Annotated in this window: 100 protein-coding genes, 1 pseudogene and 1 riboswitch (1 of these 102 running past the window's edge); of the genes and pseudogenes, 29 read left to right on the forward strand and 72 right to left on the reverse strand. The window is 37.2% G+C overall.

Features of this window, described 5'->3' with window-relative positions; all coding sequences use genetic code 11:
• Positions 1-319 precede the first annotated feature (319 nt).
• A complete protein-coding gene (ilvD, locus tag ACTNEP_RS13815; RefSeq protein WP_441162609.1) occupies positions 320-2,011 on the reverse strand; it encodes a dihydroxy-acid dehydratase in 1,692 nt (563 codons plus the stop codon).
• Positions 2,012-2,181: 170 nt separating this feature from the next.
• Between ilvD and ACTNEP_RS13820 the strand changes: the two genes are divergently transcribed.
• The gene (locus tag ACTNEP_RS13820) at positions 2,182-2,709 is read left to right on the forward strand and encodes a M15 family metallopeptidase (RefSeq protein WP_441162610.1); all 528 of its coding nucleotides are present in this window, start codon (positions 2,182-2,184) and stop codon (positions 2,707-2,709) included.
• 12 nt (positions 2,710-2,721) lie between these two features.
• Here ACTNEP_RS13820 and ACTNEP_RS13825 read toward each other — a convergent pair whose 3' ends face one another.
• Positions 2,722-3,717 carry an NAD(P)/FAD-dependent oxidoreductase gene (locus tag ACTNEP_RS13825; RefSeq protein ID WP_441162611.1) on the reverse strand — a complete coding sequence of 332 codons (996 nt, stop codon included), beginning with the start codon at positions 3,715-3,717 and terminating at the stop codon, positions 2,722-2,724.
• A gap of 11 nt (positions 3,718-3,728) precedes the next feature.
• Entirely contained in the window at positions 3,729-4,757 is a 1,029-nt protein-coding gene (gene fni / locus ACTNEP_RS13830) for a type 2 isopentenyl-diphosphate Delta-isomerase (RefSeq protein WP_441162612.1), read from the reverse strand.
• Positions 4,758-4,904: 147 nt separating this feature from the next.
• On the opposite strand from fni, the gene pepT reads away from it, so the two are divergent.
• From pepT to ACTNEP_RS13870, 8 genes are all read left to right on the forward strand, one after another.
• Positions 4,905-6,134 carry a peptidase T gene (gene pepT, locus ACTNEP_RS13835; RefSeq protein ID WP_441162613.1) on the forward strand — a complete coding sequence of 410 codons (1,230 nt, stop codon included), beginning with the start codon at positions 4,905-4,907 and terminating at the stop codon, positions 6,132-6,134.
• A gap of 196 nt (positions 6,135-6,330) precedes the next feature.
• Positions 6,331-7,179: a TetR/AcrR family transcriptional regulator gene (locus ACTNEP_RS13840; protein WP_441162614.1), complete on the forward strand. Its 849-nt coding sequence runs from the start codon at positions 6,331-6,333 to the stop codon at positions 7,177-7,179.
• Positions 7,148-8,635, forward strand: coding sequence for an MDR family MFS transporter (locus ACTNEP_RS13845; protein WP_441162615.1), 1,488 nt, complete (start codon positions 7,148-7,150; stop codon positions 8,633-8,635). Before ACTNEP_RS13840 ends, ACTNEP_RS13845 begins: the two co-directional genes overlap by 32 nt.
• 125 nt (positions 8,636-8,760) lie before the next feature.
• Complete coding sequence (locus tag ACTNEP_RS13850; RefSeq protein ID WP_441162616.1) at positions 8,761-9,666, forward strand: hypothetical protein; 906 nt, start codon at positions 8,761-8,763, stop codon at positions 9,664-9,666.
• A 12-nt stretch (positions 9,667-9,678) separates the two neighbouring features.
• Positions 9,679-10,338: a DUF4129 domain-containing protein gene (locus ACTNEP_RS13855; protein ID WP_441162617.1), complete on the forward strand. Its 660-nt coding sequence runs from the start codon at positions 9,679-9,681 to the stop codon at positions 10,336-10,338.
• On the forward strand, positions 10,338-11,456 hold the full coding sequence (locus ACTNEP_RS13860) for a DUF4350 domain-containing protein (protein WP_441162618.1): 1,119 nt from the start codon (positions 10,338-10,340) through the stop codon (positions 11,454-11,456). The genes ACTNEP_RS13855 and ACTNEP_RS13860 overlap by 1 nt, the downstream gene beginning before the upstream one ends.
• A gap of 2 nt (positions 11,457-11,458) precedes the next feature.
• On the forward strand, positions 11,459-12,388 hold the full coding sequence (locus tag ACTNEP_RS13865; protein ID WP_441162619.1) for an AAA family ATPase: 930 nt from the start codon (positions 11,459-11,461) through the stop codon (positions 12,386-12,388).
• Positions 12,342-13,697 carry a DUF58 domain-containing protein gene (locus ACTNEP_RS13870; RefSeq protein WP_441162620.1) on the forward strand — a complete coding sequence of 452 codons (1,356 nt, stop codon included), beginning with the start codon at positions 12,342-12,344 and terminating at the stop codon, positions 13,695-13,697. Before ACTNEP_RS13865 ends, ACTNEP_RS13870 begins: the two co-directional genes overlap by 47 nt.
• Here the strand turns inward: ACTNEP_RS13870 and ACTNEP_RS13875 are convergent.
• Entirely contained in the window at positions 13,677-14,645 is a 969-nt protein-coding gene (locus ACTNEP_RS13875) for a stage II sporulation protein M (protein WP_441162621.1), read from the reverse strand. The genes ACTNEP_RS13870 and ACTNEP_RS13875 overlap by 21 nt on opposite strands.
• 117 nt (positions 14,646-14,762) lie before the next feature.
• Between ACTNEP_RS13875 and ACTNEP_RS13880 the strand changes: the two genes are divergently transcribed.
• A complete protein-coding gene (locus tag ACTNEP_RS13880) occupies positions 14,763-15,551 on the forward strand; it encodes an RDD family protein (protein ID WP_441162622.1) in 789 nt (262 codons plus the stop codon).
• A gap of 53 nt (positions 15,552-15,604) precedes the next feature.
• On the opposite strand, the gene ACTNEP_RS13885 is transcribed toward ACTNEP_RS13880, so the two are convergent.
• Both ACTNEP_RS13885 and ACTNEP_RS13890 read right to left on the reverse strand, forming a co-directional pair.
• Entirely contained in the window at positions 15,605-17,134 is a 1,530-nt protein-coding gene (locus ACTNEP_RS13885; RefSeq protein WP_441162623.1) for an AbgT family transporter, read from the reverse strand.
• A gap of 212 nt (positions 17,135-17,346) precedes the next feature.
• Positions 17,347-17,517, reverse strand: a complete 171-nt coding sequence (locus ACTNEP_RS13890; RefSeq protein ID WP_441162624.1) for a hypothetical protein — start codon at positions 17,515-17,517, stop codon at positions 17,347-17,349.
• Positions 17,518-17,826: 309 nt separating this feature from the next.
• Here ACTNEP_RS13890 and ACTNEP_RS13895 point away from each other — a divergent pair, with 309 nt between their 5' ends.
• Positions 17,827-18,609: a TIGR00266 family protein gene (locus tag ACTNEP_RS13895; RefSeq protein WP_441162625.1), complete on the forward strand. Its 783-nt coding sequence runs from the start codon at positions 17,827-17,829 to the stop codon at positions 18,607-18,609.
• 77 nt (positions 18,610-18,686) lie between these two features.
• Here ACTNEP_RS13895 and ACTNEP_RS13900 read toward each other — a convergent pair whose 3' ends face one another.
• The 10 genes and pseudogenes from ACTNEP_RS13900 to ACTNEP_RS13945 all read right to left on the reverse strand — a co-directional run bounded on the left by ACTNEP_RS13900 (position 18,687) and on the right by ACTNEP_RS13945 (position 28,660).
• Positions 18,687-19,484: a DUF4097 family beta strand repeat-containing protein gene (locus ACTNEP_RS13900; protein ID WP_441162626.1), complete on the reverse strand. Its 798-nt coding sequence runs from the start codon at positions 19,482-19,484 to the stop codon at positions 18,687-18,689.
• On the reverse strand, positions 19,481-20,038 hold the full coding sequence (locus ACTNEP_RS13905; protein WP_441162627.1) for a DUF1700 domain-containing protein: 558 nt from the start codon (positions 20,036-20,038) through the stop codon (positions 19,481-19,483). Before ACTNEP_RS13905 ends, ACTNEP_RS13900 begins: the two co-directional genes overlap by 4 nt.
• Positions 20,031-20,354 (reverse strand): PadR family transcriptional regulator, encoded by a 324-nt coding sequence (locus tag ACTNEP_RS13910; RefSeq protein ID WP_441162628.1) that lies wholly within the window; start codon positions 20,352-20,354, stop codon positions 20,031-20,033. The genes ACTNEP_RS13905 and ACTNEP_RS13910 overlap by 8 nt, the downstream gene beginning before the upstream one ends.
• Before the next feature lie 532 nt (positions 20,355-20,886).
• Positions 20,887-21,084: pseudogene (locus ACTNEP_RS13915) on the reverse strand (MerR family transcriptional regulator); the annotation flags it as partial.
• 47 nt (positions 21,085-21,131) lie between these two features.
• The gene (locus ACTNEP_RS13920) at positions 21,132-21,860 is read right to left on the reverse strand and encodes an exonuclease domain-containing protein (RefSeq protein ID WP_441162629.1); all 729 of its coding nucleotides are present in this window, start codon (positions 21,858-21,860) and stop codon (positions 21,132-21,134) included.
• Entirely contained in the window at positions 21,854-22,816 is a 963-nt protein-coding gene (locus ACTNEP_RS13925) for a DUF294 nucleotidyltransferase-like domain-containing protein (RefSeq protein ID WP_441162630.1), read from the reverse strand. Before ACTNEP_RS13925 ends, ACTNEP_RS13920 begins: the two co-directional genes overlap by 7 nt.
• Positions 22,817-22,857: 41 nt before the next feature.
• Positions 22,858-24,126: an ammonium transporter gene (locus ACTNEP_RS13930; RefSeq protein WP_441162631.1), complete on the reverse strand. Its 1,269-nt coding sequence runs from the start codon at positions 24,124-24,126 to the stop codon at positions 22,858-22,860.
• A 190-nt stretch (positions 24,127-24,316) separates the two neighbouring features.
• On the reverse strand, positions 24,317-26,254 hold the full coding sequence (locus ACTNEP_RS13935; RefSeq protein WP_441162632.1) for a fructose-specific PTS transporter subunit EIIC: 1,938 nt from the start codon (positions 26,252-26,254) through the stop codon (positions 24,317-24,319).
• Between the two features lie 157 nt (positions 26,255-26,411).
• Positions 26,412-28,337 carry a BglG family transcription antiterminator gene (locus ACTNEP_RS13940; protein WP_441162633.1) on the reverse strand — a complete coding sequence of 642 codons (1,926 nt, stop codon included), beginning with the start codon at positions 28,335-28,337 and terminating at the stop codon, positions 26,412-26,414.
• Positions 28,338-28,447: 110 nt separating this feature from the next.
• A complete protein-coding gene (locus ACTNEP_RS13945; protein ID WP_441162634.1) occupies positions 28,448-28,660 on the reverse strand; it encodes a CDGSH iron-sulfur domain-containing protein in 213 nt (70 codons plus the stop codon).
• A 111-nt stretch (positions 28,661-28,771) separates the two neighbouring features.
• Between ACTNEP_RS13945 and ACTNEP_RS13950 the strand changes: the two genes are divergently transcribed.
• Positions 28,772-29,149, forward strand: a complete 378-nt coding sequence (locus tag ACTNEP_RS13950) for a carboxymuconolactone decarboxylase family protein (protein WP_441162635.1) — start codon at positions 28,772-28,774, stop codon at positions 29,147-29,149.
• Between the two features lie 190 nt (positions 29,150-29,339).
• On the opposite strand, the gene metA is transcribed toward ACTNEP_RS13950, so the two are convergent.
• Both metA and ACTNEP_RS13960 read right to left on the reverse strand, forming a co-directional pair.
• The gene (gene metA, locus ACTNEP_RS13955; protein WP_441162636.1) at positions 29,340-30,245 is read right to left on the reverse strand and encodes a homoserine O-acetyltransferase MetA; all 906 of its coding nucleotides are present in this window, start codon (positions 30,243-30,245) and stop codon (positions 29,340-29,342) included.
• A gap of 380 nt (positions 30,246-30,625) precedes the next feature.
• Positions 30,626-31,231 (reverse strand): YpjP family protein, encoded by a 606-nt coding sequence (locus ACTNEP_RS13960; RefSeq protein ID WP_441162637.1) that lies wholly within the window; start codon positions 31,229-31,231, stop codon positions 30,626-30,628.
• Between the two features lie 305 nt (positions 31,232-31,536).
• Positions 31,537-31,643, reverse strand: a riboswitch (SAM riboswitch).
• Positions 31,644-31,799: 156 nt separating this feature from the next.
• Here ACTNEP_RS13960 and ACTNEP_RS13965 point away from each other — a divergent pair.
• The gene (locus ACTNEP_RS13965) at positions 31,800-32,624 is read left to right on the forward strand and encodes an MBL fold metallo-hydrolase (protein ID WP_441162638.1); all 825 of its coding nucleotides are present in this window, start codon (positions 31,800-31,802) and stop codon (positions 32,622-32,624) included.
• A 309-nt stretch (positions 32,625-32,933) separates the two neighbouring features.
• On the opposite strand, the gene ACTNEP_RS13970 is transcribed toward ACTNEP_RS13965, so the two are convergent.
• The 5 genes from ACTNEP_RS13970 to ACTNEP_RS13990 all read right to left on the reverse strand — a co-directional run bounded on the left by ACTNEP_RS13970 (position 32,934) and on the right by ACTNEP_RS13990 (position 42,674).
• Positions 32,934-37,598: a bacterial Ig-like domain-containing protein gene (locus ACTNEP_RS13970; protein ID WP_441162639.1), complete on the reverse strand. Its 4,665-nt coding sequence runs from the start codon at positions 37,596-37,598 to the stop codon at positions 32,934-32,936.
• Positions 37,599-37,912: 314 nt separating this feature from the next.
• Positions 37,913-39,316, reverse strand: coding sequence for a DHA2 family efflux MFS transporter permease subunit (locus ACTNEP_RS13975; RefSeq protein ID WP_441162640.1), 1,404 nt, complete (start codon positions 39,314-39,316; stop codon positions 37,913-37,915).
• Between the two features lie 284 nt (positions 39,317-39,600).
• Positions 39,601-40,200, reverse strand: a complete 600-nt coding sequence (locus ACTNEP_RS13980; protein WP_441162641.1) for a response regulator — start codon at positions 40,198-40,200, stop codon at positions 39,601-39,603.
• On the reverse strand, positions 40,197-41,330 hold the full coding sequence (locus ACTNEP_RS13985; RefSeq protein ID WP_441162642.1) for a sensor histidine kinase: 1,134 nt from the start codon (positions 41,328-41,330) through the stop codon (positions 40,197-40,199). The genes ACTNEP_RS13980 and ACTNEP_RS13985 overlap by 4 nt, the downstream gene beginning before the upstream one ends.
• Before the next feature lie 291 nt (positions 41,331-41,621).
• Positions 41,622-42,674 (reverse strand): fatty acid desaturase, encoded by a 1,053-nt coding sequence (locus tag ACTNEP_RS13990; protein WP_441162643.1) that lies wholly within the window; start codon positions 42,672-42,674, stop codon positions 41,622-41,624.
• 454 nt (positions 42,675-43,128) lie between these two features.
• Here ACTNEP_RS13990 and ACTNEP_RS13995 point away from each other — a divergent pair, with 454 nt between their 5' ends.
• The 4 genes from ACTNEP_RS13995 (at position 43,129) to ACTNEP_RS14010 (ending at position 46,936) form a co-directional block, all read left to right on the forward strand.
• Positions 43,129-44,433, forward strand: a complete 1,305-nt coding sequence (locus tag ACTNEP_RS13995) for an ABC transporter substrate-binding protein (RefSeq protein WP_441162644.1) — start codon at positions 43,129-43,131, stop codon at positions 44,431-44,433.
• 82 nt (positions 44,434-44,515) lie between these two features.
• Entirely contained in the window at positions 44,516-45,445 is a 930-nt protein-coding gene (locus ACTNEP_RS14000) for a carbohydrate ABC transporter permease (protein ID WP_441162645.1), read from the forward strand.
• 16 nt (positions 45,446-45,461) lie between these two features.
• A complete protein-coding gene (locus tag ACTNEP_RS14005) occupies positions 45,462-46,298 on the forward strand; it encodes a carbohydrate ABC transporter permease (RefSeq protein WP_441162646.1) in 837 nt (278 codons plus the stop codon).
• A gap of 17 nt (positions 46,299-46,315) precedes the next feature.
• Entirely contained in the window at positions 46,316-46,936 is a 621-nt protein-coding gene (locus ACTNEP_RS14010) for a YesL family protein (RefSeq protein ID WP_441162647.1), read from the forward strand.
• A gap of 72 nt (positions 46,937-47,008) precedes the next feature.
• Here ACTNEP_RS14010 and yfkAB read toward each other — a convergent pair whose 3' ends face one another.
• Positions 47,009-48,142: a radical SAM/CxCxxxxC motif protein YfkAB gene (gene yfkAB, locus ACTNEP_RS14015; RefSeq protein ID WP_441162648.1), complete on the reverse strand. Its 1,134-nt coding sequence runs from the start codon at positions 48,140-48,142 to the stop codon at positions 47,009-47,011.
• A 141-nt stretch (positions 48,143-48,283) separates the two neighbouring features.
• On the opposite strand from yfkAB, the gene ACTNEP_RS14020 reads away from it, so the two are divergent.
• Complete coding sequence (locus tag ACTNEP_RS14020) at positions 48,284-48,679, forward strand: ion channel (protein ID WP_441162649.1); 396 nt, start codon at positions 48,284-48,286, stop codon at positions 48,677-48,679.
• Between the two features lie 84 nt (positions 48,680-48,763).
• On the opposite strand, the gene ggt is transcribed toward ACTNEP_RS14020, so the two are convergent.
• The 8 genes from ggt to ACTNEP_RS14060 form a co-directional block, all read right to left on the reverse strand.
• On the reverse strand, positions 48,764-50,395 hold the full coding sequence (gene ggt / locus ACTNEP_RS14025; protein WP_441162650.1) for a gamma-glutamyltransferase: 1,632 nt from the start codon (positions 50,393-50,395) through the stop codon (positions 48,764-48,766).
• Between the two features lie 97 nt (positions 50,396-50,492).
• A complete protein-coding gene (locus ACTNEP_RS14030; RefSeq protein ID WP_441162651.1) occupies positions 50,493-50,942 on the reverse strand; it encodes an Lrp/AsnC family transcriptional regulator in 450 nt (149 codons plus the stop codon).
• Between the two features lie 179 nt (positions 50,943-51,121).
• Positions 51,122-52,615: an amidohydrolase family protein gene (locus ACTNEP_RS14035; protein WP_441162652.1), complete on the reverse strand. Its 1,494-nt coding sequence runs from the start codon at positions 52,613-52,615 to the stop codon at positions 51,122-51,124.
• 22 nt (positions 52,616-52,637) lie between these two features.
• Positions 52,638-53,915, reverse strand: coding sequence for a TRAP transporter large permease (locus ACTNEP_RS14040; RefSeq protein WP_441162653.1), 1,278 nt, complete (start codon positions 53,913-53,915; stop codon positions 52,638-52,640).
• Positions 53,912-54,412, reverse strand: a complete 501-nt coding sequence (locus ACTNEP_RS14045; protein ID WP_441162654.1) for a TRAP transporter small permease — start codon at positions 54,410-54,412, stop codon at positions 53,912-53,914. Before ACTNEP_RS14045 ends, ACTNEP_RS14040 begins: the two co-directional genes overlap by 4 nt.
• A 28-nt stretch (positions 54,413-54,440) precedes the next feature.
• Entirely contained in the window at positions 54,441-55,484 is a 1,044-nt protein-coding gene (locus ACTNEP_RS14050; protein ID WP_441162655.1) for a TRAP transporter substrate-binding protein, read from the reverse strand.
• A gap of 16 nt (positions 55,485-55,500) precedes the next feature.
• Positions 55,501-56,364, reverse strand: coding sequence for a fumarylacetoacetate hydrolase family protein (locus tag ACTNEP_RS14055; RefSeq protein WP_441162656.1), 864 nt, complete (start codon positions 56,362-56,364; stop codon positions 55,501-55,503).
• Between the two features lie 56 nt (positions 56,365-56,420).
• A complete protein-coding gene (locus tag ACTNEP_RS14060; protein WP_441162657.1) occupies positions 56,421-57,596 on the reverse strand; it encodes an amidase in 1,176 nt (391 codons plus the stop codon).
• A 343-nt stretch (positions 57,597-57,939) separates the two neighbouring features.
• Between ACTNEP_RS14060 and ACTNEP_RS14065 the strand changes: the two genes are divergently transcribed.
• Entirely contained in the window at positions 57,940-59,529 is a 1,590-nt protein-coding gene (locus tag ACTNEP_RS14065) for a PucR family transcriptional regulator (RefSeq protein ID WP_441162658.1), read from the forward strand.
• A 5-nt stretch (positions 59,530-59,534) separates the two neighbouring features.
• On the opposite strand, the gene ACTNEP_RS14070 is transcribed toward ACTNEP_RS14065, so the two are convergent.
• From ACTNEP_RS14070 to ACTNEP_RS14100, 7 genes are all read right to left on the reverse strand, one after another.
• Positions 59,535-61,142 (reverse strand): PucR family transcriptional regulator, encoded by a 1,608-nt coding sequence (locus tag ACTNEP_RS14070; protein ID WP_441162659.1) that lies wholly within the window; start codon positions 61,140-61,142, stop codon positions 59,535-59,537.
• A 58-nt stretch (positions 61,143-61,200) separates the two neighbouring features.
• Positions 61,201-61,818 carry a cysteine hydrolase family protein gene (locus ACTNEP_RS14075; protein ID WP_441162660.1) on the reverse strand — a complete coding sequence of 206 codons (618 nt, stop codon included), beginning with the start codon at positions 61,816-61,818 and terminating at the stop codon, positions 61,201-61,203.
• Between the two features lie 70 nt (positions 61,819-61,888).
• Positions 61,889-62,959 carry an ABC transporter substrate-binding protein gene (locus ACTNEP_RS14080; protein ID WP_441162661.1) on the reverse strand — a complete coding sequence of 357 codons (1,071 nt, stop codon included), beginning with the start codon at positions 62,957-62,959 and terminating at the stop codon, positions 61,889-61,891.
• A 12-nt stretch (positions 62,960-62,971) separates the two neighbouring features.
• Positions 62,972-63,766, reverse strand: coding sequence for an ABC transporter ATP-binding protein (locus ACTNEP_RS14085; protein WP_441162662.1), 795 nt, complete (start codon positions 63,764-63,766; stop codon positions 62,972-62,974).
• A complete protein-coding gene (locus tag ACTNEP_RS14090) occupies positions 63,766-64,590 on the reverse strand; it encodes an ABC transporter permease (protein ID WP_441162663.1) in 825 nt (274 codons plus the stop codon). Before ACTNEP_RS14090 ends, ACTNEP_RS14085 begins: the two co-directional genes overlap by 1 nt.
• A gap of 16 nt (positions 64,591-64,606) precedes the next feature.
• Positions 64,607-65,611 (reverse strand): amidohydrolase family protein, encoded by a 1,005-nt coding sequence (locus tag ACTNEP_RS14095; protein WP_441162664.1) that lies wholly within the window; start codon positions 65,609-65,611, stop codon positions 64,607-64,609.
• Entirely contained in the window at positions 65,608-66,654 is a 1,047-nt protein-coding gene (locus ACTNEP_RS14100) for a ring-opening amidohydrolase (protein ID WP_441162665.1), read from the reverse strand. Before ACTNEP_RS14100 ends, ACTNEP_RS14095 begins: the two co-directional genes overlap by 4 nt.
• Before the next feature lie 298 nt (positions 66,655-66,952).
• Between ACTNEP_RS14100 and ACTNEP_RS14105 the strand changes: the two genes are divergently transcribed.
• Positions 66,953-67,408, forward strand: coding sequence for a hypothetical protein (locus ACTNEP_RS14105; protein WP_441162666.1), 456 nt, complete (start codon positions 66,953-66,955; stop codon positions 67,406-67,408).
• A gap of 88 nt (positions 67,409-67,496) precedes the next feature.
• Here ACTNEP_RS14105 and ACTNEP_RS14110 read toward each other — a convergent pair whose 3' ends face one another.
• The 4 genes from ACTNEP_RS14110 to ACTNEP_RS14125 form a co-directional block, all read right to left on the reverse strand.
• A complete protein-coding gene (locus ACTNEP_RS14110) occupies positions 67,497-68,255 on the reverse strand; it encodes a DUF4367 domain-containing protein (protein WP_441162667.1) in 759 nt (252 codons plus the stop codon).
• Complete coding sequence (locus ACTNEP_RS14115) at positions 68,252-68,821, reverse strand: RNA polymerase sigma factor (RefSeq protein ID WP_441162668.1); 570 nt, start codon at positions 68,819-68,821, stop codon at positions 68,252-68,254. Before ACTNEP_RS14115 ends, ACTNEP_RS14110 begins: the two co-directional genes overlap by 4 nt.
• 214 nt (positions 68,822-69,035) lie before the next feature.
• Positions 69,036-69,272, reverse strand: coding sequence for an indolepyruvate ferredoxin oxidoreductase subunit alpha (locus ACTNEP_RS14120; protein ID WP_441162669.1), 237 nt, complete (start codon positions 69,270-69,272; stop codon positions 69,036-69,038).
• Positions 69,273-69,351: 79 nt separating this feature from the next.
• The gene (locus ACTNEP_RS14125) at positions 69,352-69,972 is read right to left on the reverse strand and encodes a superoxide dismutase (RefSeq protein WP_441162670.1); all 621 of its coding nucleotides are present in this window, start codon (positions 69,970-69,972) and stop codon (positions 69,352-69,354) included.
• Positions 69,973-70,156: 184 nt separating this feature from the next.
• Between ACTNEP_RS14125 and ACTNEP_RS14130 the strand changes: the two genes are divergently transcribed.
• Both ACTNEP_RS14130 and ACTNEP_RS14135 read left to right on the forward strand, forming a co-directional pair.
• Positions 70,157-70,783, forward strand: a complete 627-nt coding sequence (locus ACTNEP_RS14130; protein ID WP_441162671.1) for a helix-turn-helix transcriptional regulator — start codon at positions 70,157-70,159, stop codon at positions 70,781-70,783.
• A 334-nt stretch (positions 70,784-71,117) separates the two neighbouring features.
• A complete protein-coding gene (locus ACTNEP_RS14135) occupies positions 71,118-72,689 on the forward strand; it encodes a Vga family ABC-F type ribosomal protection protein (RefSeq protein WP_441162672.1) in 1,572 nt (523 codons plus the stop codon).
• Positions 72,690-72,699: 10 nt separating this feature from the next.
• Here ACTNEP_RS14135 and ACTNEP_RS14140 read toward each other — a convergent pair whose 3' ends face one another.
• From ACTNEP_RS14140 to ACTNEP_RS14220, 17 genes are all read right to left on the reverse strand, one after another.
• Positions 72,700-73,389 (reverse strand): YesL family protein, encoded by a 690-nt coding sequence (locus tag ACTNEP_RS14140; RefSeq protein WP_441162673.1) that lies wholly within the window; start codon positions 73,387-73,389, stop codon positions 72,700-72,702.
• A gap of 13 nt (positions 73,390-73,402) precedes the next feature.
• Entirely contained in the window at positions 73,403-75,796 is a 2,394-nt protein-coding gene (locus tag ACTNEP_RS14145; protein ID WP_441162674.1) for a glycosyl hydrolase family 95 catalytic domain-containing protein, read from the reverse strand.
• Positions 75,797-75,827: 31 nt separating this feature from the next.
• Positions 75,828-77,882, reverse strand: coding sequence for a glycoside hydrolase family 65 (locus tag ACTNEP_RS14150; RefSeq protein WP_441162675.1), 2,055 nt, complete (start codon positions 77,880-77,882; stop codon positions 75,828-75,830).
• Positions 77,883-77,898: 16 nt separating this feature from the next.
• Complete coding sequence (locus tag ACTNEP_RS14155) at positions 77,899-80,172, reverse strand: AraC family transcriptional regulator (protein ID WP_441162676.1); 2,274 nt, start codon at positions 80,170-80,172, stop codon at positions 77,899-77,901.
• Between the two features lie 102 nt (positions 80,173-80,274).
• Positions 80,275-81,828 (reverse strand): extracellular solute-binding protein, encoded by a 1,554-nt coding sequence (locus ACTNEP_RS14160; protein WP_441162677.1) that lies wholly within the window; start codon positions 81,826-81,828, stop codon positions 80,275-80,277.
• Between the two features lie 37 nt (positions 81,829-81,865).
• Positions 81,866-82,735, reverse strand: a complete 870-nt coding sequence (locus ACTNEP_RS14165; RefSeq protein WP_441162678.1) for a carbohydrate ABC transporter permease — start codon at positions 82,733-82,735, stop codon at positions 81,866-81,868.
• Entirely contained in the window at positions 82,736-83,671 is a 936-nt protein-coding gene (locus tag ACTNEP_RS14170) for an ABC transporter permease (protein WP_441162810.1), read from the reverse strand.
• A 367-nt stretch (positions 83,672-84,038) separates the two neighbouring features.
• Positions 84,039-85,196, reverse strand: a complete 1,158-nt coding sequence (gene mmsB / locus ACTNEP_RS14175) for a multiple monosaccharide ABC transporter permease (RefSeq protein WP_441162679.1) — start codon at positions 85,194-85,196, stop codon at positions 84,039-84,041.
• 2 nt (positions 85,197-85,198) lie between these two features.
• The gene (gene mmsA / locus ACTNEP_RS14180; RefSeq protein WP_441162680.1) at positions 85,199-86,734 is read right to left on the reverse strand and encodes a multiple monosaccharide ABC transporter ATP-binding protein; all 1,536 of its coding nucleotides are present in this window, start codon (positions 86,732-86,734) and stop codon (positions 85,199-85,201) included.
• A gap of 89 nt (positions 86,735-86,823) precedes the next feature.
• Positions 86,824-87,924 carry a multiple monosaccharide ABC transporter substrate-binding protein gene (gene chvE, locus ACTNEP_RS14185; protein WP_441162681.1) on the reverse strand — a complete coding sequence of 367 codons (1,101 nt, stop codon included), beginning with the start codon at positions 87,922-87,924 and terminating at the stop codon, positions 86,824-86,826.
• Positions 87,925-88,159: 235 nt separating this feature from the next.
• The gene (locus ACTNEP_RS14190) at positions 88,160-89,386 is read right to left on the reverse strand and encodes a response regulator transcription factor (RefSeq protein ID WP_441162682.1); all 1,227 of its coding nucleotides are present in this window, start codon (positions 89,384-89,386) and stop codon (positions 88,160-88,162) included.
• Positions 89,386-91,203 (reverse strand): cache domain-containing sensor histidine kinase, encoded by a 1,818-nt coding sequence (locus ACTNEP_RS14195; RefSeq protein WP_441162683.1) that lies wholly within the window; start codon positions 91,201-91,203, stop codon positions 89,386-89,388. The genes ACTNEP_RS14190 and ACTNEP_RS14195 overlap by 1 nt, the downstream gene beginning before the upstream one ends.
• A gap of 18 nt (positions 91,204-91,221) precedes the next feature.
• Complete coding sequence (locus ACTNEP_RS14200; protein ID WP_441162684.1) at positions 91,222-92,220, reverse strand: substrate-binding domain-containing protein; 999 nt, start codon at positions 92,218-92,220, stop codon at positions 91,222-91,224.
• 403 nt (positions 92,221-92,623) lie between these two features.
• Positions 92,624-93,451, reverse strand: coding sequence for a putative RNA methyltransferase (locus tag ACTNEP_RS14205; RefSeq protein ID WP_441162685.1), 828 nt, complete (start codon positions 93,449-93,451; stop codon positions 92,624-92,626).
• A gap of 212 nt (positions 93,452-93,663) precedes the next feature.
• On the reverse strand, positions 93,664-94,650 hold the full coding sequence (locus ACTNEP_RS14210) for a ring-cleaving dioxygenase (protein ID WP_441162686.1): 987 nt from the start codon (positions 94,648-94,650) through the stop codon (positions 93,664-93,666).
• Between the two features lie 175 nt (positions 94,651-94,825).
• Positions 94,826-95,656 (reverse strand): ammonia-dependent NAD(+) synthetase, encoded by an 831-nt coding sequence (gene nadE / locus ACTNEP_RS14215; protein WP_441162687.1) that lies wholly within the window; start codon positions 95,654-95,656, stop codon positions 94,826-94,828.
• Between the two features lie 19 nt (positions 95,657-95,675).
• On the reverse strand, positions 95,676-97,133 hold the full coding sequence (locus ACTNEP_RS14220) for a nicotinate phosphoribosyltransferase (protein ID WP_441162688.1): 1,458 nt from the start codon (positions 97,131-97,133) through the stop codon (positions 95,676-95,678).
• Between the two features lie 490 nt (positions 97,134-97,623).
• Here ACTNEP_RS14220 and ACTNEP_RS14225 point away from each other — a divergent pair, with 490 nt between their 5' ends.
• Together ACTNEP_RS14225 and ACTNEP_RS14230 are read left to right on the forward strand one after the other, a co-directional pair.
• On the forward strand, positions 97,624-98,796 hold the full coding sequence (locus ACTNEP_RS14225; protein ID WP_441162689.1) for a TraB/GumN family protein: 1,173 nt from the start codon (positions 97,624-97,626) through the stop codon (positions 98,794-98,796).
• Positions 98,797-99,498: 702 nt separating this feature from the next.
• Complete coding sequence (locus ACTNEP_RS14230) at positions 99,499-100,374, forward strand: CAP domain-containing protein (RefSeq protein WP_441162690.1); 876 nt, start codon at positions 99,499-99,501, stop codon at positions 100,372-100,374.
• A gap of 224 nt (positions 100,375-100,598) precedes the next feature.
• Here the strand turns inward: ACTNEP_RS14230 and ACTNEP_RS14235 are convergent, their stop codons facing one another.
• The 4 genes from ACTNEP_RS14235 to ACTNEP_RS14250 are packed head-to-tail and all read right to left on the reverse strand — an operon-like array spanning position 100,599 to position 103,178.
• Complete coding sequence (locus ACTNEP_RS14235; protein ID WP_441162691.1) at positions 100,599-101,477, reverse strand: ATP-binding cassette domain-containing protein; 879 nt, start codon at positions 101,475-101,477, stop codon at positions 100,599-100,601.
• Positions 101,474-101,875, reverse strand: coding sequence for a GntR family transcriptional regulator (locus tag ACTNEP_RS14240; protein ID WP_441162692.1), 402 nt, complete (start codon positions 101,873-101,875; stop codon positions 101,474-101,476). Before ACTNEP_RS14240 ends, ACTNEP_RS14235 begins: the two co-directional genes overlap by 4 nt.
• 16 nt (positions 101,876-101,891) lie before the next feature.
• A complete protein-coding gene (locus ACTNEP_RS14245; RefSeq protein ID WP_441162693.1) occupies positions 101,892-102,668 on the reverse strand; it encodes a hypothetical protein in 777 nt (258 codons plus the stop codon).
• A gap of 18 nt (positions 102,669-102,686) precedes the next feature.
• Positions 102,687-103,178 (reverse strand): small multi-drug export protein, encoded by a 492-nt coding sequence (locus ACTNEP_RS14250; protein ID WP_441162694.1) that lies wholly within the window; start codon positions 103,176-103,178, stop codon positions 102,687-102,689.
• 220 nt (positions 103,179-103,398) lie between these two features.
• On the opposite strand from ACTNEP_RS14250, the gene ACTNEP_RS14255 reads away from it, so the two are divergent.
• Together ACTNEP_RS14255 and ACTNEP_RS14260 are read left to right on the forward strand one after the other, a co-directional pair.
• Entirely contained in the window at positions 103,399-103,869 is a 471-nt protein-coding gene (locus ACTNEP_RS14255; protein ID WP_441162695.1) for a DUF2243 domain-containing protein, read from the forward strand.
• Positions 103,862-104,656, forward strand: coding sequence for a cytochrome c oxidase assembly protein (locus ACTNEP_RS14260; RefSeq protein ID WP_441162696.1), 795 nt, complete (start codon positions 103,862-103,864; stop codon positions 104,654-104,656). Before ACTNEP_RS14255 ends, ACTNEP_RS14260 begins: the two co-directional genes overlap by 8 nt.
• A gap of 157 nt (positions 104,657-104,813) precedes the next feature.
• On the opposite strand, the gene ACTNEP_RS14265 is transcribed toward ACTNEP_RS14260, so the two are convergent.
• The 4 genes from ACTNEP_RS14265 to ACTNEP_RS14280 all read right to left on the reverse strand — a co-directional run bounded on the left by ACTNEP_RS14265 (position 104,814) and on the right by ACTNEP_RS14280 (position 110,375).
• Positions 104,814-106,217 carry a sugar porter family MFS transporter gene (locus ACTNEP_RS14265; protein WP_441162697.1) on the reverse strand — a complete coding sequence of 468 codons (1,404 nt, stop codon included), beginning with the start codon at positions 106,215-106,217 and terminating at the stop codon, positions 104,814-104,816.
• 244 nt (positions 106,218-106,461) lie between these two features.
• A complete protein-coding gene (locus ACTNEP_RS14270; RefSeq protein WP_441162698.1) occupies positions 106,462-107,988 on the reverse strand; it encodes an AraC family transcriptional regulator in 1,527 nt (508 codons plus the stop codon).
• A 4-nt stretch (positions 107,989-107,992) separates the two neighbouring features.
• Entirely contained in the window at positions 107,993-109,402 is a 1,410-nt protein-coding gene (locus tag ACTNEP_RS14275; RefSeq protein ID WP_441162699.1) for a sensor histidine kinase, read from the reverse strand.
• Positions 109,395-110,375 (reverse strand): sugar-binding protein, encoded by a 981-nt coding sequence (locus tag ACTNEP_RS14280; RefSeq protein WP_441162700.1) that lies wholly within the window; start codon positions 110,373-110,375, stop codon positions 109,395-109,397. The genes ACTNEP_RS14275 and ACTNEP_RS14280 overlap by 8 nt, the downstream gene beginning before the upstream one ends.
• Positions 110,376-110,545: 170 nt before the next feature.
• Between ACTNEP_RS14280 and ACTNEP_RS14285 the strand changes: the two genes are divergently transcribed.
• Together ACTNEP_RS14285 and ACTNEP_RS14290 are read left to right on the forward strand one after the other, a co-directional pair.
• Positions 110,546-110,845: a four-helix bundle copper-binding protein gene (locus tag ACTNEP_RS14285; RefSeq protein ID WP_441162811.1), complete on the forward strand. Its 300-nt coding sequence runs from the start codon at positions 110,546-110,548 to the stop codon at positions 110,843-110,845.
• A gap of 26 nt (positions 110,846-110,871) precedes the next feature.
• Complete coding sequence (locus tag ACTNEP_RS14290; RefSeq protein WP_441162701.1) at positions 110,872-111,321, forward strand: DUF2188 domain-containing protein; 450 nt, start codon at positions 110,872-110,874, stop codon at positions 111,319-111,321.
• 69 nt (positions 111,322-111,390) lie between these two features.
• On the opposite strand, the gene ACTNEP_RS14295 is transcribed toward ACTNEP_RS14290, so the two are convergent.
• From ACTNEP_RS14295 to ACTNEP_RS14305, 3 genes are all read right to left on the reverse strand, one after another.
• Complete coding sequence (locus ACTNEP_RS14295; RefSeq protein ID WP_441162702.1) at positions 111,391-112,209, reverse strand: polysaccharide deacetylase family protein; 819 nt, start codon at positions 112,207-112,209, stop codon at positions 111,391-111,393.
• A 63-nt stretch (positions 112,210-112,272) separates the two neighbouring features.
• Entirely contained in the window at positions 112,273-112,617 is a 345-nt protein-coding gene (locus ACTNEP_RS14300) for a DUF4260 domain-containing protein (protein WP_441162703.1), read from the reverse strand.
• Between the two features lie 209 nt (positions 112,618-112,826).
• Entirely contained in the window at positions 112,827-114,269 is a 1,443-nt protein-coding gene (locus ACTNEP_RS14305; protein ID WP_441162704.1) for a glycoside hydrolase family 1 protein, read from the reverse strand.
• 190 nt (positions 114,270-114,459) lie between these two features.
• Here ACTNEP_RS14305 and ACTNEP_RS14310 point away from each other — a divergent pair, with 190 nt between their 5' ends.
• Positions 114,460-115,194 carry a MurR/RpiR family transcriptional regulator gene (locus ACTNEP_RS14310; RefSeq protein ID WP_441162705.1) on the forward strand — a complete coding sequence of 245 codons (735 nt, stop codon included), beginning with the start codon at positions 114,460-114,462 and terminating at the stop codon, positions 115,192-115,194.
• On the opposite strand, the gene ACTNEP_RS14315 is transcribed toward ACTNEP_RS14310, so the two are convergent.
• Positions 115,151-115,343: the 3' end of a metal-dependent hydrolase gene (locus tag ACTNEP_RS14315; RefSeq protein ID WP_441162706.1), read on the reverse strand. The gene runs 317 nt beyond the window's last position; 193 of the gene's 510 nt are visible here — the last part of the coding sequence; its start codon lies off the right edge, out of view; the stop codon is at positions 115,151-115,153. The genes ACTNEP_RS14310 and ACTNEP_RS14315 overlap by 44 nt on opposite strands.

Genomic DNA, 115,343 nt, shown 5'->3' on the forward strand with positions numbered 1-115,343 from the left:
CCGTACAAATACTCGGTGACAAGCTTTACTTTAAATTCTTCACTATATTTGACCATAAAAACACCCCCGAAAGTTAGGTTTTTTACTCTAACTTTCGGGGGTCGGTACCATTCTGGGTTATTTTTCACAATATTAAAGGACATGACCTCTCTAATCTTGGTGCTTTTTCCAATTGAAGGTATTTACTTCAAATAAATTAATGTGTTCCTTGTTAATCAAGATGTTTGAATCTCATTTTACTAATGAACGACGAATAAAAAGGACGTTAAAAAACACGCGTCTCATCAGCGATGAAACGCGTGTTTTGTCAACGATCCTCTTATTGATCAGTACGATTGATAAAGTCTGTTACAGCACCTTGTGAGGAACATGATACATTGTGTGCATATTTTCCTAACACACCACGTTTGTACAACTCTGGGGCATTCCAATTGGCACGGCGTCTCTCTATTTCTTCATCGGAAACATCCATTGAAATCTCCTTCTTTTCGGAATCAATGGTCACGATATCCCCTTCCTCTAAGAAAGCGATTGGTCCGCCTGATTGTGCTTCAGGTGCGATATGACCTACTACTAAACCATGTGTACCACCAGAGAAACGGCCATCTGTTAACAATGCTACTTTCTGACCTAGCCCTTTACCAACTAGAATGGCAGAAATAGAAAGCATTTCCGGCATACCTGGTCCGCCTTTTGGTCCTACATAACGAATAACGAGTACGTCTCCTTCGTTAATTTCATTATTCATTACGGCATTGGTTGCTTCTTCCTCATTATTAAACACACGTGCAGGACCTGTATGACGTTTTACTTTTACACCAGATACCTTTGCAACCGCACCGCTCGGTGAAAGATTACCTTTTAATACGATTAATGGTCCATCTGCACGATATGGATCACTTAATGGATGAATAATATCTTGGTCATCAGATAGAATTGGTGCATCCGCATAGTTTTCGGCAATTGTTTTGCCAGTAACAGTTAAACAATCCCCATGTAAGTAGCCATTATCTAACAATAAGCGCATAACAGCTGGAACTCCACCAATTTTATGTAGATCTTCCATTACATATTTACCGCTTGGCTTCAAGTCCGCTAAGTGCGGAACCTTTTCTTGAATACGATTAAAGTCATCAATTGTTAAATCTACTTGTGCTGCATTAGCAATCGCTAATAAGTGAAGTACCGCATTAGTTGATCCACCTAGTGCCATTACAGCAGTAATCGCGTTTTCGAATGCTTTTTTCGTTAAAATATCTTTTGGATAGATCCCTTTTTCAAGTAGATGGTAAACAGCTTCTCCTGCTTGACGGCAATCTTCGAATTTCTCCGGTGATTCAGCCGGATTGGATGAGCTGCCTGGCAAGCTCATACCAAGTGCCTCTACTGCTGTTGCCATCGTATTAGCTGTATACATCCCACCACAGGAACCAGCTCCTGGGCATGCTGCACATTCTATACCTCGTAATTCTTCATCATCGATATCACCGTTATTATGTTTACCTACCCCTTCAAAAACGGAGACAATGTCTAATTTTTGCCCGTTACGGTATCCTGGTGCAATCGTTCCACCATAAACAAATACTGCTGGTACGTCAGAACGAGCAATCGAAATTAAGCAACCAGGGATATTTTTATCGCAACCACCGATTGCTACATAACCATCAAGGTTCTCTGCTCCTACGACTGTTTCAATCGAATCTGCAATCACATCACGACTAGGAAGAGAATAACGCATTCCCGAAGTACCCATGGAAATACCATCTGATACGGTAATAGTATTGAAAATTAAGGGCACTCCGCCAGCTTCACGTGCACCTTCTTTTGCCTGGATAGCCAGGTCATCTAAGTGTATATTACATGGCGTTACTTCACTCCATGTACTCGCTATACCGATCATCGGCTTCTTAAAATCATCATCTGTCACCCCTACAGCGCGTAACATCGCACGGTTTGGAGCACGCTTTGCATCATCAAACACATTACTTTTAATACGTAAATCCTTCCCCATTCTATTGTTCCTCCCCATCTCAATTTCTAATAAAGTAATAGATTTCTATTAATTTTAAATTTTCTGTAAAATTAAGTTTGAGAAATGGTGTCTCTATTTCTCAATAATGATATAGTATCATATAATGAGGAAATACGGAATAATTCGGAACTTAAATAGAGGAGAAATAAATGAAAATTCGCACAATTTTAGTCATTCTGTTAACTATTGGCATTTGTTATTTGTTTTATCAATATCAAAAGTATAGCAATCGACCGATGCCAACGGAACTACATCCGATCGTAGAAGAGAAAAAAGAAGAACTGATCGAAAGAGCAAAGGATATAGGCATTTCAGTTATTATTACGGATGGTTTTCGTTCTGTCGAGGAACAAGATGCAATTTATCAGCGAGGAAGGGAAACAGAAGGAACCATTGTGACTTATGCAAAAGGAGGCGAATCCTACCATAATTACGGGCTTGCAATAGACTTCGCCTTACAAACTGATGATGATAATATTATATGGGATTTAGAGTACGACGGTAACCAAAATGGAGAAAGCGACTGGATGGAAGTAGTGGAAATTGCAAAAGAATTAGGATTTAGCTGGGGTGGCGATTTTACTCGTTTTAAAGACTATCCACATTTACAAATGGATTTTGGATTAAGTATTAGAGAATTACAATGGGGGAAACGACCCGAAGATGTGATCGATTAATCCCATTCCTTTCTACCGGTATAACACGGTACTATACAGTTGTTCCACAGCACGCGGATCAATCAATTGATGTGCTTTATTAACTGCAGTTATTGCTTCTGAATAACCTGATGCAATTAAATTTGTTTTACCCTGATATTGAACAATATCGCCGGCTGCAAAAATTCCTGGAATATTTGTTGCCAAATCTCCTTTAACCGAAATACGACCTTTATATGTTTCCACTCCCCAATGATCAAGAGGTGTTGCCTGTAATTCGAGACCATGATACACAAGCATCTCGTCTGCTTCAACAGTGAATACTTCCTGCTCTCTCTTATTAACCTTTACTGATTGCAGTCGGTTTTTCATGACAGCGAGATCCGTAATGTTGGACTTTAAATACACCTGCACAGAACTTTTATGTAATTGCTCTAGATCCTCTTCCTTTACTTGATGGAATTTCTGATCAGGATTGACCACCGTTACTGACTTCGCAGTATCCTGTAGAAACAAAGCCCAACCTACCCCTACTTTATTATTAGTGGAAACTACGACATTTTTTTCTTTGTATTTGTGAAGATTCATCAGGTTAGTAGCTACCTGCTTGCGAAATTCAGGGAAGGGTAAATCATCCCAATTACCCGGTGTTTTTACATGGAATGTTCCAGAGCCTGTCGTGAGTAAAATTGTTTTGGTCGCATGCCTTTCACCATTACTCGTAGTTAAGATATAATGATCTGTTTTTTTCTCGATTGATTCTACCCAGCTATTTGTTAATAATACAGGGTGATGCCGTTTTGCCTGGACAATCATTTGCTCTACTAGATCCTCACCCAAAATAGTTGGATATCCTCCGATATCATAAATCGATTTTTCCGGAAAAAATTGCATCACTTTACCACCAAATTGGGATTGAGACTCTAATAATTTCACTTTCATATTACGCATAGTCGCGTAATATGTAGCAAAAAGACCCGTTGTCCCACCGCCAATAATAGTAATATCGAACAGTTCATAATCCCCCATCGAATGCACCTCTATCTTTTATATAATCGGTCTGTTGATTGTAGTTCTTGTAGGTTTTTTACACCTATGCCAAACATGACCATTTGCAATTCTAATTCACGAATCTGCATCCATTCTATCACATTTTCAGTTGATTGGATCGCTTCTTTCAAAATCGATCGAGCGAAACCTGTATAGTCAGCACCTAAAGCGATTGCTTTAGCAGCATGATGACCATTCCGAATTCCACCACTGGCAATGATATTTTGTTCAGGAATAAGATTGGCGACCTCCTCTAGACAAGTAGCCGTGGAATTGCCCCAGCTCGCAAATGCTTCGGCAGCTTGCTTTTTCTTTTTTTCCTTGGAGCGTAACTTCTCCACTTGACTCCAAGAAGTACCACCCGCTCCCGCAACATCAATAAAGGAAGCCCCAATATCAGTTAATCGTTTGGCTGTTTTTCCATCAATCCCAAATCCAACCTCTTTCACACCTACCGGAACAGATAGAGACCGAATCAGCTTTTCGATCTTAGGCAACAAATTATGAAAATTCGTATCTCCTTCATTCTGAATCACTTCTTGAATCGTATTTAAATGCAAGACCAATGCATCGGCATCTGTCCACTCTAAAATCTGTTTAATCTGATCAACCGTTACGGAATAATTGAGCTGCACAGCACCAATGTTTGCAACAATCGGGGTAGTTGGTGCATATTCTCTTACTTGAAATGATTGGCGGAATTTCTCGCTTTCTAACATGACCCGAGTAGATCCTAATGCAAAGATCCATCCTTGTTGCTCTGCAGCAGTTGCCAAATTCCGATTGATCATCTCTGCCATTTCCGCTCCACCTGTCATGGAACTAATCAAAAACGGCGTACGTAGTGATTGTCCAAAAAAAGTCGAGGATATATCAATTGCTTCAAAATCGATTTCGGGTAAAGCGTTATGTTGAAAACGGTATTGATCAAATCCATTTGTAACCCCTTCACCTAATGCTTCTTCTGTTAAACTTAACTCTATGTGCTCGCTTTTCCGATTGTGGATCTTATCTGTCATAAGATCACTCCTTTTTCATCATCTACGATTATTTTATACTATTATACATCAAAAAAAGCAAAATCTTACCTCGATACTCTTTGACGGTTATATGATATGATGAAGTAAAAAATGATAGATTATACAGATTAAAATGGAGGTAAAAGCATGAAACAAAAGCTAATGGATCGACTCATTACATATGCACAAATTGATACACAATCAAACGAGGATAACTCAAACTGTCCATCAACGGAAGGTCAATGGGAGCTAGCTCATTTATTAGTAGATGAATTAAAGACAATTGGCATGCATGATGTAACAATAGATGACCATGCCTATGTGATGGCAACACTTCCAAGCAACGTTGATACAGAAATACCAGTAATCGGTTTTCTTGCCCACATGGACACAGCAACAGATTTCACCGGAAAAGGAGTCAAACCCCAAGTAATCGAACAATATGATGGGAATGCTATTCTATTAAACAAAGAGAAAAATATTGTCCTCACACCTAAGGAATACCCCTCTTTAAAGAATTACTTAGGGCACACATTACTAACAACAGATGGGACAACATTACTTGGTGCTGACAACAAAGCAGGTATTGCTGAAATTATGACAGCACTGGAATACCTCATAAACAACCCAGAAATTCCCCATGGTACAATCAGAGTTGCCTTTACTCCAGATGAGGAAATTGGACGTGGCCCTCATAAATTCGATGTAGATCGTTTTGGAGCACAATTTGCTTATACCATTGACGGTGGACCATTAGGAGAACTGCAGTACGAAAGCTTTAATGCAGCAGCAGCAAAAATCACTATACAAGGGAATAATGTTCATCCTGGTACGGCAAAAGGAAAAATGATCCATGCAACGAAAATAGCGATGAAAATCCACGAACAGTTGCCAACAGATCAAGCACCTGAATTTACAGAAGGGTATGAAGGGTTTTACCATCTTCTTTCATTAGAAGGCGATGCAGAGCAAGCGAAATCGTACTATATTATTAGGGATCATGACCGAAATAAATTTAATAAGAAAAAACAATTGATCACGTCGATTGTCGAGGAATTACAGCAACAGTACGGTGAAGACAACATTCGTTTAGAAATGAAGGATCAATATTATAACATGGCCGAAAAGATCAAACCGGTAAACTATATTGTAGACATTGCAGCAGAGGCGATGAAAGATGTCGATGTAGAACCTGTCATTCAGCCAATCCGTGGTGGAACGGACGGTTCTCAGCTTTCTTATATGGGCTTACCAACCCCTAATATTTTTACCGGTGGCGAAAATTTCCATGGCAAGTATGAATACATTTCCGTTGATAACATGGTTAAAGCCACGGAAACAATCATAAAAATCGCGGAACGTTATGTGAAGAGGTAGAGACAAAAAAAAGTGTTTCGTCTAGAAACTGGACAATATTTATGTTCGGAATTTGCTGGATAAAACACTTTTGTCTCCACCTTTTTTCTTTTGTAAATTTTTGTACATATATATTGACACACGCCTATGTATTTAATAGAATAGCATCCATGACCAATCAGTCATTATTGTGACCAATCAGTCAGAGGGTGATCAATTGGATACTAAAACAAAAATTATGAACACAGCATTACAACTGTTTTCTGATAAGGGATTTAACGAAACATCTGTTCAGCAAATAGCACAGTTAACTGGTATTTCGAAAGGCGGTTTCTATAATCATTTCTCTACCAAAAGAGAGCTAATGTTAGAAATGATTGATGAGTATCACAATAAAATCATGAACAACTCACACATATTAAATGAAACAAACCTGCATTTAGCGACGTATATCCAATATGAGCTGGAAGCATGGATGGAAAACCAAACCTTTATCCATGTTTTGTTTAATGAGTTTCATCCAAACAAGGATCCACAAATTACGAACAAAATGGACGAATTGCATTCCAGACTGACACAGCAACACAGAGAAATATTTTATCTTTGCTATGGGGAGAAGATAAAACCTTATCTCACTGATATAGTGATCATATTTGAAGGAATGTTGAAAGAATATTTATCTTATATGTTTGTCCAGCAAACAACTTTTGACGTGAAGCAGCTTAGCATGTGGATTTGTCATCACATCGAAAGTATCATTAATCATCTCGAAGAGCTCGATCCTTTCTTACTGGACACAACAGATGAAACGATTGAAAGTGTACTGAAGGATTTACAGCATACTATCGAGCGAAAAGAGTCATCTAATAAAATGAAACTCCTACAAGTAGTGGATCTGCTCGAACAGGCACTTGAGAATGAAGCAGCCTATTCTACCAATGTAGAAGTATATTTACACTACTTAAAAAAAGAAAAAACGATTCAGACAAACGTGTTAAAATTAGAGCGTTTGTGTAAAACAAGGGGGGCTTTAAATGAGTCAAAATATAAATCCAACAGAAGTTAAAAGAATACCAATTGTTACTGTAATGCTGATCGGGGCCTTTGTAGGACTATTAAACGAAACGCTTTTGGCAACTGCATTACCTAGTATTATGGTCGATTTTGGCATTGCAGAAAACCAGGTACAATGGTTAACTACTGCCTTTTTACTAACCAATGGGGTAATGATCCCCATATCCGCCTTCTTAATTGAACGATTTACGACAAGGCAATTATTTATAACTGCTTTAAGCATATTTGGTTTAGGAACATTTATTGCATCGATTTCCCATGCATTTGAATTATTATTAGTAGCAAGGGTTGTGCAAGCATCCGGGTCCGGTATTATGCTTCCTTTAATGATGACAGTTATGTTAAAAATATTTCCTGTTGAAAAACGTGGAGCCGCAATGGGGATGGCTGGTATCGTTATTTCCTTTGCGCCTGCGATAGGACCTACACTTTCAGGATGGTTATTAGAATTCTTCTCTTGGAGAGGATTATTTTACGTCGTATTACCTATCGTCATTATCGCGATTATTGTCGCCTCTATCTTTGTTAAAAATGTGACCGAACAAACGTATCCAAAAATTGATATACTCTCAATTCTATTATCATCGTTTGGTTTCGGTGGCTTATTATATGGATTTTCCAGTATTGGTGGTGGACATGGTGGAGGAGAAGCTTCTGCTAGTATAGATGGTCAGGCAGTAGCAATTATCATTGCAGGGGCACTTATTTTAACCTTATTCATCATTCGTCAATTAAAACTAAAGCACGCAATGCTTGAATTTCGTGTGTTTAAATATCCTATTTATTCCTTATCTTTAGCACTTACAATGATTGTCCTGATGGCTTTAATTGGTGCTGAAACAATGCTACCACTATATATGCAAAACACAAGAGGATTTAGTCCGTTAGAATCCGGCTTAATGTTGCTACCTGGTGCCATTGTGATGGGAATTATGTCACCAATAACCGGTATGCTTTTCGATAAATTTGGAGCTAAATGGCTTGCATTAACTGGTATGACTATCGTAACCATTACTACTTTTCTATTTACAAACTTAGCGATGGATACATCTTTTAGTTACCTTACTATTATTTTTGCCATCCGTATGTTTGGACTTTCATTAGTGATGATGCCTGTAATGACAGCAGGGTTAAACCAGCTACCACCAGAATGGCATCCTCACGGAACAGCAATGGCAAATACGATGCAGCAAGTATCTGCTTCAATTGGAACAGCCATCCTTATCACGATTATGACTTCAACTGCAGCAAACTACCAGCCAGATCAAACGACAATGGCCGGATTATCAGAAGCAGAAGTGATGAATCAAGTTGCCAATAATGCAGCGATTAGTGGCTATAATACTGCTTTTTGGGTAGCTACTATACTATCGATTATTGGCCTTTTCATGACATTTTTCTTAAAAACGAAAGCACAAACTAATCAGGCCAAAAGTAAAGCAGCATAAATATAGGGAGGATGACATTGGTTCATTCTCCTTTTTTTTACAAATAATTTGAAAAGTTATTCCATATAACGTAAACCATGTTAAAATAGGCAATGTATGGATTGAATCTAGGGAGGATTGCAGATATGAATGAAAAGATTACGAAACCATTAGGGTTTGGGGAAATTTTAGATCAAACTTTTCGCATTATTAAAGGAAACTTTAAGCCTTTATTTATGATTACTTTCTTTGTAATGGTACCCATTTTCGTTCTCCAAGCTTTGATTCTAAGCTTGACAGGACGTGATCTTATTATTAGTGGTAACCCGGGACAAAGCCTTTTTGAACAACTGGTAACGGGTGCAGAATCAGTTGCCACTACAACCCTTCAAGAAGACTTAGTTTCCATGCTGGTGAATTTTTTAATTCTTCTGGCAGCACCTATTCTTGCTGGTGCGATTACTTTAGCTGTCAAAAATGCAAGAGAAGGCAACGATTTAATGGCCAAAAATATGATCAAACAAGCATTGCCTAGGTATTGGCCACTTCTTGGCAGTACCATGCTTTTCGGCCTTATCATATTTGGCTTGTTAATACCTCCTTTTATGATAATCGGGATAGTTGGCGCATTGTTTATGTTCATAGACCCGATCCTTGGCTTTGGCATAATACTACTTACCTCTTTAGCTATATTTATTGGAGTTGGATTACTTGTAACTAGATGGAGTTTATATTTACCTGCTGTTCTTTTTGATAAAGTAGCACCAGGTTTATCTAAAAGCTGGCGTCTGACAAAAAAACAAACATGGAAATTCTTTGGTTTATTTATCGTGCTGTTTATCATCACTACAATTATTAGTAGTATCTTACAACTACCACTTATCTTTTTAGGTAATAGTGTTCTATTTCATTTGCTAACTAATATTATTTCGTTAATCTCATCTATTGTATTTACAGTCGGTTATGCTGTTATGTATTTTGACTCTTCCATCAGACAAGAAGGAACAGACTTGAAAGAAATGATTAAAGAATACGAAGTGCAAGAATCATAAAGGAGATTGGAGATGGCTTCTTTTCAAAAAGAACGAGAGCAATTAAACGATATTTTAAGTAAGCAAGAGTATCAAGTTTACTATGAAGATAATCGCAGCTTATTAGAAAGAATATGGGATCGGATAACAGACTGGATTGCTGACATACTTGCCTTGTTGTTCGAATCATTTGATCCAAGTTCCACAACTGGCAATCTGATAATTGTTTTGATTACACTACTGGTTGCTGTTGTGGTGATATTTGGTGTGATCGCTTTGATTATGTTTATCGTGAGAAAACGGCGATTATCAAAACATCAACCATTTAATAAGAGTAATGAATTGGCATGGAGTTATCAGAATCATCTACAGACTGCCAAAGAATATGAGGCAGAAGCTGATTACCGCCTTGCTACCAGACATCAGTTTTTGGCACTTTTGTTAATAGCAGATGAATACCGTTGGTTAGAAGCAAAGCAGTGGAAAACGAATTGGGATTATTATGATGAACTAAAACAGAGCAATAAACGATTTGCAACCGATTTTTATCATTTTGCCCTCTTCTTTGAAAAAGTAACATATGGTGAGCAGTCTATTACAGAAGACGATTATCAAACGTACAAGACAGCAATTAATAATTGGATCGAATCTATTTTGTATCAATCAGAGAAGAAAGAAATAGGTGAACAATAATGTTTGGCAAAAAAACATGGATCATTGGCATCGTATTTTTTCTTTTGCTTATCGGGGTTAGTATTTTCTCAACTAGTAATACACCAGAGCAGTATCCGCCATACCTGGTCGAATCGCCATCACCTACCGGGTTAAAGGCTATTTATACATACTTGGACCAAAACGGGTACGATGTATCGAAAGAAGAAACGTTACCTACGATATCAAAAGAAACGTTAAGAATATTAGTTAATCCTCCTGTATTTACTGATCAGTATACAGAGAATTACTATCTCGATTATATACGGGAGGGGAACACAGTCGTACTCGCCAAAGAAAACCCTGATGGACTCTTCAACCTACAAACAGAATATGTAGTAACAGAAGCACTTAACAATGAGTCACAAACAATGGAAGCTAACTATCAAGGTAACACCCTAGAACTAATACAAAACAGTTCCTTCCGCTTAGAATATAACGACGATGATACAGTGTTATTAGAAGATGATGCTGGTGCATTGGCAATGGAAAGAAAAATAGGAGAAGGTTCCCTTATTGTAATGGTAGAACCAACATGGCTTACCAATGGGCAAGTCACAGAACATGACCATACTCCAATTGTGTTAAGCCTTATTCCGTTTGATGAAGCGGGGTCTATTATTTTCGATGAATATAGCTTAGTAGGATCTGGTGGCAGTCTGTCTTATTTTGAATTATTTCCTGGCTGGGCATATGTATTGCTGGTGCAAGGCATCATTATCATGATCTTTATTCTATGGCATCAAGGTAAACGCTTTGGACCAATTTATCCGGTTCGAGAAGAAACAGTCAGATTAAGTAATGAACGCTTAAAAGCAATCGCCATTTGGCAATCAAAAGGAAAAAATTATTACAAGTCTATCGAATACCAACTGGAGTATTTAAAACATGCAATTCGCGAGCGATATGGTATCCCCTATCATCAAAGCTGGGACAAAAGATTATCCATGTTGGAAGGAAAAACAAAAGTGATTTCTGGCAAAGAACTACAGCACCTTGCACAAGGAATTGAAACCATTTTAAATAAGAAATCGTTAAATAAACAAGAGTATCTTGCTTGGTCAGCTACTATAGAAAAAATAAGAGAAGAGGTGGAGTAACAATGACTCAAACAATTACGTCATTATTAGAAAATTATGAACAACGCATCCTTGGACAACAGAAGAACTTACGATTACTATTATCCGCTGCCTTAGCTGGAGGCCATGTATTAATAGAAGGTGTACCAGGAACAGGGAAAACCCAAATGGTTAAGACATTAGCACAACTATTAGATAGTGACTTTAAACGTGTGCAATTCACCCCTGATTTATTACCTAGTGATATCACGGGAAGTGCTATTTATAATATGAAAGAACAAGACTTCCAAACGTTAAAAGGACCTATCTTTACAAATGTACTATTAGCAGATGAAATTAACCGTACACCTGCTAAAACACAGGCCGCACTTTTGGAAGCAATGGAAGAAAAACAGGTTACCATCCAAGGTGAAACCTATCATTTACCAGATTTCTTCTTCGTTGCAGCAACACAAAACCCGATAGAATTCGAAGGAACTTATCCATTACCAGAAGCCCAGCAAGATCGTTTTTTCTTTAAACTGAAGGTTGACTTTCCTACTTTAGCAGAAGAAACATCGGTATTACAAATGGTCATCCAAGAACAATCGAATCCTAAAGAAATAGCAGCAATGTTCTCTAATGATTCATTGTTAGATATACAAAGAAGTGTTCAGGAAGTGAATATTAGTACAGAAATAGCTGATTACATAATGAAAATTGTTCGTAAAACACGTGAGTTAGAACACATTCAACATGGTGCAAGTACTCGTGCTGCAATCGCAATAGCCAAAACAGCACAAGCCTGGGCATATCTTGAGAATCGTGATTATATTACACCAGATGATGTTAAAACGGTAGCTATTCCTTGTTTACGTCATCGTATTCAACTATCTCCATACGCAGAATTGGAAGGATCTGATATCGATGAAATCATTCAAGAGCTTGTGGGATCGATTGCTGTTCCGAGATAAAGGGATCGCCCCTACAAAGAAACTAATAACTTATTATGCTTTATTTATATTAGCTATGTTCATTCTATCATTCTGGCAATTTTCCTGGTTGTTTCTCGGAATATCTACTCTATTAATGATCAGTCTGTTAATTATAGATGCCTTCCTACTTCCAAAGAAGGATGAGCTACAAGCAGAACGTATTATCGAAGGTGAGATGGAGCGATATGAGAAACAAACAGTGGTGATTCGGATTAAAAATGGTACAAGTGATCACTATACTGTTCGGCTGAAGGATGGCATACCTACATCGTTTCAAACAATTTTCCCCTTTAACATACAGATACCTCGCGGAGAAACTGTAGAGATTCCCTATACAATGTTCCCGCAAAAAAGAGGGAAATATATGATCGATCAATTATACCTTCGTTTCAAAACTAAATTAGGGCTTTGGGAAAAACAAATTACCTATCATTTGCCTGATGAAGTAAAGGTTATCCCTAACCTTTCGGAGACGAAAAGATATTTAGAAAGCGCGCAAACCTATTTATTACATGAAGGGATTAAAATCAGGAAAATGCGTAGTGGCGTGGGGGAATTTTCTAAAGTAAGAGGTTATGTTGTTGGTGATGACCCTCGAAAAATAAATTGGCGTCAATCGGCCAAGTTGCAAGATATGATGACCAATGAATATGAACCAGAGCATGGTAAGTATGTAACGATCTTGCTTGATTGTGGTCGAATGATGGGAGCTGAATTGGAAGAAGGAAACCGGTTGGAGAAATCAATTGAAGCAGCTATTACACTTGCTGCTGCCGCACTGCAAAATGGTGATCAAGTGGCTGTCATCGCCTTCTCAAAGGAAATAAAAGCAGTTGTTCCTAGTGGTAAAGGCTTAGAGCATTTAGACACGATCTTACAGTCGATTTATGCTATTGAAGTCGACGCTCAAGAATCCAACTATGCACTTGCCTTACAGTATGCACAATCGATCCAACGTAAACGAAGCATGATGATACTTTTCAGTGATGTTCAAACATTTGCCAATGAAGATTATCAATTGGTTTACATGAAAAAACTGAGAAAGAAACACCTTTTTGTTATGTTAGGTATTGAAGATCGCCTATTGCAGGAGCAAATAAAAATGCAACCAGATAGTGTTCTAACAGCGATGGAAAAAAGCGTTGCGCAAAAACAATATATAGATCAAAAACAAGTGATCAATAAATGGGAAAAGCATGGATTACCCATGCTCGAAGCACCTGCTGATCGTTTAGCAGTCACTTCTATCTCCCATTATATTGAAGCATTAAATCGTGGAATGCTGTAATGCTCTTTTCCGCAAGAGAAAATGCCCAATTATCATATAAGCAACAAGACCAATCGCGGTCAGAATCGCTACAGCATATTTCATTTCTAATGAAATATCAGCTGGTGTGATAAAACCTTCGATGATACCAGCTATTACAAATAAAGGAACGGTGCCCAACAACAGTTGGACAGACCTTACTGTTTGTGTCTTCAGCTGGTATCCTCTCGAATAATTTCCAGGTACGAACAACTTATAACCCATTAGCAGTCCTGCACCACCAGCAATAAAAATGGCTATTAATTCTATCACTCCATGTGGAACGATATAAGCCCAAAATACATAAGAGCTTCCATAGTTCCAGAAAAGACCTGCAATAGCGCCGACAACAATGCCATTATAAATCAATACATATACGGTTAGTAATCCAAATGTTATACCACCGGCAAATGCTAGAATAGCAACTCGAATATTATTAACCATAATTTCCGCTGACATCACAGGAGCATCCACAGCAGCTGGTCCTTCTCCAAGTGATTCGGGATCAAATGATTGTGCCATATTTTCTGGTAGTATACCATATAAATGAGATGGATTTTCTACTACAGCGATAAAACTCGCAACACCGCCAAAGCAGAACAAAAGCATGGCAATAATGATTGCCTTCCATTGCTCTAGCAGTAAGCCTACAAATTTGCTAGAAAAGAAATGATAGGCTTGTTTCCATGAAGAATGCTGAGATTGGTATAAAACGTTATGTGCTTTCCCAACCAATTCATTCAAGTAATTAGTCACGTCCTCATTTGGAAAATACGTTTGACTATATGATAATTGTCTAACTACTTTTTGATATGTATGTTGGAACTGTTCGATAATTTTACTGCTCTTTTGCTTTGGTAATTGGCTGATCAGTTTTTCAAGTTGCTCCCAATCTTGGCGGTGTTGTTTGATAAATTGATTTAATTGCATTTAATCACCTTTTTTACTAGAATTTTACTTTATTATAATGGAAAAAAGACTTCATGAACAGTACAGAAGAATCCTTCATATCGATTAGTTCAAAATATAAGAAGAAAGAGGTTAAACATGGAACAAGAACAGTTAAAGGTCAAAACACCTGAATATGTCTCGTTGCAATTTCAATTAGCAGGCTTAGGATCGAGGTCTGCTGCGCAACTTATAGACTATACAATCATCTTCTTAACACAGTTTAGCATTATCTTGCTATTATTTTTTGGATTTAATAATAGTATAAGTGATTTATTCTCAGGTCATCTCGAGAGTATCCTGTTAGCAATCATTATTATTGTGATTTTTTTACTGCAGTTCGGATACTTCATCTTCTTTGAGTATTTCTGGGGAGGCAGAACAATTGGCAAAAGAATATTAGGCATCCGGGTTATACAGGAAAATGGCCATAATATTACGTTCCTTTCGAGTATTATTCGCAACTTCATTAGATTGATAGATATGTTACCAGGTGCTTATGCTGTTGGTATTATCATGATTTTTTTTCATTCTAAACATAAACGATTAGGAGACATTACTGCAGGTACGATTGTTGTCCATGAAAGGCGAAAAAAGTCACAATCAGCACTTGAAAAATATATTGCTCAACAGGGAATTCGAAAAGAAGATTTGCAATTAGAACCTTATCATTTGAAACAATTTAACCAAAAGGATTGGCGACTATTACATACCTATGTACAGCGAATTGTCCATATGCAACCAAAGGAGAGGATGACATTGACGACACAAGTTAGTAACATTCTCTTACCAAGGATTGAAGATCAATTCCAAAATAGTACCATCAGTAAAGAAGCATGTTTACTATTACTTTATTTACACTTGAAAGAGGAATGGGAATACGCATAATAGTAAAAAAAGGATAAAAACCCGTTATAGGGTTTTTATCCTTTTTGTCTTTCTTAGTTATGATAATGTATCGGTGATCCTGGTCCTAGGTCAATTCCTAGTAGCATCCATACGATTAACATTAATGTCCAAACAATAAAGAAGAAAATAGAGTATGGGAACATGGTAGAGATGAGTGTACCAATTCCCATTTTCTTATCATATTTCTGTGCATAGGCGATAATTAAGGCAAAGTAAGTCATTAACGGCGAAATGATATTTGTCGAAGAATCTGCAATCCGATAAGCCATTTGCGTTAATTCAGGTGAATAACCTAACTGCATCATAATTGGCACAAATACTGGAGCCATCATTGCCCATTTGGCTGTCGCACTTCCAATAAAGATATTGATAATACCAGCTATGATAATAAAGACAATTAATAATGGAATACCAGTTAAATTAATGTTTTCCAAAAATTCTGCACCATACACTCCAATTAACATACCTAAATTAGATTCATTGAAATAAGCAACAAACTGACCAGCTACAAACGAAAGCACGATAAACAATCCCATAGCTCCCATTGAATCCGATAAGTGGTTAGCTACATCTTTATCACTTTTGACACTCTTCGTCACAATCCCATAGACAACACCGGGAATAAAGAACAAGATGAAAATAACTGGCACTAGTGAACTCATAAATGGCGAAACAATGATACCACCATCCTCACCACGTAACGGTGCATTTTCAGGCAGGATTAAAAAGGATACAGCAATAAGACTGACTAATAAAGACAATCCAGCGTACGCTAAACCTTTTTTCTCTACCTTTGTAAGACCTGTCGCATCTTCCTTATAGGAGCCAGTATATACTCCTAATCTCGGCTCTATTAATTTTTCTGTTACAAGCGTACCTACTATTGTCAGCACAAATACAGATACAACAGTAAAGTAATAGTTCATTAAAATATTCATTGTTTCTGCATAGGCTGCATCTTGCGTTGCCACTGCAGCAATTGTCATTTCACCTAATAAAGCTTCTAAAGAAGTTGGCACAAGGTTCGCACTAAATCCAGCTGACACCCCAGCAAATGCCGCTGCTAATCCCGCTAACGGATGGCGTCCTATTGCTGCAAAAAGCACTGCACCTAGTGGAGGTAAAACCACATACCCAGCATCTGTTGCCATACTCGACATAATACCCGCAAATACTAAACCAGCTGTAATGAGTGATTTCGGCAACGCTAGTACAAACCCTCGCAACCCAGCGCTAATTAAACCTGTACGCTCAGCTAAACCAATTCCTAACATGGTTACTAATACAACTCCAAGAGGAGCAAAGTTGATAAAGTTATCGACCATACTTGTAAAGATATAGGTGATCCCTTCCGCATTCAATAAGTTTTTAACGGTAATTTGTTCTTCTGGATCACCTGGATTCTCCACAGAGACACCTGTACTTGACACTATCGCAGATGCTATCAAGACAATAAATGCTAAAATGACGAAAAGCGTCACAGGATGTGGCAATTTATTTCCTATATATTCAATTCGGTTTAGACTTCGTTGAAATAAACCGACTTTTTTCTTTTCTTCCATCACATATCCACCTTTATTATAAAATTAAAATAATTTTCAGAATATTGAACCTATTTTCTAAGAAGACAAATTACATTATAAGTGGAAATCGTTCACTTTCAAAGAGGATTTAAAAAAGTTCTAATTTTAACAATTTTCAAAATAAATAAAAAAAAGCCTCCTGTGAAATCAGGAAGCTTCTATATTCAGCTAGTTCTGGATAAACTAGTTACTTATCTCATTTCTTTACCAGCTATTGCCGGTTGTCTTTGTGCTGCATTAGATGTTTCTAAATTCATTTCTACTTTTAGTTTTTTTCTGCGTGAAGATATTTTTTCGATTGCAGATAAAACAAGAAAAGTGAGCAGAATAGTTAAAGAAACCATGTATAAAGAAGTTACCATAGTCAACTATCCCCTTTCCAAAAAAAATTACTCCATTTATTAATGAATACAATTATATAGTACCATATTTTATTAATTTGTAAACATATTTAATGTAATACTTTTAATTTCTTTTTAATTCTCCGCATTTTCCTCTATTTCTCCGTTTTTGATTACAGCTATCTAATATATCAAAGTACGAGTGTAGCAACATTTTTATAAAAAAAGTGAATATTTATTCAATTTATTTTTGAATTTTCTGTAAATTAGAATCTTTTATATCATGCAAAACGTACATATAAATAGGCCAAAAAAAGGAGTGGAACAAAAATGAACAATCATGAAATCGATTTCCAATTATACGGAGATGATATGCAATTTGTAGAAGTAGAGTTAGATCCACAAGAAACGGTAATAGCAGAAGCTGGAAGTCTAATGATGATGGATAGTGATATCTCCATGGAAACCATTTTTGGTGATGGATCATCCAAACAAGGAAGCTTAGTTGGAAAATTAATTGGTGCTGGTAAGCGAGTTATCACTGGGGAGAGTTTATTTATGACTACTTTTACAAACCAAGGTATAGGGAAGAAACACGTCTCATTTGCTTCTCCCTATCCAGGAAAGATCGTACCAATGGATTTAAGTGAGTTAAATGGTAAAATTATCTGTCAAAAAGATGCTTTTCTGGCTGCAGCCAAAGGTGTGTCAATTGGTATAGAATTTCAACGCAAAATCGGTACTGGCTTTTTTGGTGGAGAAGGGTTCATTATGCAAAAATTAGAAGGTGATGGAATGGCCTTTGTCCATGCTGGAGGTACCATTCACAGAAGGGAGTTACAGGCAGGAGAAAAATTACGTGTTGATACAGGATGTTTAGTTGCTATGACTGGCGAGGTTGATTACAACATTGAATATGTCGGAGGAATCAAAACTGCATTATTTGGTGGAGAAGGCATTTTCTTTGCAACACTTTCAGGACCAGGTACTGTATGGGTACAATCATTACCTTTCAGTCGCCTTGCAAGTAAAGTATTTGCTGCCTTACCTGAGAAAGGCGGAAATAAAGGAGAAGGAGGCATTGGTGGAGTATTCGATTTATTTAACAAGTAATGATGGAGCAAAAATAAAGAGGTGGAGACACTCCGCTTTTTCTTTATCTTCTTTTGTCCCTACCTCTTTACTGCTATTTATTGAGTAACGGTAATACTTCCATTTTTCGTACTTAATTTCACTAGGTTATCTCCGTCACCGATTACTTTATTGTAGTTGGCGTCGTCAAACAGGTTTACTCGACCATTATCTACGTTTGTGTCAAAAATAGTATTTGTTGGCTCTTTCTTGCTATGAATCTTTATTCTTCCATTATCTGTTTCGAGATCAATATTACGATCCAAATCTTCGGTTACTAAGGAAATGGACCCGTTATCTGTTCTGGCAACTAGTTCACCATCAATATTTTCAAGCTGCATTCCCCCATTATTTGTTCTCAGTTGATAATGATCAGCCACGATATCAAACAGCTCTAATTTTCCATTATTTGTTTTGATATCTACTTCATTTACGTTTAAGCTGCCCACTTGTAAACTTCCGTTACTAATTTCAACAGCTAAACGCTGATATTCTTGCTCAGGTAAATAGACTGTTAACGTACGTGAGAGCTCGAAAAAATGGAAACTAAACCATTTCCGCCTCTTATTTTCGGTAGAAATCGAGAGAGTATTATCCTGTTCGTCTACAACTAATTCTGTTTCCGTATGACCATCCTCTGTACCTATCAGTTCTACTTTAGGAGTAGGATCTGTGGTAGGGACAATATTTACTTGCTCATTGTGTACTTGTATTTCCACGGAATCTATTTCCCCGTTATCGAGTTCTTCTGTTACAGAAAGAGGTTCTGGTTCATAAAACCTATAAGACAATAAACTTCCGATACCTCCTACTAATAATAACGCACAGGCAAATATGACAATTCTTTTTACATTCATGATTTCATTCCACCTTTGACAAGATTCACATTATAGTTCAAATATCGCACGAAACCTTTCAGCGCAAGACGAGTGACATATAGCATACCAATCACAATTAGTAATCCGAGCCCACTTAATGTTAGAGTAAAAAACAAATCAAAGAATGCAAAAGTATCTGGAAATATCATGACATTAACCAGAAATAATAATGGAGAAACGACGAATGAAGCACCTGCTATCCACCCTGCCACAATTAAACTGACTAATGCGATAAAAGGTCCGAATACTATAACTAAGTTGAAAAAGCTTAAGCCGATTACAGCCCAAACAGCTTTTAATACATTACCTGGTGATGAGGAGGATTCGACCCGTTCAACATAGTAACTCGCTAAAATTTCTTTTGCTATTTGACTAGGTGAACCTAATGAATGAGCGATATCCTCTTCTGTTTTCCCTTCTGCTTTTCCCATCTCAAAATGCTCACTAAAGTCCTGTAAAATCTCCTGTCTTTCTTCATATGAAAGCTTATTTAATCTTGCATCTAAACTATTTAGAAATTCCTTCTTATTCATTACTAACACCTTCCTTAACAATATGATTTACCCCCTCAGAAAATTGCTGCCATTCCTTGAGCAAATCATGCAGATGCTCTCTACCTTTATCGGTCAATTGATAATATTTGCGTGATGGTCCTTCTTGCGATTCCTGTAAATAAGTTGTAAAGTATTCTTCCTTCTTTAGTCTTCTTAATAAGGGGTACACAGATCCTTCTGAGATAGCAATTTGATCCGATATTTTCTTTACTAGTTCATAGCCATAATGATCTTGCTTATTCAACAAAGCAAGCACACATAACTCTAACGCTCCTTTTTTGAATTGGATATTCATGGTAAAATAACCTCCGTTTTAACTACTATACAATATACAGTACTGATTCGAAAATAGTACTTGTATTTTAACTATACCATCAACTACTGTACATTGCAAGGTACTATTTAAAAAATAGATATATGCACAAAAAAATGACCTATTCAGATAGGCCATTTCGGATCATGCTATTTTTTACGCACTACGATGTTTACCCTTTCATTTTCATAGCGGGACTTGTTTCTTAGTCTCATTGATAAAAGTTTTCTCTCTTTGGGTGGCAATTTTCACACCATCTAAACCGCAGACTTTACATTATTCCTCAAGCTGGTTTTTTGACGTCACTATTCTAAACCCTATGTTGTAGCTGAAACTCTTGCTATGTTCTTTTCTGAAATTCGATTTCTAACCGGATCAGTCTTTGAATGCTTTTAAGCTAGGATTAATTATTAACAAACTTGCACCATAGTAATCTGAACGGACAAGGAAACACTAAAAAACCCCCTTTGTTTATACTCTATAACTGGGGGAGTTATTAATCTTTTAACATTGCTTTGATACCTGCAATGTTAATTCCTTGATCAATTAATTCCTTGATTCTCTTTAATCGTTCGATGTCCTGTAATGAAAACATTCTTCTGTTTCCTTCATTTCTGGCTGGAGATATTAATCCTTGTTCTTCATAATAACGAATTTGCCTTCCACTTAATTTAGTTAATTCTTTTACAACACTTATTGGAAAGGTGGCCATATGATCTGGTATATCATGATTCAATTTCTATTCCTCTCCCTTCACTATTAAGGCAAACTAGCAATATGTGTATAAATATCTTTTAAATTTGTAAAACCCATTTCTTCGACTTTTTTAACATTTTCCGACCACAACCTGGCAGTTGCAGCTGCATCATATAATGCATGGTGTCTTCGGACAATATCCACTCCATAGTAATCACACCATTCATCTAATGTAACGAACGATACTTCTGGAGACACCACCTTGGTTAAAAAGGAGGTATCGATGATACGATGCTGAAAGCTTGTTTTCAACGCCGTCCAGCTAGCATGCTTCATAAACTGTTTTTCATGGCTTGAGTGATGAGCAATCAAGGTATCACTGCGAACAAATTGGAAAAATTGTCTTAATACTTCTGATAAAGGTTCTGCTTGACTAAGCTCGGTTTCCGTGATCCCCGTCAAAGCAGTAATTTCTTCAGAAGGAGGTAATTCACTATTAACTGTCTTATAAAATAATTGGTCCTTTAATATTTCTGCGCCTATCATTTTCACTGCACCAATTGAAAGAATACGATCACCATTGTATGGATAAAAACCGGTAGTTTCAATATCAAACACTACTACAGCTAAATCTTTAAAAGGGGTATTTAACACATCCTTCTGCTTCAACTCTCTTTGCAAATTACGGATATAGGCAATCTTACTCGCATCCGTTTGACTTGTTATAGGATTCATATCGTTCATTTTTCCTGACATCTGTTTAATAAATTGAAGCATTTGATTCATTACCATTTAGAACACTCTTTTTCTAGCGTATTTTTGGTTCTCTCGAACAGTTCTGCACCTTTTTTCATGTATTCTTTCAACTCCTGTTTGTCTTCCTTTGATAACTTTTGCAATGGAATATAATGTACCCCTTCATATTCCGTTGCATCTTTTGTGAATTGAAATTTAAATGCTAACAAACGTTCAAATAGTTCTTGGTACTCTGTTAAAAAGGAGTATTTCGCCTTAAGTGCAACAAATCTTTCGATAGTAGGGGTTTTCATTACTTGATTCCATAAAACCAATAACCGAAGAGCATTAACAAATGGAAATAGTGCAGTTGTTTTGATATTAATCTGACCGGCTCTTTTTCCAGATTGTTGAGGCAATAGTTGTCCAAATACCCCGACACCTTTTTCAATATAACCTACATTATCTACAAGCCTACTCATTATTGAAGGACGGCTTTGAATATATGAAAATATGGCTTGCTTTACATCTTCTAGTAACTTTTCATCTCCTAATAAGACCCGAGAATCAAAGAAAGTGGAAAAATGACGTAACGATTGCCAGCTTTCTTCATCAAGCCAGCCTGTAATTTGTTGCTGCCAATCTTCCTTCGATTTTGTCCATCGTGATTCCGAAGCCATCACTTTACCGTCGCATCGTTCATACCCAACTATCTCCAAGCCATCCACAATCTCCGTTCCTAACTCTTGAAAATAAGTCTGATAACGACTAGGACCATCAAAAATAATGCCATGATCCTGGTCACTCCATACCGATTGTTCTCTTCTTCCGGCACTTCCCATAAGAAAAAAAGCGAAGGGAGCAGGGACTTCCCCCTGCTCTTCCTTAATCTTCTCCATCGCTAATTGTACAATTTTCATCATCAAATCATCATGGAACTGGTTTAAGTTTTCATGATCCAGTTGTTGATGAATCTGTTGTTCTCGCCATTCTTTTATATCTTCGTAACTCATGACGAAGGTCCTCTCCTTTATCGAAGAACTAGAACAATGCATTATTTTGCTTGTTGTTCACTCGGGTTTGGAATGTTCTCAGGGTAACCATAGCTACCATGCTCACTCATGTCAAGACCGATAATCTCTTCTTCCTCAGAAACTCTCAGTCCACCCATTACTTTATCCATAATCTTAAGGATAATGAAGGAAACAACAAATGCATAAATACCAGATACTACAACACCTAGGATTTGAACACCTAATTGTTCGAATCCACCACCATAGAACAGACCTGGCAGACCCCACTCCATACCAATTGATAATGGTTCAGTTGCAAAGAAACCTGTTGAAATAGTTCCCCAAACACCTACAGTACCGTGGACAGATAATGCGAAAATCGGATCATCGATACGAGCTCGATCAAAGAATCGCATACTAGCGTACACAATCAGACCACCAATTGCACCAATCACTACTGCTGCCCATGGTTCTACGAATCCACAAGATGCTGTAATGGCTACCAGACCTGCTAATGCACCATTTAATGTAGTTGGGACGTCGGCTTTGCCTGTTACTGCCCATACGATTAGCAACGCTGCAACAGCGCCTGAAGCGGCTGCTAATTGTGTATTTAATATTACATAACCAAAGAATGCATCTGATACACCAAATGTACTTGCGCCGTTAAATCCGAACCAACCTACCCATAAAAGTAATACGGCTAATGCTGTATATACCTGATTATGTCCAGCTATTTCATTAGATGAACCATCTTTATTATATTTTCCAATACGCGGCTTTAAAATTATGGTTGCCGCTAATGCCGCCATTGCTCCAGTTAAGTGTACAACTGTTGAACCAGCAAAATCTTGCTTACCGTGATCAGCTAACCAGCCACCACCCCAAATCCAGTGGGCAACAACAGGATAAACAAGTGCGGAGAATAGCACTGCAAATATTACATAAGCTGATAATTTTGCACGTTCTGCAAAACCACCGAAAGCTATCGTTAAGGCAATTAATGCAAACATCATTTGAAACATAAAATCAACTGCCGGAGATAAGCCTTCTTCACTAAATGTTGTGTCTCCGTAGAAGAAGTCAGACAAACCGATAAACCAGTTGCCTTCTCCATAAATAAAACCCCAACCGACAGCCCAAAATACGATTGAGCCAATTCCCGCTGTAAAAATTGTTTTACCAGCAATATGACCGGCGTTCTTCATTCTTGTCGAACCAGCCTCTAGTAAGATAAATCCACCAAGCATTAATAAAACTAAAAAAGTACCAATAATGACCCATAAATTATCCATAAGTACAGTTTCCATAGTCTTTTCCCTCTCCTTGTAAATATTATTAACATGAACTGTTACTTACAGTCTATGCTTATCTCTAACACTTCACAATTGTCATGTAAGATAATCTAACAGGGTTTTTGGAAGAGGGTATATTGGATTATTTATAGCAATCAAAAAAAATCTCCCTTATCCAAACATAATGGAAAAGGGAGACTTTTTCTTATTTAATTTGATCTAGCAATTGATATGCTTCATCCTCAGACTTCACATTTAGAAGCTGCTCTCTAAATTGATCATCCATTAACTTTCTAGAGAGCATCTGTAATATTTTCAAATGCGTATCTCCTTCTGCATGTTTTGGTACGGCAATCATAAAAATCAATTTGGAAAGTGAGCCATCAGCACTATGCCAATCGACACCGTCTTTCTTAATTCCTAATACAACGCGTGGGACTGTTACTGCTTCTGATTTACCATGAGGTATGGCTACATTCATCCCAATACCTGTTGAGCTTTCTGCTTCACGAGCTAGTATCGCTTTTTTAAAGTCTTCTTTAGACGTCAATACATTACTAGCAGCTAATTTTTCAATCATTTCATCAATGACACCATCTCTGTCATTTGCTTTTATATCCGTATCAATTAATTCTACATTTGTAATATCTGTCAATTGTTCAATATGCTCCACTGGTTGAGATACAGTAGCGTTATTTACGTCCTCTTCTTCCATGCTACCCGTTTCTTCCATACGAAGATCACTGACATCCTTCTTCAGTAACTTAATCATGAACGCTGTCACAATCGAACCGACAACAATCGCAATGAAGAACATGATAACATTATCAACCGCTCCTAGCACTCCCACAATTGGTCCACCATGAGCTACACTGTCTCCAACATTACTTAGCATTGCTATCACGGAGGCTGTCATGGAACCGATCATAATACTCGGGATAACTCGCAATGGATCCTGTGCCGCAAACGGAATGGCACCTTCAGTGATACCAAAGAATCCCATTGTTAAAGATGCCTTACCAGTTTCTTGTTGTGCTTTTTCAAATTTATTTTTGAACATCAATGTTGCCAATCCTAAACCGATTGGTGGTACAGCAATGGCAGCCGCAATCGCGCCCATGATTTCATAGTTTCCTTCCCCAATCATGGCAGCACCAAACAAGAAAGCTACTTTATTAACTGGGCCACCCATATCAAATGAAATCATTGCACCTAATATAAGCGCTAATAAAACGGAGCTTGTTCCTTGCATACCTGCTAGCCAGCCTGTTAGAGATTCAAAAACCTGTGCTACCGGTGCCCCGATTAATAATACAAAAAGAAGACCTACTACTAAAGAAGATATTACCGGTATAATGATAATTGGCATAATTGGTTGTACCATTTTTGGTACTTTTACATTCTTAATCCATAATGCTACATATCCTGCTAGGAAACCTGCAATAATTCCACCAAGGAAACCTGCACTTGCTTCACTGCCATAAAAGCTACCATTAGCTGCAATAAAACCACCGATCATACCTGGAGCAAGACCGGGACGATCTGCAATACTGTAGGCAATATAACCAGCAAGAATCGGTACCATAAAGCTAAATGCGGCATTTCCAATGGATTCGATCGTTTTCCAGAATGAATCTTCTGGAATAACAATACCACCCTCACCTGGAATACCACCGATCGTTAAGGCAATGGCAATTAATAAACCACCGACTACAATAAATGGCACCATAAATGAAACACCATTCATTAAGTGACGGTAAATAGGGTTTTGCTTTGTTTCTTCTGAAGCTGTCGGCATATTTTCTTTTTGGCTATTTTCGCCTCCTTGATGGACGGACGCATTATCGCTTAATGCTTTCTCTATTAAGCTTTTAGGATTTCGGATACCTTCCTGTACTCCTGCCACTACCATTTTTTTACCGACAAAGCGAGATTTATCAACTGCTTTATCTGCAGCAATAATTACCGCATCTGCTTTTTCAATTTCAGCAGCAGTTAATTCATTTTCTGCCCCAATCGAGCCTTGCGTTTCCACTTTTATCTCTATATCCATCTCTTCAGCTGCTTTTTCTAAATTCTCAGCTGCCATATACGTATGCGCAATCCCATTAGGACAAGATGTAATCGCTACTATTTTTGTCATTATATACACCTTCCCTTGTTGTTAGTACTCACAGTATACCCCAAAAATGGTTAAGCAAAATAAAAGAAATTTACCACTACTTCTGGTAAATATGATTTATTTGCTTATATTCGAAATAAAAAAATCCCTACAGTCAGTGTGAACCTGCACGGATTTCTTATTCAAGTAAAGCTAAAAATTTATCTGTATCTCTAGTCCCTGTTAGTTTTGCAACTAACTCAGGATTACCTGCCAGCCTTGATATCTGGTGGAATAACTTCCTTCTGGAATCTGACGACTCAGGTTTTAAGGCAAGAAAGAATATTAGTGAGACAGATTCTGTCCCCCATTTAATCGGTTGCTTTAGTGTCACTGCTATAATAGTAGATTCACGCACTAAATGTGGAGCACCATGTGGAATCGCGATTCCTCCACCTATCGCTGTAGCTGCTGCTCGTTCACGCAGTAATGCTTGATGCCCATAATCCTCCTCTACCAAGCCATCATGGACTAATCTTTCTGACAGCTTTTCTATCAGCTCAAATCGATGTTCTATTTCTAATTGTAAGAATAGATACTCCTCTTTTAAATAGCGGCTTAATACCGATTCACTATTATCGTGGCTCTTTTCCTGTAAAACACTTCGAAGTTTATTTTTATCATGCTCATTAAAAAGTGGGGTAATAGTAACTTGAGGTATCTCTTCATCCTCTAAGGGTATAGTCGAAACAATCAGATCAACAGATTGCTCCTTTAAAAATGCCTGTAATTGATTTTGCGGAAGTGTCTTCACAATTTCGGTATCATGAAAAGCTGCAGAAATCTTTGAACGAAGAATTTCTGATACACCAATTCCCATATGGCAAACAATCACTATTCGTTTGTTAACCTTACGCTTCCCTCTAATCCGTTCTATCGATGCCTGATAATGTAATGTTAAAAATGCCACCTCATCCTCAGGGATCTGATACGGTAATTCCTCCGCCATATCCTGCAACACAGTAATTAAAGCATCAAACATGAACGGGTACATTTGCTTGATATCCGCTACTAACGGATTCTGGACAGGAAGATCATATTTTAATCGATTAATAACAGAATAGAGGTGTACTTTTAATCCGTCTTTTAAGGTTTCATCATGGTTAAAAGGCATTAATGCCAATACACTTAGTCTTTTTGTTAATACTTCTGTAAGTCGTTCTGCTTGCTGATCAACTTTCACATCATAATAAGGCTCATTTTCGTGTCTTTCTTGAAGCTTAGCACCCAAAAACTGTATTGTAAGGTATACCTTTTCCTGCTCAGGAATGTTAATAAGAAAGATATTCTCTAACTCTTCTACTAAGCGTTCGATCCATTGATATTCTTTTTTCTTTCTAATAATGGAGAATGGATCTTCACTTATTTCAATCAAATGATTGGACTTGATTCTTTTTACCATCACCAGTATATAAACCTTCAAGCTCTTTATGCTTTCATCGGTCAATGGAATGCGGTTTTTCCTGATAAAGGTTAAGAAAGATTGATCGAGCGCTTTCTGTTCATATTCTTTTACTTGTTGATAGATGAAATGAGATTGACTGTCTTCCTTTTCTTTATAATCGTCGAGATGCTGGATTGCTACTCTGATATCCTTTTCAGCCCCATGTACAAGTATACCAATTTTTTGCTTCATCTCCATCTGCACATTTCTCGTTTCTAACCATGCTTGGATCTCTTGGATTACCTTTCTTATCGTCGTATGGGATACAAAGAAACGGTCTGCTAACTGTTGGATAGAGATATTTTCATGGATAAGAAGCTGATAGATTATTTCTTTTTGTTCTGCGACTTCTAACACATTTCTTTTTAGATTACTTTCAGACTGTATGAAAGATAAAATCTTCTGTTTGTCATATTTAGAAATTTCAATGGATACGCCTACACCAGGTTTTCGTACTAAATGACCGGTACCATGCTCTTCTAAAAAGGTTTCCAATACATGTAAGTCATTTCTTATTGTTTTCTCTGAACAGTCTAGCTCATTGGCGAGATGTTGCACTAAAGCTACTTGATCATCGTTTAGTAATAGTCTCCTCAAGAGAATACGTTGCCTCTCTTTCATGAAATCACCTCCATCTCCCCACAACATTACTATAGATTCAGTTCCATCGCAATGGAAATCAAAAGGAAAAGGCACTACCAAACGGTTAGTACCTTTCCACTAGCATTAGACTATTTAGCTCTAATTTCATCCTGAAAACCTATTTCTTTATGTGATCCATCACAGAAAGGCTTATTTTTAGATGCGCCACATCGACACAGAGAAAACTTCGCTTTCGTCTCAAATGGATTCCCTTCCGCATCGACTAATTCGACATCTCCCGTTACTAAAATCGAACCATTGTCTCTTACTTTTAGTTGTACTTTATTTTTGCCCTCACTCATCTTTTATCCCCTCCCTTAACAAATTTTAGCGAGTTCCTGCTTTTCTGTCTATCCTAGCCTGTATAAAATCTTATGCTTTTTCAAACATTAAAATGAAAGGCGGGATAAAGTATGGAGAATCAAGAACAAGTAAATTATTTCGATCAATCAATTGCCGATTTCAAACGTGGTACTACTAGGATGGAGGAGTACTTGCCTGAAGTGACGAAGGGCTATTATCATTTTACCGAAGAAGCTTTTAAGGAAGGATCACTTAGCAAAAAGGAAAAGCAATTGATAGCTTTGGCGATCAGCATCTATGCACAGGATGAATATTGTATTATTTATCATACAAAAGGTGCTGTCGAAAATGGTGCTAGCGAAGAGGAGTTAATGGAGACCCTTGCGGTTAGTGCTGCCCTAGGAGGCGGTGCAGCATTCGCTCAAGCAGTAACTCTTGCAACCGATTCCTATGCACACTATCAGCAAAAATATGCGAAAGAAGATTGAGGCACATAAAGCAGAATTAGTCCTCACCTTATAAAAGCTTAGCTGTTCATTAAGCACCTTAATTTTTCTTATTCTTTGCACATTTCATTCCTCCACTGAATTGGCTCTGCATTGTGATACTTTCCAAGTCAAAAAAGCTTACAACCCATTTCGATTTATCGAAAAGAGTTTAAGCTTTTTTAGTAATTTTTTAAAGCTCGTAAGGTGTTTCTTGATAGACATAGTAATTGAGCCAATTGGAGATCAATATATTAGAATGGGTACGCCATCGTAACTTTGGCGTTTCGTTTGGATCGTTATCTGGATAATAATTTTCCGGTATCATTGGATGAAGGCCAGCAGCTGTGTCCCGATCAAATTCCTTCTTTAGTGTGAACGCATCATATTCAGGATGTCCAGTAACAAATATCTGTTTTCCATCGGTTGAAGCAACTATATATACCCCGGCACGATCAGATTCACTTAATATTTTGAGAGTCGGTACTTTTGCAATATCTTCCTTACGGATATCAGCATAGCGGGAGTGCGGTACCAAAAACTCCTCATCAAAACCACTTACTAATTTTTCCCTTGGATCATTTACAGTATGTGTATAGATCCCCGATAATTTGTCTGGCATTATATGTTTATCTATCCCAAAGTGATAGTATAATCCGGCCATCGCCCCCCAGCAAATATGCAATGTAGAGGTTACATTCGTCTTACTCCACTTCATGATTTCTGATAGTTCTTCCCAATAATCCACTTCTTCATAGGCCAGTTTTTCAATCGGTGCACCAGTAATAATTAGTCCATCAAATTTATTGGCTTTCACATCATCAATTGATTTGTAAAATTGCTTTAAATGCTCCGGAGAAGTATTTCTGGATGTATGTGTACTGGTATGCAATAATCCTACCTCTATTTGTAATGGGCTATTCCCTAATAATCGCAATAAGTGCGTTTCTGTTTGCTGCTTCAACGGCATTAAATTCAATATTAATATTTTAAGTGGCCGAATATCTTGTTTAAATGCCCGACTTTCATCCATCACGAAAATATTCTCTTCTTGCAATCTACTCTTAGCAGGTAACAAATCCGGCACTTTTATAGGCATTTTTTTAAGACTCCTTTTTAATAAATTCAATAAATCAAAAAAATTCACGATAAGACTTATTTTAGCTATATTTCGACATAAAATAAAGCGAAATGCAAAAAAATTCTGACAATATTTTTGCATTATGGTTAAAAAGAGATTGAGACAAAAAGAAAGTGTTTCGTCTAGAAGCCGGCAATGTGCTAATAGCGCGCAGGAAAAATAAGTAGACTCCTGTGGGAAAGCGTAGTGTGAAGACCCTATAGAAAAAGTGAACTTCTTTTTCGAGGAGGCTGAGGATAAGCCCGCGGAAAGCGGAGTATAATTCCGTAGCGGGTATTCGCACCGTTTATGTTCGGAATTTGCTGGATAAAACACACTTTTGTCTCAGCCTCTTACTTTTACGACATCCATTTTGGTGGTGTATCTTTCCCCCAATAAACTTCACCTATCGGGAGATGTTCTTCAAATTGATCGTCATGTAGATGATAGTGGAATTGAAAATAATAACCGTCTTGTGGTTTCTTTAACCGATTGACATGAAACTTTGCAACATTTTCTTTTTCTTTTGCATTGTATAAATTAAAGATCCGCTCACCATATCCATCGGCAGGATCTTCTGCAATCATTAAAAATTGGCTTTCTTCTTCACCAATTGTTTCATACAATTCCTCTAAAACCGTTTCCATGTTTGGTAAAACGACGTCATTGATCTCGCGGTTAATTTTCGCCGAGATTTTTGTTCCCAGCTTTGTTTGCACTTGCTCTTTAGCAAGCGTATTTAATTGCTGTAGATAAAGTTGATTCGCATCTTCAAGGACAACATTTTCTTCCGTTATCGAATCTGCTAATTCCTCTTTATCCACTGGTTTTGACCGGTCTTCACTTGGCTCTAGATCCCTTTTTCCTACATCTACATCTCCATCAATGTAGATTGGAGGAACATATAAACCAAGTGTTAGTATTGTCACTAATAAAACGGTTAATTTTTTCATCCACTTTTTCATCCCGATCGAACTCCCTCACATCGACTTACTAAAATTTTATCATGTTTTACTAATTTGTCCATACGTGTAAAGGGGTTTTCCTTATTTACATACATTTTACTTTTTTTCAACCACAGGATGGATGGTAGCTTGAATGCCCAATCTCTTAATTTAATGTTGATTCACTAATGGTTTACATAGTAATGCACGTTCATATCATTGGATTCACCTCACTATTATGGATCTATAAAAAATCCTTCTCTATTTTAAAGATAGAGAAGGATTCAGCTTGTGACTGTATAAATGAAAACAATCTGCGACGAATCTTCTCATCTTCGAATCAAAACCTGATTCTCTGAAATTGGCACCGGGCACAGATGTGCTGGTTGCCGAGGCTTCTTAAGGTCAGTCCCTCCACCTCTCTGGATAAGAAAATCTTTCCGTATATTAAATTATCTCAAGTACATGATTTGGTAAAAATATTATCACATAACTTTTAAAACAACAAGTAATTTTTGCTAAATTGTATAAATCTATACATTTCACCCCACAATAAGTATAGTGTACGTTATGATAAGGTGGGAGAAAGATGGATCAAGAACATACTGATAATTGGAAAGACCTTGAACACGACTTAGACCATGCAATACCAGAAGAGGTACTTCCAGATGTTGCATATTATCGAACACTGATTGTGAATATCGTGATGATCGGAGCACCCGATGAAGAGTGGGTGTTAGTTGATACCGGTACGCGAAAATATCAAGATAGAATACTACATGCTTGCGAATATCGTTATGGTAACAAAGCACCTCAGGCAATTATATTAACACATGGGCATTTTGACCATATTGGTTCTGCCAAAAAGCTAGCAGAATACTGGCAAGTGCCGATTTATATTCATGAAAACGAAATAGACTATGTAACAGGCAAAAAGGAATATCCACCTGGGGATCCAACCGTTGGAGGTGGGATGATCTCCTTATTATCAGGAATCTTTCCAACTAAACCAGAACACCTAGAAGGACTTGTTTCTACTTTGCCAACAGACGGTACGGTTCCTTTCCTAAAGGATTGGAAATACATTGAAACGTTTGGACATACCCCAGGCCATATCAGTTTATTCCGTGAACAGGACCGCTCATTAATCGCAGGTGATGCGATTTCTACGGAAAAACCAGAATCATCCATAGCAGTGTTTTTCCCACTACAGCATGTTTACGGACCACCTGCTTATTTTACACAAGACTGGATGAAAGCAGAGCAATCTGTAAAAAAGCTGGCTGCGCTAGATCCCGATATCATTATCGCAGGACACGGTGTACCAATGAAGGGCGAGACAATGAAACAGGAGTTGAAAAAGCTGGCCAAAAACTTTATCGAGCAAGCAATTCCTAAGCATAAAAGGCAGTGATGGCATGTATTAACTGCCAACACCGCCTACATTTATCATGGTGCTAAATGTCTGTAAGACCCCCACTTCTAGTTCCAAGTAACAAAGGATACGTCTAGTGATATCAGACGCTAATTTTTGCTACTGCTCAGTGGAGGTTAACCCCTCACTGAGCATATTCTAACTTCATCTTTTTTGAACAGTTCATCCACGAATTTCATTTGTGAAATGTCCTTCTATCTTGCTGAAGCCGAGCCCACGGAGGTGAAGGATTTTGTCGGAGCTGTAGCTAAATATATTTTTTACTGTACCAACCTTTTCTTTATTCAATCATGAGGTTTTCATCTTATGATTGTTATGCTTTTTTCTTATCAAAACAAATATGACTGAACCGATAAGAAGGAAAAACATTCCTATCATGCCCCAATTAAAGATATTGGTTGCTGTATTTGGCAGTATGGATCCGTTATTTTCTTCTAGTGGAATTTGCTCGGCTTGTACACTATCTGTTCCAAATACAGTGAAAGTACTAAAATGCTCAACATTTGCTGTTACTTTCCCATCCTTATAGCTACCTCCAACTGATTTCCATTCCTGATTTTCTTCGTTTAAGTGATAGATACTTAATTCATTTGGATCCTCTACACTTTGGTCATCTACGATAAAAGACAGCGTGACAGAATGAATCCCAAATTCACTTATCTCTTTCCCATTCTGTTCAATGGTAAAATCATACACAGCACTTACAGCATGTTCTACGTCATCATCGAGCTTATCCAGTGTAATAAATGCTTCACCCTCTGTCAAAATTGCTGTAGGAATCGTTAACTCTACTTCATTATTTCGAATATGAAGGACAGCTCCTTTATCTTTCAACCGTTTCACTTGATCCTCTGTTAAATGAACAGTTACCAGTCCAGTTTCAACTGGCAATTCGATAATCAAAAGATTATTTTCACCGATATTCTCTATGTCTGACAAATCAATTTCTGCTACTCCATCTTTTACATTTGGTGTTGTGATAATAGGAGTTTCCCCTGATTTACTATCTTGATCTCTACTACCATCTGTATTTGGATCACTTCCGGGAGAAGACGGTTTGTCATTATCATTATCTTCATCCTTGTCTTTGTCTGGATCTTTTGGAGGATCTGGTACCTCCTCTTCTTTGTCATCGTCAGATGGTGCTTCAAATTGAGCCATAAATTCATTAAAGGTATCCCAAATATCTCCCCATATAATTTGTCCATCTTCATTTCTTGTAAATGCTGTAATTTCCGCTAAGATGGTTAAAACATCTTGAGGGACTTGATCGCCAGCATGATTCACCGTTTTGCTACCTGTGTACATAAAGTTTTTATCTGTCAATAGTCGTGACGGATACTCATCTGCTGTCTGTGTAGTATTTATTTCTTTCGTATGGAAAGAGATAAAACCATCAATCGTAAAGTCTTCCTCAATTCCAGAGTAAGTAGTAAACGCGATATTGCGACCTTCATTATCAAATGCATAATTATTCTCTGCAATCACCCCTGGGTTACTATTACTATCAAATCCTACTGCGCCATTACCAAATGCAACACTATTTCGAATCACATGTGGCACATGTACACCCTCTCCACCAAGCTTGAAGCCATTTTTACTACCTTTACCTGGTTCACTACCTGTTACATAACCATTGTTGAAAGCAATACTATTCTCAATAGTAACAGCACCGATTGCTCCTGTTCCTACTTTCGTGTATAAATCCCAACCATCATCAATATTATTATGTGAAATCGAGCCTCGGAAAACATTACCTTCCCCGACGGTTAATTTTGCTGCGAATCCGTCCGCATTATTTTCAGAAGGGTCTCGATTATCAAAGGCCATACTGTTTAATACAAGATTATCTGACGGCCATTCTTCCATTGTGTCTGCTTGATCTGTCCGACTTATTTGTAATCCAGTATCCCCGTTTTCATATACAGCAACATTCTCAATAATATTATGACTACCCCCGATATTATACCCTTTCATATTAGGACCTGAGCGTGTAAAATCAATCCCTTTTACATGCCAATAATCTCCACTATGAACAACACCTTCTGATCGGTTATCAAAATCGATAATTGGTCTATTTTCCGCTTCAGGATCAGCCACTAGCATTTTTCTTTCTACTTCTGTTCCATCATTGTATTTAGCAATCTCCAGCTTTTCACTGCGAAGGTAGTGTCCTTCCTGCACAATAATTTTCTGACCTTTTTGGACATAATCAATAGCTGTATCTAGGTCTAACGGTTGTTCTCTTGATCCATCACCATTGCTTGTACCGTCTGGAGCAACGTAAATATTCCCATTCTCACCTGCAAAAGTCTTCATTGATACAGTAACATTTCTTACGATTGAACGGTAATCGGTCAGCTCTTGTGTATCATCTGGCACAAGCACAACAGTAAAATTTGTAGTCCGATTAGATTCTAAAGTTGTTTCCAGTTCGACTATTTCATCCCCTGTTACACGGATATCTTCGGCGAGAATGTCTTGCCCTTTTCTAACAGTTGCCCAGCCATCAACATTTGATTGAAACATGAAGGAATAATCTGCATCTGCTGTTTTGTCCAACGATACAATATCTAAATTAGGGGTCATCGGTTCTTTTGGTGGTTCTACTTTCGGCGCATCTGTTTCAGCAGCACTTACAGTCAATTCCATGTTACTTACTTCGATCGTTGCCACACGTGCAGTATAGAAGCCAACATACATTTTATCATTTTGCACATTTACTATTTCTGGTTCAAAGATAATATGTTCATCCCCATCATTTAGCTTTCCGACAAAACCACTATTTGTTTTCTGTAATGTTAGACGATAATTTGTTTCTGTTGTTTCTAATGACGGCTTCTGTTCGTCGATCATGATTCGTTGTAATCCTTGGCTACCTTCTCCATCAGGTGATAGCACCCCTGTCCTGACAAAAAGCTGCGTACCATTCGGGTCTCTGGTACCTCCGCTAAATCCACCAACTGCAGCTATATTAGAGGCAAAAACAGCAGAATCACCTTCTGTTCCAATAGCATCCCTTGCCATAATACCAAACGATTCCTGGCCATCATGAGGGTCTTTGGCATAATTCAGTACTTTAATATCTGCAGATAAAACAAAATTGTCTTGATTAGCATCTAGTTCTGTATAATAATACGAAATGCCATCATGATCTCCCGTAATTTTACCTCCATTATCTGCAGTTAATTTCACTGTTCCATCATCGACTATTTCTACTTTATTGTTAGAAGAAGATGTAGATTGCCCGAAATGGATCGACTTCCATTCATATTCCTGTTGTTCACGAACAGTGACTGCATACGTAATAGCTGATAATCCATCAATATTTGGCTCAACTTTAATCTCATACACTCCAGGTTTGTTACTATCAAAGGCAGAAGAGTCGATATGATAATTAGCTTCGTCAACCAACTCTTTATCACCGTTATCATACACTTTCACCACTGTTAAGCCAGTGCTTTGAAAAGAATCTCCTACCAAAAAGGTTGTTTGCGGATAGTCTTGTACTTCTATCTGTTGCAATTCTTTTTCTTTCACTGTAATAGGTAGTGTAGCTGTAGCTTGTTTATATTGAATGGTAAGTTCCTTCTCTCCAGTCGTTTCGGAATCAAAGTCTTGGACTTCCAAATCTGTCGGCATCAGCCTTACAGCTTGCTCATCTGTGTAAACAGCATAGACTGCTATTCCAGATAGGTCGAGCTTCTCCCCTAAGAAATAGACCTGTTTTCTTGGTAATCTGCGAATTTCCAACTCTTTCACACTTGCTTCTATTACGTCGATCGTAAAAGAAGTAGTTACATCTGGTCTCTCAGTCGATGCAACCACTACTTCTTGCGTTCCTGATTCGTCTAGTACCGTGCCTTCTCCTATCTCCTCACCATCAATACTTAACGTATAGAGTTCATCTGACACTTCTTCTGTAACAAAACCATCATTATATATCGCTTCAATGACTAAACCTTCTGGCTGAAATAGGTCACCTATATAATACTTTTCTTTAGCTGGATAGTATTTAATCTCCAAATCCGTCACTGTAAGTGGCACGATTTCGACAGTGATAGTTTCTGTGAATCCATTATAATGAATAGTTAACGTATTAGTGCCAATCTCCGTACTATCAAAGCCCGTGACCAGATAATCCTCTGGCGAAAGTCTTTCTGTTGTACCGTCGTCATATATAGCTGTCACTTCAAGGCCAGTTAAATCTAGCTCTTCCCCGACTAGATACTCTCGTTTCTCCAAATTTTTCTCATCCAATTTTAAACCGCTTACATTTTGTGATTCTGTAACGGTAATATCCTCGAATGTCACTTTTGCTCCTCTTGCCACATAAACACCGACATGTATCGCTTCCGAAAACACATCTTCTGCCGTAAATACTTCTGTTTCTCCATTGGATGTAAGTGAGTACGTATCCCCTGTTTTCCTTATGGATAATTGATATACTTCATCCATTACAGGAGCTTTATTATCTGAAAACACATCTAATTTTGTTAAAGAATCTTTTTTGTAAAATCCTTTTATTACCTGATCCAATCCACCCACAGCTACATAGTTAGATTCATGTCCATCAGAACTACGGTGCTCCCCAATTTCGTCTCTTAGCATTAAACCGAAGGAAACCTGATTATCAGGCTCAAAATGTTCCACTGTAGCTGTTGCACTTATCTCAAAATTTGCTTGAGCAGAAATAGCATCATACAAAAAGGAAATACCATCATCACTGCTGGATATTTTACCACCATTTGCTTCAATCGTTGCTGCATTTTCGGAATGAATAATAGGATCTGGATTTCGGTCATTAGATGTATTAGAACCAAAAACAGCAAATTCCATACTGCTTATATTGTGAATACTTGAAGTTTTTGCTGTGATACTGACCATTTGGACATTAGATAATAAAAGGATAGCTATCGCAAAAATTGCAAATATTCGTTGATTTTTTTTCATCTCATCACCTTCTTTTTTTTATTAATAAAAAAACGATAAATATATCCTCCTTTCTAACCTATTACCAAAATAACAACGTTGTTATTTTTGGGCGTCATACTGTGTAGCTGCACTTCATACAACTAGAATTGTAATCGCATACATAGTAGTGGTCAACAGTTTCCCTAATTATCGACAATTTAAATACTAAAATGAGTCTATCTTACTACAAAAAAAGGATCGTTCGGATTTTGCATGTAAAAAATTTACTCGTTTTTATAAATGCATGCAATCTAGCATCCTACCCTTATCAGAAAAAGAGATTAGCGTTAACGCTAATCTCCTTCTTCTTCTTTATATGGTCTACTATTTTTAACAAAAAAGGATAGAATTAAGCCGACTAAAGTAATAATAGAAAGCACTAAAAAGGCTGTATTAGCCCCTGTTATCCCCGGATGCGCGTCCCCGCTTTGTTCAGCAATTGATTGCGCTTGTGTGAGTATTGTAACCATAATCGCTGTACCAACAGAAGCGGAAACATTCCGTAATGTATTATCCATTGCTGCACCATGTGCAATTAGTCTCTTTGGCAATTGATTTAAACCAGCAGTCGCAACAGGCATCATCACCATAGAAATACCTAGCATTCTAAGTGCAAACACAACGGTTAAATAGGTAATAGACGTTTTGTCATCGAGAACCGTAAATAAAAAGGAACCGATCACCATCAAAGAAAAGCCAATTATTGCAAGCCATCTTGCTCCGACTTTATCGAATATCCTTCCAGTAATTGGAGACATCAAACCCGTTATTAAAGCTCCAGGTAGAATGACAAGACCAGAGTCAACAGCTGAAAAATCCCTAGCATCCTGCATATATAACGGAACTAACGTTTCTACTGCAATTAAACCCATAAAGGCAATCATTCCAAGACTTACGGTTAATGGAAAGATGGAATAAGTAAACACACGAAATTCCAACATCGGGTGTGCTAACTTCAATTGTCGTAAAATAAACCAAACAAGGGAGATAACTCCTACAGATAGTACGATAATAGTTATTGGCGAGCCCCAACCATTATTACCTGCACTCGTAAACCCATATAACAAACCACCAAAACCAAATGAAGATAATATAATCGACAGGACATCAAGTTTAGGCTTAGAGACCTCTGTTACATTCTTCATAACAAAATAAGCGATAATAATGTCAATAATAGCAATTGGTAAAATAATATAGAATAAAACACGCCATGAATACTGTTCAGTAATCCACCCTGATAGTGATGGTCCAATTGCTGGAGCGAAAGAAATTACCAGCCCTACCAGCCCCATTATCGTTCCCCGTTTATTGACTGGATAAATCATCAGAAATACCGTCTGCATTAATGGTAGCATGACACCAGCACCTGCTGATTGAATCACTCGACCAGCTAACAGCACAGGAAAATTCGGAGCCAATCCCGCTACAAGTGTACCTAAGGCAAATACACTCATTGCAGTAATGAATAATTGTCTTGTTGTAAATCGATCTATTAGAAAGGCGGTAATTGGAATCATTATACCGTTAATCATCATAAAGATCGTTGTTAACCATTGTGCTGAGTTAGCAGTTATCCCCATTTCATTCATAATCGGAGGAATTGCTGTAATCATCAATGTTTGATTAAGTATAGCGATAAAAGAGCCCGCTAATAACAAAGCAACGATGGTCCCTCGCTTTTGAACAGATGCAGTCATTCTCTCACTCCCATTTATTGATTTTTTCTAGTTACAAAAGATATTGTATAGTCCTTAAAGTGAGACTTCCCTCAGTAGGATTTTTATCTCCACTGAGGGTAAACGAAATTAAGGGTTTACGGACGATCAACACCGTAATAAAGAAAACTCGGCCCCACCACAAAATGGCGAAACCCTTCGTTTTACTCATTTACAATTTTTACTACGCCTCGTTATTACTCTGCTAAAATATTATACTTTCCTAGCGTATAAAAAAGCAAAAAATAGAAACTGAAAAACAGCTTCTATTTTAACCAGCCTTTTTCATTCACTTTTGCTATTGCTTCGATTCGATTATCTACCTCTAATTTATCCAAAATAATAGATATATAATTCCGAACAGTACCATTCGATAAAAAAAGCTCTTTCGCAATACCTTTTGTTGTTTTTCCTTCTGCTAATAATTTCATTACTTCGATTTCTCTCCTCGTAAGAGGATTCTCTTCCGAAAAGGCGATGTCAATTAATTCCGGAGAGTAGACCCTTTTCCCCTTCATGATTTGTCGAATTGATTGTGCCAAATCCTCACTAGGACTATCCTTTAGCAAGTAACCACTGACACCTGCATTTCTTGCTCTTTCAAAATATCCCGGTCTCGCGAAGGTCGTAAGGATCACGACTTTACAAAAGTGATTTCGCAAACGTTCTGCCGCATCTAGTCCTGTCATTACCGGCATCTCAATATCCATTAAGCAAATATCCGGCTTTTCCTTTTTTACTAAAGCTAATACTTCTTCTCCATTACTTGCTTTTCCGACCACTTCCATATCTTTTTCTAAATCTAATAAAGCACCAAGTGCACCTAATAACAACTGTTGATCTTCAGCTAACACAATCCGGATCACAGCTCTTCCTCCTCTTCTATCTGCTTCAAAACTTTTGGAACAGATATATACACTTCAAAACCATCATTTTTTCTCTTAATATCAAGTGTTCCATTGACAAATTCCAGCCGTTCTCTCATTCCCTTTAATCCATTTCCATAACTCTTCTTACTCGTATTACCAATACCGTTATCACTTATAGCTAGTTGTATGGCCTGTTTTGTTTCAATAATGTGGATGGAGCAGAAATCTGCCTGGCTATGCTTGACTACATTGGTTACTGCTTCTTTTAAGCACATGCTTAATACATTCTCAAGAAATAACGGGAGATGCTCACAATCAGCTTCAAATTTAATTTCCTTGTCTATTCCTGCTGCGACCAGTAATTGCTTAGCATGTTCCACTTCTTCTGTTAGTCGAATACTTCTCATATTCGATACCATTTCACGAACTTCTTTCAATGCCTGCCTAGCCGTATCCTGCACATCTTGCAGCTCTTTCCTCGCAGCATCAGTATCTTTTTCAATCAGCTTGGCGGATAATTCACTTTTTAAACCAATCATCGATAATTTTTGTCCCAATGTATCATGTAAATCTCTAGCAATACGATGACGCTCTTCAATGATCGCTAATTGGGCAATTTTTTTATTTGCATCTTCTAACTGCCCTTCTAACACCTCTTGTTTTAATCGATTATAGCGATTAATCGGTATTAAGATAATTCCCAAAATAGTCATAATCAAAAAAGGGAACTGGCTTAAAAAGGAGGTATAATTTATAAAAAACCCTGCTGTCATTGCCCCGACAGATATAACAAGATGAATAACATACATCGTTATAAATCCTGCTTTACTTCGAATATTACCAATAAAAAAGGCCGTAAACAGGGCGAAATAAACATATTGAAACAAAATCGTCATGATAATATGAATTACAAATTCAATACTCAATCCTATGTACACTAATGGACCATATGAATTAAATGTTGTCCAGTATACACCGAAAAACAACATTGTCGCTGCTATCCCTGCCGCAATCTCCCACAAGGAAGTAGAACGAAAAATGAAATAAAATGGCAACACACAAAAAATAATCCATATATACAAACTCAAACCCGTGTTCCGAGGAAAAATATCATACCAATGCTTCATTCCATCACCTCATAGTGTCCATTCCCTGTTAGAAATTTCCTTTTATTAAAACTTTAAATCGTTAGTGTGATTGTTAAACGGAGAGATCGCAAAAGGAATATTCAAGGTAAGATTATCTTCGTTATTCCACAAATCCTTACTCTTTCTTTTTAGATTTGTTCATTATCCTGATTTTCTAACGCACATAAAAAATGCTCGGTCCTATTGATTAGTTAACACTAACAATAAAAAGCCCCTGTCAACATTGTACCAAAAGAATTGGAACAAGTGGACAGGGGGGAACGTCAGAAATCAAGAACGAAGCGTTTGAGTACCTTTCGCAGAAGGTAACGAGATATTTGCTTTCTTTTTATTTCTCTTTTTCATTTCTTTGAAGCTAATAAATGTTTTCTGCTCTTCATCATATAAACGGAAACGGATAGATTCCAAGCTTGTCCTTAATGTAATAGTAGTTGCCTTTTGTAATGGTGGTGTTTCCTTGTGAGCCTTCTCCAAGTGATAATTTGGTACTCTTGGCGCCAAATGATGCACATGGTGATAACCAATATTTCCAGTCATCCATTCCAACCATTTCGGTAACTTATAATAAGAACTTCCGTCTACCGCAGCCTTCACATAATCCCATTCTGATTCATTTTCAAAGTAGGAATCTTCAAACTGATGCTGAACATAGAACAGCCAAATCCCTAGAACACCAGCTATATATGCAATCGGTAATTGAACAAGTAAAATCGCCTGCCATCCTAACGTCAACGCGATAATCGTATAGATCGCAACCAGCATAAAGTTAATTAAATACGTATTCCATCTCTCTTTCTTACGAGCGTCCTTTCGATTAAAGCGATTTTCATACAAGAATAAGGCAAACGGCCCTAAGCCAAACATAACAAAAGGATTACGGTACAGACGATATTGTAACCTTCCCCATTTACTGGCATTTTCATACTCTTTAACGGTCATAATCCAAATATCACCGGTACCACGTTGATCTAAATTACCGCTTGTTGCATGGTGTATCGAATGTTCTCTTTTCCATTTTTCAAAAGCGAAATGGGTAATAACACCTGTCAACGTCCCGATCACACGATTCCACTTCTTATTTTTGAAAAAAGATTGGTGAGCACAATCATGGAATATAATAAACGTTCGCACCATGAATCCCGCCGCAATAATTGAAAAAGCAAGACTTAAAAAAATCGAGACCGACAAACTTTGATATGCCAGATACCACAATATAAAAAACGGTGGAATGGTGTTAAATAATTGCATCATGCTTGCCTTTGTTTTTGATGTAGCATAAGGCATGACATCTTTTCGCAATTTGGCTTGTTTTTGTTTACTCATCATTATCCCTACTTTCGATCTTCTATATCTAAAGTTTACGCCAACTGACGAGGTTATATAAGACACAATTGTCAGGATTTCAAGATGACATTTGTCATGTTTGCAGTCATATATTTCCAATAGCTAATGGAACTTCGCGATTTAATTAGCTAGTTTGTTTACTACTAAAAGATATTTGTGTCATTCTCATATAAAGATTAATGAAAGCGTTGACAAAATAAACTTCTATATGGTACTATCTTAGCAATCCTACACATAATATCTCTTCAAGTACTCTACAAAACTTCAAAATGACTTCTTTCTGGTTTAATTTTTTTTTACAACTAGTACTGCTCGCAAGCATCATCGCCAAAACTTTGTTTATCGTTAAAACTAACTAAGTTACTTTATCAGGTGTTAATTAGCTGTTGAAAGCTAGTTAATATAAATAAAACTATAGGAGGGTTAATAAGTAATGCTTAAAAAGTATGCGCTTTCATTATTACTCTTAGTTATCATTGCTAGTTTGGTGGCATGTTCTCAAGACGATGATTCTAGTGGATCAGCTGATAATGATTCAGGTGGCTCTGGAAATTCTGGTGGCTCAGGTGGGGAAGTAGAGTTAACCATGTGGGTATTCCCAGGAATGGGAATCGATGAACAAATTGAACGGTATCAGGAAGAGAATGAAAATGTCACCATTAATGTTCAAGAAGCAGAGTATGCAGACCATCATCAAAACTTGCTTACAGCTATCGGTGCTGGTTCTGGCGCACCTGATGTTGCAGTCGTGGAGTCAGCTTATATCGAACAATTTAAAGTGAATCCCGATCAATTCCATAACTTAAATGATTATGGTGCAGAAGAAATCGCGGACGATTTTCTTGAATGGAGATGGCGTGAAGCCTCTTCTCCGGATGGTTCATTTGTATTAGGAGTCCCAACGGATGTTGGTCCAATGGCAATGGCATATCGGATGGACATCTTTGAAGAAGCAGGGCTGCCAACAGATCCAGATGAAGTTTCTAGTCAGTTAAGCACATGGGAAGATTATATTGAAGCCGGACGACAAATACAAGAGGCTACTGGCGGATACATGTTTAATCACATTGCTGAAATTTACGGGGTTATCCGAGATCAAGGGGAAGTGCAATATTTTGATGAAGATAACAATCTAATTATCGAAGAAAGTGAACAAATCTCTAAAGCATGGAACTTAGCTATTGAAGCGATAGATATCCAGGCTGGGATCGAAAGAGAGTCAACTGAGTATGGTGCTGCGTTAGCAAGAGGAGATTTTGCTACAGTCTTCTTACCACCTTGGATGCTGCAAAATATTAAAGATGATGCGCCAGAAACAGAAGGGCTATGGAATGTAGCTCAAATCCCTGAGGCTTCTGGAAACTGGGGTGGTTCGTTGCTGACTATACCTGCACAGAGTGACCATCCACAAGAAGCATATGACTTTATTTCCTGGTTAATGGCACCAGAACAACAATTGGAAATATTTAAAAGCTACGGGAACTTCCCATCTACACCGGAATTGTATGACCATGAAGAAGTTCAAAACTATCATGATCCATTTTTTACTCGTGATGATTTAGGCATAATGTTCGGGGAAGCTGCAGAACGTGTAGCATATGTTTACCGTTCACCTGACACAGCGACAATTAACACAATAATGGATGATTCGCTTACAGCGATTCATGACGGATCGGCTACACCGGAAGATGCTTGGCAAAATGCCTTAGATGAAATAAACAGACAAATCTCTCGGTAAAATTAATAACAAAGGGTAAGAAGCTGAGCTTAGCTTCTTATCCTTTTCACAATATAAAGAGGTAAACAAAGGAGGTAAAAAAGTGGCTGAGCATAATCCTGTCCATTCTGAAGCTGTTGATAGTAAGACTAGGAAGAAGTATCGTCCCAAAATACATGATGCAATATCAGGATATTTATTTATATCACCTTTTTTTATACTTTTTTCTATCTTTGGTATTTATCCACTGATTTTCACAGCTTATTTATCTCTGCACAGATGGGACGTGCTTGGAGATCGAGAATTCATTGGACTTTCCAATTATCAATCCTTACTTACAAATGACCCATTATTTTGGAAATCTGTCGGTAACACCTTTAGCATTTGGATTATTTCCACGATCCCTCAGTTAATTCTGGCATTAATATTGGCATTTATTCTTAACCAAGCCTTCTTAAAAGCGAAAGGCATTTTTCGGCTAGCGATCTTTATGCCTAATATTACATCCGTTGTGGCTGTTGCCATTATCTTCTCTGCTATGTTCGGTACTAATTACGGAGTTATTAATTATGGACTAACGTTATTCGGCTTGGAGCCATTTGATTGGAAAGGGTCTTATATCGGTACTCAGCTGGCGATATCAGCAATGGTGATGTGGCGATGGGTAGGGTACAACACGATTATTTATTTAGCTGGACTTCAGGGGATTTCTAAAGATTTATATGAAGCAGCAACGATTGATGGGGCAAGCAAACCGCAACAATTTCTCTATTTAACCATTCCATTAATGCGACCAATTATACTATTTACGGTAATCCTCTCAACCATTGGCGGAATGCAAATTTTTGCCGAGCCTTTATTATTCGGCCGTGGCGCAAGTAATCAAGGTTTAACCATGACCTTGTATTTATATGAAGAAGCCTTTACTCGCTTTTCCTTTGGGTATGGTGCGGCCATTGCTTGGGTTCTCTTTGTTATCATCATCTTGTTCTCATTATTTAACATGTTTATAACACAACGGATAAGGTCTTAGAAGGAGGGGCTCACAATTGAGAGAAGTAGGGGAAAAGAAAGTACCTAAGTTTTTCTTATATATATTTTTAACCTTAGCAGCCATCATATCTGTCTTTCCATTTTATTGGATGTTTGTTATCGGCTCTAATACGAATTCAGAAGTAAATAAAATACCGCCTGCATTGTTACCAGGACCCAATTTTGTTGAGAACATGTTCAAGGTCTTTGAACGGATTAATTTCTTCGGATCGTTGTTAAATTCCTTCATTATTTCTACAACGATAACGATTGCTGTGTTATTTTTCTGCTCACTGGCAGGATTTGCTTTTGCAAAGATAGATTTTAAATTTAAGAATTTCTTTTTCATCTTTTTATTAGCAACCATGATGGTTCCTCCTCAGCTTGGTTTAATCCCATCTTTTATGATTATTAGTTTCTTAGGGTGGGTCGACCAGTTGCAAGCAGTAATTGTACCAGGTATGGTAAGCGCATTTGGTGTATTCTTTATGCGCCAATATATTGCAGGTGCCATTCCAAATGATTTAATGGAAGCAGCAAAAATAGATGGTTGTGGTAACTTCCGCATATATTGGAATATCGTTGTACCAACTATTAAGCCTGCATTTGCAACATTAGGAATTATTACCTATATGAACTCTTGGAATGATTTCCTCTGGCCACTTGTCGTATTGAAGGATAAGAGCTCACATACCATTCAAATTGCGCTAAGAACATTGAATGATGCTTATACAACAGATTACCCAATGATTTTAGCTGGCACATTTCTTGCAACCATTCCAATTCTCATCATCTTTTTAATTTTTAATAAGCAATTTATTGCAGGAATTACGGAAGGTGCCATAAAGAGTTAATACGGGAGGATTTATCATTGGAGAAATTAAATTGGTTGGTAGTATGGTTATGGGAAATGATAAAAATTCAATTGTATTGTTACTTGTATATTCTTCGAGGAGGAGTGGTACTTGGGGTATTTCCTGCAGTTGCTGCAGCTTATGCCTGCATTCGACAGTTATACATTCATGAAAGTTATCAGCCGCTTAAGCAATCAATGCATAAATACTACAAGGACAATTTTAAAGCAGCGAATTTATCTGGCTGGATACTGTCGATATTCAGCATACTAGTCTATTTCAACTGGTATTATGTTCCCCAAGTACCTAATGCTATCGTTAAAGTTCCTTTGTATGGGGTTTTAACTACATTTACCCTAATCCTTATTATTTGTTGGATATATATACTACCAAGCATTACTCATTTTAAAGCCGGAACATTGGAGTATCTATACATAGCAACCATTGTCGGCTTAAGTAGCTTATCACACACTATTCTGCAATTTCTCTTACTTGTGATACTTTACTTTTTGGCATTTCAGTTTATCCAGATTAGTATTTTCATTTTTATACCAGTGTTAGCTTTGACACAGATGTATATATCTCTATTTGTTTTTAACCATTCCATCCGTAATAAAGAAAGCAAGACTACTAGCTGATGAGAAGTGCTTTCACCAAATAAAAGCCTGTTTCGCTTACTATCGAAACAGGCTTTTAGCATATAAATTAACTCAAAGCGAAATATTTGCTGATCTTTCTGTAAAATCAACATCTTGATAATACGTATTCTTAACCAGGATATTCGGTCCTAGGCATTTTACAGCTGGACAGTGACAATTTAAGGACTTTGCTGTTTTTGATGCCATCCAGCGATCATAAGAAGTTTGTAACGGGGTATTCTGAATATTGCCAAGTGATGGTTCCTCATCATCACCAAAGTCTGTCACAATCACTTTCCCGGAAAAGATATTGACATTTAGACGAGACCTTCCATCCGGATCATTCCGCACTGTTACGTTTTTTTCGTTGTACAACCTTTTTAGTAAAGCAAGTTCTTTTTCACTTTTGTTACATGGATAAAAGGGCAATGTACCAAATAACATCCACATCGATTGATCACGATGATCTAACAGTCGTTCAATACCTTCCTGCATTTCTTGTAAAGTGAGTGTCTCCATATTGCTAGCAAAATCTACTGGATACATAGGATGAATCTCATGTCTGGCACATCCCATTTCCACTACATGATCATGAATGGATTCTAAATAAGGAAAAGTACGTTTGTTTAACATCGTTTCCGCTGATACCATCACACCTTCCTTAGCAAGTCGCTGGGAATTTTTGACCATTCGCTCGAAATATTTTTTACGATTCTCTTCACTTGGCTTCCGATCCATATTGGCAAAACCAGTTTCTGCAAACTCTTCAGATGTTCCCCAATTGTGTGAAATATGTAGGACATCTAAATAAGGGATAATCACTTCATACCGGGAATACGGCAATGTCAAATTCGAATTAATTTGTGTCCGAACTCCACGTTCATGCGCATAACGCAGTAACGGCACAACATATTCCCGTACAGATTTCTTAGACATCATCGGTTCTCCACCAGTAATGCTTAATGTACGCAAATGAGGGATTTCATCTAATCGTTGCTTTAAAAGTGAAAAAGGTAACGCATCTGGATCCTTATCCCGAAGCGTATACCCTACTGCACAATGTGCACAACGCATGTTACATAAATGAGTGGTAGTAAACTCTATATTCGTTAACGTCATTTCACCATACTGTTCAACATCCATGTATGCTTCCCACGGATCATAAGCTGGTGTAATCGGACGCTTTACTTCATTCACAAACGTCATATATAAACTTCCTTTCTACTAACCTTCTAAATTATTGTAACAAATATTTTCACTTTTTTCTTTAGGGTAAATGCGACGATCCACTTACGATGTTTGATTTATACGTAGATAGTTAATATATACAGTAAAGGAGGTCAAGTCATGTCACAGTTTTTAATGGTGGCTGCTATTATCTTTATTACAGTTCAATTAATGTATTTTTTTCAAAATAAAACCTACAAGAAAAGTTATTTCAGTACAGCTCTTTTTAAGAAGTTATTTTTTGTGCTGTTTGGTATTACATTTGGTTTTACTTTACTATATTATGCCTTATCTTTTCAGGAAACAGTGGTTGTACATGAGGTATCGGACAATACTCCTATAGAGCACAGCTTTACCAATCTGCTCTACTTTAGTGGTGTCACCCTCCTTTCTATTGGGTATGGAGATATGGTCCCTGTTAACTCTGCAAGGTTCTTTGCCTTAATTCAAGCTGCGATTGGTGTCTTGCTACCTACTGCTTATTTTATGAAAGCATTAGACCAATCAAAGGATTAATAGTCTTATAGAAAAATACCAATAAAATCATATGATTTTATTGGTATTCCCTGTTAGAATGTATGCTCACGAAGCCTTCACTTACTAATAACCAAGCGCGATACCATCGCTTCTCGGGTCACTACCTGCTAGTTTTATATTATCCTCATTAATTAAAATGACACCAGCATGCCCCATCATATCACTGTAACTGTCGACTATCTCTATCTCATGTCCTTTGTTCCTCAAGCTTTCCTGAACAGATGGCGGAATTCTATTTTCCAATTTTAATGAGTTAGACAAAGCTCCCCACGTTCTCCCATATAACCACCGCGGAGCCTCAATAGCTTCTTGTACCGGGTACTGGTAATCTACAATTCTTGTCACTAAGGCAGCTTGTGTTTGCGGCTGTCCTTCTCCTCCCATCGTTCCATACACCAGGTATGGTCGATTGTTTTTACACAGTATCGCTGGATTTAACGTATGAAAAGTCCGTTTCTTAGGCTCTAATTTGTTTATCGCATCTTGATTTAATGAGAAGTAGCTCCCTCGATTCTGCAGTAATATCCCTGTTTGTGGTGGCACCACCGCAGCACCATATTCATGATAAATACTTTGAATCATGGATACAGCATTTCCCCATTGGTCCACGACACCAAACCAAACGGTATCACCTCTTGGATCTAATAAGGTAGCAAATGCCCCCGCTTCTTCTTTATGTTGTATCATGTCTGCTAGTTGTTGTGCATATTCCTGCGATAGTAACTGATCTACAGGAGGCATCGTATAGTCTGGATCCGTAACCCATTTATCTCTATCCTTAAAGGCGAGCTTTGTCGCTTCCACAATAAGGTGGTAATAGGATGCATCTTCCTTCATAGCAGATATATCAAACTGATTTAAAATATTTAAAATCGATAGAGAGGCAATCCCCTGTGTATTAGGTGGTAAATTATATGCCTTATATCCCCGGTAATCAACCGCGATCGGCTCAACCCAATCTGCCGTATGTGTAGCAAAATCTTCTTTTGTTAGAACTCCAAGCTGATTTTGACAAGCTTCTGTCATTTTATCGGCAAGCTCTCCTCTGTAAAATGAATACCCCTTATCTATCGCAATTGTTTGCAGTGTTTTTGCTAAATCCTTCTGATAAAAAAGCTCCCCTGCTTGTTTCCCTTGCACGAAAGGATCAATAAATATAGAAGAAAAATCATTATTATTACGCTGATCAGCTTCCATTTCTTCTCGCATAAAGCCTTTTGCCATCTTTATTTGGCTGTAAGTGATTGGAAAACCATTTTCAGCATAATCGACAGCATCCTCCAGAAGCTCCGCCCAATTCATCGTCTGATCCATAACCGACTCTGCATAATCGTATGCCTTTAGCCAGCCTGATAATGCTCCTGGAACAGTATTAGCAGCTAAATATCCTCGTTTAGGGATCTCTTCATAACCGATTTGACGGTAATAGGTGATATCCGCGTTTTTTCCTGAACGGCCACTCGCATTCAGTCCTTTAAGTTCTTTATTTTTGGCATTATATATCAACCAGAAATTATCCCCGCCCAAGCCGTTCATATGCGGGTACACAACCCCCAATGTAGCGGCAATCGAAATAGCCGCATGGATGGCATTACCACCTTTTTGCAATATTTTCATTCCTGCCTGGGAAGCTAAGTAATGCGGTGAGGTTACTGCTCCTTTAGTAGCCATTACAGTTGGCCGATAAGCCTTCATACTATCACCTCCAAATGATACAAGTAGTTTGTTTTAACTAGGAATAGCTATCAAACACGTTTCTAATGATTAAAATGGTTAATGACGTACCTTCTGCTTATAACTTTAAGCCTTTTCTGCTTTTGAATCGACGTAACAGAATATGACTTTCCACTCTTGTAATGCCTTCTAAGCCATATAATTCTTCATTAATAAACGACTCTAGTTTTTTGAAATCTTCCACCAATACATGCATATGTAACGTACTTGGCCCCGTCATTTGATAACAACTGGCCACACTCGGATTGTCCGCCAGATTTTGTGCTACTTGAACTAACGAAGATGGTTCACAGTCTACTTCGAAAAAAGCAGACACATGCTTTCCTACTTTTTCAGAATTAATCACGGCGCTGAATCCTTCAATAACGCCTTCATCAATTAATTGATTTACTCTTTCGCGAACAGCAACTCTAGACAATCCTAATTCTTTACCAATATCTACATAAGACATTCGACCATTTGTTGCTAACAATTCTAATATTTTGGTATCCTTTTCATCAATTTTCATCTCTAGCACCCTCTCGAACAATTATTTATGTATAGCATGCTATTTGCTTAACAAAATGTCAAGAAAAGGTACTATTATCTTTCGAAACGTAATGAACAGCAGGCATTAATTACAGAGTGTGATGAACATTTGACGATGAAAGGAAGACAAGTCCTTTTACTATTGCTAAATAATTTTGTTTACTTCATTTCTACTCCTGCTTTTGGCAACGATTCTTTCCAATGTTCTTTCACATATTCCCATGATTGTGATATCTTATTCTCTACCATTTGAAATTTAGACTTAGCCTTCTTCAATTCTTGTTCATATTCCAGCTGTTTTTCCTTTAGTCGATTTCTTATTTTCCTTTCTTTTTCACTAGAAAGGATCCGTTTGTTTTGCTGTTTGATCCATTTGCCATCTTGCATTACATCTGTTAAATGTTCTCCATTTTCGTAATAAACGATCTCTGAGAAAAATTCAGCTGCAGTTACATTCTCATATGTTAAACCAAGAAAGCTTGCTAGCTGTCCTTCTTGTAAAAATGGTTGATCCCACTCTTCTTTACTTAGAGACGTTTTGTTTATCATTCTTTTGAACACTTCGATTGGGTCTAACCAATCTTTTCTATCATCTGAAGCAATTCGACTTAATCTGGAAGATTGCCGCATTAATTCAAATGCGCTCAAATTGCCGCAATTATAGCCATCAGTCCCTAAAAACCATGGAATATTATGCGATTGATAATGGTGTACAGGACAAATGCCAGAGCCTAAATGTAAATTACTACAAACGCAATGAACGATACTAACCCCTCTATCTCGCATTAGTACACGGTCTTCTTCTGTTGTCCAGATAGCATGGGCAAATAGCGTTTTTTCATCTAACAATTGAAATTTATCCATTCTCTGAAGTAAGGACTCTCCCTTTACATGACTAAAAGTCCACTGAGTATGGGATTCTAAAAGATGTGAATGCCAGCCAATATCAAATTCCTCTTTCATTCGTTTCGTTTGTTCCAACAACTTATCTGAACACCTTTGTACTCCATCGACCCCTAGCGCAATTGCCACATAAGGGTGTGATTCATATCTATCAACCAAATACCGCATTAAATCCTGATAATGATAGATATCGTTAGATGAAGTATTTCTTTTTATAGGTTGCTCACCAAAAGGTAAAGTATCAAGGTAATCTAAATCAGAAAACATAGGTGCTAATACAGTACGTAAGCCCAGCTCTTCATAAGCTGATACCGCAGCAGCAATCCCTTCTTTTGTCAAATAAGGTCGCTCAGAAAAATGGTCAACAGTCAGTTGGTATCCATTCCGAAGCAATTCCATACTATGAAGATACGTACAATCATAGATCAGTTCTGGATCACGATTTTTACCATAGGCTATTGCTTCTAACATATAAAGGTCAAGTGGCAGTCTATCAACTGTACGTTTCAAAATTCCGGTATAAGAATGACTATGAGCATTAGAGAAAGGTGGAATGATAAACAAATTGGAAGCATCTCGCACTTCTACATGCGTCCAATCATCCTTGTTATATTCACTAGGGTCAAAAACTTTTTTCACCTTACCATTTTCTATTACAATTGATTTTGCTGTAAAATAGATATTTCCATTAGGATTTGTATGAAGAACCATAGCAGAATCTATTAATAATGGTGATCTCTGGAATATCATCACTTACCCCCTTCTATTCGAATTATTTCCCATAGAGTAAATTTGGCAAAAACAGAGAGACTTCAGGTATGTACGTAATAATAGCTAGCACTACTAACGAAATCGCAATAAATGGGAGCATACCCTTTGATAATTTCAATAAACTTTGATGAGAAATCCCCATTAGAACAAATAGGTTTAAGCCAAACGGCGGCGTAAACATTCCTATTGCCGAATTCACCGTCATGATCACACCTAAATGCACGGGGTCAATCCCATATGAAATACCAATTGCATAAAATAACGGTGCTAAAATGACGATTAAAGAAGAACCGTCCAAGAACATTCCTGCAACAAGAATAATGACATTAATCAACAACAAAATGATTATTTTATTATCCGTAAGATCTGTCATAAAATTGGTAACCTGAACCGTTACTTGTTCAACTGTTAGATACCAGGATAAAACGGCAGCTGATGAAAGAATCACCATCACAGTTGCTGTAGTTTTCCCTGATTCTACAAAAACTTCGAATAAACCTTTCCAATTCAATTCTCGATAGACAAACATAGAAATGAAAAATGCATAGATTACTGCTACGCCAGCAGATTCAGTAGGGGTAAATAATCCACCATAGATACCACCAATAATAATAATTGGGATACCCAATCCCCAAAGTGCATCTTTTGTTCGATGTAATACCTCTCGAATACTCCAAGGCTCTTCACTGACTAAATGATGCTTTTTCCCATAGGCAATACAGTAAATGACAAATACAAGAGCAAATACAATGCCCGCACTTAGTCCAGCGATGAATAATTCACCTACAGAGGTTCCTGTCACAGCCCCATAAACAATCATGGTAATGCTCGGAGGGATAATAATACCTAACGAAGAAGTTGAACCAATTAACCCGGCGGCAAATGATGCCGGATAATTCTTTTTAATCATTGCCGGAAGCATCATACTTCCGATCGCTACCACTGTTGCAGGAGATGATCCAGAGATAGCCCCAAAGAATAAACAGGCTAATACCACGGATACAGACATTCCGCCCGGCACCTTGCCAATTAATGCGTTTGTTAATGCAATGACTCTTCTTGAAATACCACCTTTACCCATGATATTCGCAGCTAAAATAAAGAGAGGAATTGCCATCAATGGAAATTGGTTTAAACCGGAAAACATTCGTTGTACAACGGTCTCCGCAGGTATACCATTGACAAATAACAACATAACTATAACAGAACCAGCTATGGCGATAAACATTGGCATACCGGTAAAAACAAGAACCAAAAGCAGTACAAAAAACCAAATCATCTGACTTCCCCTCCTTTCGTAGGTATTTCACGTGTTTTGATCCAAATAATCAGATTTCCTATTAACCGAATCGACATTAATGCACCACTTATCGGAAAAATAAGATAGACACACCACATCGGAAGCTGCATAGCCGGTGACACTTGTGAAGTCGTATGAAGCGACTCCACTACACCAAGTCCTAAATAGGTAATAATGATGGTAAAGGCTAAAGATAAACAGGTCCGAACACCGAAAACAATGTGCGCAAACCAATTAATCGAGGAATTCTCAAAGATCGATACAGCTATATGATCATTATTTGTCATGGCTAAGGACGATCCTAGCATAACGATATAAATAATAATATATCTGACCGCTTCTTCCGCCCAAACGATGCCCGAATCAAAAAAGTAACGTAACACTACATTCAAAAAAATGATAACGGAGGTTAAGAATATACCTGAAGCAACGATAGCTTTTTCCACAATATCAAAGCAGCGAATGATCTTTTTCATGATAATTAACCTCCAATCTTCCTATTGTTTATTCTGTTGAATCGATTATTTCATAAGTTCTATCTAATAGTTCCTGACCGATTTCATCTGCAAATTCATCATGAACACTTCTTGTTTGCTCCTGAAATAATGCCAATTGCCCCTCCGTCAATTCATATATTTCTGTTCCGTATTCCTCGATCGTTTCGATAAACCCTTCTTCTTGTGCCAATGTTTCTTCTCGTTCAAATTCCGCTGCCTCTTGGGACGCCTCCAAAATGACTGTTTGAACATCCTCTGGTAATTGGCTAAACCATGCATCACTTAATATAAACGCATAAGCTAAATATCCATGATTAGACAAAATCGTATAATCCTGTACTTCATAAAAGTTCATTTTCACAATTGAAACTAATGGATTTTCCTGACCATCTACGACATTTTGTTGCAAGGCGTTATAGGTTTCAGCGAACGATATTGGCACAGGATTAGCCCCAAGTGCCTGAAATTGCTCAATCACGATCGGGCTTTCCATCGTTCTAATCTTTAGCCCTTCAAAGTCTGACGGTTCCTCAATTCTTACATTACTAGTAAATTGCTTAAAGCCACTTTCCCAGAATGACGCACCTTTTAAACCGATGTCTGCTAATCCCCCTAACAACTCTTGTCCCACTTCTCCATCTAACACTTCATAGGCAGCTTCTCGCGATGGAAATATAAATGGTAAATCAGGTAACTGCATTTGTGCATCAAAGGTAGATAACTTAGCGGTTGGGATTAATCCCGCTTCCACACTTCCACTTTGAATTAATTCCGTTACTTCCACATCATCCCCAAGTTGTCCAGAAGGGAAGATTTCAATTTGTACCTGCCCATCTGTTCTCTCCTCTACTATTTCTTTAAATTTCTCTGCGCCTACATGCTGTGGGCTATCATCTGCTAAATCATGATGCAATTTCATTTCATACACTTCACCAGTTGATTCTGCAGCAGATGCCTCCTCATTTTGATTAGAAGCTTCCTCATTTCCACAACCTGCAGCAACTAACATTAATCCAGAAAATATAACTAAATGTCTAAACGTTTTATTCATGTCCATTCTTCCCTTCCTATTTTTGTTGAACTTGATTTTTCAATGATCGAAAGCCGCTAATATCAGCCTGTATATCATCCTGATCTCGAAGTGTGACTTTCCCTGGTGTACCGGTTAAGATAATATCTCCTGGAAGTAATGTCATGACCTTCGAATGAAAACTCACAATAAAAGACGGACTATATCGCATGTTTTTCACTTGGTTTTGGTATGCCAATTGACCGTTATGAATCGTTGATACAGTCAGCTCACCAACCTCCTCCACTTCAGCTTTTGTTACCAATTCAGAGCCAAAACTGAAAAAAGTATCAAAACTTTTAGCCCTTGTTAAATAGCGATGATTTTCAGCATGAATGTCTGATTCAGTCATATCTAACGCAACAGCAAAACCAGCTATTAACTCAGCGGCTTCCTCCTCTTTCACATCTCGACACTCTTGACCAATAATAATGGCAAGCTCAGCTTCTGCTGTTGTATTAGTGGAGTTCTTTGGAATCATAATCTTATCGTCCGATCCTATAATGGTGGTATCTGGCTTCATAAAGCTAACCGGATCTGTATAAGGGACATCTGCAAGTGATTGTTCAGTTGGATCAGTATAATTCATCCCTATTCCCCATATTTTTCGTGGTCTTCGATATAAAGGGGCTGGATCAACAGTATCAGCATCAAAGCCATATGCATTGTTAAGTACCTCTATACCATCCGTTCGATACCACGATTCCAATTGCTTTAATTGATTTCCTTCAATAAGGTCAAAAACTGTAACTGGCCAGCTTTTATTTTCAATTTCATTCAGTGTTTCTATTAAAAAATATCTATCGTTGTGAATAATAGCTGCTTTTTCTTCCCCTTCATGCGCGATCGTTGCTAACCTCATTACTTCACCTCGTTTGATCTTCTTTCACTTCAGATTAATAGCCTAGACATTTCTACTTATACTTTCTCTACATTATTTACAATAAAAGACCTAACAAATTCTATTAACCGTTTGTCCTCACCCTTAGCGGCAATAAAGGATAGCCCTACAGGAGCTCCTTCTATCTCTATCCACGGTATACTAAGCTGTGGTAATTCATTCAGACCGGCTATACTCGTCATCTGCAAAAGCTTTTGCCTATGGACTTGCAATGCTTCTCCCTCTGTTTTTAACAAAGGAGCTACATTAGGAGAAGTAGGAATAACAATAATCGTTTCTTTTCCTAAATGATGTCCTAAGTTCCTGTTAATACTCGCTCTTTTCTGCTGAGCTTGTATGACACTTTCTTCCGTAAGCGTTTTGGTCCATTGAAACCGTTCAAGAATCCCCGGTCCAAATTCGGGCTTAACTGCTTCAATCCATTCTCCATGATTTTTCCAAATCTCGTAGCCTTGTAAAATACGAAAAGTTTCCATCCAACTTTCTAAGCCATCCTCTGATATTTCTATTTCCTTGCTGTCAAAATGGGGCAGATCTATCTTTCTTTTGGCTTCTTTTATAGGAGATTCGACTAATTCCCACACTTCCTTTGGGAATAGTAATCTTGTAAAGTTGGCATGACCATCATTAGACCTCTCGAGTAAAATTTCTGTCACCTTTGAAATTATTTCGATATCTCTTGCCATAATTCCCACCGTGTCAAAGCTTTCGGCAAGAGGTATAACACCTTGAAGAGATATGGCGTTATGGGAAGGGCGAAAACCATATATTCCACAATAGCTTGAGGGAATCCGGACACTCCCTCCTGTATCCGTTCCTAAGGAGAAGTCAACTAATCCAGCAGCCACTGCTACAGCTGATCCACTGGAGGACCCACCTGGTATTCTAGTTGGTGCAGCTGGATTAATTGGTGTACCATAAAAGTAATTTTCTCCATTCAAACTATACATCAATTCATCAGTATGCGTTTTACCAACTAACTCTGCTCCACTTTCTAGTAATCTCTCGACACTCACTGCATTTGAGTCAGCCGGTAAATGCGTTTCTTTCCAATATGGGTTACCTGCACTTGCAACAAATCCTTCTACTTCAAAAACATCTTTTACACAAAATGTATAAGGATATAATTTACCTTTCTCCTTTGGAGGTATTTTACAATGCTGATCAATAAACGCTCTCCACTTATCCTCCATTTTCGCACCTCCAACTTTTCATATTGTATTAACTATAACGGCAGGGCGAATTTAGTGTCAATATAGTTTACATCAATTGTTAAAAATAATAACTCACACCTTTTTAATTGTATAATTTAACAATATCATCTATTTTTCTACCATTTTCACACCAATATAATGCTATTTAGCTAGATATACAGAGATTTCCAGTAAAACACTCGTCAGAAAACCTTACAGTTGTCAAGGATTTTTTCCGCTTTCAGGTATAATATAAAGAGAAAACATCATGATCTTGCCAATAAACCCTATTACTGTTTCCGAATTTGCCTGTAAATGATGTCACAAGGGGGAGGGATTACCATTGTATCTAACAATTAAGGAAGCCTTAGCTGTTTATCCATTTTCTGAGTCACGCTTAGTAGCAGGAGCTAATAGGTTAGACCGGGGGATCACAGCAGTAAACATTATGGATGCTCCTGATATACAAAACTGGGTAAAAGAGGGCGAATTACTGTTAACAACTGCCTTTATTCTCAAAGACAATATTGATAAGGCAATAACACTTTTAAGACAATTAGATAAGAAGAGTTGTGCCGGTTTAGCTATTAAATTAGGAAGATATTGGAAGGAAATTCCGCAAGCAATTATTGATACAGCTAACCAATTAGATTTTCCTTTATTTGAATTACCTTATTCTTTTACTTTTTCTGATCAAATCAAAGCTCTTTACAGTGAAGCACATCTCCAGAAGGAAAAATGGTTAAGCGAGAAAATCCTTATACAAAAGGAATTAATTACATTTCCACATGAAAATAAAGATATTGATCAATATTTAGAAATCGTTGCAAAAATTATCCAGCATCCTTTTGCAGTACTAACCACTACAGGAGACTTTTTGTTTAATCAAACGAACCAGTCAGAGAAGGAGTTACTCCAAAAGTGGAAAGATATAAATAAAGAACCGAAAAAAATAAAACACGCGGATACGTATTATCAAATGGAATTACAAGACGAGCAAAGACAATTTGGCTATTTATTTATTATTAGTGAGCAAGATATATCAAAAGAGGAGGAAATGCTTTTTGGTCAAATTGGTGAAATTTTGTCAGATTATTTCTCCAAAATCTACGCCACCCAACCTGAAAAATTAAAAGAATATAGTTTCAACAAATGGGTAAAGAGCTTTCTGAATAAGCAAATCACACTGGAAACTTTACGGGAAAAGTTAGATGAGCAAGATCAAAAACTATTAGAAATGCCTTTTTGGATCGTTTTAATTGACCACGATACCGCTAGCACAAAACTTCCTATTCATGACATTACTATAGAATTAGAAAAGCACGCTTATTTTAAAAGTTACGAAATGAAACACTTCCATTGGAATGACTATCAGTTTTCCATTATTTTTGATCCTGAAGCAACAAACAGAGTATTTCAACGTACTAATTTGTTCTTACCAATATTTGAAGAGATACTTGGTAGAACCAACAGTAAGCAAATGTTAAAACTGATTACCAGCAGACAATACAACCAGCTCGATGCTTTATTTGATGCCTTTGAAGAATGTCTTCATGCAAAAGACTTAGCCGCCGAATTAGATTATAATGATGATGTCATTATTGTGGAAGAACTGGATTTCTTTAGTCTTTTCCGACATATACCTGACCAATTAATGGAAACTTTCTATCAGAATATATTTGAATCATTACTCCATGATAGTACAAATTTTGAAAAAGACATGTTAGCAACACTGGAAACTTTTATCGAGTGTAATGGAAACATAAAAGAAGTAGCCAACAGACTGTTTATCCATCGTAATACCGTGTTATATCGACTGGACAAAATCAGCAATCTTCTTAATATCGATTTAAAGAATATTGATGATCTGCTCCGGATAAAAATGGCTCTCACTTTCCTACAAATTAAAAATATCAGGCAAATCAGTTCCTGATATTTTTAATTTTTTATTATTTTTAACGTAATCTGAAGTTCTAAAGAGATTTCAGGATCATCAATGTTCAGTCCAAGTAATTCCTTGATTCGTTCTAATCTATATACGACCGTATTATAGTGTGTAAAGAGGTGGTCCGCTGTAGCCCGGATATTTTTACTTTTTGCAAAATAGGTTTCCAGCGTTTCGATGAGCATATCTTTTCGGGGATGCTCAAGTAATGGTCCTATTAGATCTGCAATGTATCGGGGGATTTCCTCTGTTTCCGGTAACAAATACAGCAACCGATAAATATGCATATCACTAAAATAAATACTCCGCTTTTGAAAATTGTATTGTTGATATATTTTCCTTACTTGTAAGGCTTGTTGGTAGCTTTTATACACATCCTGCAGTTTGTTCACTTCATTTCCAATCAGTAAAGTGAATGTTTTGGCTCCCTCATGAAAGGAGATAAAACGCCCAATCTCATTTTCTATTATTTTCATACTTACATGAAGGTTTTGCTTTTCCCTATCTGCTACCAACATAACCATTTGGCCATTAAATTCGGTGACCAGCACTTCACTGCTAACAAATTGATTCAACTGTTTCTTAAGCAAGGTATATGGATGAACGAAGGTGGAGGAGTCGCCTAGTTGAAGAATACAGACCTGTAACCACTTCTCCTCTAAAGCAACATTCGTAATTTCTGATTGAGTTCCGCTCTGTTCAATCGATATTTCATCTCCTCGAAGTAAACTTTTGACAAATTGAGACAAATATTTTTCCTCCATTTGCTCTTTAAATTGGATATGGGTTAACTCCATGAGGAGAATAGTGCTAATTTTTTCTAAAGTTAAAAAATCCACATCGGTTAAATGATGATTGGTCTCAATACATGCAATATAAGGAATATGCTGAGAGGTTCGGTTTTTAGATAAAGGAAGACCGAAGCCAACAAATATTTCCTCCCTTAATTCTACTTGAAAAGAGCCTGTCCCCACTCTCCCCTCTATGACATTAGCTAGGTCAGCTAATTCTGTCGCATTTAAAATATTTGATAATAAGGGAGCGACGATATCACCGGTCAAATCCTTAATAATTAACGGGTTTTCCAGCTCCTGTTCAAGTTCAGCTAGTACATCTTCCAGCTTTTCTCCTTCTACTATAGAGTTAGTAAACTTTTGGAGGCGATTATAAGTAGCAACAAAATGCTCAGATTCCCGATAAAATATCTCCTCCATCGCAACTCGAACGACGTCTGAAAAAACCGTGGTGGGCTGGATCTCCACGATTGGAAAATGTAACTCTTCCGCTTTTTTCAATACTTCGTTAGGAATTTCTGTTATAAACCGTTTTATTTTTATTCCGATTCCTGCCACACCTTTTTCCACCAATTTCTCTAAAAAAACAATTAAATCCTCAGGATTGTCCCGGAAAGGGTAGCCTGTTGTTAAAATAAATTCATTTGGCCGGACAAAATGATCCACCTCAGGAGAGCCCATTATATTAATACGATCGATCATTTTCTTATCGAATTCTACCGCAGCTACCAGTTGCGCTCCTTTTAATGGCTCTAATTTCAATAAATCCCTTAATGTTAATCCACGTTGCTTCTTAATCTCTTTCATACTTACACCAACCTTACCTTTTGTTGATGTTTATTTTACATGTAAATACTTTTTTCTACTAGCTGTGAAAAAAAGATTGAAAGGTGTCATAATCAATCACTGCTCCATAATGTCGACTAATATTGGTAAGAGAAGGCTCGTACGCATCGATAAATGCAGAGGTTGTTGCATCCTTGATCACTATCACATGATAATCTAAATGATGAGCATCTCTCACAGTAGCCTCTACACAAGTGTTTGTATTAATTCCTGCGAATATGATCGTTTCAATGCCCAAATCATCTAACCTTTTATGTAATTGATGATTGATAAATGCGGTATAACGATGCTTTTTGAAGATGAAATCATCTGGTTTAGGTTGTAAATCATGATAAAATTCAACTCCCCACGTTCCCTCTCGACAACTGTTTGGATGATTCATCGCTATACGTCTATCCTTCCATGCCCCATGACCATCATTTTCATCATTATATTCCATTTGTATAAATAGAACAGGTATTTTGTTTCGTCTTGCTACCTCAATCAATTTTAAAATAGTAGGTTCTAACGCTTGATACTTTTTAACATGGAAGCCTGCTTGTGCAAAAGCACCATCATCAGCAACAAAATCGTTTTGCATGTCAATGACCATCAAGGCCGCTTGTTTCTCAACGCACAATTTTTTCACATTATACATCACGACAATTCCTCCTTTTTAATAGAAAAAGATTCACAGGAGAAAAGAATTCCTATGAATCTTAGTTGGCTTATTCAGGCAAATATTCATTCGTATAATAGCGATCTAATGCCACTCTGTCGTCAATAAGATCACTTTTTTCAAGAATGTCTAATGTATCGGTCATATTTTGCTCACTCATCGTTCCATAGGGTTCATTCTCAAAAATCGATATTTCCTCTAATAGATCTAATTGATTACTAACTGTAACTTCATCTGTCGCATCCGGAAATAAATCCAGTACGATATTAATAGCTTCTTCTTTATTTTCAAATGTAACAGCAAATGCCTCATCAATCGCTGCTAGAAATCGTTTAGTCGTATTAGGATTCTCTTCTAAGAAATTCGTATTACCAATAATAGTTAGCCCAGCAAGGTCATATCCATAATCCGCCAAATATAACGGGGTTAACTCTACTCCTAATTCTTCTTCAAAAATCGGATATTCATTAGTCGAAAAAATCGCCACTGCATCTACTTCTCCATTAAGAAATACGCCATTTCTTGCAGATGTTTCTACTTGAACTGCATCAACCTTTGCTACATCTACATCGTTAGACTCCAGGAAATTAGGAAAGATATTCGTAAATGTTGAAGAAATAGACATCGCGATACTTTTACCTTCCAAGTCTTTCGGTGTTTCTATCGCTGCCTCCGGATGTGAGGCAATCATAATTGGAGAGCGATTCATATAGGATGCGATCATTTTAATTGGCATATCTTGTTCTATACCTTGCGACGGTTCTACCGTTGAGGTAACGCCAAAATCATCCTGACCTTGAGCAACAGTTTGCATCGTATTTGTGGAACCATTACCTTCCAGCACTTCTACATTCAATCCATATTTCTCAAATATCCCTTTTTCAGATGCTACAAAAAAAGGGGTAAACTCACCTTTAAATCGCCAATTTAACCTTAGCGTTACATCTGTTACTTCTGGCTCTGGTAATGCTGATTCAATTGTTTCCATTTCTGCTCCATTTACTTCTCCTGCCGTTTCATCACTTGCCGGATTGGTGTCCTGTGCCTCTGAATTATCTAATTGACATGCTGCTAACATTAACAATCCAAAAAGAATCAGGATAAAAACAGATTTTTTCATTGTTTATTCCTCCTAAATTTCTGCTAGAATGCCTTGCGATTGAAAAATATTTCGAATAACATTGACACTCTCGGTAAACTTACTATCTGAACGTGTTTGATGATCCCTAGGTCGCGGAAGATCAATAGGTAATTCCTTCATAATTGCTCCTGGCCGTTCAGACATTACCACAACACGATCTGACAAGAACACAGCTTCTTCAATACTATGTGTGATGAAAACGGTAGTAAATTTGTATTTATGTGATAATTTTAGTAAATCATACATCATCTGTTCTCTCGTTAATGCATCTAAAGCACCAAATGGTTCATCCATCAGTAACAATTTTGGATCCTGTATTAACGCTCTACATATGGACACCCTCTGTCTCATCCCTCCAGACAACTCATGTGGATACTTATCTTCGAAACCTTTTAAGCCAACAGATTCCAACAGTTCTAAAGCTTTTGCTTTATTTGTTGTATGATCCTTTCTTTCAAACCAAGTAATCCCTTTTAACTCTAGTGGCAGCAATACATTATCTAAAACAGACCGCCATGCAAGCAATACATCTTTCTGAAATACAATAGCTGCCCCGTCTGCAACGCCGGTGAGCAATTCATTATTTACTTCCACTTTACCAGTAGACGGTTTATCCAGGCCGGCAATAATTCGCATAATAGTGCTTTTCCCACAACCACTTGGTCCTACTATGGATAAAAATTCACCTGCTTCAATTTTTAAATCAATAGTAGATAACGCATGCACGTTCCCTGTTTTTGTATAAAATACCTTCTGTATTCCTTTTAAATTTAAGTAACTACTCATTACTGATCACCTCCTGCTTTATTTGCGTGATACCAAGGCATAAGGAGTCTCTCCAGCATATGAACAATTAAGAATAGAATCATGCCAACGAAAGCAAGCACTACAATCGTTACAAATACCAATTCTGTATCTAAACGGGCATTAGCTGTCAGCTGAAGATAGCCCAAGCCTTTTTCAGATGCTACAAACTCTCCAACAATAGCACCGACAACAGCCAAAGTTATACCTACTTTGAAACCAGAGAATAGATGTGGTAATGCATTAGGCAACCGAAAGTAAAAAAATATTTTCGCTTCGGATATACCTAGTGACCGACCTAAATCATGCATATCTTTATCAAGGGATCTAAAGCCATTCACCGCATTAATTACGATCGGAAAGAATGATATTAAACACGCTAATAATATTTTTGTCACTAAGCCATACCCAAACCAAATCACAAGTATGGGAGCAATAGAAACCATTGGAAGACACTGAATTCCTATAATAATTGGATATATCGAATTGGCTAAATAACGAGAATAAACAATTGTTATCGCCATTGGAATTCCGATAACTAAACTTAAGCCAAAACCTAACAATACCTCATACAGAGTAGTTAATGTATGTTCCCAAAGCATGGACAATTCCTGTGCTAAACGACTGCTAATTTCAAAAGGAGAGGGTAAAATATATGCCGGAATTGCAAACCATCTCGATAACCCTTCCCATACGAAAAAAATAGCTAGAAGTGTTAATATCGCCCAACCAGACTTTGGTATCACAATGGGCTTTTTCTCCACATTCGCCTTTTGTCCATTTTCCACTTCAACATTTGTGGTCACATTCCATTCCTCCTTATCATATCCTTACTAAAGATGCTTGTACTGGAGCCGGTGCTTCTGCTAGTAATTCCATTTCCTCTTTGACAGTATAAACAAATTTATTTTCCAATCGGGCTAGTTGATTTGCTACCCGTTTATTTTTCGGTTGCTTTTGTAACCACGCTAGGATATCTTTTACTTCATTTGGCTCATAGAAGCGTTGGGTATAAGCTAGTAGTTGACCATATTGCAACATATTTCCACTTCCCAAAGGGTTAAAGAAATCACGTAAGTTGTCAGATCCGATTTGAATTGGAACACCCGCAGCAGCCAATTCCTTTACCCTTGTTAAGGATCGGGTAGCTATTGCCGTTGGACAAGTAGTGATAGACATTCCCGATTCAACCACTTCTTCAATCGTTTTTGCTGCTAATCCATTTTCAATATTAGCCAATGAGCAACAATGGATCGCTGTCACTTGATCACCAATTCCTCGATTTTTCGTCACTTTAGCCAAATAAGGAAGGTTAAAATCATCTGGTCTTCCAGTTTCATCTGTATGAAATTCAATCCAATCAAGATCCGCTTTTTCAGCCAGCACTAAAATTTGATCAATATGTGCTTTCCCATCTTCATCCATGGTTGTATGACCGCCAATTCCTTGAACTCCTAATTTCAACGCTTCTTCTAATAAGACTGTTGTTTCGGGAAAACGATCGAATCCTTCTTGATTAAACGCTACAATATCAAGAACAATCCTTTCACGCCATTCCTCCTGCACTTCCAGTAAAGCCTCTATCGCTCTTAATTCGTAAAGTGGATCTACATCAACATTTGTTCTGACATAGGAAGTACCATAGTGATACATTTTTTCTAATGCTTGAGTGGCTGCTTGTTTAATTTCTTGCTTTGTTCTTACCATTTTGATTTCTCTCGTTAAAGCTGCTCTTTCTGGTGCAGTTATATCTTGATATTGTTGATTTTCTAATAAAAATCCTTTATCAATATGAGCATGATAATTCATCCAGCCAGTGACCTTCATCCAACTACTCCCTTCTCATTGATTCGAACAACAGGTGCAATCAAATTGGCTCCCTGTGGTCCTTGATGCTCCGATCCAGCAGAACACAAAATACGCGTTTCTCCTACATAGCTGCCAACAACAGCATTTGCTACCGCTTTTGCTATAATCCCTGCATGCATCGCTAATGCATCCGTATGCATCGTATGTCTTTTCCCGCGGATATCCGGTATGGCATCGGCTCCTGCATTAACAAACACTTGTACTACACGCTTTTGCATCGCCTGATCTAAATAACTGCCTGATGTGATTCCTACATCACGAAATGCTCGATAGAGTCCTTCTAAATCCATCGCATCTTCCATGATTCCTGCCCCTATTTTCAAATCACTTGAAGAAGTAGTAGAGTTACCCATCACGATAATTCGTGCTGATGTTTGCTCTTGACCAGCAGAAACAGATGTTTTTTCTGAATATAAACGATGATCACGATTGATAGCATCTTCAGTTAATTGCTTACGGTCTATTTCTTTTAACGCAACAGCAGATCCTAAAGCAGATGCAGCTTTTGCCATTGCACCTCCTACTCCCCAAGGACACTTCACTTCCACACATTTCACATCTTCGACAGAAGTAATGCCGGCATCTTTGATCGCTTCTCTCACTGCTTCTGAAACTAAATCCACTTGTTCTAATGTCCCAATTTGAGCAGGTTCCAATACTGGAGTGGAAGCAATCCCAAAGGCAAAACGTTTGTCATTGTGTGACTCCTTTGATTCTTTCTTGAGGAATAAAGTATAGTGGGGAGTCATTAAACCACCTGTTTTACCTATCATCATCATAGGAATTTGGTCGAAAACTTCCTGATGACTAATGTTTAAATAGTTAGAAAGAAGGACCTGAAACGCAAGAGTTGCATAACCTCTGGCATAACCATCTCCTTCTGTTTGCGCGATAATGGCCTTAATTTCTGTCGGTTTTACTTCTCCTTTTTCAATTAAAGTCTTTAATTCGGAAACATCCCCCGGATCTTTCATATCACATCTAATTAATTGGTAGTCCATTGTTCAACCTCCATTTGCATACATTTCATTTATTACAAGAATTGTAGCATTGCGACCCTGACTATGTATTTGGGAGGTTGACACAAATAAACTTAGGATTAATTAGCGAGGTTTACTAAAAACGAGGAGACTTTGTTAGATTCTCACAATTATTTGTCATATAAGTTTGCAAACAAAAGTGTTACCACTTAAAAATGTCGATTAATGAGCTAGGGAAAAGGGCATTTTTCTGCAACCTTTCTCCTACTACAAACGTCAAACATGTGAAACGAAAATTTCCTTGGAAAGGAATGGTTTTATGCAAATGTTAGTTAAAGGTTTACTAACATCATGTATTCTCATTATTGGATTTTTTCTTTATACTTCAGAGGTAAATGCTTTAGAGGGTAATGCTCCACAAATAAAGGAGGATATTATCAGCGTTCAGTCTACTAGATACATTAAAGAAGGGAATGCTTCGATTCGCAGAGTGGATTCTCAAACAGTGGGAGGCAGATGTAATACTTCAAGCTATTCCTCCGTCCACCAAATCTCCTGCACCATCAACCTACAAGTCAAAAATAAATCAACTGGACAATGGGTAAATACCGGGAACAGTAGAAGATTTGCTAAAAATAACAGTTCCTATGTCAGTGGCAGTGTCAACTTCCGAATTGAGAGGGGATTTGACTATCGAATCCGAGCCACTCATATCACCTCCAGATATAGCTCCACCGAACAGCTTACTTCTACCACTGGATATATAAGATATTAACTTAACATGAATATGGCATGCAGTTTGTTTTAGTATTCCTCCATCATAAAAAGAGTTTCGTGTCTTTATTAGATACGAAACTCTTACATTATTCTATCGATTCAGCAATTTTGACCAATGTTTCCTCGTTTTCGGCACCTTCCAGCTTCCAATTAACAGTAGGTGTACTCCACACTAATTGCAACAAGTCATCCTTGAATTTCAACAAGCGTGCTTCTCCATCAGATAATGCGATTGTCTTCACTTCCGTATCTCCATTATCAATCACTTTCGCATTAGCAAAGTCATTGGGTTGATTGGTGAGAAGTAAGGTCAACAGATTATCCCTATCGTCTATATAAGAAAGTTGAACTCGAAAAGCTGAATTATCTTCATAAAATACAGTGACTGTATCTAATTGATAGCTACCGGGTAAATAAGCTGGTTTACTAATGGGAAACTCTGTAACTGCTTGTGCCTCTTCAAAGTCCATTTCTTCACTATATGCTTGTACTTCTTCTGTTGTTATCTTATTAAAATCTGGAAGAGAATCTGTTGAAGGTGCTTCATCTTCTGTTGTTGATTGACTAATTTGTGTCGTACTTCCATCTGAGGTCACAAACATTTTCACAATCCAATCAAATGCTTGTAGTTGATCTGAGCTAGCAAAAGCAGAGCCAATCACAATTACCGCAATCATAGCTGCTACTAATATACTTTTCTTTGGCATTTTCTTCTGTGATTGTGTCGTTTTCGATATTTCGCTAACAATGTCTCTCCAGTTTTCTTCCTTAGAGCTTGGAGATTCTTCTACCTTTTCATAATCTTCTCTCAGTAACTTCTTCCACTTATATTCCTCATCCATCATGATTCACCACCAATCCATTGTCGTTTTGGATCTTGTTGTACTTTTTCTTTCATCTTTTTCCGGGCACGATGAAGTCTTGTTTTTACAGTTGATTCATTTATCTTTAAATAATGAGCCATCTCCTTAATGGATAAATCATGGATATAACGCAAAAGTATTACTTCCCGATACTCTGCTTTGAGCTCATGTAAAGAATTCAGCAGTTCCTCTTTCACTAAATTCTCTTCTACTATGTACAACGTGTCAAAATTATTTTCTTGCATATTTTTTTCTTGTATCATAACATCCTCTGTCAGTACCTCACGTGCTCCTTTTCGTTTCCTTAATAAGTCAATGGCTGTTCTTGTGGCAATCGTTGAAAGCCAAGCTCCCATCCGCTCTTTATCCTCTAAGCGGTGCATATGTTTATATGCTTTCACAAAGGTTTCTTGTAAAGCATCCTGAGCCAAATAACTGTCTTTTGTGATGAAATATACATCTCGATATACTCTCGAATAAAACATCTCATATACTAGACGGAATTCTTCTTGTGTAGGTTCCGATTTCTTTAATATTTTTTTCCACATCTCATTTACACCTTCTTCCATCACCATACAAATTATAACATTATTTCCTGAAGTTTGAACTGTTTTCTAACACCATTTTGGCAATGTTTTTTTCATTTTTTACATGACATATAAACAGCTTCGAATAATTGGATAGTCTTATCAAATATAAAAGGAGCTTACTTTATAAGTAAGCTCCTTTTAATTAACCTTGCTTAAGACTAGGGATATATGACTAATTACCAAAAAATGCTTCTGCCTTTTCTAAGTAAGGTTCCTGCTCTTCCGTTAAATCATACTCTTCTACAATTGCATCAACTGGACATACCGCTACACAGGCACCGCAATCAATACAAATATCAGGATCGATATAAAACTGGTCTTTTCCTTCTTCTATACAATCTACCGGGCATACCGTTGCACATTCTCCAGCTTTTTCTGTTTCACAAGGCGCTGTTATGACAAATGCCACACTACCCATCCCCTTTCATTAAAAACAAGTGGAAGAATCATAACTCCATCCTTCCACTTGTCTTAAACTGATTACTTATTTACTTAACAGCTGCTTGAAATTTTTCTGCGACAACATCCCAATTAATAACACGGTAGAAATTAGCAATATAATCAGGACGTCTGTTTTGATAGTTTAAGTAGTATGCATGCTCCCAAACATCGATACCAAGGATAGCTGTTTTGCCTTCCGAAATCGGATTATCTTGGTTTGGCGTACTAGTTACTTCTAATTTTCCTGCTTGATTTACTACTAACCAAGCCCAGCCAGAACCGAATCTAGTAGTTGCAGCGTTAGAGAATTGCTCTTTAAATTGATCAAAGCTTCCAAATGCTTCATCAATTGCTTTTGCTAGTTCTCCTTCTGGTTTAGTTGCTTTTGATCCTGGAGCAATCACTTCCCAGAACAACGTATGGTTGAAGTGTCCACCACCATTGTTTCTCACAGCCGTACGGATATTTTCAGGTACACTGTCTAAGTTAGATAATAGTTCTTCAAGACTTTTATCTGCTAAAGCATCCTGTCCTTCAAGTGCTTCATTTAGTTTTGTAACATATGTTTGATGGTGTTTCCCATGATGAATTTCCATCGTTTTTTGATCAATGTTTGGTTCCAAAGCGTCAAATGCGTAACCTAATTCAGGTAAAGTAAAGTTTGCCATATGTAAAACCTCCAATAATAATTATTATACCTTTTAGTATAAAAAGTATAATTATATGGTATAATACTTTTAACGTTTATTCAACTCTTTTATGATAAAATTTACATTTATTTCTTTTAAGAAAATGGATATTGTATAATAACACTATGAATAAAAAGGGATAGCCAATTTTAGGAGGAACCCTATGGAGCAATTAGTAAAAACAACTAAAGATCGGATTTTAGAGCTATTAAAAAAAGAAGTCTCTTTGTCTGTCAAGGAATTTATTGATCATTTAGATATTACCCACATGGCGATTCGCAAGCACTTAGCTACATTAGAAAAAGATGGTCTTGTTTTCAGTAAGCATGAGAAACAGGATATTGGGCGACCGATCCAAAAGTTCTTTTTAACACCAAAGGGAAACCGACTATTTCCGAACAACTATGAATCCATCAGTGTCGAGTTCTTAATGGATATTCAAGCAATACATGGGAAAGAATCGGTAGAACAGCTTTTTGAAAATCGGGAAGAACGACTGACAAAACAATATACTGACCTTGTCGATCAATCCTCCAATCTAAACAAAGTGCGAGATATCGTCAATATCCAGAACGAGAAGGGCTATATGGCAGAATTATCTCAGTATGATGATAATCAATTTGAAATAATTGAATACAATTGTCCTATATTTGCCGTGGCAAAAGAATTTCATATCGCCTGTCAATGCGAAACAAGGATGTTTAAAAAAGTGTTAGGGACAGAGCGTGTAGAAAGAATGCAATGCAAAACAGAAGGAAATAATCATTGCCGATTTAAAGTGCAATTTTAATCCCCTGTATTTTGCCTGTTGACTTCTCCTCGCTAATTATGTACACTTTGGTTAACTAAAAGCGAAAGGGTGAGCCTTGGGCCAATGAAGTTATAATCCTATTCTCTCATCATATTTTCATAAAGGTGTGTCGTTTCCCAATGGGATACGTATGTCTTTATGTAAAATATTCAGGATAGGATGGATACTCATTGACCGGCTCATGTATAAGAGATAGTTCGATCATCCTTCTTATACTTATACACATCTGCCTTTCATACGGGTATTGCCTCCTATTCTGAATGCGAATAAGGAGGCTTTTTATTGTCTCCAAAAAGAAATGGAGCGAATGTAGATGTTATTACAAGCAAAAGATCTCATCATCTCTGTCGAGGCAAGGACATTATTAGAAGTTGACTTAATAGAAGTATTCGAAGGAGAACGCATTGGACTTGTGGGAAAAAACGGAACCGGAAAAACAACCTTATTACGCACATTGGCCGGGAAATTGCCTCCTGAGCATGGAACTGTTATACACTATGGGACAGTAGAGCTTCTGCCCCAACTAAAAGCGGCTGATGATCATAAAAGTGGTGGTGAAATTACACAAGACTATATCCAAAGAGCATTCACCAAGAGAAGTAGTATTCTTTTGGCAGATGAACCAACCACACACCTAGACACGAACCATATTGAATGGGTAGAAAACACATTAAAGCATTGGCAAGGCGCTTATGTGATTGTATCACACGACAGAGCATTCCTAGATGCGACCTGTAGCAAGATATGGGAAATCGATCAGGGGAAATTACATGAATATAAAGGCAATTATCAACAATTCAAAGAACAAAAAGACCAAGAAACACGACAACATCAACAAGAATATGAAAAATACCAATCAAAAAAGCAACAATTGGAAAGAGCGTTAGTTTTGAAGTCAGAGAAAGCCGAAAGGGCTACTAAGAAACCAAAGAAAACAAGTAATTCCGAGGCAAAAATAACAGGAGCAAAACCATACTTTGCTAAAAAACAAAAGAAACTCCAGCAAACAGCAAAATCAATCGAAACTCGACTGAAAAAGCTTGAGAAAGTAGAAAAACCTTTTGAAGAACCTCCGATAAAAATGGATTTGCCGAATCAAGAAAAAATAGCAGGGAAAGTTCTTGTGCGAGTAGAGAATCTAGATGGTAAAGCTGGCGACCAGCTGCTATGGCGAAAGGCAAATTTCCTCATAAGAGGAGGAGATAAGCTTGCTATCATAGGAGCAAATGGAAGTGGCAAGACAACATTAATCCGAAAAATAGTCAATGGTGACAAAGGTATCCACCTTTCTTCTGCCTGCAAAATAGCTTATTTCAAGCAAGACCTTTCTATTTTGGATCCTAAGCTTTCGATACTGGAAAATGTACAAAAAAGCTCCAACCACCATGAAACACTGATTCGGACCGTACTGGCAAGACTCCATTTTTACCGTGATCAGGTTCATAAGACAGTAGGTGTTTTAAGTGGTGGAGAACGTGTGAAAGTAACACTTGCAAAGTTATTTCTAAGTAACAGCAATACACTAGTCTTAGATGAACCAACCAACTTTTTAGACCTAGAAGCATTGGAAGCACTGGAAAAATTGCTGTCGGAATACGAAGGTACTGTCATCTTCGTTTCCCACGATCGTAGGTTCGTCGAAAAGATTGCAACCAAAATAATTGCTATCGAAGAACAAGAAATTACCTATTTTGAAGGAAATTATCAACAATTTAACAATCGCGAAGAAACAGATGTGCTGGATGACAAGGAAGAACAATTGTTAATCATCGAAACAAAAATAACAGATGTATTAAGCAGGTTAAGTATGGAACCATCAGAAGAACTCGAAAAGCAATTTCAACACTTGCTTCAAGCAAAGCAACGATTGTCAAAAAAGCACTGATCTCTTAGGATCAGTGCTTCTTTATTTTTATCGAACTTGTTTGGAGCTTTATAAAAACAAGCAGTGCTATAAATACTATAATGGAACCAGAAAATAAAGGGATGAGATAAGTTAACCATTGTGTCATTACATAAAAAAAGGTGATACTAAGCAATCCCAGTGACATGGATAAAAGTGGATGACCGAACATGATAACAGCTACTTGTTTTAACAGACTTTGAACGTTACTGTCGATATTTACAGCGGCAGAGAAAACATGCAAATTATAAACTAGCGCAAAAAATCCCAAGACAATAAAAACGTATGAGAGGATACCGTTATCTAATTTCACCACATAGAAAAAGTCTATAATCAGAACAGCCCAGAAGACGGTAAATATTACCCCTAGTTTCATGCTTTTCTTAAAATTCACTCTATAAAAACGCCAAAAATCACGCCATAAATTGATATCTTCTTTTCTAATAAATTGATTTACAATCGAAAATAATGCAACAGTAGATGGAAAAAAAACAAAAGGAGATAGCAATAGTATGGAGCCGAATAATACCCCTATCACGCCTATCTCATCTGCTAATAAAAGGTTGATCAAAATAAAAATGATTGGTATATTGCATACCATCCAAAAGATATTAGCAAATGAAAATTTATAAATCCAATCTGCAATCACATAAAATCTACCGATAATCCCTGAGTTTTGCATATTCATCCCCCTTCTATTTAGAAAAAAACACTAAGGTTTGCTCTCCTGCCATTTTTATTTGGTAATATTTTTTCCCTAAGTCGGCTTGCAATTCCTCATAGTTTCCTTGCCAATTGTAACCTGAGAAGTATGAAGGTAAATAGAGGAGGATATTTGTTTCTCGATTCGCCTTTATTTCAGTCGAAAATGTCCCCATTTGTAAGTCCCAACGAAAGCTTATGGTACCTGTACAGAAATGAAAGGTATTTACCTTCCCTGTTTTCCATTGATCCGGTAAGGCTGGCAAGAGTTTAATCATCGTCGGTGACACATAGATTAACATTTCCTGAATGGCATTTACTATCCCTAAATTGGCATCCATTTGAACCGGTGCATAGTCAATCTCCATCGTCATCCCCATATTACGCCAATCATTATGAACCGTATAAAGGTTATTTAATAAACAGGATCGCGAAAGATGTTCAAGACAAATACGCGCTTTTACAGGATCTTGTAACCTTGCATATATGCTTGCCATATGAGCGAAGGACCAGCTTGTTTGTGCTCCTAGTTCTCTTTTTTGAACTGCTTTTTGAAATCCCTCAAATAACACTTCTTCTTTTTCTTTTATGATCTCTTGCCCAGGAAAAATTGGATAGATATGGGACAGGTGCCTGTGTTGATCATTATCCTCAAAATAATCACTCATCCATTCTCTGATTGACCCGTCTGGATTCATTTGATAAGTAGGAATCTTTTCAAGCATCTCCTTCCATACCGGGAGTTCCCGTTGATTCATTGAAACTACTGAACTACCTTCTATTAGATTAGTTAGCAATTCTTTCATCACTGCAAAGTCCATCGTAGCATTTATGGTTGTCGGCATCGGATGGGCTACTGGCTTACTACTTTCTGGCATAAAATTGGCAGGGGTATTCTCTGGTGATACGGAAGGATAATATTGATAGAACCCATCTGTTCCCACTTCTAAAAAATCCTGATAAAATACCGCTACCTCCTTCATAAATGGTAATGCCTTTTGCTTAAGAAATTCTTTATCTCCAGTAAATTGATAATATTGAAAAAAATGCTGTGCTAACCATCCTGCAGCAGAAGTCCAATTCATGATCACCGGCACCAATTGATTCGGCTTACCTAATCCTGGAGTTGTTCCTGCTGGTATATAGATTCCACGACAACCAAATAACTTCTTCGCATTATCTTGAAAATCAGCCATTAAACGCTCATAGTAATTAATGAAGGAAAGGTTAAAGTCAGCCAACCCTCCTACATAACTATGCCAATACATCATTTGAATATTTTCATTTGCCATCCGGTGACTCCACATAAGATGGTAGTCTCCATGCCATAATCCATACATCGAAAAAGGTTGACCGTCTACATTTGTTCCAGAAATAAACAAATATCTTCCAAAGGACCAAAGTTTTTCGTAGAGTTTTACTGGAACATTTCCTTTATATGCCTGTAAAAGCAACTCCTCATTAGACCAATGCTCTTGCTCCTCTGTTAGTTGTAAAGTGGAGGAAAAATACAATGGCTGATAAATTCGTAGGTGTGCATGTAGTAATTTCTCATAGTTACCATCTTTTTCACTTAACGCTTCTTTTAATATTGGCCATTGTAATGTACTGCTTGCTTTAACAAAAACCTTGATAAGTATTAATAGACTATTAGCATTTGCACAACGTAACTTTCCTTGCTCAGAAATTAAGTCACCTTCTTCAGTTATTACTCTGGCAACTGCCCCAAAATCCTTGTGATCTTCATTTGTAGCTTTATAAAATAGAAAGTTATCTTTGGTTTGAACTTTCACTGTACTGGATAGCTTACTGTACCTATCTTTCATATTAGGTGAATCTGTTTGATGTAAGGAAAAACCTAACACAGCCTTAATAGCATTTACCTTATTTGCACTAATTTTATAGACTATTAAATTATCAGCTCTGGATACAAATAAATTTCTAGTAAATGTCGTATCATTTTCACACCATTTGACACTTACCTCACCTGTTTCCATATTAATTCCTCTGCTATACTCACTAAAGCCTTGCTCACAAAGCATCTCCAATCGTAAATCGACTAATGGAAGCGGACAAGATAATTTGGAATAATAACCTTTCTCTTTCACAGTATTTGTTAAGTGCCAATTCGCTTCTTGAAATTTCCCTTCATTCATTAAAGCTCGCGTTTCTTTTAAAGATTGACTGACATCGGGTAATTTACCTTTTACACCCATATGCCATAATTCAGAATGATTAATTAAAATCGTTTCTTTATTTACCGCCCCATAGACAGCTGCTCCCACTTCTCCGTTACCTGATGGCAATGCTTCTCGCCACATATTTCTCCACCATGAAGCTGGATACTGCAAAATAAGTTTATTTCGATCAGGGACACTATCAAACAAAACATCTCCTCCTCACTAATATCCGAAGCTGTTATATATAGGCTTGAAACCCTTCCGCCTGAATAAGCCACTTATTGTTTTTAGGAAACCCTGGATAGTCTCCACTGTCATATCCATCCCAGCCTGCTATCATCATTGCAATGGCAATTAGTAGCCCGCCATTACCTGGCAAATATGCAGTTAACCCTGGTCGCTGATAATTGTGTCCATTAGGTAAATACGTATTTTTCACTGTCTCCATCAATAAAAACTCGACTGCGAGCTCTTTTTCTCCTAAACGCGCTGCTGTCATCGCACACATCGGGAAGTCCCATCCCCAAGCCGTATCCCATTGCCACTCCTCTTTCACCTTTAATAATGTATGGAGCATTGTTTCCCTTTTAACTAATGATCCCGGAAGGATACCTAATGCCGCAACCATTGAAGGATGATCATAGTTCTTTTCAGAAAACGTATTATCACAATTTTCATGTGCTAAATAAACTCCATTTTTTTCTCGAGGACGCTTTAAATGAGCAGCAACATGAACCCATTTTTCACTTGGAGAAAGCCCTAATCTTTTGGCCCATTTTATGGCAATTTCTAATCCATATTTCCAATATTCATTTTCATATGGAGGGTTTTTGGAATCCTCCATTCTGTGGCATTCTTGCGCAGGGATTAACGGTGGTCCCAAGACGTACACCTTTTCCTTTGGATCCCAACTTGCAAAATCAGCCATAAAATCGGCAGACTCAAATACTACTTTTTTATATTGGTTAAGCACCGTCACAGTTTCACTACTTCGATAAAGCAACTCTGCTAACATAATAGGATGTGGCTGCTGCCAAATAAGTCCAGGTGCTACAGGCGATGGACTCTGTTTCCCATCGATTCCTACCATTTTTGGCCACCTAGCACCATTGAATCCTTGTTGGGTGGCTATTTTTTTTGCTATTGGTAAAACCGTGTTAAACCAATGTAAACTATTGTTTAATCTATCTGCTCTACCCCAAAGCGGAAAGTGAGCACTGTGCCACCAATACATTTCCAAATGGGCCTTACCAAACCAGCTATTGTACATCAACCCTGTTTCCTGTGGCGGAATAGTTCCACTGCTGTGAATCGCTGTTAAATACTGAGATAAAATTACTCTCCGCTCTAATTCATTGGATCTGACATCGACGCTCCCCTCGAAGGAAACAAAAGCTCCTTTTTCCCAAAAATCCTCCCAATATTGTTGAGAAGCTTTCATCATATCTGTCATTACATGAACTTTTGTGATTTCCGTAGAACTAAACGAAACAGTAAAACAATATTCACTTTGGTGACTCGGAGGAATTATTTTATAGCGATGGTAGTCAAGACGTGTAAAGCTTGCACCATTTTTCTCCCATCGTACGTAATAACTATCCTTATCCATCATCCGTTTTAGAATCACTGCTTGCTCGTCTACACTTAATTCAAAGGTTTTGTGCCTTTCATCATGCTCCCAGTTCAAAGTAGTCGCTTTATCCCAGCTATCATGGCTAACATCAGGCAAGGGGAATGACTGAATAATCTGCAGTCTGCCTGCTTGTAATAATGCGGAAGTTACATAAACGCCAATCGAATCAGAATTTGGATCACAAACTGTTTTTACCAACACCGCTTCACCATTCACCCTATACTTACTGGTTATGATTCCTGACCAGAGATCCAACTCTTGATCAATTTGAGTAATAGCATTTGTGTCTATCATCTTTTCATTTTCATCTAAGAATTGAAAAGAAATTTGACCAAGTTGCAATCGATGTGGATTCTGTCGTAGCCAGTGATACGCTTTTTCTTTATTTCCAGGCTTCATTGGATATAAGATATCTCTCCCAGAATGTTCAAAAGTCTGATATTCTATATCCGTTTCATCAAATAAATTCTTCCTTCTACTATAATGCCACCCCCAATTTGATTGGGTTCCTAAAGGGGTTTCATACACATATGGGAATGTTTGTAGCCCTGTAAAATCTACACTGAAACCAAATTCACCATTCCCAATAGATAATGGAGATAAGGTTTCTATCTGATTGATTCTAGGATTATGTTTTTGGACAATTCTCTTTCTATCCACCTTAGCTTCCTCCCTTTTATTCCTCTTTTTCCATCACTGAATTTAACCTTCTATACCTACCTGGTGTCATTTCTTTATATTCACGGAACTTTCTTATAAAACTATTTTCATGCTGATAGCCCACTTCAAATGCAATATCTGCTATTTTCTTATCTGTCTCTGTTAATAACTCCTGTGCACGTTCCATTCTTAACTTGGTAAAATAACCATAAATAGTGTCGTTCATCTCTTCCTTAAACCACTGACTAGCTAAACTTACACTAACACCAACGGATTCAGCTATTTCTGGAATACCGATAGGCTCACCTAAATGAACATTCATATACTGGATCATTTTTCTACATTTTACATATCTTTTAGAGTCATTTAACTTTTTTATGTTCTCCATTCTTTCTGATATTCTCTCCTTGAAAACAATAGCTATATCTTGTAAATTCATTGTCCGAATTTCTTCTGAAGTAAGAAAAGTTGAATGTATACGATTATTTTCTATAAAAATAACTTTTCTTACCTGTTCGATAAAATATAAGGCTAGTTCAGCACTAATATCGCTCCTATCAAACAACTGAAATAATGCTGTGACATCCTCAATAGCTTGCATAGGATCTTCGAGAGTAATAGATTTTACCATACTATCCATTTTTTCTATATTTGCGTCATTATCTTCCTTCTTTATGTCCCCTTTCGTATAAATATCTCCATATCCGCCAAACAAACGGTATTGAAGCGCCTCTTCCGCTTCATTCATCGCCTTTTTTAAATCCATAAACGTAACACCTGATTCATGAAGTCCTATTGAAACAGAAAAACCTAAAATATCCCTAATATTTGTAAGCGCTATCTTTAAATGGCTTACAAGATTGATTTTCCCTTCTACGTGTTGGATAATGATAATCATTTTATCCTTACCAATGTCTACTGTCTCAACTGAATAATGCGTCGATAGTACCTCGGTTAAAATATTTGCCATACCAGACTTCACAACAGAGCGATAAGTTCCTGTAACATCTTCTTTCCACGAAAGATAATTATCGATCGAAACTACAATTAATTGAATATTATTGTCATTCCATTCTTTAAAATAGGTCTGCCATTTTTCCTTTTGTTCTGCTCTGTTCATTAACCTTCCAATATATATGTCATATAAAAATTTTGATTTAGCCTCTAATTTCATTTTTTTGATTAATTGGGATAGTTGTGCATGATCACTTACTAAATCATCAATAATATTTTCTAAATGAAGTAAGTCTCTTCTATAATGTGGATCAGCTTCAACGGAAAATAGTTCTTTCATTCGACGAATAGGTTTTAACTCAACCGAATGAATGAAAAATATGGCCGCACCACCAATTATGAGTGAAATTATAGACACAATGATTATTACGTCTAGTATTGTTTTTGATTTAGCAAGTATATTCTCTTGTGAAACTACAGAAATATATTTCCATCCAGTGTAATCAGATTCAATTTGATTTGCCAATAGTATTTTATCGTTATACGTAATATTACTTAAATTCCCTTTGCTTATTTCTTCCTTCACAAATTGGACAGTTTCTAAATCAAAGGTATGATTTTTTGTTGTATGTAGAATGGTATTATTTTGGTCTAAAATATATTGCATACTATTAGACTGTTGCTCAGCAGCTGATTTTAATTTAGAGAACAATTCTGTTTGATTTAGATTGATTGCAACAATTCCCATCGCTTCCCCATTTAAATTTATCTTACGAAATAATGAAATGTTCGAACCTTTATATTTTGCTCCCTCTGGCAAATCACGATACTTAACAACCATTGATGTTTCCTTGAATTCATCGATCACACTAGTCCACTCTGCATCATTAAAAACAGCACTACTAGAGCTAAAGCCCTGGGGTATCGCGACAAAACTATCATTCTTCAGACTATAAATATAAATACTTTGAATAAAAGAGGCATTATTGGTAATAGTAGTTAGCTTATCATAGATTTCCGTGATATTTTGATAAGAGGGTTGTGCATGATTTGTTAAAAAGCGAGTGACATCATTATCTAATGCTAATTTAACTGCAATTTGATCGGATTCCATTAAATATTCATCAATTAAATTCATGTTTATTGTTAACATCTGATGCTGTGGTTCATTTAATTCCTGTTGTAGAATTTCTTTCGAAGTATAATAAGAAGAAAAACCGACTATTAGTATAATAAAGATAATAGGAATCATTAAAATTAGTAGTAACCTAATCTGCGTATCTGAGAGATTTTTTCTGAGCATATTCTTTATTTTAACTGGGAGAAACTTTGACATCTACTCACCTACCTTTTGAGTTCAAGCTTTTTTCTTCTTCATCAAAAGCCTACACCTTACATAACGTTACTCCTCCTCAACCATAAGAGGAGGAGTAGCCTTTTACTTTGTATTTGCATACCATTCCTGGACACGTTGTGTTACTTCCTCACCTCCAGATTCGTACCATTGCTCTACAAATTCATCAAATTTGTCAATAGACCATTCACCTATGACAATTTTGGTTAAATACTCTTGGAATAATTTATGTGATTGAATATCAGGATATCCATCATAAACAGTGCTAGGTAATCCGTCACCTGCAATCCTTCTTGCATCTGCTTTACTTATTTCAAAGATATCCTTTACCATTTCTTGTTCATCCTCAGAAAAGGAGTTTTCAATTCTTACATCCATTGATTCTTCGGTCGTTAAATTAAGCATCCCCAGTGCAATTGGTTTATCGTCTGAAGAAGGTAATAATACTTTCTCTCCATCAACCACTTCATGCTGAATTCCTTCAATACCATATTGAACGAAATCCTCATTTGCTGGATCATAAAAGAAATCAAGTAATTTCAAAGCATTTATGGCGTTATCCTCGGAAGCCACGGGAATCATCCACTCTGGTTCACCCATACTTTTTTGTGTAATAAATCCTTCAAAGCCCTCTACTTCGGGAAGAGGCATTCCAACTACATAAGCATCTGGCGCGCCCGACTTCATTGCAGCATATCGTTCATGTAAATTAGCAGGTAGGTGATACCAGCTACCAACTAAATTATTATTAATCTTAGCTGTCCATACATCTCCCTTGTTCAAAAATGTTTCATTATCTAATAATTCTTCAGCATATAATTCTCTTATAAAAGAAATAGCAGCTTTCATATTCTCTGATGTACCTGCATAATTAATCTCTCCATCGTAAATATCCCATTCCGGATAGCCTTCCCACATTGCTACACCAAACATCGCAAACAAGTGATCCATCCAAGTGCCAAACTCTCTACCTGATGTAGGAAGCTCATCTTGCTCCCCATTACCATTTGGATCTTGATCACGGAAGGCAATTAACATTTCTTTATACTCATCTAAGGTTTGCGGGATATCCATACCAACTGCATCTAGCCAATCCTGCCTTAATAAGGCCGCACGTTCTGGTATTAAATATACTTTTGGGACATAATATATTTTTCCGTCCGGAGATGCAGATCTTACAATATTCCATGCTTCTTCAGGGATTCTTTCCCATACATTAGGGGCATACTCTGGTAACAAGTCATCTAAGGGCAAGGCACCACCTTGATCAATTAATGTCTGTTCCACTCCACCAATTGGTCTAAGGATATCAGGAAAATCCTCCGAAGCAATCATTAAATTAATGTATTCAGCAGGTTCCGAGCCTGGAGGGGTTGACTTTAGTTCATACTCCACACCCGTTTTTTCTTTAATATATTGTACATGCGGATCATCACTGTCAGGAATAGTCCCCTTACCTAAATGACTTTTAAATACACTAACCGTCTCAGATTGATCACTTTCTACTGAGGATTCTGCATCTTCATTCCCTCCATCCTGACTTGTTGTATCATCGTTCTCTGAACAAGCTACAAACAATAGCAAAAACAGTACCCAAACAGAAAACCGTAAAAAATGAATATAATGATTTCTTCTCATCCGTTCTTCCTCCCTATTTATAATCTACAGGCATTCATCATTCCTTTAACGACCCTAGTACTGCTCCTTTCACAAAGTATTTTTGCAAATACGGATATACTAAAACTATTGGGACCGTAGCAAAAATAATCGTTGCCGCTTTTAGCGTGGTTGTATTAAAGTCAAAATCACCCATAATTAAATCCACCGCAGCAAGCTCTTCTTCAGAAGTAAAGAATGCTCGCAACCGCATTTGCAACGGCCAAAGGTCTGGATTTCTTAAAAATAGTACAGCTGTCTTAAAAGTGTTCCAGTAACCAACAGCATAAAATAGACTAATGGTTGCGAGAACTGGTTTTGATAGTCGTAGGTAAATTTGAAATAATAACCGAAACTCATTGCAACCATCAATTCGTGCTGCATCATCAATATCACTTGGTATTCCTAAAAAGAACGTACGGACAATAACCATATTAAAAGTACTAATTAAACCCGGAATTATTAAGGCCCAGATGGAATCCATCAGCCCTACCTCTCTAACGGTTAAAAAGAAAGGTATCATTGGCGCATTAAAAATCATCGTGATTACCATCATTAACATAATCGGTCTACGAAGCAGAAAATCCTTCCTCGATAATGGAAACGCTGTCAAAACTGTGAATAGCATACTTAAAAAGGTTCCTACAATCGTGATAAATACCGTTACCCCAAAAGCTCTCCATAATACTTCATTTTGGAGAATATGTTCCCAAGTGGCCATTGTAAATTCGACAGGAATTAGAAATACTTTTTTGGAATCGGCAGCAATAGGTGAACTAAAGGAAACTGCCAGCAAATGTAATAATGGTGCGATCATAGTCGATGCTAATACGATTAGTAAGGTATAATTAAACAATTGAAATAATCTTTCTCCAATAGATTGTTTCATTTACCACAACCCCTGTTCTGATTTTCTTGCAAGCCTATTAAATATCCACAACAATACAAAACCAATAACGGACTGAAACAGACCAATTGCTGTCGTTAAGCTATATTGTCCTTGTAACACCCCTGCCCGATATACATAGGTCTCAATAATATCTCCAACAGAGTAGGTCATCGGAGTCAAAAGGTTAAAAATTTGATCAAACCCTAACTCTAAAAAGTTACCAATATTTAATAAAAACAATACAGAGATTGTTGGTAACAGTAAAGGAAGCGTAATATAAACCGTTTGTTTAAAACGATTTGCTCCATCCATCACCGCTGCTTCATAAAGGCTAGGATTTATTGCTGTTATAGCAGCTAAGTATATAATCGTACTCCAACCAACTTCTTTCCAAATTCCCGAAATAATGACAATCGACCTAAAATAAGCTTCTTCTTGCATGAACAGTATCGGTTCAAATCCGAGCATTTCTCTTATTGCATTTACTATACCTTGACTTGCAAGTAGTTCAAATACTATTCCTCCCACAACTACCCATGATAAGAAGTGTGGTAGATAAAATAAGCTTTGTACTGTTCTTTTTACTATCATTATTCTTATTTCATTAAATAATAAAGCTAAAATAATAGGTGCAGGGAATTGGAATACCAATTGATACAATGCGATTAATGCAGTATTCCGTAAAACCTCATGAAAGTCTTGATAATGCAGCAAGCTTCTGAAATTCTCAAGACCTACCCAGGGACTTGCGAATATTCCTTTGAATATTTGAAAATCTTGAAAGGCAATCACACTACCTAGTAGAGGAATATACTTGAAGACAATGTAATAAATTATCCCCGGTAAAATCATTAAATATAGCATCCAATGTTTTCGTACATTTTTGATGAAACTACTCCGAAGTAAGCGATACCATAATCCATCCTTCTGCATCATGACTTGTTCATTTTTTATATGCCCATCCATGCACTGCCCCCTTTCTTTACTTTCAATAAAAGCATATCGCGAATGCAGTACGATAAACAATTAACTATTTTCACAATTTCTATTCAATTCTTCGTTAAATGGATAATCTATAATTTGTTCAGTTTATGTTACTTATGTTTGTTCTAAAGTATTGTTTATGATAAACATGTAATTATTACTTCATTTGTAGAATAGAAAAAAAGACAATTCATCAATCTATTTGACTGATGAATTGTCTTTTTTCTATCAATAAGAAGTGTACATTTTTCATATTCGCTTAGCTATGCGCTTACCTTTTATGAGTTATTTTTCACTTCGATTACCATTTTTAATCCAGCTACCCTTTTCTCTTATTATAAACATCAAACCCTACAGCAATTAACAATACTAACCCTTTAATAAACTGTTGCCAATCGATTCCAATACCAATCAATGACATGCCATTGTTCATTACACCCATTACAAGGCCACCGACTATTGCACCAATAACAGTCCCAACACCACCGGCCATTGACGCACCACCGATAAATACTGCAGCAATTGCATCTAATTCCAGCATGTTACCTGCTGCTGGTGTGGCTGAATTCAAACGTGCAGCAAACATTAAACCTGCTAAAGCAGCAAGCACACCATTATTAACAAATACCCAAAAAACAACACGTTTTGTTTTAATTCCTGATAAATCCGCTGCTTTTTTGTTTCCACCTGTCGCGTAAATGTGGCGACCCATCGTCGTATTCTTCATGATGAAGGTATACACTATAATTAATGCAAACACAATAATCAGTACTGTTGGTATCCCTTTATTTAAAGCTAATTGATAGGCAAACCAATTGATCGTTACTAATAATAATGCAAGTTTCGCAATGGTAATCCAAAGTGGAACCACTTCAAAATTATGATGCAACTGTCTTCTTCGTTTAGTAAATTCTAAATAGATTATCACTAATGATAAAATGATCGATAATATAAGCGAAACGATGTGTAAATCACCCGATCCGAAATCAGGAATGAAACCGCTACTAATTTTCTGAAATGATTCTGGAAAAGGCGCTAAAGATTGACCGCCCAACAACCATAATGTTAGACCTCTAAATATAAGCATACCAGCCAATGTTACGATAAAGGAGGGAATGCCAACATAAGAGATCCAAAAGCCTTGCCATACACCGATTAAGGCTCCTGCTATGATGGCAATAATAACTGCTAGCCACACAGGAACATTCATATTAATAATAAGTACGCCAGCAATAGCCCCAATAAATGCCACAACCGAACCGACTGATAAGTCAATATTTCCAGTAATAATTACTAATACCATCCCAATAGCTAATACAAGTATAAATCCATTTTGCAAAATTAAATTAGTCAAGTTTAAGGATGTAAAATTTACTCCGTCTGTTAAAAGCCAAAATAGTCCGGTGATCAAAACCAATGCAATGATCATACCGTATTCTCTAAGGTTATTTCTAAATAAATTGAATATTGTTTGCATCTCTAATTCCCCCTTGCTCCGGTCATAAAACGCATGACACTCTCTTGATCTGCTTCTTCTCTACTTAGTTCACCCGTCAATCGTCCTTCATTCATTACATAGACCCTGTCTGATAATCCTAATATTTCTGGTAATTCAGAAGAAATAATTATGACAGCTAAACCTTGCTCAGCCAACTCATTGATTTGTGAATAGATCTCAAATTTCGCCCCAACATCAATACCACGAGTAGGTTCATCCAAAATCAAAACATCCGGTTCTGTAAAGATCCATTTACTAAGGACTACTTTTTGCTGATTACCCCCACTCAAATTACCTGCTAGCTGTTCAAGCGTTGGTGTCTTAATATTTAGCTTCTCTCTTAGTTGTTGAGTTTCGATTACTTCCTTATTTTCATCAATAACCACACTTGATTTAGAGATTCTTTTTAAATTGGATATCGTCATATTACGTTTTATATCATCAATTAAATTTAAACCATATGTCTTACGATCTTCCGACACATAGGCAATCCCATTCGCAATCGCCTGACTTACTGTGTTGACTGCAATCTGTTTTCCGTCTTTATACAATTCTCCACTTATTTTCTTACCATATGATTTTCCGAAAATACTCATTGCTAATTCTGTTCGACCAGCACCCATCAGTCCTGCAATTCCGATAATCTCACCTTTCTTTACATAAAAATGGACATCATCAATGATTTTTCGATCCTGCTGTTGGGGATGATAAACATGCCAATTCTTCACTTCAAAAACAACCTCGCCTATGTTAGGGTGACGGTCTGGAAACCTGCTTGTTAACTCACGCCCTACCATCCCCTTGATAATTCTTTCCTCTGTTACTTCTTCCTTCTTCGTATCTAATGTTTCAATTGTTTTTCCATCTCGAAGTATAGTAATAGAATCAGACACAAATGATACCTCATTTAGCTTATGAGAAATTAAGATAGAAGAAATGCCTTGCTGTTTTAACTCTAATAATAACTTTAGCAAATTCTCACTATCTGTTTCGTTAAGGGCAGCAGTCGGCTCATCGAGAATTAAAAGCTTCACGTTTTTGGATAAGGCTTTAGCGATTTCCACCAATTGTTGCTTCCCTACACCGATATCCATCACAGTAGTTTCAGGAGAATCTCTAAGCCCGACACGTTCTAACAGTTTTTTCGATTCTAGAATAGTTTCCTGCCACTTAATTATTTTGCGAGATTGCCGTTCATTACCAAGAAAAATGTTCTCCGCAATTGAAAGATAGGGACTTAGTGCTAATTCCTGATGAATAATGACAATCCCTAAATTCTCACTCTGTTTAATATCTTTAAACTGACATTCCTTACCTTCAAAATAAATAGATCCTTCGTAACTTCCATATGGATACACACCGCTTAATACTTTCATTAATGTGGATTTTCCTGCACCATTTTCTCCGACCAGCGCATGGATTTCCCCCTGTTTCACTTGCAAGTTCACATTATCTAAAGCTTTTACACCAGGGAATGCTTTCGTAATGTTACGCATTTGCAATATATAATCAGACATTCCTGCACCACCTTTATAGCTCATTTATCGCAATGAATGTAGTGGTGATCTTTGGATCACCACTACATTCAATTCTTTATCATGGCTGCTTACTCTAATTCATCTTCCGAGTAATAGCCACTATCAATGACAATTTCCTGGTAGTTATCAATATCTACAGAAATAGGTTCAACCAGATACGTTGGAACAATTTTTTCATTGTTATCGTAGGTCTCTGTATCATTGACTTCTGCTTCCTCACCACTTAGTATGGATTCTGTCATTTCCACTGCAACTGCAGCTAAATCTCGAGTATCTTTAAAGACTGTTTGTGTCTGCTCTCCAGCAATAATTGATTTAATAGAAGCTAACTCGGCATCTTGACCGGTTATTACCGGTAGTGGAAGATCATCAGATCCATAACCTACACCTTTGAGAGCTTGAATAACACCTCGACTGATGCCATCATATGGCGACAAGACAGCATCAACAGTTTCTCCACCTGAGTAAGAGCTACTTAAAATATTTTCCATACGTGATTTCGCGGTATTACCATCCCAACGCATTGTTGCTGCTTGTTCAAATTCTGTTTGATTACTTTGAATAACTAATTTTCCTTCATCTAGATATGGCTGAAGCACACTCATCGCGCCATCCCAAAAGAAGTATGCATTGTTGTCATCTGGCGAGCCACCGAATAATTCGATATTGAATGGCCCATCTTCATTCGCTAAATCAAGTGTCTCTTCAATGTAAGTTGCTTGTAATACACCTACTTGAAAATTATCAAATGTTGCATAATAGGAAACATGTGGAGATTCCATAATCAATCGATCATAAGATACTACCTCTATACCTTGGTCATTCGCTTGGCTTAAGACATCCGTTAGCGCTGTACCGTCAATGGAAGCAATAACAAGTACTTCTGCACCTTTTACGATCATGTTTTCAATTTGTTCAATTTGTGTATCTACGTCATCTTCTGCATATTGCAAATCTGTCTCATAACCTAATGCTTCTAATTGCTCTACCATATTATCCCCATCATCAACCCAACGCTGAGAAGATTTCGTTGGCATCGCCACACCGATTAGACCACCATCTGCCGACTCTTCACCACCCGAGTTTCCATCTGTCGTATCATTACTACCACAAGCAGCTAAAAATAAAATAAGACTAAAGAAAATTGCTAACATACTAGCCTTTTTCATCATTGTAACCCCTTCCATTTTTATATTTACTTATCTTGCCCGCTTATAAATGTAGCACATTTCTATTTGTAATCCTTTACAAATTTCTAAACAGTTTTTATAAAAATTTAATTTACCTCTAAACATGAGCTCTCCTTTCTTCCCACAGCAATATCTTCCCATCGAAGTAGCTTCCTGGATGATATACGCTCTTTTAGTCTTCTGGCTAACAAAAAAAGCGAAGACATTGGAAGGTTTACCATGTCTTCGTTCCGTTACTTATCTGTATACAATTTTGCCTAAACTGCTTTGGGGGCATTCCTGTCAATTTTCTAAAAGCTGTGCTGAAATAATGTTGGGAATCATATCCTACTCGTTCAGCTATTTCCCTAATACTGAGATCTGTTGTTTTCAATAATTTTTCTGCGGCCTGCACACGTATCTGTGTAACTATTTTTACATAAGAAACTCCCACTTCCTGCTTAATCATTTTGCTCAGATAAACAGATGAAACATGAAGAGATTCCGCAATACGTTCCAATGTTAGTTGAGAATCATCATAATGGTTACGAATATGCTGTATCGATTGTTTAACTAGGGGAGAAAGCTGCATATATTTATTTATTTCTTGCTTTGTTGCACCATATACAGATGGAACATCCCCAGATTCCAGCTCGACTTGCCTAGCATATACATGTAACGACCATTCTTTTTCTATCAATCCTTCTAAATGTAACGCTAAATCAGTTGAAGTTTGATCCCAAACGAAAATGGAAATCCAATTGGTATCTTCCATAAATATAGCACTCACATACTTATCCACCGCTTTTTCCAATAATTGTCTTATTAATTCCGCTTGTTGCTTGTCTCTTTGTTCATCAAATAAATGAAAACCCGGCTCGTCATCTAGCCATTTTATCATAATAAGTGATACAGGTTCTGTAGGAGGCAGTCCAAGAAATTGTAACTGATCTTTTACCTCCTCATCATCTAGCATATCCTCCATCCAATCAAGGAAAAAACGATTGCTCAATTGCTGGCGATTCTTCTTCATCTGCCTAGAGGCTTGTTGCCAATATTGGTCTTCTTTTCTTTCTTGTTCTAATTGCATTTTTACCTCTGTTAGAATACTTATTAGTTGAGTAGGGTTTATTGGCTTCAGTAAGTAATCCTTCACCTGCAAGCGAATTGCCTCTTGAGCATATTGAAAATCGTCATACCCGGATATTACTATCATGCGACAATCTGGTAATTCCCCTTTGATTTGCTTCATAGCTGCGATACCATTCATGATTGGCATATTTAAATCAATCAAAAGTACATCAATTTTATGTTTGATTGCTAATTCAACAGCTTCTTCCCCATCTTCAGACTCTGCAACAACTTCCATATTGTAATCCTCCCAGTTAACGGAGGACCTTATCCCTTCTCGTATGATATACTCATCATCTGCTATCAACACTTTCCAGGTTTTCATTTCCATTACTTCCCCCTTTCATGATTATTTACTTCGATAATCGGCAATACGATTGTAACAGTTGTCCCGATGTCTACCTGACTATCTATCGATATACCATAATTTTCTCCATGTGTTAATTGAATTCTTGCTTGAACATTCAACAGCCCGTAACCTTTTTTATTCCTTGTTACTTCCGGATTCTCCGTTCTGTCAACAGCCTCTCTCAAGGCTGTTCTTATCTCATCCAGTTGTTCTGTAGACATACCTTTTCCATCATCTACAATTTGAATTAGCAAGTTAGATTGCCAGTGTTTAGCTTCTATTTTTATATGCCCCGTTCCTCGCCGTTCTTTAATTCCGTGATAGATAGCATTTTCAACAATTGGCTGCAGGATAAATTTTAATACTGATTTGTTTTTAATAGATCGATCCACACTCATTTCATAATGGAGCTTTTCGCGATATCTTGTTTTTTGGATTGTCAAATAGCTTTCAATATGCTCGATTTCTTCAGCCAATGAAATGATATCACGCCCCTTATTCAATCCTATGCGAAATAGTTTAGCTAATGATTCCACTACTTCTGCCACATCGTCTGCTTTTTGTTTTCTTGCCATCCATTGTATAGTATCAAGTGTATTGTAGAGAAAGTGGGGATTAATATTTGCCTGTAAACTACGAAACTCTGCATCTCTTTTCTGTCTCTCCTGTCTTTCCGTTAAACGCATTAAGTCATTAATTTTCGTTAACATAGTATTAAAACTTCTACCTAGTAATCCTATCTCGTCAAATCGTCGCTTACCTTTGTACCTAACCTTAAAATCTCCTCCCTCTGCTCTCTTCATAAAAGATACTAATTGCACGATCGGCTTCGAAATGGAATGAGATAGAAAATAAGATACTGGAATTCCAAATAACATTATAATAAATATAAATACCACTAAGTAAAAATTAATTTCTTGTAATCCGTAGGCCGTTTCTTCCGCAGGGAAAACGCCAACCGTCACCCAATTGGTAAATGGGGACCATTGATAAATAAATTGAATTTTCTCGCCATTGATCGTTTTAGAAAAGTCTCCAGATTGTTGCTCATTCATCCAATTCAATGGTAGATCGTGTACAATAGGTTGGTTCGGTTGATAAATGTGTTGACCGGTATCATCAAGCACCATTAAATAGCCACTTTTCCCCAATGTCACGTCCTTTACCGTTTCAGCGATTACTCTTAGTTTCAAATCGATTAATATCACACCGTGAACTTGCTCTGTAAAAGGGTCTACTACCGCTCTTACAACAGTGACAACGTCATCATTAGTATAATCTACGATAGAATGCAGTCTTCTTCCATCAGGTCGGCCAACAATCTTAAATATACCATTATTTTCAACAGCTTCTTGGTACCAGCTTTCTTGTGTTAAAGGCATAATAGATGGTGCATATAATTCATTACTGACATAATCACCTGTGTCATTAACTACCATAATCCCAGCTACTTCAGGAGATACAGTTGTGAAATTACGTAAATATCGCTGTATCTCATATTTATTGTCGGATAAGGCATTAGGCTCCCATTCATCCCTTGCCAAAAATTCCTCCACAGCTACGTTATTTGCAATCATATAGCTATAGCTTTGTAGATTATTAATGTAAAACTCTAAAGATTCGTTTACTTTATCAATTAATTGTAATGTATTATCATTCACTTGCTCTTCTATGACTCTTTCAATCGTCCAACCGATTAACAAAGCCAAACAAAAAATCGGGAATATACTTATCAACAAAAAATGGGAAATTAATTTGTAGCGAATTGGAATATTATTAATTTGCATCCAGCGTTTCACCAGGCATCCATCCATTCTTTAATCAGCAGAGTAATAATCAGTAACATTGTCTTTTGTTACCACCTTAATACCTGTATCCACATATCGTGGTAAATTGGTTTCTCCTTCTAAGTCACCTGCTAAATTATGTTGAAGGTGAAAGAGAAACAGTAATGACCAATACCCCATTTCCCAGGTACCCTGTGCCATTGTTGCTGATATCACTCCTTCCTCAATCATATCCAACGTTCCCTTATCTGTATCAAAGCTAATGATATGGAGTTCCCCTTTCTTCTGTTGATCTAATACGGCTTTAGCAATTCCAACACCACCGTTTGCCTCAGACGCAAAAATACCTTCCATATCTGGGTAAGTCCTCATTAACTCTTCAGAAGCTTCCTTAGAAATCATCTGATCACCACGGCCATCTTTAATATCAACTACTGTCATATCAGGGTACTCCTCCTCAATTGTTTCCTGAAAGCCTTGTGTCCGTTCTTGGTGATTGAGTTGATTCGGATGGGTTATTATTCCCACTTTACCTGATTTGTTCAATAAATCTGCCATTTTGTGCGCTGCCGTAACACCTGCATAATAATTATCCGTTCCTAAAAAAGCATATGCTTTACTATCCGGTGCATCGGCGTCAAACATTACTACGGGAATTCCGGCATCAACCGCTTGATTAATTACTGGATTTAATGCTTCTGGATCCATAGTTGAAACAGCAATTCCCGAAGGATTTTTTGCAATTACTTGTTCCAGGACAGTTATCTCTTCATTCACATCATATTGTGCTGCTCCACGATATTCTACCGTCACATTAAGCGCCTCTGCTGCATCCTCGAAGCCTTTTAACGGCCGTTTCCAATAATCAATACCAGCCTGAAAGGTCACCATCACATATGTTTCATCAATCGTACCGATCAATTCATGTTCAGACCATTCATTACTGGTCGTTTCATTCGTTTGATATTGGTAGACATATAATACAAACAGTCCAATTAATACAATGTATACAATCAACAGCTTTTTCATTTGTAACCCCTTTCATTTTTTGACTAAGGTTTTTCAGAGTGAAGGACAAGGTGGTATATCCGTTGCTCTCTGTCCCACATTCCATTGTACGAAAATTATCTAAAAATAATACTGCACAGAAGACAAATGTGAGATCTCTCAACTTGCACATAAGTTTTTGAAAAAAATCTCCTTTTTGAGTAAGTATAATAAAAGCACCCTATGCAGGCAATCTTATGTATGCAACCTACATAGGGTATTTATGCTGACTTCTCCTATTTTCCTTTTCGCCTCGAAAGAGCAGGTTCTTCAAAAGAAGAGCATGCTGCCAGTATAGCAATAGCTTGATACTTTCATGTTGCTAATTGATAATGCAGGAGTATTATACTACATTTATAAAATCGACGGTAACATTTCCATTACTTTACTTATGAGCTATCATAATATCCAGGTCAATTGTAACGGAATCAAGCGATTGTTTCCTCTCTTTTTCCCATGTTAACGGCGTCATCTTCCACAGTTCTCCAACAACGTCCTCAGGTACTTCCCATTGATATTGGCTAGTACGAATTTCGATGTTCTCGAAATGCCGTTTAAAATGATCGATCACTTTAGTATTCGAGTATGGTTGTTGTTCCTCTTTCATAATCTGTGCTCGTATCTCTTTTAAATAGCCACTGTTAGGTATTACTTTTATGAGGTAGCCGTCTGTATGTAAAAGTCTTTTAAATTCTTGATAATTTGCAGGAGATAATATATTTAATAGCACATCAAATTGACCAGATTGAAAGGGACTTTTGGCTAAGTCCGCAACCGTCCAAATTAGTCCTGGGTGATATTTAGCAGCTGTTATAATCCCATCCTTCGCAATATCCATCCCAATACCAGTCGTAGTATGATTAGCTTGCTGCGTTATTTTTTGTAAATGCGATCCTTCTCCACATCCTAGATCAAGGATATGTACATGACGTTGTTCCAGTGAATCAATTATTTCAGCAATATGTTGATGTAATTTATCATACATACCGCTCTGGATAACTTTATATCTCGCTTCGAAAAGCTGTTTATTATATTCTCTTGGCGATGACTTTGTATAAAAGTTGACATAACCTTTTTTCGCTAAATCAAATTGGTGTTGGGATTCACAAATAACGGATGTTTCCTTTACGCTTATATCTTCTTTACAAATTGGGCAACAAAAAAGGGATTTATTCTGTTCCAACAGTTGTGCTGCTTGCTCGATTTTCCTCATAATTGCACTCCACTTTTTCTTTTCATCATATCTTGCACAGTTATTGATTGCAAATTCACTATTTACTTGTTAAGACCCTAAGTAAATAGAAAAAGGCTTGTAGAGGAATACAAGCCTTTTTCTTTATTCAGATATGTTTGCCTGTTACTATCAAACCCTGCTTAGGGACGCTTCGACAATAGGGCGCTAATAATAACGGTAAGGAATTCATATTAATCTAAGTATTCCTTCTCCATCTTCTTCGTACTTCTTACGGTATCAATATGACGAACCATTCCTTCGATTTCATCTCGTTTATCTTCTAGAAATGGTGGCAACGATAATTTCTCTCCCAATGTTTCGTACGGTTCGTCACCCATAAATCCTGGTCCATCTGTTGCTAATTCAAACAAAATCTGCGGTGCCACTCTCGTATATAATGATTTGAAGAAAAAGCGATCAACATAACCCGATGTCTGAAAACCAAAGCGACGGTAATGTTCATCCCATTGGTGTAACGTATCAAGGTCTTCAATTCGAAAAGCAGCATGATGGACCGTACCATACCCTTGGCGAGCGATTGGCAGTACTACGTTTTCTTCCACAATTACTTGTGCACCATTTCCACCCTCGCCAACTTCGAATAAATGATAGGATCCGTCCTGATCCATTTCGGTAAACAGCATAACCTTTTCCATTACTTGCTTAAAATATTTAAAATCTTGGATCCTTATAAAAATCGGGCCTAAACCGGTTATCGCATATTCTAATGGAATCGGACCATCCTGCCACGGAGTCCCAGAAGCAACTCCTTCATTATGTTCGTCTGAAATCAATTGGTATTGTTGATCATCAAAATCAACAAAATTAATTACTTTTTTCCCAAATTGTTCCTTGATTCCATCATGTTTCACCTCTAAACGATCAAACCGCTTCACCCAATAATTGAGGGCAGCATCAGTCGGGACACGAAAGGCTGTACGGTAAATTTCATTCGTACCATGTGAGCCCTTAGGAATTCCTGGAAAATCAAAGAAGGTCATATCTGTACCAGGACTACCTTTATCATCTGCAAAAAACAGGTGGTATGTTTGGATGTCATCCTGATTAACAGTTTTCTTTATTAATCTCATTCCTAATACATAGGTAAAAAATTTATAGTTCTCTTCTGCACTGCTTGTTATAGCTGTTACGTGATGGATACCTTTTAATTCGTTCATATAAAATCATCTCCTGTAAGTAGCTAGCTATTTGTTTCGAATTCGAGATAAATATAACAAAAACATCAGCAATAATCAATTATAAATACTTTTGTTATTTTAGGATAACATGTATTTCTTATACTCTGTATCTCAAAGCATTCTATTCATCAAAAAGATGATGACACCAAGGTCATCATCTCTTCCACCAATCATCAAACACAGTTACAGGTTCCTCTCGCTTATGACGTGTTTTTACAAACCAGTTTTCAATTGTTTCTGCCTCCTTATCGGAGACTTGTTTTCCTTCTAAATAGTCATCAATCGCATCATACGAAACACCTAGTGCTTCTTCATCCGGTAATTGCGGGCGATCACTTTCTAAATCTGCGGTTGGTGCTTTTTGATATAGATGTTCCGGACACCCTAGCATTTTAAGAATCAATTTTCCTTGACGCTTGTTTAAACGGTATAAAGGTAAAATATCGGCTGCTCCATCACCATACTTGGTAAAGAAACCCGTAACCGCTTCTGCAGCATGATCAGTACCTACAACCACACCATTACATGCAGCAGCAATATCATATTGCACCTTCATTCGTTCACGAGCTTTTGTATTCCCTTTGACAAACTCACTAATTTCACCGATTTCTTGCGCAACCGCAGCCTCACTGGCATCAACAGCAGCTTTTATATTAACTCGAACAACCCGACTCGGTTTAATAAAATCTAACGCCAACAGACAATCCTCTTCATCTGCTTGTTCCCCATACGGTAAACGTACCGCGATAAATTCATATTTATTTTCACCTAATTCGTCATTTAACTCATTTATCGCTGTTTGACAGATGTATCCTGCTAACGTTGAATCTTGACCACCGGAAATCCCTAATACTGCGCTTCTCAGAAAAGAATGCTTCACTAAATATCCTTTAACAAAATCTACACTACGACGGAATTCTTCTTGAGGGTCAATCTCCGGTTGTACTTTCAGTGTTTCAATAATCTCCTTCTGTAATAAATGCATCAATATGGTCCCCTTTCTATTATTCAACCTTCTGCTTTACTTTTGCCTTCACATCACGGATTAAATTCATTTTATTCTCCCAGCAAGCTTCACTTAAATCAACCGGGTACTCTTCCGGCTTCATGGTCCGTTTGTATTCTTCCCATAACAGTTCCATATTGCTAATCGTATAGTTCTGGACCTCTTCCAATGAGGGACTTTGATACTTAATTTCTCCATCCACCACGACATCTTCATGTAGATTGACAGCTGTAAAATTGGTAACAAACTTACTAATATAGGTATGCACTGGATGGAACATCTTCAAACGTTTTTCTGCTTGTGGATTCTCATCCTCTAATGCGATATAATCCCCTTCTGAGCGCCCATTCTCATTATTAATGATTCGATAAACTTTTTTGCTTCCTGGTGTTGTAACTTTTTCTGGATTAGCTGAAATCTTGATTGTGTCGACCATTTTTCCATTTTCTTCAATAGCCACTAATTTATATACACCGCCTAATGCTGCTTGATCATAAGCAGTAATTAGCTTTGTCCCAATTCCATAAATATCAATTTTTGCACCCTGAGCTTGTAGGTTTAAAATTGTATATTCATCTAAATCGTTGGAAGCAATAATTTTTGCATCAGGAAAACCGGCATCATCCAACATTTTTCTCGCTTTCTTCGATAAATAGGCCATATCCCCACTATCTAAACGAATGCCTTGAAAATTAATTTTTTCTCCAAACTCTTTCGCCACACGGATAGCATTCGGGACACCAGAACGCAATGTATCATATGTATCAACAAGAAAGACACAGTTTTTATGTGTACTAGCATATTTTTTAAATGCGGTATAATCATCTCGATAAGCTTGTACCATCGCATGTGCGTGGGTTCCGGCGATCGGTATTCCAAAAAGCTTCCCAGCCCGAACATTACTTGTCGCTGAAAAACCACCAATATACGCCGCTCTTGTTCCCCAGATGGCTGCATCCATCTCATGTGCTCGTCTCGTTCCAAATTCCATCACTGTACTATCACCGACAACATATTTAATTCGGGCAGCTTTCGTAGCTATTAATGTTTGGTAATTCACAATGTTAAGTAAGGGTGTTTCAATTAACTGTGCTTCTGCCAGTGGAGCTTCAATCCGCATTAACGGTTCATTAGCAAAAACCACTTCCCCTTCCTTCATCGAGCGTATCGTACCTGAAAATTTCATGTTCCGAAGATAATTTAGAAAGTCCTCTTCGTATCCGCCAATTTCTTTTAAATAGCTTAAATCACTTTCCGTAAATCCAAAATTCTCAATAAAATCTAACACACGATCTAATCCGGCAAAAACAGCATATCCGTTGTCAAAAGGAAGCTTACGAAAATATAGTTCAAAGATTGCCTTCTGATTTGCTTTCCCATCACGCCAGTAAGTTTCTGCCATATTGACTTGATATAGGTCAGTATGCAGCATCAAGCTATCGTCTTCATATGTCATCGTTGTTCTCCTCCAAATCCAGTTAATTATGCCTTCAAAGTATGTTCAATCCTTCACTCTTATATGCAACAGATCCAAAAGTTGGAAGGGGTTTATTCCCATCGGTATGATACTCTAACCATAGTTTAAACTTTAAAAACGCTTCTGTAAAAAAGAATACTTATATCCATTACAACTTTATCGTATATGGTTTGTCCTCAACCACTATATTGCTGTACCAACCTATTTAACTGTTAATTATAACAAAACAATGGGCAAATGTCAGAAAAATTTAACAAAAGGGTCCTATCTGGTATGATGGAGAAAATAAGTCAAATGACTGAAGTAAATGGCGAGATGGAGATAGGGTTTCTCTGTTAAAGTTGCAACTAATAGGAAGGAAAACAACGCTTTGATAATTTATCTACAATGTTAGTATGTTTTTTACTAATAATCCGCTATACTAGTAATAGTTATTGAGTAGTTATTTCATAAAAGGTAGGAATCGTGAATGTCGGAACAAAATGAAAATATTACGAGAATCGAACTAGACGGAAAAGAATACATATTAATTGGAACAGCTCACGTATCTAAGCAAAGCGCAGAGCAGGTTAAACAGGTGATTGAACAGGAGCAGCCTGATGCTATCTGTGTAGAATTGGACAAGCAACGTTATGAGTCGATCGTTAACGGAAACTCTTGGCGTGATATGGATATATTCCAAGTAATTAAAGAGAAGAAAGCAACTTTATTACTAATGAATCTTGCTATCTCCTCTTTTCAGAAACGAATGGCAAAACAGTTCGGAATCAAGCCTGGACAGGAGATGATTCAGGGAATTGAGTCTGCCGATGAACTAGGTGCTGAATTAGTATTAGCAGACCGAAATATCCAGATCACCTTTGCACGAATATGGCGTAGCATTGGCATTAAAGGCAAAATGATGCTTTTGACACAAGTATTAGGTGGGGTGTTCTCTAAAGAATCCATTTCAGAAGAAGAACTAGAAAAAATGAAAACACAAGACTCGATTGACAGTGTACTTAGGGAATTCTCAGAAGCTTTCCCACGGTTAAAGAAACCATTAATTGATGAGCGAGACCAATATTTAGCACAGAAAATTAAAAAAGCACCTGGAAAGAAAATTGTAGCGGTCTTAGGAGCAGCTCATGTTCCGGGAATCACTCGAGAAATTCAAAAAGAACAGGATTTGAATAAATTAACCAAACTCCCTCCAAAATCAAAAGCACCTAAGATTATCGGCTGGTCAATCCCCTTTATTGTTATTGCGTTGATCGCATATACCTTTTGGGCTAATCCTGTAGCAGGTTGGCAGCAAGTAATGAGCTGGTTAATTTGGAATGGCGGCTTTTCCGCATTAGGGGTAGCTTTAGCATTTGGGCATCCTTTAGCCATTCTAACTGCATTAGTAGCTGCACCAATTACTTCACTGAACCCATTAATAGCTGCTGGTTGGTTTGCAGGTTTTGTTCAAGCCTTAGTAAAGAAGCCACATGTATCCGACTTTGAGGCATTATCGGACGATGTTCACACTGTAAAAGGGTTCTGGCAGAATAAGGTTACCAGAATACTTCTCATTATTGTGTTTGCCAATCTCGGTAGTACGCTAGGTACCATTATTGCTGGTACAGATATTGTAAGGCTATTTATTAACAATTTATAAATAGCCTCCTATCATCCATTTATACTATCTTTTATAGGAAAAAAGGACTTTTCTTAGTGAAAAGTCCAATTTTTTCACTAAATTTAGAACATATGTTCGATTTTGTGGTATACTATAGACAACCCTCTCGTTAGAGAAAGGGGGTGGCGAATATGGAAGTGGCACTGACCATTATTGCTTTAGTTGTTAGTTTCGCGGTTGCTTGCGTAAATCTAACGACGGCGATAATCAACTTTAAAAGGCATAAGAAAAAGGACCATCGCTCTGCCAAGCGACGATCCGATTAAAAGCCACACGAGTGTGAGGATTATTCCTCGCACTCACTCCATATTCTATTTTTATTATACAAGAATTATGTATGGTATGTAAACGAATTTCAATTGGATTCTTTTTATTTTCATTTCCGCTACTACTATCTCCTAACACTCTTTACCGCTTCTTATCAACCTTTTCGAAATTTGTCATATATGCAATAAATAAGTAACAAATTGTTATATTTCCCTTGTTTCACAAACTTGTCAATAGCACATTTAGATTATTTTTTTCTAGTATTGCCATTTTTTTCTTATTTGCATTTTTATAAAATGGCTTGATTAAACCATTTAAATTTCTATCAAAACATTTGTAAATATATACCAAAATTATTACAAAATTCTCATGCTATGATAAATGCGTACTAAAAAACAAGGAGTGAATTACTTTATGGTAAAGAAATTATCGATGACGCTTCTATTAATTGGAGCATTTGTCATGACAACAGGATTTTCATCAAATTCTACATTATCTGCCAAACATCATGTTGTGCAGAGTAATGGTATGCAATTTGTCGCTGCAGAAAAATTCTCCGAATCTACTATTCAGGAGTTAATAGATAAATGTTTAGGTAATATTCAAGTGGAGAAAGAGCCTGAAAAGAACAACAACGAAAAAGAAAAAGAACAACCAAAACAGGAAGAACCATCTACTGAAGAAACAGAAACTAATGAAGAACAAGAGCAACCTGAACAAGAAAACAAGGATGAAAACGAAGCAGCTGAGGACACAGAACAAACAAATACTAACGAAAACGAAGAACAAGTAGAAGAACCAGTTGAACAGGAAGAGACAGAAACTGAAGAATCTACTAACGAAAATAATTCACAAGAACAGACAGAAGAACAAGCAAATGAACAAGCTGAAGAAACTACTCAAGCTTCTGATATTAATGAATTTGAAGAACAAGTGGTTGCTTTAACAAATGAGGAACGTCAAAAGCATGGTCTATCAGATCTTGAAATTGATACAGAGCTAAGCAAAGTAGCTAGACAGAAATCAGAGGATATGGCAACAAATGGATATTTCAGCCATAACAGTCCAACATATGGATCTCCTTTTGATATGATTCAGCAATCAGGAATCAGTTACCGTACTGCAGGTGAAAATATCGCAAAAGGTCAGCGTTCACCTGAAGAAGTTGTAAATGCTTGGATGAACAGTGATGGCCACCGCGCAAACATTCTAAATGAAAACTTTACACACATCGGTGTTGGCTATGTAGAACAAGGAAATCACTGGACACAGCAATTTATCGGCAAATAACCTGAACTTCTATGCTTTTCTTCTTTAGATGCAGGTAATTGACGAGAGAAACCACCAAGGGATCATGATCCCTTGGTGGTTTTTTATGCTTTTTTTTTGCTAAAAAGCATCCCTACTATATAGAAAACAGCTCCATTGGATAACGAATTATTCCACCAAGTAAAATTATCTTAAGAAATGCTCAGAAAATCGATTTGGTTTATATCAAAAATATGTGTGCCCGTTTAAGGACGCACATTTCTTGTTTGCAAAATATATTCCATTATCTCATGAAGTTCAAGCCGTTTTACGTGAGTAATCGTGACCTCTTTCCTAGCCAATTCTTTTTCTAGTTCTAGCAATTGATTCGTCACCATTTGGGGTGGTTCTTCCTCTATCAACAACACCCTTGCATCGTTTTTTAAATCAGATGGCAAGTGGGACAACCATATTCTTGCCCATCGATGTTGCACCTCATCCTTTTCAAACATACCTTTTATTTCACCATTATCTAACAGGCAAATGTAATCACATAGTTGCTTGACTTCTTCCTGCATATGAGTAGCGATAATAATTGTATGGTCATCCTGTTCCATAAACTTTAATAAGTCCTCTCTCATGCGTTGCTGAGAAATGATATCTACATTAACTGTCGGCTCATCTAGTAGTAATAGCTTCGGATGATGAGCTATGGCTAAAATAAGCTCTATCTTTTTTCTTGTACCATCCGAACAATGAGCGATTTTCTCATCTCTATTTATGTCATATCTATTGATCAATCTTTCGTAATATGCTTGATCCCAATTGGTGTACCATCGACCCACAAGCTCTGCCAGCTCATCAACTGTTAATTGGTTAAAAGCCTCATACAACCTGCTTCCAGCATATCCAATATGATCTTTAACCTGCACTTCATGCTCATTGACATCCATTCCGAAAAGTGTGACGTTGCCATTCAGCGGCTGACGTAGTCTCATAATTGTTTGGAATAATGTACTTTTTCCAGAGCCATTCGGTCCTATAATAGCGACTACCGTACCTTCCATTATTTTCAGATCAAGGGGGCCCAACTTAAAATTTTTATATTTTTTTTCAAGCGATTGTATGTCAACGACTGGATTCATTTTCGCTCTTCTCCTTTCTCTAAGTCATCAAAGACTTTATCACTTATCTCCTGTAGCTGCTTAAGCGAATAACCCAACAATTTACTTTCCTTTATCGCTTTTTTAATAGTTGAATAAACGATCTCCTCTTTGATTTCGATCTGAGTATTCGGTTCTAAAGATTTTACAAAAGTCCCTTTTCCTTGGACCGTTTCAATAAAACCACTATTCTCCAGGTTTTGGTAAGCTCTTCTAGTTGTAATGACACTACAATTCAGATCATGTGATAGTACTCGAATGGAAGGAAGTGCAGTACCTGCGTGTAGCTGCCCACTTACAATTAATCTTTTAATTTGTAGTTCAATCTGATAGTAAATAGGCTCCTTACTATCTTCTGATACTACGATCGGTAACTTCATCACTTTCACCTTCCATTTACAGATAGTTTCTTTGAGCGAGTCTTTTATTTAATAATTTTGCGATTATTAGAACTACCAATATACTACAGATAAGGGAAACTATCGCTGGAGTAACAGGATATTTTGAAATAAGCAAGATGGTCGCTTCTACCACACCCACTCCCCAGATTAGATAGAGAAGTAGCAGCAAAATGATTAAGCACACCGCATTGATAAAGGAATAAATATATAACACTTTTCCATTTGTACCAGATTCTACATACATATTCAGACTACCTAATACTAAAGCATAACCAACCCAAAATAATATGAAAAAGAAAAAATGATCATATCCAAAATAATCAAAAAAGGTAGCTGGTATAGCGAGAAAAATCGTTAAATAAAATGCTATCGTAAATAATAAAAATACGGAAAGCATAAAGAAGATTCGACTAGCTGTTAACGTTTTGGTCGAAACAGGTAATATACGGTAAACAGCTAATCTCTTACTAAACGGGTCTTCTTTCATTGTTCGGAAACTTATATATGGTCCCCACATAAACAATGCTGAAAAGGAAGGGGTAAGACCGAGAAAAATGAAGTCAGTAATCATGCTATCTATATAGAATGTTCGATTCTCAAAGGTAATTCTATTTGCATAAATCTCTGAACTGTCAAATATGTTGAGAACCATTGAATAAATGGTGGGAGTAGCTAAAAATGCAATAAAAATCGTAACAAGCAAAGTGAGGATAACACCTGGCACTTGCAGCTTTAGTTCTTTCGTTGCTATCCACCAAGAATCTTTCCACATACCATTTTCCGCCCTTCATTATTGCTCTTCAAAAAATTGTTCGATAAACGGATTTTCTACATTCATAAATTCAAATCCTAATGCTGCTAGTATTCCCAATAATAAACTCCAACCAACAACACTTATCGTTATCCATATTGTTACCTGTTTCTTTGTACCTCCAAAAACTAAACTTAAAAATGCACTGAGATGACTACCAATCAAGAATGGTCCGATTAATGTTAACCCTGGAAGGCCATATTTTTTCCAAAGTTGTTCGGCTCTCGCTGTCCTTTTTCCTGATTTCCCTGCTTCCTCATTCTTTTTCTTTCTCCATTGCTTTATTTTGTTAATGAATACAATAACAAAATATACGGTTAAAAGGTTACCCAATACTGCCAATATAAAGGTCGGCACAATAGATAAGCCTGCCACGACAGCAATTGGGGTAAGAAAAATAGCCTCAACAAATGGTAAAGCTGCCAGCAAAAACACAAGAATATACGCCCAAATAAATTCCATGAATTCCATTTTATCACCTCTAATTGTTATAGTGTTTATATCTATATATACAGTATAACAATTTTTTATTTCAAGTCAAGGGGAACTGATCTATTTTGATCTAGCGTATAAAAATACTGGTGCATACTTCCCTTTACCTAAGGGTATACATTGTTTACATGAAGTTGATTATATTGCGCATGGTAAGGTTAAGCTGATAAAGAAATTTCTATATGAAAGGATATGGATGATGAAGAACACAACTGAAGATTCACCTAGCAATATCAATTATCCAAGCCGTAATGTATGGTCTGGTATTTTATTTGGACTTGGTCTCGTTGCCTTTCTTGATGAAGCACTTTTTCACCAACTGTTACATTGGCATCATTTTTATGATAGATCTACGACAAATATTGGCTTAATATCCGATGGTTTATTTCATGCTTTTAGCTGGTTTGCTACTATTGCCGGTTTATTTATATTTGCAGATTTACGGCGTCGCAATGGCTTAATGGTGAGGAAATGGTGGGGTGGTGTTTTACTAGGTGGTGGTGTCTTTCAATTATATGATGGAATTATTCAGCACAAAATAATGCGTATCCATCAAATCCGGTATGTTGAAAATGTCATTGTCTATGATATAGTATGGAACACTATTGCACTGCTAATGATGATTATCGGCATCATCATGATTAGAAAAGGGGGAAGTAAACGTGCATGAACATAGCCAGCACGGACTCCATATATTGTCGGAATATATCCTACTTTTCCCTTTTTTAGTTGGATTGATGGTGTATTTAGTAGCGATGGTGATATCTTACTTTAAACAAAGACCTTGGCCAGTCTATCGGGTATTATGTTGGGTGACCGGTAATGCCTTTGCAATCATGTCCGTTGCTGGGCCATTAGCAGAGCGTGCCCATACAGATTTTATCGTCCACATGTTGGTTCACTTATTTCTAGGAATGATCGCTCCACTACTGATGGTTTTAGCTTCGCCTGTCACACTTATCCTTCGAGCATTACCTGTCCAGCATGCAAAACTTTTGACTCGGTTGCTAAGAGGTAGATTTATTCAAATCATCTCCGATCCTGTGATTGCAACCATCCTCAATATTGGTGGTTTATGGCTTTTATATACAACTAATTTATTCATAGCCATGCATGAGAACATGGTTTTATATATAATCATTCATCTTCATATTTTCTTAGCTGGCTACGTATTTACACTATCAATAATTTATATAGAACCGACACCACATCGGACAAGCTATCTCTATCGTTCAATCGTGGTAGTGCTCGCTCTAGCAGGTCATGGTATTCTCGCTAAATATATTTACGCTAATCCGCCAACCGGAGTTTCTTCTTATGAAGCGGAAATTGGAGGTATGCTCATGTATTATGGAGGAGATCTTGTGGATGTAGTGATCATTTTCATACTTTGCTGGCAATGGTACAAACAAACCCGGCCCAGAGTAACGATGAACATCCCATCTGCTCAGCGTTAGCTCAATTAACAATATATCGTGGATACCTATTATAGAAAAATTCATCGTAATTAACTCTAGATCGCTGTCACTTTAGTGGATTTTCTCTTTTTATCAAAAAGCTGACCTAGGATACCCTATATCCTTAGGTCAGCTTTTAATGTTATTCTAAAAAATACTATGCCAATTCTTCTTGCACTTTTTCCTCTTTTTTCAATTGTTCTTTTGATTTCCACAATTGACCGATCTCTTCTAATGTTTTGTTCTTCGTTTCCGGAACGATTGTCATAACGAAGGTAAAGCAGATAACGTTAATAACAGCGAACATCCAGAAAGTGAAGGCACTTCCCATGTTGTTAATGAGTACTGGTGTGAATTGACCGATTGCCCAGTTAGCACCCCATAAGAAGATAGTAGCAATCCCTACTGCCTTAGCGCGCAAATGGTTTGGGAATATTTCTGGAATCATAATCCAAGGAATTGGTCCCATCGAAATACAGAAGGAAGCAGTAAAACCGGCAATTAATATAATCAATAGTACACCTGCATTTGCTGGTTCAAAAAAGAATACACTTCCGATTAGTAGCATAAATAGCGCCATTAAACTTGAGCCAATTGCCATCAATTTCTTTCTACCAAGCTTATCTATTAAGAAAATTGCTAAAATCGTAAAGACAACTTGCACACTACCAATAATACTTGTTGCTAGAAATTCTGTATTGTTCTCAAAACCTACACTACGGAAAATATCCGGACCATAGTAAGTTACTGCGTTCATTCCGATAACCTGATTAAATAATGCAAGGAAGATCCCTACACCCATCGCCATTCTTAATCCCGGCTTCACAAGCTCTTTAACCGAACTGCTTTGTTCTACTTCAATAGAAGCTTTGATTTCCTTCGCTTCTTTATTCGCAACTTCTTCACCATTGATTCGTTTTAAAATATGAAACGCTTCCTTGTCTTGCCCTTTTTGGATAAGGTATCTTGGACTCTCAGGAATAAAGAATAGCAGGAATAAGAAAATGATCCCTGGAATAGTTCCATAACCTAACATCCAGCGCCAGCCAATTTCTAAACCCCATTCATACGTGCCACTATTTGCTACAAAGTAGTTAATATAAAAAGTAGCACAAATACCTAAAATAGTGAACAACTGATACATTGAACCTAAGCGTCCACGAATTGCTGGTGGTGCACACTCACTAATATAGGTTACCGATAAAGCGGATGCAAAACCGATCCCAAGGCCACCTAAAATACGTGCTAATACCAATGTAGTTACATCTATCGCAAAGGCTGAACCTAATGCGGAAATGATAAAAAAGATAGCTGATACCATCAATAACTTTTTACGACCCCAACGGTCACTTAAAAAGCCAGACAATGCAACCCCTGTTACACCACCAATCATGACACATGAGATAACCCAGCCTTCCATTGCTGGACTTAAATCATATAATTCCTGTAAATATCCGATCGCACCGGAAATAACAGCGGTATCAAAACCATATAGAAGACCTGCCATACCGGCAGCTGATGCTATTAATATAACATACCAAAGTGAATGTTTCTTTTTCATGATAACTCCCCCATTATGATGAATAAATTGATATCGTTTTCTTTTTACTTAGTTATACCCCTTTTTGATCCGCTTTCATTCTGCGTGAAAGGCTTATAACTTGTTGATATATTCAATTTATCATGTATCCACTTTCATGGTAGCGTCATCATCTTCACTTTTTTGTTATTTGCTAGACTTTTTTGTTATGATAAGGTGAAAGGATAATAAAGTTAAAGAAAAAAGCGATCTTCTAGACCGCTTTTTAAGCATGTTGTTTACGATAGTCACTTGGACTAACTCCTGTCTCTTTTTTAAAGACTCTACTGAAATAGTTAGGATCTTTATATCCGATTGTTAACGCAATTTCTTTCAATGATACTCGATCATCTAGTAATAAGTCTTTGGCCTTGGCTATTCTTGTTTGTGTAACATATTCAACAAAGGTAATGTGAAAATGTTCTTTAAATAGCTTACTCAAATAGTATGAGCTTAACCCAACTTCGTCTGCTACTTCCTCTAACGTTATATTTCTCTGATAGTTCGATTCAATATAGTCCTTTGCCTGCAACAGCAAACCGTGTATTCCAGTAGAACGCCAATCACGTACCAGTCTCACCATATTCTGCAAGTGTACCTTTGCTGCTTCTTTTATCTGTGTACTTGTTTCGAACTGATCAAAACTCATTTGCATATCCTGATCAAGCCCGAGTTCATTTGTTATCCTTGTTAACACAATAAAAAAGTTCTCCATCGTCTTTTGGATGATGGACACTTGATAGTTAGCATTTTGAAGTATGGCCTGAAAATAACGATCAAATAAATGAATACCTTGCTGTGCATCTCCTTTTTTGATCGCTTCTAATAACTCTTTTTCTTCCTCAAAATTAATCCGCTTTTTTCTATTTGAAGCCATCTGCTCATTAAAGACTTGATATTTAGCACTACGATGGGACTGCACTTGTTCTAAAGCATACAGCGCTTCTTCATATGAACGGGAGAAGTCCTGCAAATCCGTAAAAATTGTACCGACTCCAACATAAACTTGACAATCATGTAAACCTTGTTGAATTTCCTGTATGGCATCTCTTGCAAACTGATCGAGACTATTGTTTTCAACTTTGACTAATACCGGTACTTGATAGCCTGTCAGTGGTCCCACGTAAGTAGGATGAGGAAGCCTTGACAATCCATTCTTTAAAGTTCGGTACCAATTACTTTTCTTTGCACGATCAGGTGTTGAGGACACCGAATGAAATGAAAATACGGCGGCAAATCCTTTTGTATTCTCGATATCCAACCATTTCGTCCAATCTTCTGTATTAAACTCATGCACATGATCCATCATCAGCGTTAATATAAATTCCATTTCAACCAGTGAACTTGCTTGTTCTAATCGTTTATTCCAGTCTTTTCTTTCTGATAACTCTGCAACCATACGATCATACGCCTCTAACACCTCCGAGACCTTGCTTGGCTTCAACAAATATTCTTTAATGCCAAAATTCATTGCCCGTTTAGCATATTGAAAGGTATCAAACGCAGAAACCATTATACATTTTGTATCAGGTAATTCTTCAAGAATCTTCTCAATTGCTACCAAGCCATCAAATTCAGGCATTTTAATGTCCATAAAAATAATGTCAGGCTGATGAATAGCGGCTAGTTCCACTGCTTCTTTACCATTTTTCGCTTCCGCGATAATTTCAGCATTAGGTCTGTTACGATGGAGCATCATTCGAATTCCTTCACGTTCAATCGCCTCATCGTCTACAAGCATAACTTTGACCATTCTGTCACTCCTTTCTTAGTCTAATCGTTACCTTCGTACCTTTACCGATCTCTGATTCAATCGATACTTCACTCTCTCGATCAAATAACTTCAGACGGTCCATAACATTGCGCATGCCGATACCTGTGGAATGCCCTTTTCTGTTCGTATCATTACTTTCTTCAGCTGTAAGTAAACGGTCAATCGTTTTCTGATCCATTCCTTTGCCATTATCTGTTATTTCTACCCAAACTTTTTCTAACTTTTGATAAATAGCAAGGGTAATCTTGGCCCCCTCCGCCATTTCCTCAATACCATGCATAAAGGCATTCTCGATAATAGGCTGTAACGTCAGACAAGGAATAGGTGCCTGTAAACATTCCTCGTCAATCTGCTCTTGAAAGGTTACCCTGTCACCGAACCTTGTTTTTTGAATAAAGAAATATTCTTTCACAATCTCTACTTCATCCTTTAAAGAAGTTTCCCTGTCCAGACTCCCGATATTATAGCGTAACAAGGCAGAAACAGAAGAAATTAAATCACTGGTTCGCTCTGCCCCCTCGATATAGGATGTTTTAGAAATAGTATTTAATGTGTTAAACAAAAAATGAGGATTAATTTGGTTTTGTAAGCTCTTCAATTCCATTTCCTTTAACAATTGCGTCATACGTGCTTTTTCCTTCATTTCCCGAATTGCCTCCACAATATTCCATTTCATTTGATTAAATGTTTCCGTTAAAATTTTTAATTCATCCTTTTGTGGAACATCAACATCAGCCACTGTATAATTACCCTGTGAGATTTCTTTCGCAGCACTTGTCAAACGCTCAATTGCTCTTGTAATACCATTCGAAAACCACAATGCAAACAAAATACTAAGGATCATGACAGAAACAAAGATGGCTGTTCCCATATTTTTCGTATAATCAACTCGTTGATCTTCCAATTCTATTACATTTTGATAAACGGTTAGTTCTGAATTAATTAGCTCTAGTGTTTTCTCATGAATATAAGTCGCACTATTGTCTGCTTCATTCAGATAATAAGAATATTGCTCAATGTTATCCTGCACGACCCCTTCTGCTGTAAGATCCGTCAATTCCAAAAAGCTTGTTAGTAAATGGACATAATTTTTCTTGTCTATACTATCTTCTGCAGTAGTCACAAACTGTTGCTGCAGCTCTGTTAATCGTTGCTTGTCCCGTTCATAGTACTGCAGGTTTTCTTCTGTTGGTTCATGAACAAAAATTTGCAGTGATTGATACGTCTCATCCGTATTATTGGTAATTTCATTTAATAAATAATAATAATCGGAACTTTCATCATGTAGTTCGACAATTCTTTGTGCACTTTGTTCTCGAATAAAAAATAAGATAATCACTAATAGCAGAATTGCAGCGAAATAAATGAGTAATTTAGTTCGGATCCTAATCATGAAAATCACCTATATTCTCTTTCCTTACTACTGACGCATTTGTATGGTATACATCCTCTATTTCCTGATTATTCAATAAGTCAACCATTAATTCTACACTATTGTGCCCCATTTCATAGGGTTTTTGGCCAATTAATGCATCAATTTTTTCTTGCTCCAATAACGCGATATTGGAAGGCAACGTATCGAAAGCGATCATATAGATGGATTCTTCTACTCCTAATGATTCAGCAGCAGCAACCATACCAATACCATCTAATGCACTCGTTCCATATAAAGCGGTAATGTTAGGGTATTCTGTTAAGATACTGTACGTCTTCTCCTCTGCAATAACTCTCGTAATATTTGATTCCTCAATGGCCACAATATCAATTCCAGGTTCTTGTTCAATAACATCTCTAAACCCTTGTACCCGCAAATCATGATGAGCGTTTTCAAAACTACCAGTGATAATCCCAACAGTGGCTTCACCCCCGGTATCTTCTACTAATGTCTGACCAGCAAGCTTGCCTGCTTCATAATTATCCGTTCCAATATATGTTGACCTCTTACTCTCAGGTGCATCCGTATCTATCGTTATAACCGGAATACCTTGTTCTACTGCTTGATTAATCACAGGTAAAAACTGATCATTCAAAGCTTGTACAATAATACCGTCGACTTTAGATTTGATGGCAATATCCAGCAACTTCAGTTGTTCCTCAGGATTAGAACGTCTAGGTCCTTCGTATTCCACAAATACGTCGTACTTTTCCTCCATATCTTTTGCTCCTTCACCAACTAAACGCCAATAATCATGATCCATTTCTTCCCCTATTAAAGCAAAATGAAAAGTTGGTACCTCTTCTTTTAAGGTCGCATCCGTTATTTTGGATTGATAGGTTTTAGATTGTATATAAAAATATATCGAAAAGCTAACTGCTATCACAAAACAAGAAATAAGGAAAATATTGATTAATTTATTATTTCTCATGTCAACCTCCTGTCATCCCTGATGATACGAATTATCATAGCACACCCATTTTAATACGCAAACCAACACCACTTACGTTTATTTCTACTATATTCGGGAATTGTACTTACATCATTATAGTCCAATGATCGGAGGTAGAAAAGGTGATTGCCAAGGAGCACCAAAAGCTGATGGATGCATTACACATTTGCATGACGAAATGTAACCATTGTTTTAATGCTTGCTTAAAAGAAGAAAAAGTTGAACTGATGACCGAATGTATTCAATTGGACCGTGAATGTGCGGAAATGTGTAATTACCTAAAAACAGCTATTACAAGAAATTCTTCATTTATCAAGGAATTATCTGCTGTCTGTGCTGAAATTTGCCAATCATGTGGAGAAGCATGCAACAAACATCATCAAGTTCATTGTCAACGATGTGCGGAAGCCTGTTTCCAATGTGCTCAAGCATGCAGAGAAATTGCTTAAATAATTTGGCAGAAAGGAGTCATAAAATGCCTTGGGATACGAATGATTATCCTAGTTCTTTGAAAAATTTAGACACTGTTGTCAGAAAAAAAGCTATTGATATTGCCAATGCAATGGTCGATGAAGGATATAAAGAAGGACAAGCTATTCCTATTGCAACCGAACAGGCAAAAGAATGGTATAAAAATGCCTCTCGCAGGGAAATTCACCAAGTTGAACAAATGAGTGATGAAGACTTACGCAGCCGTGGTGAAGATGCTCAAGATAGTCGGCCTGAATTATTGGAAAAAGGAGAGCATGTTCTTCCCCATGATGATGGATGGGCTGTAAAAGCTGAGGATGCAAAACAAGCATCTAACGTTTTCACTACAAAGCAAGAAGCTATTGATCGGGCAAAAGAGATTGCGGCAAATAAAGGGACTACTATCGTTATCCATAAAAAAGATGGATCCATTCAGGCAAAGAAACAATTGTAGCATTGGTTAAATAGGGAGACTGGCTTAAAGGGAACTTCTCTCTCCCTCCATAGCCAGTCTTCTTAATAATCATTTTCGTGCCTCTTCCTTTGTCAAATTCACTAGTTTACCTCCAGGTACCTCTACAACTCGTTCATCGACACTTAACCAAACAGTTTGTACGGACGGATTATAAACAAATTGACTATTTGCTGAGAAATGCAATCTTCTAAAGGCATAGAGATAATCAACGATTTCCATATTCGTAGCATACCAAATATCCTCTCTACCACCTACAAATTCAGAGAACTGCTCGATTAACTCCCAATTATCATCTTGATCAAATTCATAGCTATGGCCCCAAACATAAAACATATATAAGTATTGTTTTTTATATAAGGCAACAAACTCCTCTGCCAGTTGTAAAAGGTTTCGGTTATGATGACAAGTTGGGTTCCATTCGATAAAATCATCTGGCATCCCAAAGTTTCCTGTACTATTAACGGTTCTTGCATATTCAACCCCTAAGTAAGGCAACAATTCTTTAATGAGTGAGTTATAGGAACCATTTGGATAGGATAGTCCCCTTACTGGATAGCCTGTCAGTTCTTCCAGGTTTTTACGGTCTTCCATCACTTCTTCTATTAGCTGCTCTTTTGGAGATCGTGCAATGGTAGGATGTGTGAACGTATGTGCTGACAACTCATGGCCTTGATAGAGGGATGCAATATCTTCTTTTGCTATTCTGCCTCCTGCTCCTAGCAATCCAGCATTCAAGTGAAATGTTCCTTTTATTCCATAATGATTAAAGATATTAACTAAGCGTCGATCTGCTTCTTTTCCATCATCATAGCTCATCGTTAACACTTTGAATTTCCCATTCGGAAAAGCCATCATCACTTTTGGCATTGTCCTCCTCCTCCTCTTTAGTCCAAAACACTATCATTCTATCAAAACGGATATCAAGTGAAATTACATCCGGTCAAAGTGTGTGTCCTTAAACCCACTGGGATATTTTAATCCATACCCAACCATTCGATCCATGCCAATATGTGCTGTCCAAATTAAACTGATCGCTAATAACAAATCATTGACAAGAAAACCGATCAAGACACCGCAAAGTGAAAAGACATAGGTATGAAAAAGATTATAGATAACAGAACCAATTTTGTTATTAATAAGATATCCTAGCATTGAAAGATCTGGTATCAGTAATAATAGTAGCAACATCAGCCAACCAAACGAAAAGTAAAAATATGCATAAAGACTTAACGCCAAAACAACAGCACCTTCTAGATGCAGCAATAATTTATTCATCGTACACCGCCTTATTTCATGATAGTACCATTGTACTCCTAAACAACGTTTCAACGAATTAAATTTATGTAAACATTCTTATGAAAATTATATTCTAATGAAAGAAGAAAGTCTAAAATAAGTGAGCACAGTAATGACAAAGGCTGGACATTAATCCACGAAAAAAAGAAGAAGAGATACATGCCCCTTCTTCTTTCCTGCTTTTGCTTTTATAGCTCTTTGCCATTAGTCTTAATCACCTTTTGATACCAGAAAAATGATTTTTTTCTGCTTCGTTCAAGGGTCCCATTACCTTCATCATCTTTATCCACATAGATGAAGCCATAACGTTTCGACATCTCACCAGTAGAGGCGCTTACTAAATCAATACAACCCCAAGCAGTATATCCCATTAAATCAACACCATCTTCTATTGCTTCTCCCATCGCAACAATATGATCACGTAGATAGTCTATTCGATAATCATCATCGATAGAGCCATCTTCTTCTACAACATCTTTCGCTCCTAGTCCGTTTTCCACCACAAAAAGCGGTACCTGGTAACGATCATATAATTGATTTAAGGCAATTCTTAAACCGGTTGGGTCAATCTCCCAACCCCAGTCACTTGCTTTTAAGAATGGATTTCTTACACCAGCCAAAATGTTACCCTCTGCTTGTTTCTTTCCCCTTTTTTCTTTCTTCTCTGTGCGAGACATGTAGTAACTGAAACCTATATAATCAACGGTATGTTCCTTAATCAGCTCTAAATCGCCTTCTTTTATGTCTAGTTCGATATCGTGTTCTTTAAAGTAGCGAGTCATAAATGCAGGATACTCACCTCGCACCTGTACATCTGCACAATAATAATTAAAGAGACGCTCTTCCTCAAGTGCATGCATGACATTTTCTGGATTCGAATCATAGGGGTAGACTGGTGCATATAAAATCATACAACCAATTTGCGCATCAGGAATTATTTCGTGACAAGCTTTTACGGCTAAGCTACTTGCAACAAATTGATGGTGAAAAGCTTGGAATGTTGGCGTATAATTATCCTCTTCATTTTGGATCGAAAAGCCCAGCCCCATAATCGGCATGATTAAACCACTATTAATTTCATTAAAAGTCATCCAGTATTTCACTTTGTTTTTATAGCGTTCCAAAATCACTCTAGTATAACGCTCGAAGAACGTTACCACTTCTCTACTTCTCCAACCACCATAATTCTTCACTAAATTAACTGGCATTTCATAATGAGAAATCGTTACAACTGGCTCAATATTGTGTTTATGGAGTTCATCAAAGACACGGTCATAAAAGGCTAGTCCTGCTTCACTAGGCTCTGTTTCATTGCCATTCGGAAAGATTCGCGTCCAAGCTATTGACATTCGAAATACTTTAAAACCCATCTCTGCAAACAGCGCAATATCTTCCTTATAGCGATGATAAAAATCAATCGCTTCATGGTTCGGATACGTATACTTCTCTGTATTCACTTCAAAGTTAAATCCAGGTTCTTTTAAAATATCGAGACGCCCTTTTCCACCAGGTAATACATCTGCTATATTTAAACCTTTGTTACCTTCATCGAATCCACCTTCAATTTGATTAGCAGCAGTGGCTCCACCCCAGAGGAAATTTTCCGGAAAATAATAGGTGTTTGTTGTCATGATCTAACCTCCTGTTACATTATGCTACTTTGCATTATAGTTTGGATCTAAATGATGGTAAATATGAATCTTCCTTTCTGTTGAATATAACTGGTTTCGTCACATGTTTCATTGATGTTACAAGGTGTAACACATTTTAGCTTATGTTAAAATAGAGGGGGAATTTTGCTTAAAGAAAGGATTCAACAGAATGTTTACTCATGAGATGATAGCGTCCTTCAATGAATTAGAGCTAGCGTTATATAACTATATATCACAAAATAGAGAAAAAGTGGCTTACATGAGAATACGTGAATTGGCAGATGAAACACATGTATCGACAGCTACGATTTTACGCTTTTGCCGAAAAGTAAACTGTGATGGCTTTTCGGAGTTTAAGGTAAAACTAAAGATCGATTTAGAAGAAAACAAGCGAACGGTTATCAAAAGCCCTCAACAGTCTATTACCGAATTCTTCGAGCGCACGCTAACCGGTGATTTAGAAAAAAATATGCATGCAGCAGCTATGTTAATAGCTGAAGCAGAGAATGTGATTTTCACCGGAATAGGTAGTTCAGGTATATTGGCAGAATATGGAGCAAGGTATTTTTCCAGTATGGGAAAATTCTCTGTCTATATTAAAGATCCACACTATCCGATTCATGCTAAGTTTCGTTATAATAGTGTAGCAATTATCCTGTCAGTGTCAGGTGAGAATCCTTTTACCGTGACTCAGGTTAATCAGCTGAAACAAGAAGGCAGTAAAATCATCAGTATTACTAACAACAAATTATCTACGATAGCAAAAATCTCCGATATCAATCTTGCATATTATGTTACGGAAGAATGGGTCCAGGATTCTAATATCACCACACAAGTACCCGTTGTATATATTTTGGAATCTATTGCAAGAACAATAGATTTTTCAGGAAAAGAGAAGAAATAGTAGCGATGTCTTTTCCAAAGTAAATAGTCAATAATGTTAAACCTAATAACACAAGATTTTCTACTGTACCACCGGTTTTCGTTGTAAATGGAAATCTTACCGTTATGTTCACTGGATAAAGTAATTTTATTCCTTGCTTCGTCATAGAA

This window comes from Gracilibacillus sp. HCP3S3_G5_2, from assembly GCF_052063305.1.
Lineage (GTDB): Bacteria > Bacillota > Bacilli > Bacillales > Amphibacillaceae > Gracilibacillus.

Coding starts and splice junctions, on each gene's coding strand:
- ilvD (WP_441162609.1), bottom strand. CDS start 2,011: ATGGGGAAGGATTTACGTATTAAAAGTAATGTGTTTGATGATGCAAAG.
- ACTNEP_RS13820 (WP_441162610.1), top strand. CDS start 2,182: ATGAAAATTCGCACAATTTTAGTCATTCTGTTAACTATTGGCATTTGT.
- ACTNEP_RS13825 (WP_441162611.1), bottom strand. CDS start 3,717: ATGGGGGATTATGAACTGTTCGATATTACTATTATTGGCGGTGGGACA.
- fni (WP_441162612.1), bottom strand. CDS start 4,757: ATGACAGATAAGATCCACAATCGGAAAAGCGAGCACATAGAGTTAAGT.
- pepT (WP_441162613.1), top strand. CDS start 4,905: ATGAAACAAAAGCTAATGGATCGACTCATTACATATGCACAAATTGAT.
- ACTNEP_RS13845 (WP_441162615.1), top strand. CDS start 7,148: ATGAGTCAAAATATAAATCCAACAGAAGTTAAAAGAATACCAATTGTT.
- ACTNEP_RS13850 (WP_441162616.1), top strand. CDS start 8,761: ATGAATGAAAAGATTACGAAACCATTAGGGTTTGGGGAAATTTTAGAT.
- ACTNEP_RS13855 (WP_441162617.1), top strand. CDS start 9,679: ATGGCTTCTTTTCAAAAAGAACGAGAGCAATTAAACGATATTTTAAGT.
- ACTNEP_RS13860 (WP_441162618.1), top strand. CDS start 10,338: ATGTTTGGCAAAAAAACATGGATCATTGGCATCGTATTTTTTCTTTTG.
- ACTNEP_RS13865 (WP_441162619.1), top strand. CDS start 11,459: ATGACTCAAACAATTACGTCATTATTAGAAAATTATGAACAACGCATC.
- ACTNEP_RS13870 (WP_441162620.1), top strand. CDS start 12,342: ATGAAATCATTCAAGAGCTTGTGGGATCGATTGCTGTTCCGAGATAAA.
- ACTNEP_RS13875 (WP_441162621.1), bottom strand. CDS start 14,645: ATGCAATTAAATCAATTTATCAAACAACACCGCCAAGATTGGGAGCAA.
- ACTNEP_RS13880 (WP_441162622.1), top strand. CDS start 14,763: ATGGAACAAGAACAGTTAAAGGTCAAAACACCTGAATATGTCTCGTTG.
- ACTNEP_RS13885 (WP_441162623.1), bottom strand. CDS start 17,134: ATGGAAGAAAAGAAAAAAGTCGGTTTATTTCAACGAAGTCTAAACCGA.
- ACTNEP_RS13890 (WP_441162624.1), bottom strand. CDS start 17,517: ATGGTAACTTCTTTATACATGGTTTCTTTAACTATTCTGCTCACTTTT.
- ACTNEP_RS13895 (WP_441162625.1), top strand. CDS start 17,827: ATGAACAATCATGAAATCGATTTCCAATTATACGGAGATGATATGCAA.
- ACTNEP_RS13900 (WP_441162626.1), bottom strand. CDS start 19,484: ATGAATGTAAAAAGAATTGTCATATTTGCCTGTGCGTTATTATTAGTA.
- ACTNEP_RS13905 (WP_441162627.1), bottom strand. CDS start 20,038: ATGAATAAGAAGGAATTTCTAAATAGTTTAGATGCAAGATTAAATAAG.
- ACTNEP_RS13910 (WP_441162628.1), bottom strand. CDS start 20,354: ATGAATATCCAATTCAAAAAAGGAGCGTTAGAGTTATGTGTGCTTGCT.
- ACTNEP_RS13920 (WP_441162629.1), bottom strand. CDS start 21,860: ATGGTAATGAATCAAATGCTTCAATTTATTAAACAGATGTCAGGAAAA.
- ACTNEP_RS13925 (WP_441162630.1), bottom strand. CDS start 22,816: ATGAGTTACGAAGATATAAAAGAATGGCGAGAACAACAGATTCATCAA.
- ACTNEP_RS13930 (WP_441162631.1), bottom strand. CDS start 24,126: ATGGAAACTGTACTTATGGATAATTTATGGGTCATTATTGGTACTTTT.
- ACTNEP_RS13935 (WP_441162632.1), bottom strand. CDS start 26,254: ATGACAAAAATAGTAGCGATTACATCTTGTCCTAATGGGATTGCGCAT.
- ACTNEP_RS13940 (WP_441162633.1), bottom strand. CDS start 28,337: ATGAAAGAGAGGCAACGTATTCTCTTGAGGAGACTATTACTAAACGAT.
- ACTNEP_RS13945 (WP_441162634.1), bottom strand. CDS start 28,660: ATGAGTGAGGGCAAAAATAAAGTACAACTAAAAGTAAGAGACAATGGT.
- ACTNEP_RS13950 (WP_441162635.1), top strand. CDS start 28,772: ATGGAGAATCAAGAACAAGTAAATTATTTCGATCAATCAATTGCCGAT.
- metA (WP_441162636.1), bottom strand. CDS start 30,245: ATGCCTATAAAAGTGCCGGATTTGTTACCTGCTAAGAGTAGATTGCAA.
- ACTNEP_RS13960 (WP_441162637.1), bottom strand. CDS start 31,231: ATGAAAAAGTGGATGAAAAAATTAACCGTTTTATTAGTGACAATACTA.
- ACTNEP_RS13965 (WP_441162638.1), top strand. CDS start 31,800: ATGGATCAAGAACATACTGATAATTGGAAAGACCTTGAACACGACTTA.
- ACTNEP_RS13970 (WP_441162639.1), bottom strand. CDS start 37,598: ATGAAAAAAAATCAACGAATATTTGCAATTTTTGCGATAGCTATCCTT.
- ACTNEP_RS13975 (WP_441162640.1), bottom strand. CDS start 39,316: ATGACTGCATCTGTTCAAAAGCGAGGGACCATCGTTGCTTTGTTATTA.
- ACTNEP_RS13985 (WP_441162642.1), bottom strand. CDS start 41,330: ATGAAGCATTGGTATGATATTTTTCCTCGGAACACGGGTTTGAGTTTG.
- ACTNEP_RS13990 (WP_441162643.1), bottom strand. CDS start 42,674: ATGAGTAAACAAAAACAAGCCAAATTGCGAAAAGATGTCATGCCTTAT.
- ACTNEP_RS13995 (WP_441162644.1), top strand. CDS start 43,129: ATGCTTAAAAAGTATGCGCTTTCATTATTACTCTTAGTTATCATTGCT.
- yfkAB (WP_441162648.1), bottom strand. CDS start 48,142: ATGACGTTTGTGAATGAAGTAAAGCGTCCGATTACACCAGCTTATGAT.
- ACTNEP_RS14020 (WP_441162649.1), top strand. CDS start 48,284: ATGTCACAGTTTTTAATGGTGGCTGCTATTATCTTTATTACAGTTCAA.
- ggt (WP_441162650.1), bottom strand. CDS start 50,395: ATGAAGGCTTATCGGCCAACTGTAATGGCTACTAAAGGAGCAGTAACC.
- ACTNEP_RS14030 (WP_441162651.1), bottom strand. CDS start 50,942: ATGAAAATTGATGAAAAGGATACCAAAATATTAGAATTGTTAGCAACA.
- ACTNEP_RS14035 (WP_441162652.1), bottom strand. CDS start 52,615: ATGATATTCCAGAGATCACCATTATTAATAGATTCTGCTATGGTTCTT.
- ACTNEP_RS14040 (WP_441162653.1), bottom strand. CDS start 53,915: ATGATTTGGTTTTTTGTACTGCTTTTGGTTCTTGTTTTTACCGGTATG.
- ACTNEP_RS14045 (WP_441162654.1), bottom strand. CDS start 54,412: ATGAAAAAGATCATTCGCTGCTTTGATATTGTGGAAAAAGCTATCGTT.
- ACTNEP_RS14050 (WP_441162655.1), bottom strand. CDS start 55,484: ATGAATAAAACGTTTAGACATTTAGTTATATTTTCTGGATTAATGTTA.
- ACTNEP_RS14055 (WP_441162656.1), bottom strand. CDS start 56,364: ATGAGGTTAGCAACGATCGCGCATGAAGGGGAAGAAAAAGCAGCTATT.
- ACTNEP_RS14060 (WP_441162657.1), bottom strand. CDS start 57,596: ATGGAGGATAAGTGGAGAGCGTTTATTGATCAGCATTGTAAAATACCT.
- ACTNEP_RS14070 (WP_441162659.1), bottom strand. CDS start 61,142: ATGAAAGAGATTAAGAAGCAACGTGGATTAACATTAAGGGATTTATTG.
- ACTNEP_RS14075 (WP_441162660.1), bottom strand. CDS start 61,818: ATGTATAATGTGAAAAAATTGTGCGTTGAGAAACAAGCGGCCTTGATG.
- ACTNEP_RS14080 (WP_441162661.1), bottom strand. CDS start 62,959: ATGAAAAAATCTGTTTTTATCCTGATTCTTTTTGGATTGTTAATGTTA.
- ACTNEP_RS14085 (WP_441162662.1), bottom strand. CDS start 63,766: ATGAGTAGTTACTTAAATTTAAAAGGAATACAGAAGGTATTTTATACA.
- ACTNEP_RS14095 (WP_441162664.1), bottom strand. CDS start 65,611: ATGAAGGTCACTGGCTGGATGAATTATCATGCTCATATTGATAAAGGA.
- ACTNEP_RS14100 (WP_441162665.1), bottom strand. CDS start 66,654: ATGGACTACCAATTAATTAGATGTGATATGAAAGATCCGGGGGATGTT.
- ACTNEP_RS14105 (WP_441162666.1), top strand. CDS start 66,953: ATGCAAATGTTAGTTAAAGGTTTACTAACATCATGTATTCTCATTATT.
- ACTNEP_RS14110 (WP_441162667.1), bottom strand. CDS start 68,255: ATGATGGATGAGGAATATAAGTGGAAGAAGTTACTGAGAGAAGATTAT.
- ACTNEP_RS14115 (WP_441162668.1), bottom strand. CDS start 68,821: ATGTGGAAAAAAATATTAAAGAAATCGGAACCTACACAAGAAGAATTC.
- ACTNEP_RS14125 (WP_441162670.1), bottom strand. CDS start 69,972: ATGGCAAACTTTACTTTACCTGAATTAGGTTACGCATTTGACGCTTTG.
- ACTNEP_RS14130 (WP_441162671.1), top strand. CDS start 70,157: ATGGAGCAATTAGTAAAAACAACTAAAGATCGGATTTTAGAGCTATTA.
- ACTNEP_RS14135 (WP_441162672.1), top strand. CDS start 71,118: ATGTTATTACAAGCAAAAGATCTCATCATCTCTGTCGAGGCAAGGACA.
- ACTNEP_RS14140 (WP_441162673.1), bottom strand. CDS start 73,389: ATGCAAAACTCAGGGATTATCGGTAGATTTTATGTGATTGCAGATTGG.
- ACTNEP_RS14155 (WP_441162676.1), bottom strand. CDS start 80,172: ATGTCAAAGTTTCTCCCAGTTAAAATAAAGAATATGCTCAGAAAAAAT.
- ACTNEP_RS14160 (WP_441162677.1), bottom strand. CDS start 81,828: ATGAGAAGAAATCATTATATTCATTTTTTACGGTTTTCTGTTTGGGTA.
- ACTNEP_RS14165 (WP_441162678.1), bottom strand. CDS start 82,735: ATGAAACAATCTATTGGAGAAAGATTATTTCAATTGTTTAATTATACC.
- ACTNEP_RS14170 (WP_441162810.1), bottom strand. CDS start 83,671: ATGATGCAGAAGGATGGATTATGGTATCGCTTACTTCGGAGTAGTTTC.
- mmsB (WP_441162679.1), bottom strand. CDS start 85,196: ATGCAAACAATATTCAATTTATTTAGAAATAACCTTAGAGAATACGGT.
- mmsA (WP_441162680.1), bottom strand. CDS start 86,734: ATGTCTGATTATATATTGCAAATGCGTAACATTACGAAAGCATTCCCT.
- chvE (WP_441162681.1), bottom strand. CDS start 87,924: ATGAAAAAGGCTAGTATGTTAGCAATTTTCTTTAGTCTTATTTTATTT.
- ACTNEP_RS14190 (WP_441162682.1), bottom strand. CDS start 89,386: ATGGAAATGAAAACCTGGAAAGTGTTGATAGCAGATGATGAGTATATC.
- ACTNEP_RS14200 (WP_441162684.1), bottom strand. CDS start 92,220: ATGAAAAAGCTGTTGATTGTATACATTGTATTAATTGGACTGTTTGTA.
- ACTNEP_RS14205 (WP_441162685.1), bottom strand. CDS start 93,451: ATGAGGAAAATCGAGCAAGCAGCACAACTGTTGGAACAGAATAAATCC.
- ACTNEP_RS14210 (WP_441162686.1), bottom strand. CDS start 94,650: ATGAACGAATTAAAAGGTATCCATCACGTAACAGCTATAACAAGCAGT.
- nadE (WP_441162687.1), bottom strand. CDS start 95,656: ATGCATTTATTACAGAAGGAGATTATTGAAACACTGAAAGTACAACCG.
- ACTNEP_RS14220 (WP_441162688.1), bottom strand. CDS start 97,133: ATGACATATGAAGACGATAGCTTGATGCTGCATACTGACCTATATCAA.
- ACTNEP_RS14225 (WP_441162689.1), top strand. CDS start 97,624: ATGTCGGAACAAAATGAAAATATTACGAGAATCGAACTAGACGGAAAA.
- ACTNEP_RS14230 (WP_441162690.1), top strand. CDS start 99,499: ATGGTAAAGAAATTATCGATGACGCTTCTATTAATTGGAGCATTTGTC.
- ACTNEP_RS14235 (WP_441162691.1), bottom strand. CDS start 101,477: ATGAATCCAGTCGTTGACATACAATCGCTTGAAAAAAAATATAAAAAT.
- ACTNEP_RS14240 (WP_441162692.1), bottom strand. CDS start 101,875: ATGAAGTTACCGATCGTAGTATCAGAAGATAGTAAGGAGCCTATTTAC.
- ACTNEP_RS14245 (WP_441162693.1), bottom strand. CDS start 102,668: ATGTGGAAAGATTCTTGGTGGATAGCAACGAAAGAACTAAAGCTGCAA.
- ACTNEP_RS14250 (WP_441162694.1), bottom strand. CDS start 103,178: ATGGAATTCATGGAATTTATTTGGGCGTATATTCTTGTGTTTTTGCTG.
- ACTNEP_RS14255 (WP_441162695.1), top strand. CDS start 103,399: ATGAAGAACACAACTGAAGATTCACCTAGCAATATCAATTATCCAAGC.
- ACTNEP_RS14265 (WP_441162697.1), bottom strand. CDS start 106,217: ATGAAAAAGAAACATTCACTTTGGTATGTTATATTAATAGCATCAGCT.
- ACTNEP_RS14270 (WP_441162698.1), bottom strand. CDS start 107,988: ATGGTCAAAGTTATGCTTGTAGACGATGAGGCGATTGAACGTGAAGGA.
- ACTNEP_RS14275 (WP_441162699.1), bottom strand. CDS start 109,402: ATGATTAGGATCCGAACTAAATTACTCATTTATTTCGCTGCAATTCTG.
- ACTNEP_RS14280 (WP_441162700.1), bottom strand. CDS start 110,375: ATGAGAAATAATAAATTAATCAATATTTTCCTTATTTCTTGTTTTGTG.
- ACTNEP_RS14285 (WP_441162811.1), top strand. CDS start 110,546: ATGGATGCATTACACATTTGCATGACGAAATGTAACCATTGTTTTAAT.
- ACTNEP_RS14290 (WP_441162701.1), top strand. CDS start 110,872: ATGCCTTGGGATACGAATGATTATCCTAGTTCTTTGAAAAATTTAGAC.
- ACTNEP_RS14295 (WP_441162702.1), bottom strand. CDS start 112,209: ATGCCAAAAGTGATGATGGCTTTTCCGAATGGGAAATTCAAAGTGTTA.
- ACTNEP_RS14300 (WP_441162703.1), bottom strand. CDS start 112,617: ATGAATAAATTATTGCTGCATCTAGAAGGTGCTGTTGTTTTGGCGTTA.
- ACTNEP_RS14305 (WP_441162704.1), bottom strand. CDS start 114,269: ATGACAACAAACACCTATTATTTTCCGGAAAATTTCCTCTGGGGTGGA.
- ACTNEP_RS14310 (WP_441162705.1), top strand. CDS start 114,460: ATGTTTACTCATGAGATGATAGCGTCCTTCAATGAATTAGAGCTAGCG.